Raw genomic sequence first — 115343 nt, forward strand, 5'->3', positions numbered from 1 at the left:
TGGCACCAGGCGCCGGCGCGGGCCGCGGACCGCACCGAGTTCGCGCTCCACCTCGAGCTTTTCACCATTCGCCGCACTTCCGGCAAGCTGAAGTTTCTCGCGGGTTCCGAATCCGGCATGAATGTGTTCATCAACGATGTGCCGCCGGAGGCCGCGGCCGAGCGACTGCGAGAGGTAGCGAGCGAGTGAGCAAGAAGTACCTGGTCACAGGCGGTGCGGGATATGTCGGCAGTGTCGTTGCGACACATCTTCTGGAGGCCGGCCACGAGGTGACCGTGCTGGACGACCTGTCCACCGGCCATCGCGAAGGCGTCCCCGACGGCGTCCGCTTCATCGAGGGCCGCATCCAGGACGCCGCCCGCGTGCTCGACCCCTCGTACGACGCGGTGCTCCACTTCGCCGCGTTCTCCCAGGTCGGCGAGTCCGTCACGGACCCCGAGAAGTACTGGCGCAACAACGTCGGCGGCAGCATGGACCTGCTGACGGCCATGCGCGACGCCGGCGTGCGCACCCTGGTCTTCTCCTCCACCGCCGCGACCTACGGCGAGCCGACCGTCACCCCCATCACCGAGGCCGCCGCCACCGCGCCGACCAGCCCCTACGGCGCCGGCAAGCTCGCCGTCGACCACATGATCACCGGCGAGGCCGCCGCCCACGGCCTGGCCGCCGTCTCGCTGCGCTACTTCAACGTGGCGGGCGCCTACGGCGACTGCGGCGAGCGCCACGACCCGGAATCGCACCTCATCCCGCTCGTCCTCCAGGTCGCCCAGGGCAATCGCGAGGCGATCTCCGTCTTCGGCGAGGACTACCCCACCCCGGACGGCACCTGCGTACGCGACTACATCCACGTCGCCGACCTCGCCGACGCCCACCTCCTCGCCCTGGACGCGGCCACCGCCGGCGAGCACCTGATCTGCAACCTCGGCAACGGCAACGGCTTCTCCGTCCGCGAGGTCATCGAGACGGTGCGCAAGGTCACCGGCCACCCGATCCCCGAGATCGTCGCCCCCCGCCGCGGCGGCGACCCCGCCGTCCTGGTGGCCTCGGCCCGGACCGCCATCGACCGGCTCGGCTGGCAGCCCAGCCGCGCCGACCTCGCCGGCATCGTCGCCGACGCCTGGGAGTTCGCGCAGTATCTCGACCGGACAAGGGAGTCCTGATGACCGTTCACGAAGCCGCCGCCCCGGCCACCGCGGGCCCGCACGGCGCGCCCCGCACCGCCGCGGCGTTCCGCGAGGTGTACGGCGCCGCCCCCGAGGGCGTCTGGGCGGCGCCCGGCCGGGTCAACCTGATCGGTGAACACACCGATTACAACGACGGCTTCGTGATGCCCCTCGCCCTGCCGCACACCACCATCGCCGCCGCCTCGGCCCGCCCCGACGGCGTGCTGCGCCTGCACTCGGGCGGCGCCGACGGCGGCATCGTCGAACTGCGCGTCGACGACCTGCGGCCCGCGTCGGATGGGGGCTGGGCCGCCTACCCGGCGGGCATCGCCTGGGCGATGCGGGAGGCCGGCCTGCCGGTGGGCGGCGCGGACCTGCACTTCGACAGCACGGTGCCCACCGGCGCCGGACTGTCGTCCTCCGCCGCCCTGGAGGTCGTCACCGCGCTCGCCCTCAACGACCTGTACGCGCTCGGCCTCGAACCGCTGCGGCTGGCCCAGCTCGCCCAGCGGGCCGAGAACGCGTTCGTCGGAGTGCCCTGCGGGATCATGGACCAGACCGCCGCGGCCTGCTGCACGCCGGGCAACGCCCTCTTCCTGGACGCCCGCGACCTCTCCCGGCGCCAGGTCCCGTTCGACCTGGCGGGCGAGGGGCTGCGGCTCCTGGTCGTCGACACCCGGGTCAAGCACGAGCTGGGGGACGGCGCGTACGCGGAGCGGCGCGCCGGCTGCGAGCGTGGCGCGCGGGCGCTCGGGGTGCGCGCCCTGCGCGATGTGCCGCATGCGCTTCTGCCCGAGGCGCTGCGGAAACTCGAAGGCGAACCGGTCGTTCAAGACCTCGTACGGCACATCGTCACCGAGAACCACCGCGTCGAAGAGGTCGTCGCGCGGCTCGACGCGGGCGACACCCGCGCCATCGGCCCGTTGCTGACGGACGGTCACCGCTCGCTCCGTGACGACTTCAAGATCTCCTGCGCCGAGCTGGACCTCGCCGTCGACACGGCCACCGCGGCCGGGGCGTTGGGGGCGCGGATGACCGGCGGCGGCTTCGGCGGCTCGGCGATCGTGCTCGTCGAGGAGGCGGACGCGCAGACCGTCACCGACGCGGTCACCGCGGCCTTCGCGGCGGTCGGCCACACCGCGCCGCGGATCTTCACCGCCGTACCCGGCGCGGGGGCGTGCCGCCTGGCGTAGCGCGCGCCCGGGGTGCGGCCTCGGTGGCGCCGGGCGGCCGCACCCCGGCCTCGGGCCGAGCAGTTTCGCCAATACCCTTCCGCTGTCCCACCCCGTCCGTACCCTGAGTCCAGCGCCGGTGGGGGCCGGCTACGACAAGCGGGCGAGCTGGGCTCCTCCTCGTCGAAAGCGGGCGAGGGGGGAGGGTGCGAGCACCGGGGTGGGGTAGTCATGCGGCACGGCGTGAGCCGTGCGGCCGAGGCGATCTTCAATACCGGCGTCGTGCCCGCTAAGGTCCGTTCACCGGGACAGGGGGTCTCTGTGCAACGCATCCGGGTTCTGGTGGTCGACGACCACCGCATCTTCGCCGAATCCCTGGCGGCCGCGCTCGCGGCGGAACAGGACGTCGACGTGGCGGCGGCGGGCAGCGCTCCGGCCGCCCTGCGCGGTCTGGAACGGGCGGCCGCCGAAGGCCGTCGCTTCGATGTGCTGCTCGTGGACGCCGACCTGGCCGCCGTCGGCGCGCCGCTGACGGCCGTGCCGGCGCAGCCGTCGGTCCGCGACGGCGCGCCGCGCGGCACCCCGTCGGCCGGCATCGCGCTGGTCTCCGGCCTGCGCACCAGCCATCCGTATCTGCGCACCGTCGTCCTCGCCGAGCGCGACGACCCGCGCCGCGCGGCCGTCGCCCTCCAGGCGGGCGCTTCGGGGTGGGTCGCCAAGGACTGCTCGCTCTCCCGGCTGCTCGCCGTCATCCGCGGCGTGCTGCGCGACGAGACGCATCTGCCGCCCGCGCTGCTCACGGGCGTGCTGCGGGAGCTGACGGCCGCACGCAAGCACCGTTCGGACAGTGAGCGGCTGGTGGAGTCGCTGACGCCGCGCGAGCGTGAGGTGCTGCGCTGCATGGTGGCGGGCCTGGGCCGCAAGGCGGTCGCCGAGCGGCTGTTCCTCTCCCCGCACACCGTCCGCACCCATATGCAGAACGTCCTCGGCAAGCTCGGTGTGCACTCCACCCTCGCGGCGGTGGCGCTCGCCCGGCGGGCCGGTGTCGGGCCGGTCGAGATCGAGACGGTGACGGCCGCGGCGGCCACGGTCCCGGTGCCCTGAACGGCCCGCCGGCGGCTATCCGCCGGAAGCCGGGCCGCCGGCGGCTTCGTCCGGTTCCGGGGCGGTCAGGACGGCGACGCCCCGGGCGGGCAGGGTGATCCGGTCCGTGGGCGCGGCGCTGCCCGCGCCGGTGGCCGCGGCGAGGGCGTCGGTCAGGGGCCGGGGCAGCGCGACATCGACGGCCTCGGCCCGGTGATTGAGCAGGAAGGTGTACCGCCGGGACGGTCCGTGCGGCCCGCCGTCGGCCTCCCTGACGGTGGCCTGCACGCCGTCCGGCAGGCCCGGCAGCACGGCAGTCACCCCGGCGTGCGCCCGTACGTCATCCAACAGGGCGCGCAGCGGGCCCGGTTCGAGCCGGGTGCCGAGGTACCAGACCGTTCCGCGGCCGTAGGCGTGGCGGGTCACCGCGGGCCGCCCGGCGAGGTCTCCTTCCGTGAAGTGCGCGAGTGCCTCGGCCCCTTCGAGGTCGATGGCCTCCGACCACAGATCCCCCCGCCCGGCGCAGTCCCCGCCGTCGACCGCCACCGACCTGCCCTCCTCCAGCGGCCAGAACTCCTCCACGCGCAGCCCCAGCAGCTCGCGCAGCGGCGCCGGATAGCCGCCGGGGTGCACCCGGTCGTGCTCGTCGACGATGCCGGAGAAGAACGACACCACCAGTCGGCCGCCGCCGCGTACGTAGGCGGCCAGCCGGGTCGCGTCGCGCGCGGTGAGCAGGTAGAGGTTGGGCACGACGACCAGGCGGTATCCGGACAGCTCCCGGTCCGGCGGCAGCACATCGCAGGCCACGCCCGCCTCGAAGAGCGGCCGGTAGTGCGCCAGCGCGATGCGGGAGTGGTCGAGCGCGGTGGACGGCTTGGAGTCCAGCTCCAGGGCCCACCAGCTGTGCCAGTCCGCGAGCAGCGCCACATCGGCGCGCGACCGCGTCCCCGCGATGTCCGGCAGGGCCGCGAACTCCGCTCCCAGTGCGCTGACCTCGCGGAAGACGCGGGTGCGGATGCCGCCGTGCGGCAGCATCGCCGAGTGGAACTTCTCCGCGCCGCCCAGGGACTGCCGCCACTGGAAGTACAGCACCGCGTCCGCGCCCTGGGCGACGGCCTGCCAGCTCCACAGCCGCATCGCGCCCGGCGGCTTGGGGCCGTTGCGGGGACGCCAGTTGACCGCGCCCGGCGCCTGTTCCAGCAGCAGCCAGGGCTGCCCGGAGCGCGCCGAACGCATCAGATCGAAGGCATAGCCGGCCCGGACGTGGTCGTCGGGCTCGTGCGGGTCCTGGTAGAAGTCCAGCGCCATCACGTCCATGTGCGCGGACCAGGCGAACGCGTCGACGGGCTTGTGCTGCGGCATCAGGTTGGTGGTCACCGGCACCCCCGGGGTGCGGCGGTCCAGCACCGTCTTCTCGGCGAGGTAGCAGGCGCGCAGCGCGTCGTCGCCGAACCGCAGGTAGTCCAGTTGCTGCGCGGGGTTGGGGAAGGTGGGCGCCGCACGCGGCGGCAGCACCTCCGCGAAGTCGCCGTACGCCTGCGACCAGAAGGCGGTCGACCAGGCGTCGTTGAGGGCGTCTACGGTCTCGTAGCGTGCGCGCAGCCAGCGCCGGAAGTCGGCCGCGGAGACGTCGCAGAAGCACTGCCGGGTGTGGCAGCCGTACTCGTTGCCCACATGCCACAGGGCGAGCGCCGGGTGGCCCGCGTAGCGGTCGGCGAGGTGCTCGACGAGGCGGACGGCGTGCTCGCGGTAGACGAGGCTGGAGGGGCAGTAGTGCTGCCGGCCGCCGGGCCAGAAGCGCTGCCCGTCGGGGCCCTCGGGCAGGATCTCGGGGTGCGCGCGCGAGAGCCAGGGCGGCGGTGAGGCGGTCATCGTCGCCAGGCAGACCTCGATACCGGCGCCGGCCAGGCCGTCCATGACGCGGTCGAACCAGCCGAAGTCGTAGGTGCCGGCCCGGGGTTCGACCTTGGCCCAGGAGAAGATCCCCGCGGTGACCATGGTGACGTGGGCCGCCTTCATCAGCTTCAGGTCCTCGGCCCACACCTCCTGCGGCCACTGCTCGGGGTTGTAGTCGCCGCCGAATCGGATGCCCATCGGACCCCCTGGGTCGAAGTTCACAACGCGGTTCGCGCCCCGTACGGGCAGTGGTTCACGAGGAGTTCTTGTACACGCTCCAGCCGCCGTCCACGACGAGGCTCGCGCCGGTGACGAACGACGCCTCGGAGGAGAGCAGGAAGGCGATGGCGGCGGCGACCTCCTCGGGCCGCCCCAGCCGCCGGGCCGCGGTCTCCTCGGCGGTGGCCTGGCGCTCCGCGTCACCGATGCCGTCCCACGCGGCGGTCAGCACCGGGCCCGGCAGCACGCTGTTGACCCGTATCTCGGGCCCGTACTCGACGGCCAACTGCCGCCCGAGGCCGGTCAGTCCGGCCTTTGACGCGGCGTAGGCGGGGCGGCCCGGCAGCCCCATGAGCGCATGCACGGACGAGGTCAGCACCACGCCGCCGCGCTGGGCGCGCAGGTCGTCCAGGGCGGCGCGGACGCCGAGGAACGAGCCGGTGAGGTTCACCGCGAGCTGCCGCTCCCAGTCCGCGAGCGGGGTGCGGTCGGCGGCCGCGACATAGGGCAGGAAGGCGTTGCTGACCAGCCCGCCGACGGGGCCGTAGCGCTGCCGTGCCGCTGCCACGGCCTGCCGCCAGTCGTCCTCGCTCACCACGTCGCAGTGCTGGTAGGAGGCCAGACCGCCGGCCGCCCGTATGCGCCGCGCGGTGTGCTCCCCGCGCCCGTCGTCGATGTCCAGCAGCAGCACCCCGGCTCCCTCCGCCGCCAGCCGGTCGGCGGTGGCCGCCCCGATGCCGCCCGCCGCACCGGTGACCAGGACCGTACGGCCCTGGAACCGCTTGCCGTAGGGGCCACCGGGCGCCGGGTGCGGTGCGTGCTGGCTCATGGCGCGAATCCAAGCCCACCTGCGGGCGGCGGGCAAGAGGACCTCGGCCGGGCGGGTGGCGGGCGTCCGGCGGTCGTCAGCCCGGGATGTTGTCGAACGGGCCGGTCAACCGGCGTAGCAGACCGGCCAGTTCGCTGCGCTGCTGACGGGAGAGTTCGGCCAGAATGGCCCGCTCCTGGGCCAGCAGTCCGGCCAATGAACGGTCGGCCCTGTCGCGGCCCTCGGCAGTGAGCCTGACCAGCACTCCGCGCCGGTCGCTGGGGTCGGGCAGCCGCTCGACGAGATCCTTCTTCGCGAGCCTGTCGATGCGGTTGGTCATCGTGCCGGAGGTGACCAGAGTCTGGGTCAGCAGCGCGCCGGGGGAGAGCTGGTAGGGCGCGCCCGCGCGGCGCAGCGCGGTGAGTACGTCGAACTCCCAGGGCTCCAGGCCGACCTCGGAGAAGGCGATGCGGCGAGCTCTGTCGAGGTGTCTGGCCAGGCGGGAAACGCGGCTGAGGACCTCAAGTGGTTCCACGTCGAGGTCCGGGCGCTCGCGGCGCCATGCTGCGACCAGTCGGTCGACCTCGTCCTCCATGACGATCAGTGTAAAGGGTCTGTCGATGTGGAGTCTCTTGATGTCGAGATATATTTTCCTGGACTATTGGGCATCGTCGGCGCGAGCCCGGGTTCTGCCCGAGGCGGCCTGAAACAGCCTGTGCCAGCCTGCATTCCCGCAAAGGGGTTTTGACCATGCACGTCGCACCAACCTGGGACCCGCAGCAGTACCTTCGCCACTCCGGGCTCCGCACCCGTCCCTTCCACGACCTGCTCGCCCGGATACCCGACCTGCCCCGGCACGAACGCCCCGCCCGCATCGCCGACCTCGGCTGCGGACCCGGAAACGTCACCGCCCTGCTCGCCGCACGCTGGCCCGACGCGCACATCACCGGCTACGACAACTCCCCCGAGATGCTCAAGGAGGCCGAGACCCACGCCGGCCCCACCGCGGACGGCGGCCATCTCGACTTCGCCCCCGCCGACGCGGGCGACTGGGTGCCCGACGAGCCGTACGACCTGATCGTCTCCAACGCCGCACTCCAGTGGGTCCCCAACCACCCCGAGTCCTTCGCGCACTGGATAGCGGGCCTCACCCCCGGCGGCACCCTCGCCTTCCAGGTCCCCGGCAACTTCACCTCCCCCAGCCACGCCCTCCTCGGCGAGCTGTGCGACGCCCCCCGGTGGCGCGACCGCCTCGACACCCACGGCCGCCGCTTCGTCCACATCCTCCAGCCCGCCGACTACCTCCAGCGCCTCACCGACCTCGGCTGCGAGACCGACGCCTGGGAGACCACCTACGTCCAGCTGCTCCAGGGTGACGACCCCGTCCTGGACTGGGTAAAGGGCACCGCGCTGCGCCCCGTCCTCACCGCCCTGGAGGACGACCCGGACGCCCGCGACGCCTTCCTCGCCGAATTCCGCGACCTGCTGCGCAAGGCCTACCCCACCGGCAGGCACGGCACGGTCTTCCCCTTCCGCCGCATCTTCGCCGTGGCCCGTAAACCCGAAGCGGCCTGACCCGCCCCTCCCTCGGAGCTGACACCATGATCACCGGCCTCGACCACATCCTGCTGGCCGCACACCCCGGCACCGAAGCCGCGCTGCGGGCCTACTACGCCGACCTCCTCGGCATGACGGAGATCCCCAAGCCCCCGGCGCTCGCCGCCCGCGGCGGCTGCTGGTTCGAGGCCGGCACAGCCCAACTCCACCTCGGCGCCGACCCCGACCACCGCGCCGCCCGAAAGGCGCACCCGGCCCTCACCGTCACCGACATCGACACCCTCGCCGCCCGCCTGGCCGCCGCGGGCGCCCCCGTCACCTGGGACCACAGCCTCCCGGGGCACCGCCGCTTCTACTCCACCGACCCGGCGGGAAACCGCCTGGAATTCCTGGAGGACACCGGAGGAGGCTTCCGGCCCTGAGCCGGCGCGCCGCGCATCCGGTCGGCCCCGGGCGCACGGCAGCGGAACCGGGCAGTCCACGGCGCGGCGGGTGCCCCGCCGCGCCATCGCCGGCGCGCCGCGCGGGGACCTGTGAGGGAGATCACGAAGGGCTTCTCCAGGCGAAGCGCAACCTGCCGATGGGCCGGAGGGTCACGTAAGCGCCCAAGTTCAGCCCATGAAAGAGATCCATGACGCTTCATCGTGCTCTGTCGGCCGCCGCTGCCCTCGCCGCCATCTGTTCCGTGTCACTGCTCGCTTCTCCTGCCGCGCACGCCAGGGGAGAAACGCCCGTGGACGGTGGTGCACCCTCCGCCTCGGCCACCACCGTGCCCTCGGCTGAACCGTCCACCGGTGGTGCTGCCGATGAGGAGGACTCCTCGGCCGGTCGGCCGGGCGACGCGGCGACGCCTCCGGAGCGGAGCGAGCCGAAGCCGTCAGTGGGGGCGACGTCGGCCCCCTCGCCCTCCCCGACGTACACCCGCCCGGCCTTCTGCACCGGCATTCCCGAGGAGGAACGAGGGAAGACGGCGCTCCGCGACCTCCCGAGCAAGATCGTCGCCGGGTCCGGATGGCACGAGTTCGCCTATCGCGTCAGCAACGTCTCCACGGTCACGCTGCAGGAGACCGACGTCACCCTCTATCTCGGCACCGCCGACCCGGAGATCGATGACGTCTCCGAACTCGCCGTCACCGTCGAGTGGTTCAACCCGCACAGCCGCGCGTGGAAGCCCGTGGAGGGCGAGGGCGCGGAGTGGAACGACAACCAGGACTTCGCCACGGTGGGCAGCCTCCGGCCGGGCGAGTACGCGGACGCCAGGATGCGCATCAAGATCGCCAAGAATGCCGAGGCGGGCGCGGGCTACTTCTTCACCACCGGGCACTCGTACGGCGAGGACGGCCAGTGCGGCTACGACGAGATCAGCCAGTTCGACTTCACCGTCCTGCCGGCGGGCACTGAGCCCGGCAAGGTCGAGGACGCCAAGGGCAAGCCGGGCAGCACGGACGAAAAGGACCGGCCGGCCAAGGCCAAGGCCGCGACCAGCAGGGGGCACCATGCCCCGCAGGGCGGTCTCGCCGAGCTGCCCGTCAGCGGCAACCTCGCCGAGACCGGCGCGTCGAGCGCCCTGCCGACCGCGGCAGCCATCGGCGGCGCCGCCGTCGTCGCGGGAGCGGGCGCCATCTTCGCCGTACGCCGCCGCAGGACAGCCGTGAGCGACTAGGGCCGGCGTGCAGGCCGAGGGCCACCGGCGGCAGGGCGCATCCCATCCCGGGATGCGTCGCACCGCATGACCGGTCGGGCGGGCTCGACACCCCCGCTCAAGCCCGCCGGTGCCCGATCAGCCGGGGCCTGGCCTCCAGCCCGTCGAGGCCGTGCCAGGCGAGGTTCACCAGGTGGGCGGCGACCTCGGCCTTCTTCGGCTTGCGGACGTCGAGCCACCACTGGCCGGTCAGGGCGACCATGCCGACCAGCGCCTGGGCGTAGAGCGGGGCCAGCTTCGGGTCGAAGCCGCGGGCCTTGAACTCAAGGCCCAGGATGTCCTCGACCTGCGTGGCGATATCGCTGATCAGCGAGGCGAACGTGCCCGTCGACTGGGCGACGGGGGAGTCCCGGACCAGGATGCGGAAACCGTCGGTGAACGTCTCGATGTAATCGAGGAGGGCGAACGCGGCCTGTTCGAGGAGTTCACGGGGATGGCCGGCGGTCAGCGCGCTGGTCACCATGTCCAGCAGCTGCCGCATCTCACGGTCCACGACGACCGCGTACAGGCCCTCCTTGCCGCCGAAGTGCTCGTAGACCACCGGTTTGGACACACCGGCCTTCGCCGCGATCTCCTCCACGGAAGTGCCTTCGAAGCCCCGCTCGGCGAAGAGTGTGCGACCGATGTCCAGCAGCTGCTCACGGCGTTCCGCGCCGGTCATCCGGACCCTGCGGGTCCGCCGGGACCCCGCGCCGGAGGAATTCGTGCCCTTGCTGTTGCTCACGCTGCTGCCGTCGATCGCCACCCGTCAATCATGCAGCCTGAGTCGCCTTGTCCTTGCGCCGGGACTCGACGCGCGACGCACTGGGCCACCGGACGTCGTACGCCCAGCCCGCCTTCTCGAACCAGCGGATGAGCCGTGCGCTGGAGTCCAGCTGCCCCTTCAGCACGCCGTGCCGGGCACACGTCGGGTCGGCGTGGTGCAGGTTGTGCCAGGACTCCCCGCACGACAGCACCGCAAGCCACCACACGTTCCCTGAGCGGTCCCGCGACTTGAACGGGCGCTTACCGACCGCGTGGCAGATGGAGTTGATCGACCACGTCACGTGATGCAGCAGCGCCACCCGCACCAGGGAACCCCAGAAGAACGCCGTCAGCGCGCCCGTCCAGGACCAGGTCACCAGACCGCCCACCAGCGGCGGAAGCGCGAGCGAGACCGCCGTCCACACAACGAACTGACGCGAGACGGCCCGGATCGCGGGATCCTTGATCAGATCCGGTGCGTACTTCGCCTGCGACGTCTGCTCCTCGTCGAACATCCAGCCGATGTGCGCCCACCACAGGCCCTTCATCAGGGCCGGCACCGTCTCGCCGAAACGCCACGGCGAATGCGGGTCGCCCTCGGCGTCGGAGAACTTGTGGTGCTTACGGTGATCCGCCACCCAGCGCACCAGCGGCCCCTCCACCGCCAGCGAACCCATCACGGCCAGCGCGATACGCAGCGGCCGCTTCGCCTTGAAGGCGCCGTGGGTGAAGTAACGGTGGAAGCCGATCGTGATGCCGTGGCACCCGATGTAGTACATCGCCACCATCAGCCCAAGGTCCAGCCAGCTCACCCCCCACCCCCAGGCGAGCGGCACCGCCGCGAGCAGCGCCAGGAACGGCAACGTGATGAACAACAGCAGCGTGATCTGCTCGACCGACCGCTTGCTGTCACCGCCCAGCGTGGCGGACGGAAGCGGTGTACCGGCGGAGATCGGGGACTCTTCGGCGGTTTCTGGTCCTGCGGTCATGTGGTGTCCCTCGTCGGGGGGCTCGGGGGCACGGCTACGGCTACGGGACCGTAACCTACGGTTTCGTAAGTATGGCAGCGACACCGCCACGAGCAAGGCCGTGACACCGCCCCGCACGCGGCGTGACACCACCACGGACGTGGTGTGACAGGCCCCACACCAGCGCCGATAGCAATGATGCCCAGCAATCGGACGGTGTGATCCGCCGAGAGTGGGGAGACCTATCCTGGGGACGTCGGACAGCGCGGTCCGCAACCCGCCCGCTAATCAGACGTGCTCAACACTGCAAGGAGCCGCACCTGTGAGCAGTGCCGACAACACCTCCGCCGACCTCGCGTCCACGCAGTCCGGCCCGTACGACCGGCCCGGCGTCGACAGCGACAGCAGCGGTATCAGCGACCACAAGGACAACGTCGCCCTGCGCGCCGACATCCGACGCCTGGGCGACCTCCTCGGCGAAACCCTCCTCCGGCAGGAGGGCCAGGAACTCCTGGACCTCGTCGAGCGGGTCCGCGCACTGACCCGCTCCGACGGCGAAGCCGCCGCCCGGCTCCTCGGTGACACCGACCTCGCCACCGCCGCCAAGCTCGTGCGCGCCTTCTCCACCTACTTCCACCTCGCGAACGTCACCGAGCAGGTCCACCGCGGCCGCGAGCTGCGCACCCGCCGCGCCGCGGAGGGCAGCATCCTCGCCCGCACCGCCGACATGCTCAAGGACGCCGACCCCGAGCACCTGCGCGAAACCGCGCGCCACCTCGGCGTCCGCCCCGTCTTCACGGCGCACCCCACCGAGGCCGCCCGCCGCTCCGTCCTCACCAAGCTCCGCAAGGTCGCCGAGCTGCTGGACACCACGGACGCAACCGAGCGACGCCGCGCCGACCTCCGCCTCGCCGAGAACATCGACCTCATCTGGCAGACCGATGAGCTGCGCGTCGCCCGCCCCGAGCCCACCGACGAGGCCCGCAACGCCATCTACTACCTCGACGAACTCGGCCGCGGCGCCGTCGGCGACGTCCTCGAGGACCTGGCCGCCGAACTGGAGCGCGCCGGCACCGAGCTGCCCGCCGGCACCCGCCCCCTGACCTTCGGCACCTGGATCGGCGGCGACCGCGACGGCAACCCCAACGTCACCCCCCAGGTCACCTGGGACGTCCTGCTCCTCCAGCACGAGCACGGCATCACCGACGCCCTGGAGCACGTCGACGAACTGCGCGGCGCACTCTCCAACTCCATTCGCAACTGCGGAGCCACCGACGAGCTCCTGGAGTCCCTCCGCCGCGACCTGGAACTCATCCCGGAGATCAGCCCCCGCTACAAGCGCCTGAACTCCGAAGAGCCCTACCGCCTCAAGGCCACCTGCATCCAGCAAAAGCTCGTCAACACCCGCGAGCGCCTCGCCGGAGACACCCCCCACGTCCCCGGCCGCGACTACCTCGGCACCGTCGAACTCCTCGACGACCTCGCGCTCATCCAGACCTCGCTGCGCGAGCACCGCGGCGGCCTGGTCGCCGACGGCCGACTGGAGCGCACCCTGCGCACCATCGCCGCCTTCGGCCTGCAGCTCGCCACCATGGACATCCGCGAGCACGCCGACGCCCACCACCACGCCCTCGGCCAGCTCTTCGACCGCCTCGGCGAGGAGTCCTGGCGCTACGTCGACATGCCGCGCGACTACCGCCGCAAGCTCCTCGCCAAGGAACTGCGCTCCCGCCGGCCCCTGGCGCCCACCCCCGCACCCCTCGACGAAGCCGGCGCGAAGACCCTCGGCGTCTTCCGCACCATCGTCAAGGCCAAGGAGACCTTCGGCCCCGAGGTCATCGAGTCCTACATCATCTCCATGTGCCAGGGCTCCGACGACGTCTTCGCGGCCACCGTGCTCGCCCGCGAGGCCGGCCTCATCGACCTGCACGCCGGCTGGGCCAAGATCGGCATCGTGCCGCTCCTGGAGACCACCGACGAGCTGAAGATCGCCGACCAGCTCCTCGACGAGATGCTGTCCGACCCCTCCTACCGACGCCTCGTCGCCCTGCGCGACGACGTCCAGGAGGTCATGCTCGGCTACTCCGACTCCTCCAAGTTCGGCGGCATCACCACCTCCCAGTGGGAGATCCACCGCGCCCAGCGCCTGCTGCGAGACGTCGCCCACCGCCACGGCGTACGCCTGCGCCTCTTCCACGGCCGCGGCGGCACCGTCGGCCGCGGCGGCGGCCCCTCCCACGACGCGATCCTCGCCCAGCCCTACGGCACCCTCGAAGGCGAGATCAAGGTCACCGAACAGGGCGAGGTCATCTCCGACAAGTACCTCGTGCCGTCCCTCGCCCGGGAAAACCTCGAACTGACCGTCGCGGCCACCCTGCAGGCATCCGCCCTGCACACCGAGCCCCGCCAGTCCGACGAGGCCCTCGCCCGCTGGGACGCCGCCATGGAAACCGTCTCCGAGGCCGCCCACGGCTCCTACCGCAGGCTCGTCGAGGACCCCGACCTGCCCGCCTACTTCTTCGCCTCCACCCCCGTCGACCAGCTCGCCGAACTCCACCTCGGCTCCCGCCCCTCGCGCCGCCCCGACAGCGGCGCAGGACTCGACGGCCTGCGCGCCATCCCGTGGGTCTTCGGCTGGACCCAGTCCCGCCAGATCGTCCCCGGCTGGTTCGGCGTCGGCACCGGCCTCAAGGCCGCCCGCGAAGCGGGACTCGACAGCGTCCTGGACGAGATGCACGAGCACTGGCACTTCTTCCGCAACTTCCTGTCCAACGTCGCGATGACGCTGGCCAAGACCGACCTGCGGATCGCCCAGCACTACGTCGACACCCTCGTCCCCGACAACCTCAAGCACGTCTTCGAAGGCATCAAGGCCGAACACGAGCTCACGGTCCAGGAAGTCCTGCGCATCACCGGAGAGAGCGAACTCCTCGACTCCAACTCCGTACTCCAGCAGACCTTCCACATCCGCGACGCCTACCTCGACCCGATCTCCTACCTCCAGGTGTCCCTGCTCGCCCGCCAGCGCGAGGCAGCCGCCCGCGGCGAAGAGGCCGACCCCGTCCTCGCCCGCGCCCTGCTGCTCACCGTCAACGGCGTCGCCGCCGGCCTGCGCAACACCGGCTGACCCCGGCCCGACACCGAAGCCACACCACACGGCAGCGGCCCGCCCCTTCACACGAAGGGACGGGCCGCTGCCGTCTGCCGAACCGGGAACCCCGGTGTCTGCCTTAAATCCCCTGCAACGCCGCGAACGCCGCCCCCAGCAGCACCGCACCACACAAGCCCATCACCCACGCCGTACGCCGCAACCGCATCCCACCGGCCACCACCAACGCCGCCAGCAACAACGCCCCCGCGAACGGCACCCACGCATGCAGAATCCCGGCCGGCCCGGTCCGCACCGCATGCCCCGTCCCCGGCTCCACCGTCACCTCGACCCGCGCACCCTCGTCCGGCGCGGCGGCCTCCACGATCGACACCTTCGACCGGGCCTTGCCGTCCCCCTCGGTCGGCACATACGGACCCGTGCAACGGTCGTCCTCACACCGCGCCACCGTCATCGTGCCGCGCTCCTGCGCCTTGACGAGCATCGCGTACTGCGCGGTGTTCCACGACGTCCACACCCCCGCCGCCAACAGCAGCAGCGCCAACAACCCCATCAGCACCGTCCGCACGACAAGCAATGCCCCATAGGCACTCTCACCCGCCCGCCGGGTGCGGCTGCGACGGACAGAACTGGTGCGCGTACTGCTACTGGGCATGCCGGCGATCCTTGGCCATCCGACAGCAGTCGGTCAACCTCTCACCTGCGGTTCGTCAGGGCCTGACCCACGTTGTCCGCATCATGTGTTGTACGTGCTCTGCGCCCGCTCCAGCCCCTCGATCACCAGAGCCTCCACCGCATCCGCCGCACGGTCCACGAAATAACCCAGTTCCTTGCGCTCCGGCGACGAGAAGTCCTTCAACACAAAATCCGCCACCTGCATCCGCCCCGGCGGACGCCCGATCCCGAACCGCACCCGGTGATACTCCGCACCCAACGACTTCGTGATCGACTTCAACCCGTTGTGCCCATTGTCGCCACCGCCCAACTTCAGCCGCAGCGCACCGTAATCAATGTCCAACTCATCATGAATCGCCACGATGTTGGACACCGGCACCTTGTAGAAATCCCGCAACGCCGTCACCGGCCCACCCGACACATTCATGAACGACATCGGCTTGGCCACCACCACCCGACGACCCCCGGGCCCCGGCGCACCGACACGCCCCTCCACCACCTGCGCACGCGACTTGTGCGCCTTGAAGCGGCCCCGCATCCGCTCCGCCAGCAAATCCGCCACCATGAACCCGACATTGTGGCGATTCGCCGCATACTCCGGACCCGGATTACCCAGCCCCACCACAAGCCACGGATCTGCGTCCGTCATCTCTCCCACTCCCACAACCGCCACCACACCGAACCCCGACAACTACCCGCCACCGCACACCGCGCGGCCGGCCACGGACAACAGCCCATGAAACAGCCCAACCGCCACCCCGCACCCAAAGGCGCGCGGCAGCGGCTGGACAGAGCGCTGTACTACGGCAATCAGGCCTGCTCGGCCTCGTCGCCCGCCTCGGCGGACTCCTCGGCCGGAGCCTCCGCCTGCGCCGCGACAACCTGCAGCACGACGACGTCGTCCTCGACGGCCAGCGTCGAACCGGCCGGCAGCGTGATGTCCTTCGCCTGCACCGAGTCACCGGCGTCCAGGCCCGCCACGGAGATCGTGACCGACTCCGGGATGTGGGTCGCCTCGGCCTCGACCGGCAGGGTGTTCAGCAGGTGCTCGAGCAGGTTCGCACCCGGCGCCAGGTCGCCCTCGGTCAGGATCGGGATCTCGACGGTGACCTTCTCGCCCTGGCGGACGGCCAGGAAGTCGACGTGCACGAGGAAGCCACGGATGGCCTCACGCTGCACGGCCTTCGGGATGACCAGCGTGTCCTTGCCGTCCACGTCCAGACGGATCAGCACGTTCGGGGTCTTCAGGGCCATCATCAGCGCGTGGCTGTCGACCTTGACGTGCTGCGGCTTGTCACCGTGGCCGTACACCACGCCCGGAACCTTGCTCTCGCGACGCGTACGACGGGCCGCGCCCTTACCGAAATCGCTACGGACCTCAGCGGCGATCTTGACCTCAGCCATGACTGCACTCCTCGTATCTCAGGAAACTGCTGACCGTCACCCGGCCCACGACAGACCTGCTACGAAGAGCGCGTCGATAACGGACCAGCCGCACAAAAAAGTGCGGCCTCCCTCGCCGAGCAACTCCGTGAGTCTACCCGGCGGGAAGGCCGCCCCCAAGTCGATCAATGCCGACCTACATCACAGCTGAACTCACTGCTCCTCGAAGAGGCTCGTCACCGAACCGTCCTCGAACACCTCACGGATCGCACGCGCAACCGTCGGCGCCATCGACAGCACCGTGATCTTGTCCAGCTCCAGCTCACTCGGCGTCGGCAGCGTGTTCGTGAACACGAACTCACTCACCTTCGAGTTCTTCAGCCGGTCCGCCGCCGGACCCGACAGCACACCGTGCGTCGCCGTCACGATCACATCCGACGCACCATTCGCGAACAGCGCATCCGCCGCCGCACAGATCGTGCCACCCGTGTCGATCATGTCGTCGACCAGGACACACACCCGGTCCTTCACATCACCCACGACCTCGTGGACGGTGACCTGGTTCGCCACATCCTTGTCACGCCGCTTGTGCACGATCGCCAGCGGCGCACCCAGACGGTCACACCAACGGTCCGCCACCCGCACCCGGCCCGCGTCCGGCGAAACCACGGTCAGCTTGTCCCGGTCCACCTTCGCGCCGACGTAGTCCGCCAGCACCGGCAGCGCGAACAGATGATCCACCGGACCGTCGAAGAAGCCCATGATCTGATCCGTGTGCAGATCGACCGTGACGATACGGTCCGCACCCGCCGTCTTCATCAGATCCGCGATCAGCCGCGCCGAGATCGGCTCACGACCACGGTGCTTCTTGTCCTGACGGGCATAGCCGTAGAAGGGAACGACCACGGTGATGCTCCGGGCCGAGGCCCGCTTCAGCGCATCAATCATGATCAACTGTTCCATGATCCACTTATTGATCGGAGCCGTGTGGCTCTGAATCAAAAAGCAGTCCGCACCACGCGCCGACTCCTGATAACGGACATAGATCTCACCGTTGGCGAAGTCGAACGCCTTCGTCGGGACCAGGCCCACACCCAGCTGGTGCGCGACCTCCTCGGCCAGCTCGGGGTGGGCGCGGCCGGAGAAGAGCATCAGCTTCTTCTCGCCGGTCGTCTTGATCCCGGTCACAGCAAATCTCCTCGAATCCCTGTTTGCGTGCGCTAATCACGGTACGCCCCGCACGGCGCACCCGTTGCACCATCACCGCTCGCCTGCGGACTCCTGGCGAGCGGACGAAGCGGCCTGCGCAGCCGCGCTTCCCGGCCGCTTACGCGCGACCCAACCCTCGATATTCCGCTGCTGGCCTCGCGCGACCGCCAGCGAACCCGGGGGCACATCCTTGGTGATGACCGAGCCGGCAGCGGTGTACGCGCCGTCCCCGATCGTGACAGGAGCCACAAACATGTTGTCCGACCCCGTCTTGCAGTGCGACCCGACGGTGGTGTGGTGCTTGGCCTCACCGTCGTAGTTCACGAACACGCTCGCCGCACCGATATTGGTGTGCTCACCAATCGTCGCATCCCCCACATACGACAGATGCGGCACCTTCGTGCCCTCACCGATCGACGCGTTCTTCATCTCCACATACGTACCGGCCTTCGACCGCGCACCGAGCACCGTCCCCGGACGCAAGTACGCATACGGACCCACACTCGCGCCCGCCCCGATCCGCGCACCCTCCGCCACCGTGAACGACGCCACCGCGCCCTCACCGACGACCGTGTCCGTCAACCGCGAATTCGGGCCCACCTCGGCGCCCGCACCCAGCACCGTCGCACCCAGCAACTGCGTCCCCGGGTGCACCACCGAATCCGGCTCGAAGCTCACCGCCACGTCCAACCAGGTCGTCGCGGGATCCACCACCGTCACACCCGCCAGCATCGCCCGCTCCAGCAGCCGCTCGTTCAGCAGCCGCCGCGCCTCCGCCAGCTGCACACGGTTGTTGATCCCCAGGATCTCCCGGTGATCGGCGGCCACCGCGGCACCGACCCGATGCCCGGCCTCCCGCAGAATGCTCAGCACATCCGTGAGGTACTCCTCACCCTGGCTGTTGTCCGTCCGCACCCGGCCCAGGGCATCCGTCAGCAACTTCGCATCGAAGGCGAAGACCCCGGAGTTGATCTCGCGGATGGCGCGCTGCGCGTCGGTGGCGTCCTTGTGCTCGACGATCGCGGTCACCGCGCCGGACGCGTCGTCCCGCACGATCCGCCCGTAACCGGTGGAGTCGGGGACCTCGGCCGACAGCACCGTGACGGCGTTGCCGTCCGCGGTGTGCGTCTCGCTCAGGGCCCGCAGCGTCTCGCCGGTCAGGAGCGGGGTGTCACCGCACACCACGACGACGGTGCCGTCGAGGGTGATGCCGTTGTCGCTCAGCTCCTCCAGGCCCATACGGACGGCGTGTCCGGTGCCGTTCTGCTCGTGCTGCACGGCGCTGCGGACGTCCGGGTCGACGTCGAGGAGATGTGCCTGTACCTGGTCGCGGGCGTGGCCGACGACCACGACGAGGTGCTCTGGGTCCAGCTCACGGGAGGCGGCGACGACGTGGCCGACGAGGGAGCGGCCGGAGATCGCGTGCAGGACCTTTGGGGTCGCCGACTTCATGCGGGTTCCCTCACCCGCTGCGAGAACGACGACGGCTGCCGGGCGGTTGGCGCTCACGGGGATGCCCTTCGGCTTCTTGGCTACTTCGGGTGGTGGTCACCCGAAGGATACCGGGGCGTTTTGAAGCCGAAACGCGGACGGGTCCTGACGTGGTGATCAGGACCCGAACTTTGCTTGCTCCCCTGCGAGGACTCGAACCTCGAATGACGGTACCAAAAACCGCAGTGTTGCCCATTACACCACAGGGGATGGTAAAGCAGATCAAACCGGACATTTGTCAGGCTGGCCGCTTGGCTCCCAACACTATGCCGTACCACCAGCCCTCGATGCGACGGTATAGCTCCGCACTTTGTAGCACTCGGATCGTCAGGCAGCCCCGATAGCCCTCTCCGACGTTCTTGCGAACGGTCTTGGGCTGGTGCTTCTTGAGGGTGGTCTTGCTCAACTCGGATACGTCGATGCCGACCAGATCGGCCCAGAAGCGCTCCGCGCCTGCAGCATCGCCGGACTCGTGGATGTGTACGTGGAACCGCATTCGCTCTGTGCTCACGCCCAGTAGGCGCAGCCATGCGAGATAGGTGCGGATCATGTCTGGGTCGCTATTGATGAAGGTGACGCGTTCGGTGGGGTTGTGCTGCTTGCTCTTGCTGCCCTCGGACCAATAGAGGCCGACGCCGATCAGGAACAGCTCCCGGTCGCTCAGCTCGCCGATCTCCGCGGCGGCGATTCGCTTGGTTTCCTGGCGCGCCGCTTCCCGTTGCTTCAGTGTCGCCTCCCAGCCGCGCTTGGCAATGGCGGAGGCTTCCTCGCGGGTTCGGGTCGGCGGCTTCGGCAGATCCCGGACCCACAATGAGATCGAACTCTTCGAACACCCCAGCGCGACCTGGATCTGGTCATAGGTCATCCCCTGCTTGCGGAGCTCGCGGGCCTTGTCGCGCAGGTTGTCCTTCGTGTCGAGGTGGCGGGGGTGTTCCGGGAGGGGTGTGCCGTCGAGGAGGCGGTTGAGGATGTCGTTGTTGTGGACATGGAGGCGGTCGCGGATCTGGCGGCGGCTGAGGCCGGCGCGGCGTAGGGCGATGGCTTGGGGGCGTAAGGACTCGTAGTCGGGGTGTTCCCGATGGGTGTTCGGCATGGGAACAGGCTGGCGTGCGGGGGGTGGGCGAGGGGCGGAAATGTGGGCGATTCAATAGTTCGAGGGATATTCGGTGGTAACGGCTCGTAATGGGTCTGGCACCTGGTGGGGAACTCCTCGGGGGATTGGGTGCGACCGCCCGTAGGCTGGTCGGTATGACCGCAACGGGGGCAAGTGCAGGAGCGGGTGTGAGAGGCGCGCCGACGGCTGGGCCGTGGTGGTGGGCTCGGCGGCGGAGCGCCGTGCTGGATGTGTTCCTGGCGTTCGCTTCGGCGGTGGAGTGTGTGCTGGAAGGCGCGCGCTTCGCGCAGGAGGCGCAGGTGCCGGAGGCGGCCGGGATGCTGCTCGGTGTGGTGGCGGGGCCGGTGTTGCTGGTGCGGCGGCGGTGGCCGATCGCGGTGGTGTTGGTGTCGATCGCGGTGATGCCGGCGGAGATGGGTGCGCTGCTGGGTGTGGTGGGTCTGTACACGTTGGCGGCGTCGGATGTGCCGCGTCGGATCACTGCGCTGTTGGCGGGGATGACGGTCGTGGGGACGTTGATCACGACGTTTCTCAGCATGCGGCAGGACGTGGCGTCGCAGGAGGACTTCAATCCGCCGGTGTGGTTCGTGCCGGCGATGGCGGTGGCCGTGGGGTTGGTGGTGACGGCGCCGCCGGTGTTGTGGGGTCTGTATGTGGGGGCCCGGCGTCGGTTGGTGGAGAGCTTGCGGGAGCGGGCGGACGGTCTGGAGCGGGAGCTGTCGCTGTTGGCGGACCGTGCCGAGGAGCGTGCGGAGTGGGCGCGTAACGAGGAGCGGACGCGGATCGCGCGGGAGATGCACGACGTGGTGGCGCATCGGGTGAGTTTGATGGTGGTGCATGCGGCGGCGTTGCAGGCGGTGGCGTTGAAGGATCCGGAGAAGGCGTCGAAGAACGCGGCGTTGGTGGGGGATATGGGTCGGCAGGCGCTGACGGAGTTGCGGGAGATGTTGGGGGTGTTGCGGACGGCTGACGGGTCGGCCGTGCGGGCTCCGGCGTCGGATGCGCCGGAGCGGTTGGTGGCGGTGGCGTCGCAGGTGAAGGTGAGGTCGTCGGCGGGTGCGTCGGTGGCGTCGTCCGGGGTGTCGGGTGCGGCTGGGGCTGCGGTGCGGGGTGGTGGGGCGTCGGGGTCGGGGCCGGTGGTTGGTGAGCCCGAGGGGGAGGGGCCGTGGCTGGCGGAGCTGGGGGAGCTGGTGGGTCAGTCGCGGGCGGCCGGGATGGTCGTGGAGTTTGCGGTGCAGGGGCCGGACGGTGCGGTGGGTGATGGGGCCGGGGTGGCTGCGGAGGCCGGGGAGGCCGGGGAGGCCGGGGAGGCTGCCGGGGGTTATCCGCCGGGGGTGGAGCAGGCCGTGTACCGGGTGGTGCAGGAGGCGCTGACGAATGTGCACAAGCATGCGCCCGGTGCGCGGGCGCGGGTGCGGGTGGCGCATCGGGTCGGCGAGGTGGCGGTGCAGGTGGAGAACGGTCCGTCGGAGCGTGGGGCGACGGATGCGGGGTTGCCCAGTGGGGGCAACGGTCTGGTGGGGATGCGGGAGCGGGTGACGGCGCTGGGGGGCGTGTTCGTGTCGGGGCCGACGGAGGCGGGGGGCTTTCGGGTGTCGGCGGTGGTGCCCGCGTGCCGTGGTGTGGCGTGATGTTGCCGGGGTGATGGGCCGGAGTGATGGCGCTCGGGGCGGTTTGCTCAGGGTGGCTCGCTTGCGGGGCCGGACGGTGCAGCGGTGTTTCCGGGCGCGGCGGTGACGGGGAGGCCGGCGTACGGCGGCGGGGCGCGTTGTCCGGCGTGTCCGCAGAGCCCGGGGTTCAGCCGGAGAGGGTGTGTCCGCGGGGTCCGCGGTTCAGCCGGCGAGGGTGAGCCGGCTGGGGCGGGTGCCGAGGACGAGGGTGCCCAGGGCGACGTCGATGTTCGCGCCGAGGTACCAGTCGCCGGTGTGGTCGAGGCTGTAGACGCGGCCTTCGGCGTCGATGGCGAGGATCGCCTGGCCGGTGGGGGCGCCGTCGGGTGTGGGGATTTCTTCCTGGCCGAGGGGTGCGACGTGGGTGTCGAGGGCGCGGCCGAGGTCGCCGAGGGTGCGGGCGAGGTGGAGGCCGTGCAGGGGGTCGACGGTGAACGGGGTGGGGGCGATGTGGCGGCCGGGCCCCGGTCCGGCGATGTGCAGTCCGCCGAATTCCGCCCAGGCCTCGACGGCGGCGGGGAAGATCGTGTGGCGGTGTCCGGCGGGGGAGGAGTGGGCGCGGAGGGTGTCGGCCCAGTGTTCTGCCTGCTTTATGTCCCAGCGTCCGGTTTGCCAGCCGGCTTCCTGGAGGGCGATGTCGACGGCCGGGGGGAAGCGGGTGGAGCCGGCGCGGTCGTGGGTGGGCGCGGGGACGGCGGAGGCGCGTGGGGTGGCGGGCGGCATGGTGGCGGTCAGCTCCCGTTGGGTGTCGTGCCGCCGACGGGCATGACGCCGAAGTGGGCGAGGAGCGCGTCGCAGGAGCGACAGGGCGGGGCGTAGTTGCCGTGGCGGGGGTCGCCGTCCTCGCGGATGTGACGTGCGGTGATCTTGGAGTGTTTCAGGGAGCGGCGGGCTTCGCCGTTGGTGAGGGGTTTGCGGGAGGCGCGTTTGCTGCGGCCGGCCTCGACGGAGGTGAGGTGGCGGGAGAGCAGGACGGCTTCGGGGCAGCGTCCGGTGAAGCGTTCGCGTTGTGCGGTGCCCAGGGTGTCGAGGAAGTCCTGGACGAGGGGGTGCAGGGCGGGGGGTTGTTCGGCCTTGCCTGCGGTGCAGGTGAGGGTTTGTCCGCGTACGGACAGGGCGGCGCCGACGGTGGGGAGGATGCCGTCGCGGCGGTGGCGCAGCGTGGGGGCGCGATCGGCGTCGGCGGTGCCGCTCCAGCCGATGCGGGGGTCGCCGTTGGCGGCGGTGTGGTGCGCGGTGGTGCTCATGGTCGTGCTTTCCCTCCCTGCAATCCCCCGGTTGCGGGGTCAGCCTGCCAAATGTGCTGGGCGTTGCGGTAGTCGGAGGTGCTGTCGGTGATGTCACTGGGGTGTGACAGTCCGTCTGCTGCGGGGGAAACAGGGCTGGTGGGCGGGGTGGTGCGCGGGCGGGTAGGGGGCGCGGGGTCGGGGGGTGACGGCGGCGTGTCGGTGGGCTGACGGGTGGGGGCGGGCGCGGGGGGAGGGTGTTGCGGCACGGCATAGGCTGTGCGTCAAAGCCAGCTTCAGCCAGGGGGCAGACGCGATGACGACAGGTCGGCTCGGGCTGGGGGCACTTCCCGGCCCTCAGGCCGGGGGGCAGCCCGCGCCACCGAACACCGCCTATGCCGGGCAGGTCGTGCATTTTCCGGATCCGGTCCGTGCCGCGAGGTATCCCGCGGGGGTGCGGATGGATGGACGGGGGTTCCCGGAGTTCTCGCCGTATGCGCGTGCGGCGGCGGAGATCGCCGAGCCGCCGGAGGGGTTCGGGGTCGATGAGCTGCGGCTGACGGATTACGTGTCGGCGAATGCCGCGCTGCATGCCCAGGGGCACGAGCTGTGGGTGGATGTGCCGTCGGTGGCGACGCCGCACGGCTGGACGTGGCATCACGTCGCGGGTTCGCGGCGGATGGAGCTGGTTCCGGTCGAGGTGAAGGCGCTGTTGCGGCATCACGGTGGGCTGGCGACGACGGCTGTGGATCACGGCAAGCGGGGTACGCGGCCGTTGCAGGAGACCCGGCCGGTGCATTTCAAGTTGCCGCACCGTGATCTGTCGGTGGGCGAGGAGCAGGTGTCGCAGGCCGAGGAGGTGCTGGGGTTCCGGCTGCCGGGTGCGTATCGGGCGTTTTTGAAGGCGGCGGGCGGGTGTGCGCCGGTGGGTGCGGCGCTCGACGCGGAGTTGGGGCTGCTGGTCGATCAGCCGTTCTTCACGGTGCGTGATGACGCCGCGGTGAATGATCTGGTCTATGTGAACAAGTGTCTGCGGGATCACTTCACCAAGGACTATCTGGGTGTGGCGTTCGTGCAGGGCGGTGTGGTCGCGGTGAAGGTGCGCGGCGATGCGTTGGGGTCGGTGTGGTTCTGTCCGTACGACGATGCGCGTGATCAGGACGGCTGGTCGGTGCAGGAGCGGGTGGAGCGGCTGCTGTTGCCGTGCGGTGCGGATTTCGACGAGTTCCTGCAGCGTTTGGCGGGTAATCCGCCGGAGTTGGAGACCGTGGCGAACCTGATGGTGGACGGCGGCTTCGCGCGCGCCGTTCCGGTGGAGGGGTGAGCGCGATGGTGACGTTCGCGCAGGCGCAGGAGCGCGCGGAGCGCTGGGTCAACGGCGAGGTGCCGGCGCCGCAGCACCGTGAGGTGCGGGTGCGGGAGTTCGATCTGGGTTTTGTGGCCTGGGCCGAGGACCGGGAGGGCGGTCCGCGTGGTGACGGCGGCCGCAGCCGGCTGGTGATCGCGCGGGACAGCGGGGAGACGACGTTGTGGCCAGGGCTGCCGGTGGGTGAGGTGATCCGGCGGTACGAGGAGGAGTACGGCGCCGCGGTGGACGGCGGGTACGGCGCGGCCGAGGCGCCGCCGCAGCGGATCGATCTGGAGGCCACGTCGTTCCTGCTGACTCCGCCGGAGTGGTTGCAGGAGGCGGCGGACGCGATCGGCATTCCGGGCCGGCGGGGGGACGGGGGCGCGGCGCTGGAGGCCGTGTCGGCTTCGTCGGGTGCCCCGGATGCCTGGGCAGATGTGAATGTGAATGGTGCCGGGGCGGAGGACGGCCTGGTCGAGGGTGGTTCCGGTGCGTTCGCGCGGGCGGATGAGGCCGCTGTGGCGCCGGGTCCGGCTGCCGGTGGACGTGGTGCGGTGGAGGCGTCCGGTGAGACGCCGTGGGCCGCGGCGGACACGACCGGCGGCGAGGGGGCCGACGATCGTTCGGTGGGGTTGCCCGCGACGGTGTTCGCGCCGCCGCTCGCCAACCCTGAGGGGAGCGAGGACGCGCGGCCGCCGCGTACGCGGCCGGATGCGAAGACCGAACTGCTGCACGGCGGCAGTCAGTTGCCGCGTACGCAGGTCGCGCCCGCGGTGGAGGTGCCGGGGGCCGGCGGGCCGGAGGGCCGGGACGGCGCTGCCGGTCAGGGCCGCCCGGGTGGGCTGTCCGCGCCGCCGCCGATGCCGCCTGCCCCGCCCGGGGCGCCGGCGCTGCCGGATCTGCCGCCGCCGTCCGGTCCGCCGGCCGCCGATGTGCCGCCGCCCGAGGGGGCCGGTGTGCCAGGCCCCGGGGTGCCGCCCCCTGCCCCGCCCGTGGGCGGCGGGGGCGTGCACGCCGCGGCGACGATGCTGGCGGACGGCTCTTCGCTGCCCGGCAACGCCGGGGGACCGCCGCCGCCTCCCGGTGCGCCCGGTATCCCCGGCGCGGGCCGGGGCCAGGATCCCGCGGCGGTCGCGGGCGCCGCGACGAGCAAGGCGGAGGTACGCCCGCCCGGCGGCCCCGCGCCGTCCGGCTCCGGCGCGTCCGGTGCGCCGGCCGGTGGCTACGTACCGACGCAGATGGTGTCGCAGCTCGACGCGGCGGATCTGGATCTCAGTGCGGTGGACGGTCCCGGGGGCGGCGACGCGGCCGGCTCCGGCGGTGCCGCCTCGGACGGCCCGGCCGGCGGCGGGGTGCATGCCGCGGCGACGATGTTCGCCGACGGCGCGGCCCTGCAGAGCCAGCTCGCGGGGCCGGGCGGCTCCGGCGGTCCGGGTGGAGCGGGTGGCCCCGGGGTGCCGCCGCCGCCCGCGCCGCCCGGGGTGCCCGGTGCGCCCAAGCCTCCGGGGCCGCCCGGCAGGCCCGGAGCGTCCGCGGGCAGTCGTGGTTCCGGCCAGGGCGGTCCGCCCCCGCCGCCGTCCGCGCCGCCCGCTCCGCCTGCCGCAGGCGGTGGTGGTGGGGTGCACGCCGCGGCGACGATGCTCGCCGACGGCGCGGCACTGGCCGAAGGCCCCGGTGGCCCCGGCGGTCCGGGCGCTCCCGGTATGCCGCCGCCGGCCGGGCCCGTCGGCCCGCCTCCTGGCGCACCGGTGCCCCCGCCGGCTCCGGGCCCGCACGGCGCGCAGGCCCCGCCCGGTGTGCCGGGTCCCGGTGGCCCGGGTGCCTACGGCTATCCGCAGGCGCCCAGCGGCGTGCCGACCGTCGGCCCCGGCTACATGGCGGTGCTGAGCTACCGCGCGCCGGACGGCTCCGAGCAGAAGATCGTGCGCCGCTCGGCGCCCGGTCTGCCGCACCCGGAGTGGCAGCTGCTGCACGAGCTGCGGGGGATGAACATCCCGCCGCAGCAGGTGCTGGAGCTGCACACCGAGCTGGAGTGCTGCGATCTGCCGGGTGGCTACTGCGCCCGGATGATCCGCGACAACTGGCCGCAGGTGCGGATCAGTCACACCGCGGCGTACGGCAGGGATCATGCGTCGCGGCAGCAGGGCGTGCGTCATCTCGTCGAGCATCAGGGCGAGTTGCACCAGGTCGCGGACGGGCCGGCGCGGCCGGCTCCGGTGCGGGCGCCGTTGCCGCATCCCTCGCAGGTGCAGCAGGCGCCGCCGGTGCCGCCGCAGGCCATCGGCCAGGAGCTGGAGCAGTCCTTCGGCCCGCAGGGGGTCTTCCGCTTCGATCAGCGGGCGGTCTCCCGGCACGGCGTACCGGACGTGGTCGCGCAGACGCTGGTGTGGGCCGGGCTGCCGGTCGACTTCGGGCCGTTCTTCTGGGCGCAGGCGCAGCCGGGCCGCCCGGTGCCGACGCTGGCGGAGCTGGCGGCGGAGCGGATGGTGCAGCCGGCGTCGGACGCGGGCTCGTATCTGGTGATGGGCAATGACTTCGGCCGTCAGCTGTGTGTGCAGTACGGCACGGCGAACATCGTGGCGATCCCGATGGAGGGTGGCCCGGGCGGGCAGCCGGCGGCGCCGCAGTTCGTCAACACCGGGCTGCCGGAGTTCGTGCGCTGCCTGGCGATGCTGGGGCGGATGTGGCGGCTGCGGTTCGGGTTGACGCCCGAGCAGGCCGGCCGCTGGACCGTCGACTTCCAGGCGCAGCTGGTGGCGCTTGACCCGCCGGCGCTCGGTTCGCCGGAGACCTGGTGGTCGGTGCTCCTGGAGCAGATGTGGGACGGGCTGCTGTAGCGGTCGCCCTCCGACGGTTGCGACGGTGGTGACGGGCGGTCGGAAACGGCCGCCCGTCGCGCGTTCTCCTGCGGTACGGGAAGCCCGCGTACGGCGAGGCCGGGCGGCATGAGCGTCGGCCGGTTCGGCGGGGCCGGCCGGTCCGGCAGCGGTGGGCCATCCGCCGAGGGTTCGCCGGATCTCCCTGTGCGCCGTCCTCCTGACGGGTGGTCCGCTCTCACTCGTACGGCTGCCTGACGCGCTTCCACCTGCGGTGGGGAGCGGCCGCCGGGATCATGCGTACATGGGTCAGCCGCCACCTCCGTCGCCGCAGTCGTCGACGACGCTGTACCGCGCCGGGCGGCGGCGGTGGTCTCGCAAGGGGCGCCGGCACCCTTCGACTCCCGGCGGGCACCGCACGTGGTCCTGGCCCCGGCGGATCCTGGTGACGCTGCTGGTGCTGGTCGTGCTGCTGCTGGCCGGCGTTGCGACGCTGTACGTGTGGGCAGGCAGGCAGGTGCGCCATGTGGACGCGCTGGGCGGCTACGCCGGCCGCCCGACCGCGGGCAAGGGCACGAACTGGCTGCTGATCGGCTCCGACAGCCGCGCCCGGCTGACGCCCGAGCAGCGACGAGAGCTGCATGTCGGCAACAGCGGGAGCCGCAACACCGACACCGTGATGCTGCTGCACTCCGGCGACCGCGGCCCTTCGCTGGTCAGCCTGCCCCGCGACAGCTACCTCCCGGTGCCGGGGCACGGCAGGGGGAAGCTCAACGAGGCGTACGCGGACGGCGGGCCGAAGCTGCTGACCCGGACCGTCGAGCAGGCCACCGGGCTGCGCATCGACCACTACGCCGAGGTGAACTTCCTCGGCTTCGTCGAGGTCGTCGACGCGCTCGGCGGGGTGACGCTGTGTCCGGACAAGCCGCTGCGGGACGAGAAGTCGGGGGCGGACTTCCGGGCGGGCTGCCAGGAGATGAACGGTACGCAGGCGCTGGCGTACGTACGCGCCCGCTACAGCGACCCGGCGGGCGATCTCGGACGGGTGAAGCGGCAGCGGCAGCTGATCAGCGCGGTGGCGAGCGAGATGCTCGGCCCCGGAGTGCTTCTCAACCCCTTCCGGCTGGTGCCGGTGCTGGATGTGTCGCTCGGCGCGATGACGGTGGACGAGGGCTCGGGTGCCTGGGAGTTGGCCGGTCTGGGCTGGTCGATGAGACGAATCGCCGGGGGCGAGGGAACCGCGACGACGGTCCCGCTCTCCGGCCCCGGCGTGTCCGTCGCCGGCTCCGGAGACGTACTGCTGTGGGACGACATCGCGGCGGGGAGACTCTTCCGCGCCTTGCGCAACGATGAGCCAATTCCGACTTCCGGCAACAATTGACGCATCCTGGTGGGATGAGATGGGCGGAGTGTCGCGATAGGGCCGCTTCGGGCAGATCCACAAAGATGTGCGCGGGACTGTGCGGAACCGTGCGGGACCGCGCGACTGCTGTGCGCGGCGGAGAGGGGCTTGAGGGATGAGTGCATCGGTTTCGCCTCACGGGTTCGAGACCGTACGAGGACGTGGCTACCGACCGGACGATGTCGACCGACGTGTGGAGGGACTCTCCGCCGACCGCGACTCGTGCTGGGAGCGCGCCGCGCGGCTGACCGTCCTGTCGAACGAGATGACGGCCGAGCTGTCGGAACTGTGCGCGTACTTGGCGCAGATGCCGCCACAACGGTACGAATCCCTCGGCGAACAGGCCCAGCTGATCCTGACCACCGCGGAATCCGAGGCGGCCCGGCTGCGGGCCGAGGCGGAGGAGGCGGGCGAACGGGCCCATGAGGAAGCCGCGGTCCACGCCGACGAGGTCCGGGACGATGCCGACAGGGTGGCGCACACGCTGCACACCGAGGCGGACGAGTACGCCCGGCACACCGAGGAGGCGGCGTGGGCCGAGGCGACCGCCCTTCTGGACGCGGCCACCAGGGACGCCGAGCAGTGGTGCGACGAAGCGGACCGGGAACTCACGGACGTGCGCCGGCGCACCGCACAGCTGACGGAGGAACAGGAGGAGCGGCAGGCCGAGGAGTGGGACGCGGCCGGTCGTGAACTCCAGGACCGGGAGGTGGAGCTGGACCGGCGTCTCGCGCAACTCGACGCGGAGGGCGAGGCCCGGTTCGCCGCGTGCGAGCGCGAGCACGCCGAGATCGAGGAGGTCCTCCGGCACGAACAGGAGAACGCCGAGGACCGGGGTGCGGAGCTGCTGGCCCAGGCCAGGGCCGAGGTGGAGCGCATCGAGCGCACGACCGCACGCGTCCTGCGCGAGCACGAGGAGGAGCGCGAAGAGGTACGGGCCCACATGACACATGTGCGCAACAGCCTCGCGTCGCTCACCGGCACGGGCCCCGAGGAGGACGAGGCCGGGCAGGCGGTGACGGAGTGGCCTGGGGGAGGGGCTCCCGAGGGGACGGCCTCCGCCGCGGGTGACGGAGCCGCTGCCGGGCCGGGGCCATCGGCGACCGTGCCTCCGCCGGCCCCACAGCCGAAGCGCGGGCCGCTGGTCGCGCCCGCCCCGGCCGACCAGGACGCCGACGCCGGCGGTGCGGACGACAGCGGCTCGGACGTCGCGGACAGCGTGGACGGAGTCGACGACGCCGACGCGGCGGAGGAGCACCCAGGGGAGCAGGAGTACCCAGGGGAGCAGGAGTACGAAGGGGAGCAGGAGTACGACGGGGGCAAGGACGCGGGCGGTGCGCCGGCTGAGGACGGCATGGGCATGGACGCCTACGACCACGGCGACGGCTTCTACGACTACAGCGAGGACTTCGCCGCCGACTACGGCGACAGCGCAGGCACGCCTACCGGGTCGGGCCGGGAGTCGGAAACCGAGCAGGACAGGGACGCGGCCGACCGGCCCGAGGGGGCGGCAGGCGCCGGGCCGGACGACGGAGAAGGCGGCGGGCCGGAGGAGGACACCAGGTCTCCCGTCGACCCCGACGATGAGGACACCCTGGAAACGGAGCTGCCCCGTCTTCAGGGCTGAGGCGCCGCGCGGACGGGCCCGGGCCGTGGAGCAGCCCGGGACGCCCGCGCCGAAGCTGGTCCGGGCCGGGCGGTTCGGCCCGGTCGGCGCGGAGCAGAATCGCCGTGCTCGCACCGCGTACGCCTCCTAGGCTCCGGCCGGCTCGGCCCGCCCCGGTGTCGCCCGGTCCATCGCCCCGTCCCCGGCCCCGGTCGCGGCCCCTGCTCCGGCGCCCTTGCCGGCCTCGGGGGCAGCGCCCGGGGCTGCTGAGCCAGGGACACCCGGGTCGCTGGGGGTACCTGAGGTGCCCTTGCCGTCGGTGTCATCCGTGCCGTCGGCGTCGTCCGTGCCGCCCGTGCCTTCAGCGCCGATCGCGTCGTTCGTGTCCTCCGTCGTCTCCCGCGCGGTGCGGGCATCGGCGTGCACCGGGAAGTGGCGGGGGGCCAGCAGGACCAGGGCGGTCAGGGCGAGGGCGGCGGCCGCGACGGCGCCGAGGTAGACGTGATCGACGGTGCTGTCGACGGCGCGCCGCAGGTAGTCGGTGGCCTGGGCGGTGAGGGAGCCGGCGTGCTCCAGGGCGTGTGAGACGGCGTCGAGGTCACCGGGCAGCCCGGGGCGGATCTCCCGTGGGGCGTGGGCGAGGCGGTCGTTGAGCGTGGCATTGGCGATGGCGCCGAAGAGGGCCGCGCCGATGGACTGGCCGACCTGGCGGCAGAAGAGTATCGAGGCGGTGGCGGTGCCGCGCTCGGCGTAGCCGACCGAGGACTGCACACCGATGATCAGCGGGAGCTGGAAGAGCCCCAGGGCGGCGCCCAGCGCCAGCATGATCAGGGCGGGCTGCCAGGCGGCGCCCGGGTAGGGCAGCAGGGGGAAGGCGAGGAGTATCAGCCCGGCCGCGCCGATGCCGATGACCGCGCAGTTGCGGATGCCGATGCGGTTGTAGACGTGGCTGCTCAGCGCTGCCGAGACCGGCCAGCTCAGGGTCATCACCGAGAGCACGAAGCCGGCGGCTATCGGGCCGAGGCCGAGGACGGACTGGGCGTAGGTGGGCAGGAAGACGGTGGGGGCGACCATCAGCAGGCCCAGGGCGCCGAGGGCGAGGTTGACGGCCGCGATGGTGCGGCGGCGCCAGACCCAGCCGGGGATGATCGGCTCGGCGGCGCGGCGTTCGATGAGGACGGTGGCCGTCGCGCACACCGCGCTGCCGGCGAACAGCAGCAGCGAGGGGGTGGAGAGCCAGGGCCAGGCGACGCCGCCCTGCACGAGGGCGGTCAGCAGCAGACCGCCGCAGGCGAAGATGGCGAGCGCGCCGGGCCAGTCGACACGGGCACGGCGGGCGGGCGCCCCCGCCTCGCTCCCCGGGCCCGCGCCGCGGCTCGCGGCCGTACCGTTCCTCGCCCCCGCCCCGCTCCGCGCGTCCTCGACGAAGTGGCGGAGGATCAGCCAGAGGGCGACCGCGCCGACGGGCAGGTTGACCAGGAAGATCCAGCGCCAGTCGGCGTAGGCGGCGAGCAGCCCGCCGAGGGCGGGGCCCGCGACCGCCGAGGTGGCCCAGACCGAGGAGAGCTTCGCCTGGATCTTGGGGCGTTCCTTCATCGGGTAGAGGTCGGCCGCGATGGTCTGGACGGTGCCCTGGAGGGCGCCGCCGCCCAGGCCCTGCAGGACGCGGAAGGCGATCAGGGAGGCCATGTTCCAGGCGCCGGCGCAGGCCAGGGAGCCGACGAGGAAGAGCACGATGCCGGTGACCAGGATCGGCTTGCGGCCGAAGGTGTCGGAGAGCTTGCCGTAGACGGGCAGGGTGACGGTGACGGCGAGCAGGTAGCCGGAGAAGAGCCAGGAGAAGACGGCGAAGCCGCCGAGGTCGCCGACGATCTGCGGGATCGCGGTGGCGATGATCGTGGAGTCGAGGGCGGCGAGCGCCATGCCGAGCATGAGGGCGGCGACGACCGGGCCGCGCCGGCGGGTGCCGGTCCCTCCCGCCGTGGTGCCCGCGGGGTCCGGACAGTCCGCCTCCCGGTCCGTAGCGCTGGCGCTGTCCCTTGTGGTGCGGCTCACCGGGCCCCCTCCGCAGTTGTGTGTAGCCGACACCATTCCATGCGGGGTCACTGGGCGGAACGGGGCTTCTCGGTGGGTGGACGCCGGGCCGTGGAGCGGTGGCGGGGCGGCGGTGTCCCCTCGCATCGTGGCGCCTGCCTCGGTACGGGCGCCGGGGCCTCCCGGCCCCGTATCCGCTCGGGCCGCGGGGTGTCGGTGGGCGGGCGTAAGGTGGGCAACCCCGGCCCGTTCGACGTGTCGGGCTGCTCGCGTTGTTCGCCTCGCTGGGACGGAAGCCTTTTTCATGAGCCTGACTGGTCTGCTCGACGCCGTCGTACAGGACCCGGCGCTTGCCGAAGCGGTGCAGGCCGCGGCCGACGGGAACCGGCCGCACGTGGACCTGGTGGGCCCGCCCGCGGCCCGTCCCTTCGCGGTGGCCGCCCTCGCCCGCGACGCCGGCCGGCCGGTCCTCGCGGTGACCGCCACCGGCCGTGAGGCGGACGACCTGGCCGCCGCGCTGCGCACCCTGGTGCCGGCCGGTGAGGAACACTCCGTCGTGGAGTTCCCGTCCTGGGAGACGTTGCCGCACGAGCGGCTCTCGCCTCGCTCGGACACCGTCGGACGCCGCCTCGCGGTGCTGCGCAGGCTCGCCCACCCGCGGGCGGACGACGTGATGGCCGGCCCCGTCTCGATCGTCGTCGCGCCCATCCGCTCCGTGCTCCAGCCGCAGGTCAAGGGGCTGGGTGACCTGGTCCCCGTCAGCCTGCGGACGGGCGAGAGCGCCGACCTCGGCGACATCGTCGACGGGCTGGCCGCCGCCGCGTACACCCGCGTCGAACTGGTCGAGAAGCGCGGCGAGTTCGCCGTCCGCGGCGGCATCCTGGATGTCTTCCCCCCGACCGAGGAGCACCCGCTGCGGGTGGAGTTCTGGGGCGACGACGTCGAGGAGATCCGGTATTTCAAGGTCGCCGACCAGCGTTCGCTGGAGGTTGCCGAGCACGGCCTGTGGGCGCCGCCGTGCCGTGAGCTGCTGCTGACCGAAGAGGTCCGGACGCGGGCCGCGGCGCTCGCCGAGCAGCACCCGGAGCTGGGCGAACTGCTCGGCAAGATCGCCGAGGGCATCGCCGTCGAGGGCATGGAATCCCTCGCGCCCGCCCTGGTCGACGAGATGGAACTGCTGCTGGACGTGCTGCCCGAGGCCAGCATGGCCGTGGTGTGCGACCCGGAGCGGGTCCGGACGCGTGCCGCGGACCTGGTGGCCACCAGCCAGGAGTTCCTCCAGGCGTCGTGGGCGGCGAGCGCCGGCGGCGGCGAGGCCCCCATCGATGTGGGCGCGGCCTCGCTGTGGGGGATCGCGGACGTCCGGGAGCGGGCACGCGAGCTGGGCATGATGTGGTGGTCGGTCAGCCAGTTCTCCTCCGGGGACATCGGGCCCGACGCCCCCGCAGGGGAGCTGACGGCGGCCGATGTCGCGGCGGCCGGGGACACCCTCAAGCTCGGCATGCACGCCCCCGACACCTATCGGGGGGACACCGCGCGGGCGCTCGCCGACACCAAGCAGTGGCTCGCCGACGGCTGGCGCACGGTGTATCTCACCGAGGCGCACGGCCCGGCGGCCCGCACCGTCGAGGTGCTCGGCGGCGAGGGCATCCCGGCGCGCATGGAAGCCGAGCTGTCGCAGATCGCGGCGAACGTGGTCCACGTGACCTGCGGTTCCCTCGACAACGGCTTCGTCGACCAGGGCCTGAGGCTCGCGGTTCTGACCGAGACGGATCTGTCCGGGCAGAAGGCGGCGTCCAAGGAGCTGGGCCGGATGCCGGCCCGCCGCCGCAAGACCATCGACCCGCTGACGCTGCAGGCCGGCGACTTCATCGTGCACGAGCAGCACGGCGTGGGCCGCTACATCGAGATGGTGCAGCGCACCGTGCAGGGCGCGACCCGCGAGTACCTCCTCGTCGAGTACGCGCCCGCCAAGCGCGGCCAGCCAGGCGACCGCCTCTACATCCCCACCGACCAGCTGGAGCAGGTCACCAAGTACGTGGGCGGGGAGGCCCCGACGCTGCACCGGCTGGGCGGCGCCGACTGGACGAAGACCAAGGCGCGCGCCAAGAAGGCGGTCAAGGAGATCGCCGCCGACCTGATCAAGCTGTACTCCGCGCGGATGGCGGCCCCGGGCCATGTCTTCGCCCCGGACACGCCCTGGCAGCGGGAGTTGGAGGACGCCTTCCCGTACGCCGAGACGCCTGACCAGCTCACCACCATCGCCGAGGTCAAGGAGGACATGGAGAAGTCGGTCCCGATGGACCGGCTGATCTGCGGCGATGTCGGCTACGGCAAGACCGAGATCGCGGTCCGCGCGGCCTTCAAGGCGGTCCAGGACGGCAAGCAGGTCGCGGTCCTCGTGCCGACCACGCTCCTCGTCCAGCAGCACTTCGGCACGTTCACCGAGCGGTACAGCCAGTTCCCGGTCAAGGTCAGGGCGCTGTCCCGGTTCCAGACCGACACCGAGGCCAAGGCCGTCCTGGAAGGGCTGCGGGAGGGCTCAGTCGACCTCGTCATCGGCACCCACCGGCTGTTCTCCTCGGAGACCAAGTTCAAGGACCTGGGCCTGGTCATCGTCGACGAGGAACAGCGCTTCGGTGTGGAGCACAAGGAGCAGCTGAAGAAGCTGCGCGCCAACGTCGATGTGCTGACCATGTCCGCGACGCCGATCCCCCGGACCCTGGAGATGGCGGTCACCGGCATCCGCGAGATGTCGACGATCACCACCCCGCCCGAGGAGCGGCATCCGGTCCTGACGTTCGTCGGGCCGTACGAGCAGAAGCAGATCGGCGCCGCCATCCGGCGTGAACTGCTGCGCGAGGGCCAGGTCTTCTACATCCACAACCGGGTGGAGTCCATCGACCGGGCCGCCGCGCGGCTGCGCGAGATCGTGCCCGAGGCGCGGATCAGGACCGCGCACGGCCAGATGGGCGAGACGGCGCTCGAGCAGGTCGTCGTCGACTTCTGGGAGAAGAAGTTCGATGTGCTGGTCTCCACGACCATCGTCGAATCGGGCATCGACATCTCCAACGCCAACACCTTGATCGTCGAGCGCGGCGACAACTTCGGCCTCTCCCAACTCCACCAGCTGCGCGGGCGGGTGGGCCGCGGCCGGGACCGCGGCTACGCCTACTTCCTCTACCCGCCGGAGAAGCCGCTCACCGAGACCGCGCACGAGCGGCTCGCGACCATCGCCCAGCACACCGAGATGGGCGCCGGTATGTACGTCGCGATGAAGGACCTGGAGATCCGCGGTGCGGGCAACCTCCTCGGCGGTGAGCAGTCCGGGCACATCGCGGGCGTCGGCTTCGACCTGTACGTCCGGATGGTCGGCGAGGCCGTCGCGGACTACCGGGCGTCGCTGGAAGGCGGTGTGGAGGAGGAGCCGCCGCTGGAGGTCAAGATCGAGCTGCCGGTCGACGCGCACGTCCCGCACGACTACGCGCCGGGCGAGCGGCTGCGGCTGCAGGCGTACCGCGCCATCGCCTCCGCCACGACGGAGGAGGACATCACCGCGGTCCGCGAGGAGCTGACCGACCGCTACGGCAAGATGCCCGAGCCGGTCGAGAATCTGCTGCTGGTCGCCGGGCTGCGGATGCTGGCGCGCTCCTGCGGCGTCGCGGACATCACGCTGCAGGGCTCCAACGTCCGCTTCGGGCCGGTGGAGTTGCGGGAGTCGCAGGAGCTGCGGCTCAAGCGGCTGCATCCGCGGACGGTGCTCAAGCCGGCAACCCGGCAGATCCTGGTGCCCCGCCCGACCACCGGCAAGATCGGCGGCAAGCCGCTGGTCGGTCGGGAACTGCTGTCGTGGGTGGGGGAGTTCCTGACGACGATCGTGGGGTCGTAGCCCTCGAAAGCGGACCGGCGCGGCCCGTTGCGTGCCACGCCGGTCCGGTCGGTGCACCCGTTTCAGTGCACCTGTTCAGCGATCCGGCGCGCGCAGGCGTCCGGTGTGGCGTCGGCGGTGTCGACCTCCAGGTCGTAGCGGACGCCCTGGTGGACGAGGTCGGCCTGGGCGGCGGCCATGCCCACCACCCGGTCGCCGCGGGCCCGTTCGCGTGCCGCGGCGACCTCGGGGGCGCAGCGGACGCCGACCCACAGGACCTCCAGGCCGTCCAGCGCGGATCGCCACCGCTGCTGGCCCTCGTGGCCGCCGAGGAACACCTCGTCGAGGATGACGCCGGTGCCGCCGCGGGCCATCGCGGCGATGCCGTTGCGCCAGGCGGACTCCAGGGCCCGGTAGGCGGGGCCGACAGTGACCTGCCCGTCGGGCGCGACGAGCAGACCGTCCGCCGAGTCCTGCAGGGTCGGTGGGAGGGCATCGCCGAAGGTGTCGACACCGAAGGTCAGCCAGGGGCGGGGCAGGGCGTGCTGAAGGGCGCGGGCCAGGGACGAGGTGCCGGAACTGGAACCGCCGTTGAGGACGATCACGTCGGTGGTCATCGCGCCACCCTAGGCAGTCAGCGGGCGGCCGTCCTGCGAAATACGACGAGGTCCGCGACGCCGCCGAGGGGCGCGTACTTCGCCTCCGGGTGGCGGCGCGCGGCGTCGGCGAGGGCCTGCTGCGGGGAGCGGTTGTCGTGCAGTTGCACCGCGATGTAGTCGGGGGAGATGCCGTCGGTGTCGCCGGTCCACAGCACACGGGTGCGGCCGGTCAGACGGCTCAGCGGCCGGATGTCGGCCTCCACGGTCGCGCCGTCCGGTATCCGCTCCAGCAGCCGCTCGGCGGCGGTGACGGCCGGCGGCTTGCGGTAGGTGACCGGCTCGGTGAGGCGGGCCAGCGGGAGCGTGGTGGTCAGCGCGAGCGCGGCGGCGAGCGCGGCGGACGGCAGGTGCAGGGCGTACGCGCGCAGCCAGGGCCGGGCGGAGAAGCGGGCGCGGGCGAGGGCGTCGACGAGGGCGAGGAAGACCACCGGCATCAGGACGGCGTTGTAGTGCCAGTCGATGCCCCAGTAGTGCGGATCGTGGGAGAGGAACCGCCAGCCGACGGTGGGCAGCGCGACCAGCAGAAGCGGAGAGCGCAGCGCGAGCAGGCCGGTGGTGGGCAGCAGGATCCACAGGGTGGTGCGGACGGCGGTGTCGACCGCGATGGTGGGAGCGTCGCCCTCGCCGCCGAGTTTGGACCAGTAGTCGTAGGAGCCGGAGCCGTTGAAGGCGGGGATGACCAGACCCAGGGTGACGGCGGTGGCGGTGATGCCGAACGCGACCAGGGCGATGGCCGCCGGGGTGGCCCTGCGGGTGCGGATCAGCACGAGCGCGCCGACGGCGGCGGCGGTCACCCCCAGATCCTCCTTGACCAGCACCAGGGGCGCGGCCCAGCAGACCGCCGCGGTCCACCGCCCGCGCAGCACCGCTTCGAGGGCGAAGGCGAGCAGCGGCAGCGCGAAGGCGATCTCGTGGAAGTCGAAGTCGACCGCCTTCTGCACGCCCCAGGACAGGCCGTAGGCGAGGCCGACGGCCAGCCCCCGGGCGCGGCCGAGGTAGCGGGCGGCGGCCCGGGTGACCGGCAGGGCGGACAGCGCGAACAGCGCGGCCTGCGCGGTGAGCAGGGTCACGGGGGAGGGGAGCAGCCGGTAGAAGGGGGCGAGCAGGATCAGTACGGGGCTGAAGTGGTCGCCGAGGATGTTGGTGCCCGGCCCCTTGAGGTCGACGACCGGCGCCGAGAGGTGCGCGTAGCCGCGTACGGCCTGCTCGAAGATGCCCAGGTCCCATGACGCGGTGCCCATCGAGCGGAAGCGGCACAGGGACAGCGTCGCGTAGGCGAGGAAGAGGAACGCGGCCGTCCAGTACGGGTCGAGGCGGGGCGCTCGCAGGCGCTGCGCGATGCGCCGCAGCGGGCCGGCCGGCACGCCATCGGTGGCCGCGGTCGCGGGGCCGGCGCCGGTGGCTGCCCGGGGCGGATGCCCGGTGCTGCCGTCCGCCGCCGTTGCTGCGGCCGTGTCCATGCGGGTCCTCACTCTCAACTTCCGAAAAGATACTCGAAGCGGCGAACCGGTCGGCCCCGGTGGCCGACGCTGTACCTGCTGCCCGCACCCCTCCGAGGCCCCGGATTGGACGCCGCTTTGATACGGACCGCGCTCCCCGCCTTTCCCCGCGACCGCCGCGAAACGGGAGAGGCCCGCGCCGCCGCACCTGCCCTGACCGCCGCCGCCGTCACCGCGCTCGCCGCCCTGCTCGCCCTCACCGGCTGCTCGCCGTACGAAGGCCATGGCGGCAGTGACTCAGACGCGGGCGCGAGCCCGTCCGTTCCCGCGCCGGAGGGGCGCGGGGGCAGCGCGCTGCGCGCGGTGGCCTCCCTCGACGTCAAGGGCCGTGCCCCGAAGACCGGTTACGACCGGGACCGGTTCGGCTCGCCCTGGGCGGACACCGACAGCAACGGCTGCGGGACCCGGGACGACATCCTCAAGCGCGATCTGCGGGCCACCGCCTTCCGCGACGGCGACTGCGTCGTGGTGTCGGGCACCTTGGCCGAGGACCCGTACACCGGGCGGTCGCTGCGCTACGAGCGCGGCCGCAGCAAGGTCGACATCGATCATGTGGTGGCGCTGTCGGACGCCTGGCAGAAGGGCGCGCAGCAGTGGCCGGGGCGCAAGCGGGTGGCCTTGGCCAATGACCCGCTGAATCTGATCGCGGTGGACGCCTCGGCCAACCGGCAGAAGGGCGACGGCGACGCGGCGACCTGGCTGCCCGCGTTCAAGGGCGCCCGCTGCGACTACGTCGCGCACCAGGTGGCGGTGAAGAAGAAGTACGGGCTGTGGGTGACGCGGGGCGAGCGGGACGCGATGGCGCGGGTGCTGAACTCCTGCCCGCAGGAACGCCTCCCGGCGGGCGGCGGCCCCACCGAGGCACCGGCGCGGTTCTCGGCGAGGTAGTGCGGACGTCCCCGACACCCGAACGCCACCGGGTCGAACCGTTAACGGGCGGAACCCTCACCGGGAGAGATCGTTGGCCGAAGCAGTGGCCTGGGCCACGCCGACTCCATAGCATCGATCACTCAAGGTCGAGACTCCGTCGCACGATCTGCCGGGAGGCCAAGTGTTCCGCCGTAGGACAGCGCTCTCCGTATCCGCCCTCGCCGCTCTGGCCGCAGCCCCGCTGTTGGCCGCCTGCGGCACCGACGCGCACCCCGGTGCCGCGGCAGTGGTGGACGGGAAGCGGATCACCGTCTCGCAGCTGCAGGCGAAGGTGCGGGATGTGCGCGAAGCCCAGGGCAAGTCGCCGCAGGGCGGGCAGATGATCAGCAGCACCGGCCGGCTGAGCCTTGCCACCCTCAACGGAATGATCTTCGACGAGGTGCTGGAGCGCGCCGCGCAGGACGCCGGCGTCGAGGTCACCCGCCGCGACATCCAGAAGTGGCGGGCGGCGGCCGAGAAGCGGGCGGGCGGCGCGGAACGGCTGCAGGCGCTGTGGCTCCAGCAGGCCATCGCCCCCGACGAGATCGACGCCATGGTCCGCAACCAGCTGCTGCTCGACGGCGTCGCCGAGCACCTGGGAGCCGACCGCGGGCAGCCGCAGGGCCAGCAGAAGCTCGCCCAGACGCTGTCGAAGACCTCCCGGTCCATGGGCATCGACGTCAACCCGCGGTTCGGCACCTGGGACGACCAGGAGGTCATCCTCGGTGAGACCAAGGACCCCTGGATCACCACCGAGCGCCCCGCGGAGCAGCAGCAGACCTGAGCGGGAGGCCCGGCTGCGGGGGCGGAGCGTGGGGGAAGCCGACCGGCGCCGGGGCTGTCGGCGGGGTGCGTTACGTTCGATGCGTGAACGCTGACGCCTCCCACGCCGACTCCGGCGCCGACGCCCCTTCCCAGGGCGGCGGCACCGGTCGCCTGGTCCTCCTCACCACCAGCCACCGTGTCGCTCCGGGACTGCTGTCCTGGCCCGCGTGGCAGACGCTGCGCACGGCCGGGCGGGTCCTGTGCGCCGACCCCGGCCATCCGCAGCTGCCCTATCTGCGGGAGGCCGGTATCGAGGTGGAGGAGGCATCCCTCTCCGCGCGCGACCTCGTCGACCACTGCGTGGCCGGGGACCGTACCGCCGTCGTGCTGACCTCCGCGGCCGGCGAGAGCGCGCTGACCGACGGCCTTGCGCGGCTGGCCGGCTCCGGCCGGGAGACCATGCCCGACCTGGAGCTGCTGCCCGGCTCCTACGACCTGCCCGGCGCCCGGCTGCTGGACCTCGTCCAGGTCATGGACCGCATCCGCGCCGAATGTCCGTGGAGCAGTATCCGTACGCACCACGACCTCGCCAAGTACGGCCTTGAGGAGGCCTACGAGCTGGTCGAGGCCATCGAGGAGGACGACCGCGAGGCGCTGCGCGAGGAGCTGGGTGATGTGCTGCTCCAGGTCGTCTTCCACGCCCGGATCGCGCAGGACGACCCCGACGAGCCGTTCTCCCTCGACGATGTCGCGGGCGGCATCGTCGAGAAGCTGATCCGCCGCCATCCGCATGTCTTCGGGGACGCGGCCGCCACCACCCCCGACGAGGTCAAGGCGCACTGGCTGCGCACCAAGGCGGTGGAGAAGCAGCGGGAGTCGGTGACCGACGGCGTACCGCCGGCCCAGCCCGCGCTGGCGCTGGCCGGCAAGCTCGCCTCCCGGGCCCGTACGGCCGGTATCGAGGCCGAGCCGGCGGGCGAGGGCGTCGGCTACGACCTGCTGGCGCTGGCCGTCCGGGCGGAGGCCGAGGGCACCGACCCGGAGACCGCGCTGCGCGCCGCTGCCCGCACCTACCGCGACGCGATCCGCGCCGCGGAGGGACTGCCGCCTGCGGGCCGGTCCTCCGCGGAGGACGAGAGCGCAGCCGACGACGAGCTGTTCGACTGAGCCGGCTGAGCCGACGGGGCCCCGGCGCCGTCCTCCGCCGCCGGGCGGCCCGCACCGTCGTCGTGCCGCCCGGACTTCCGGCGCAGGCGGTCGGCGAGCCACACCGCCGCGACGGCCGCTGCCAGCGCCGCGCCCAGAACGCACACCCCGCCCCAGCCGGCCGCGCCCCAGACCACCGAGGTGAGCGCGGAGCCGACCGCGCCACCGGCGAAGTAGCTCGCCATGTAGGCGGAGTTGAGGCGGTTGCGGGCCTCGGGACGGACCGCGTAGACCACGTTCTGGTTGCTGACGTGCACCGCCTGCACGGCGAGATCCAGCACGATCACCCCGGCCAGCAGGGCCGCGAGCGCCCACGCCCCGCCGGCCCCACCGGCCGCCAGCAGACCCCAGGACCCCAGCAGCAGGAACGCCCCCGCGCCGGTCACCCGGTGCACCAGGCCCCGGTCCGCCAGCCGCCCGGCCGCTGACGCGGACAGCGAACCGGCCGCCCCCACCAGCCCCAGCAGCCCGATGGCCGACTCCTGCCAGCCGTAGGCCGGGCCGGACATCAAGAACGCGACGGCCGTCCACAGCACGCTGAAGCCGGCGAAGGCCAGCGCTCCTATCGCGGCCCGCCACCGCAGCACCGGCTCCTGCGCGAACAGCGCGAGCGTCGAGCGCAGCAGCGCCGGATAGCGCAGGCCCGCGGTGGTGCGGAGCGTGGGCAGCCGGAGGCGCAGCAGCAACGCCACCAGCAGCATCAGCGCCGCGTTGACCCAGTACACGGTGCGCCAGCCGCCGAGTTCGGCGAGCAGTCCGGAGGCCGTACGGGCCAGCAGGATGCCCAGCAGCAGCCCGGTCATGACCGTGCCGACGGTCCGGCCGCGTTCGGACGGTGCCGAAAGCGTCGCCGCGTACGGCACCAGCACCTGGGCGGCCACCGACGCCAGACCGGTCAGCGCGGTGCCGGTCAGCAGCAGCGCCGCGTTGGGCGCGCTCGCCGTCACGGTCAGGAAGCCCGCGGTGGCCACGCAGAGGGTGACCGCCAGCCGGCGCCGCTCCAGCAGATCGCCGAGCGGCACGAGCAGCAGCAGCCCGAGCCCGTAGCCGACCTGGGCGACGGTCACCACCAGCGCGGCGGTGGACGAGGACAGCCGCAGATCGTGGCCGATGACGTCCAGCAGCGGCTGGGCGAAGTAGTTGCCTGCGACGGACAGGCCGGTGGCGACCGACATCAGCAGCAGCGTGCCGCGCCCCAGCCGGCCGGTGTCCGCGTCCGGCTCCGCCGTGCTCCGCTGTTCCGGCCCCGGCGTCTGCTCGGGCTCCATGAGGGGTGTCCTTTCCCGCCGCCCGAAGCCACCGTGGCTCCGGGCCCGCCCAGCCTGCGCCCCCGACGATCGATGAGTCCAACGCATAGTTGTCATCACACTCATCGTGGAACGCGATCGATGGCTACGATCGGGAGATGGAGCTCCAGCAGATGCGGTACGTGGTCGCGGTCGCCGAGACGGGCGGCTTCACCCGGGCCGCCGAGCGCTGCCATGTGGTGCAGTCCGCCCTCAGCCACCAGATCGCCCGGCTGGAGAAGGAGCTCGGCGCGCGGCTCTTCCACCGCACCAGCCGCAGCGTTCGGCTGACCGCCGCGGGCGAGGTCTTCGTGCCGGTCGCCCGGCAGGCCCTGCAGGCGGCGGACCGGGCCCGCGCCGAGGTGGAGGCGACGACCGGAGAGGTGCGCGGACGCCTGGCGGTCGGCGCGATCTCGACGGTCGCGGCGGTCGACCTCGCCCGGGAGCTGGGTGCGTTCCGCGCCCGCTGTCCACAGGTGCGCGTCAGCCTGCGGATGGACATGAGCGATGACCTGATCGAGCAGGTCCGACAAGGGGGCCTGGATGTCGCCTTCGTCGGTCTGGTTCCCGGCGCGCACACCGTGGGCGTGCGGGAGAAGGAGCTGGCGCGCGGCGAACTGGTCGCGGTCGTACCGCCCGGCCATCCACTGGCCCGGCAGGAGTGGACGCGTCTGACGCGGCTCGCCGAGGAGACCTTCGTCGACTTCACCGCGGGCTCGGCCGCCCGCCGCCAGCGCGACGAGGCGTTCCGCGCGGCGGGCCTGACGTCCGAGGTGGCGTTCGAGGTGACGACCGTGGAGTTCCTGGCGAAGCTGGTACGCGCCGGGCTGGGCGTCGGCATGGTGCCCGAGGCCATTGCCTCCGAGCTGCCCGGACTGCACATCCTGCGGGTGCGGCCGGCGCCCGAGCGCAGCGAGCGCGTGGTGTGGAGCGGCCTGGGCCCGTCGCCGTCGGCCGCCGCGTTCCTCGCGGGCCTGGGTGTGGAGCCGGGACAGGGGTAGCGCGCGGGGCGCGGTGCCGGGACCCACCCGCGGTCGCCGGGGCCCGCGAAGTCTCCGCGCCGACCTACCCGCCGCTCGCGCGCCCGCGCGGGCCGAGACTCCGCGGGCGCGCCGGTGTACGCCCACCGGTTACGGTCGGTGGGTGCACGACAAGCCCGACGCCACCCCCGCCGACGCCCCCGCGAGCTGCCCGGCAGGCTCCGCGGCCGCGCCCGCCCCCGAGCTGTTCACCTGGGAGTTCGCCTCCGACCCGTACCCCGCGTACGCCTGGCTGCGCACACACTCGCCGGTCCACAGGACCGCACTGCCCAGCGGCGTCGACGCCTGGCTGGTGACCCGCTACACCGACGCGCGGCAGGCGCTCGCCGACCCCCGGCTCTCCAAGAACCCCCAGCACCACAGCGAGGCCGCACACGGCAAGGGCAAGGTCGGCATCCCGGGGGAGCGCAGCGCCAACCTGATGACGCATCTGCTCAACATCGACCCCCCGGACCACACCCGGCTCCGCCGCCTGGTGGCGAAGGCCTTCACCCCGCGCCGGGTCGCGGCCTTCGCCCCCCGGGTGCAGGAGCTGACCGACTCCCTCATCGACGCCATGATCGCCAAGGGGCCGGACGCGGAGACGGGAGCGGCGGACCTCATCCACGAGTTCGCCTTCCCGCTCCCCATCTACGCGATCTGCGATCTGCTCGGCGTCCCGCGCGAGGACCAGGACGACTTCCGGGACTGGGCCGGGATGATGATCCGGCACGGCGGCGGACCGCGCGGCGGGGTCGCGCGGTCGGTGAAGAAGATGCGCGGGTATCTCGCCGAACTGATCCACCGCAAGCGTGAGTCCCTCGGCGACGAGGCGGACGAGGACCTGATCTCCGGCCTGATCCGCGCCTCCGACCACGGTGAGCACCTCAGCGAGAACGAGGTCGCGGCGATGGCCTTCATCCTGCTCTTCGCCGGCTTCGAGACCACCGTCAATCTCATCGGCAACGGCACCTACGCGCTGCTGCGCAACCCCGCGCAGCGTGAACTGCTGCAGAAGTCGATGGAGGCGGGCGACACCGAGCTGCTCGCCACCGGCATCGAGGAGCTGCTGCGCTACGACGGCCCGGTGGAGCTGGCGACGTGGCGGTTCGCGACGGAGGAGCTGACGCTGGGCGGGCAGCGCATCGCCGCGGGCGACCCGGTCCTGGTGGTGCTGGCCGCGGCGGATCGCGACCCGGAGCGGTTCACCGAGCCGGACACCCTCGACCTCACCCGGCGCGACAACCAGCACCTGGGATACGGGCACGGCATCCACTACTGCCTGGGCGCACCGCTGGCCCGGCTCGAAGGACAGACCGCCCTCGCGACGCTGCTGACCCGGCTGCCGGATATCCGGCTTGCCGCGGAACCGGATGATTTGCGCTGGCGGGGCGGCCTCATCATGCGCGGACTGCGTTCACTTCCGGTGGAGTTCACGCCTCCGCGGCCCTGACCGGGGAAGGGTCCGAAATTGACGCTCCGTCACCCGTGTGACCTTTACGTGATCTCCACTACACCGACTTGTGACTACCCGTGACCCCGGCTACCTTTCGACCGAACCGAAGAGCTTCACCCGATCGGCGGAAGTCAAACCTGGTGCACCGGATGTATTGGTGTGCCGGGCGCGGCCGGCGATCGGACAACTCCACCGCCGCGCGAAAGGCAACCGCATGCGTTCCGGGAACGGCCGACACCGGCGCCCCCGTCAAGCACCGGCGATCTTTGTCACGGCGGGAGTCACCGGCGCCGGCATCGCCCTGCCGCTGCTCGGCGCGAGTGGCGCACACGCCGCCGACACCGCGACCTGGGACCGCGTCGCGCAGTGCGAGAGCGGCGGGATGTGGAGCGCCGCCTCGGGCAACGGCTTCTACGGCGGCCTGCAGCTGACCCAGAGCATGTGGGACGAGTACGGCGGCGCGGAGTACGCCTCGCGCCCCGACCTCGCCAGCCGCTCCCAGCAGATAGCCGTGGCCGAGACGATCCTGGACGACCGCGGGCCCGACGCCTGGCCCAGCTGCGCCGTGAACGCCGGGCTGACCGCGGACGGCCGGTCGCCGGAGGTCGACCCTGGCGGCGTGAGCCTCCTCGACCCGGACCTCCTGGACCCGGACTCCTCCGACTCCTCCGACCCGTCCGACTCCTCCGACCCGTCCGACCCGTCGAGCGGCGACCAGCCGTCCGAGGCGACGCCTTCCCCTGACGAGTCGGATTCCGCCGAGCCGTCCGACCCCTCGGATTCGGGGCGGTCCGACTCCCCGAAGGCGGGCGACCGGGACGACGACTCCTCCCGCGACGACTCCTCCCCCGGCGATGACCCCTCCCGCGCCGACGGCTCGGACGAGGGCGGCAGCCGCACCGACGGGACGGGCGCGCCGGGTGACGCCTCCGCAGGCGGCGGCTCCGCGACGGATGAGGCGCCCGGCAGGGGCAAGCACCGCGGCGGCGCCGAGGAGAGCGGTGAGGGTGCGGGCGAGACGGGCGACGGCGGCAGGTCGTCGGGCCGGCACGCCTCGCGTGACGGTGACGCGCACCGGTCCGGCCCGGCCGACGGCGACTACACCGTGCGTCCCGGTGACAGCCTGTCAGCCATCGCGGAGGCCCGCGAGGTGCCCGGTGGGTGGACCGCCCTCTACGAGCGCAACGAAGGCGTCGTCGGCGCCGACGAGGACCTGATCCAGCCGGGGCAGGTCCTCGATCTCGGGCACGTCGCAGGGTAATTAGCGCACCTTCGCCCCCATTTGGGAAAGTGAGACAAGGCTCTCGTTGCGGGGTGCGGCGCCCGGCTCGCGGGCCGTTCCCATACCTGGGTCCACCTGCAGAAATGGGTGCACCCTATGATCAAAAACGGTCAACTTGGTTCAGATGGTGGGGTTTGAACACCAAGGGGGTTACTGCTTACGGTCAGGATCGCTCGCCAAAGCGGGCCCTTCGATCACACGCCGAATCCTGCCGGTGGTCGTAGGCGGTCGACGCGCAAGCGCCGAAGGCAGGAGCGGGGGACCCAAGGTAAGCGCCGGCCCCACCCGTGAAAGCGGGTCAACCGGCTTGGGGTGAAGCCACATGTCATGTGCATGCGGCCGGGCAACTCACATGGCCCGAACCCGACAGCTCACCTCGCAGGCGTCGGTGAGGAAACGAACGAACCATGCTGAACAACAAGGGCAAGCACCGTCGTGCGTCCAAGGCCGTCCGCGTCGCCACCCTCGCCGGTGTCGCCGGTGCCGCCGTGGCCGTCCCGCTCATGGGCGCCTCCTCCGCCTCCGCCGCGTCCGTCGAGACCTGGGACGCCGTCGCCCAGTGCGAGTCCGGTGGCAACTGGTCGATCAACACCGGCAACGGCTACTACGGCGGCCTGCAGTTCTCGAACTCCAGCTGGGCCGCCGCCGGTGGCACCCAGTACGCGGAGCGCGCCGACCTGGCCACCAAGAGCCAGCAGATAGCCGCCGCCGAGAAGCTGCTCGCCATCCAGGGCCCGGGTGCCTGGTCCTGCGCCGGCGCCGGCAACCTGACCGCCGGTGGCCCCTCGCCCGACCTCGACACCTCCGGCAAGGCCCCGCAGGGCAACACCGGCGAGAAGGCCGAGAAGCCCGCCCCGGCCCCCGCGCCGGAGAAGTCGCAGCCGGCCCCGAAGTCCAACGGCTCCGGCAACTACACCGTCAAGTCGGGCGACACCCTCGCCAAGATCGCCAAGGCGCACGGCACCACCTGGAAGGCGCTCTACGCGGACAACAAGTCCGTCATCGGCGGCAACCCGAACCTGATCATCCCCGGCCAGAAGCTCGACGTCTGAGCCCACCCCGGCACAGGGGCGCCGAGGACCTCACCGTCTCCGGCCGGCCGAGCGGTCCGTGCGTACCGCGGTACGCACGATCCGCCCGTCCCGGCCGCCGCGGGGTCCGAGGCCGGGCAGTCGGGCTGAACCGGGGACGGACCGCTCCTCCCCACCTCGCCGTCCCTCGCGTTCATCGCGTCCGCCCGTCCCCCTCGCTCCACACGCTCGCGTGTGAGACCGCCCCGCCCGGTGCGCCATCCCCCAGCGCGCCGCGGCGGGGCTTCTCCGTGTCACGAGCCCGGTTCCGTGTCCCGAGCCAGGGCGCGTGCCCGACGAGGAAACGGCTGCTCTGACCAGCATCGTCGGGCAACTTTTCCCGCTCGGCGAACAATGCGGCGAAACCTCCCATGAGCTGGGCTTTTGGGCCTCTTTTCGTCCCACTGAGCGGGCCGAGGGCGAACGGATGCGCCCAAGGCCGTTAGGCTCGTGCTGCAGAACTCCAGACACCCACGAAGGAGACAACGTGCCGTCCATCGACGTCGTCGTAGCCCGCGAAATTCTCGACTCGCGAGGTAATCCCACGGTCGAGGTCGAGGTCGGCCTCGACGACGGCAGCACGGGCCGTGCCGCGGTTCCGTCCGGCGCCTCGACCGGTGCCTTCGAGGCCATCGAGCTCCGTGACGGCGACCCGAGCCGCTACATGGGCAAGGGCGTGGAGAAGGCCGTCCTGGCCGTCATCGAGCAGATCGGCCCGGAGCTCGTCGGCTACGACGCGACCGAGCAGCGTCTGATCGACCAGGCGATGTTCGACCTGGACGCCACGGACAACAAGGGCTCCCTCGGCGCCAACGCCATCCTCGGCGTCTCCCTCGCCGTCGCGCACGCCGCCTCCGAGGCCAGTGACCTCCCGCTGTTCCGCTACCTCGGTGGCCCGAACGCGCACGTCCTGCCCGTCCCGATGATGAACATCCTCAACGGTGGGTCGCACGCCGACTCCAACGTCGACATCCAGGAGTTCATGATCGCCCCGATCGGCGCGGAGTCCTTCTCCGAGGCGCTGCGCTGGGGCGCCGAGGTCTACCACACCCTCAAGAAGGTCCTGAAGGAGCGCAGCCTCTCCACCGGTCTCGGCGACGAGGGCGGCTTCGCCCCGAACCTGGGCTCCAACCGCGAGGCCCTCGACCTGATCCTCGAGGCCATCCGGCAGGCCGGCTACACCCCCGGCCAGGACATCGCGCTCGCGCTGGACGTCGCCGCCTCCGAGTTCTACAAGGACGGCGTCTACCAGTTCGAGGGCAAGGAGCGCTCGGCCGCCGAGATGACGGAGTACTACGAGGGGCTCGTGGCGGACTACCCGCTCGTCTCCATCGAGGACCCGCTGTTCGAGGACGACTGGGCCGGCTGGAACGTCATCACCGAGAAGCTCGGCTCCAAGGTGCAGCTCGTCGGCGACGACCTGTTCGTCACCAACCCCGAGCGCCTGGCCCGTGGCATCGAGGAGAACTCCGCCAACGCGCTGCTGGTGAAGGTCAACCAGATCGGCTCGCTGACCGAGACCCTGGACGCCGTCGAGCTGGCCCAGCGCAACGGCTTCAAGTGCATGATGTCGCACCGCTCCGGTGAGACCGAGGACGTCACCATCGCCGACCTGGCCGTCGCCACCAACTGCGGCCAGATCAAGACCGGTGCCCCGGCCCGCTCCGAGCGCGTCGCCAAGTACAACCAGCTGCTGCGCATCGAGGAGATCCTCGACGACGCCGCGGTCTACGCCGGCCGCTCCGCCTTCCCGCGGTTCCGCACCGCCAACTGAGGCGAGCACGGCGCAGCACTTCGAAGCGTCCCCGGCAACGGTCCCGTACCGTTGCCGGGGACGGCTTTGCTTGCGACGGCCCCGGCGGGCGGCGGAGCCGGCGCGTCAGTGTGCACCGTCCGGTGATCAAGGGGAGGCGATGTGTCCGCGGACCGGTTCTCGACCGCGACCCGACTCAAGGCGCTCGGCGAGCAGGCCGCAGCCCGGGTCTACCGCGCCCGGCCGCCCCGCCGCAATCGCCTCACCGGCCGCGCCGCCCTGCTCGCCCTGGTGATGTGCTCCTTGGTGGTCGCCCTCGCCTACCCCATAAGGCAGTACGTCTCCCAGCGTTCGGACATCGCCGACCAGCGCCGCAAGGCGCAGGAGGCCGGCCGGGAGCTGAACCGGCTGCGCGACGAGAAGGCCCGCTGGCAGGATCCGGAGTACGTCCGGCAGCAGGCCCGCCGGCATCTGCACTACGTCGAGCCGGGCGAGACCGGATATATCGTCCAGGACGGCCCCCGTACCGTGTCGGTGCCGAAGCAGCCGGCGGCGGCGCAGCGCCCCTGGTACGAGAATCTGTGGGACGGCGTCGACTCCGCCGACCGGCGGTAGCGCTGCCGCACCGTCGCCCCTGTCCGCCTCCTTCCCCCCCGGCCCGTTCCGTCCCCGCACCACCCGACCTCACCGAAAGCGCACATGGACACCGCCCCGCCCCAGACCGAGCCCACCGAGCCCACCGCCGAGGACATCGCCGCCTTCAAGGAGCAGTTGGGCCGCCCGCCGCGCGGGCTGCGTGCCATCGCGCACCGCTGCCCCTGCGGGCTGCCCGATGTCGTCGAGACGGCGCCGCGCCTGGAGGACGGCACCCCCTTCCCCACGCTCTACTACCTCACCTGCCCGCGTGCGGCCTCCGCGATCGGCACGCTGGAGGCCAACGGCGTGATGAAGGAGATGACCGAACGGCTGGCGAGCGACCCGGAGCTGGCCGCCGCCTACCGGGCGGCCCACGAGGACTACATCCGGCGCCGGGACACCATCGAGGTGCTGCAGGGCTTCCCGAGCGCGGGCGGTATGCCCGACCGGGTCAAGTGCCTGCACGTCCTCGTCGGCCATTCGCTCGCGGCCGGCCCGGGCGTCAACCCGCTCGGTGACGAGGCCATCGCGATGCTGCCGGAGTGGTGGAAGAAGGGGCCGTGCGTGTCGCCGTGTCAGGACACCCCCGACACCCCCGAAGGAGACGCCGAATGAAGCGGGTCGCCGCCATCGACTGCGGTACGAACTCCATCCGGCTGCTGGTCGCGGACGTGGATCCGGCGACGGGCGAGCTGAAGGACCTGGACCGCCGGATGCAGATCGTCCGGCTGGGGCAGGGCGTGGACCGCACCGGGCGGCTGGCGCCCGAGGCGCTGGAGCGGACCTTCGCGGCGTGCCGGGAGTACGCCGCGGTGATCAAGGGCCTGGGCGCCGAGCGGCTCCGGTTCGTGGCGACCTCCGCCTCGCGGGACGCCGAGAACCGTGCGGACTTCGTCCGCGGCGTGGTGGACATCCTGGGCGTGGAGCCCGAGGTGATCACCGGCGACCAGGAGGCGGAGTTCTCCTTCAACGGCGCCATCAAGGAACTCGCCGGCCGCGACGACGTCGAACCGCCCTATCTGGTGGTGGACATCGGCGGCGGCTCGACCGAGTTCGTGCTCGGCGCCGAGTCCGTACGGGCGGCCCGGTCGGTGGACGTCGGCTGCGTCCGGATGACCGAGCGGCACCTCCTGCGGGACGGCGAGATCAGCGACCCGCCGTCCCCGGGGCAGATCGCCGCCATGAAGACCGACATCGCCGAGGCACTGGACCGGGCCGAGGAGACGGTGCCGCTGCGCGAGGCCGCGACGCTCGTCGGCCTGGCCGGCTCGGTGACCACGGTCGCCGCCATCGCCCTGGGGCTCGGCCACTACGACTCCGAGGCGATCCACCACGCCCGGATCCCGCTGGCGAAGGTCCGGGAGATCACCGAGAACCTCCTGACGTCCACGCACGCCGAGCGGGCGGCGAGCCCGGTCATGCACCCCGGCCGGGTCGACGTGATCGCCGCGGGCACTCTCGTGCTGCTGTCGATCATGGAGCGGGTGGGCGCGGAAGAGGTCGTCGTCAGCGAGCACGACATCCTGGACGGAATCGCCTGGAGCGTCGCCTGAGCGCTTTTCGACGCGTACGGCCCCGGCAGGCTCACGGCTGCCGGGGCCGTCGCGTGAGGCGGCCGCGCACGCCGTTCCCGGGCGCCGGGACGCGCGACGGCTCGGCAGCCGTTGGTCCGCGAGGGGCGTGGAAAGCAAGGCGCCGGCCCCGAAATCCCGTCGTTTGAGCGGGTGGTGTCGCGTCTGAGCGTCTCGAAGGGGGCTTCGAGGGGCCCGGCAGGCGGGTCGGCGGAGAAAGTTCGTGAAATCCTTCACATGAAAAAGGCGCCCGACGGGCGAATAAGGTGGCCGTAACGGCCGCATTTGCAGGCTCCGGGCCTCGTCGACCCGAGGAATGCGCGGTTTCATGGGTGTGGCAAGTATGTTGCCGCGCTGGGTGGTTCAGTCGCCCCGCGGCCCACAATCCCTGATCAACAGGGGTGTCCAACGCCTCGCCGTACACCGTGGTTCCCCAACGGCGCTATGGCGTCGGTCACGAAGCCGGCGGAGTGTAGCAGACACCTCTGGACAGCTTGTGAAGGGGCTCACGAGCGACCCCCCATGTGGGGGTGGATACTCGATTGCATGAGCACCACGGAGCGTCCCAGGATCCTCGTTGTAGGCGGTGGGTACGTAGGCCTGTACGCGGCACGTCGCATCCTCAAGAAGATGCGGTACGGCGAGGCGACCGTCACGGTCGTCGACCCGCGCTCGTACATGACGTACCAGCCCTTCCTCCCTGAAGCTGCGGCCGGCAGCATCTCTCCCCGCCACGTCGTGGTTCCGCTACGACGCGTGCTGCCCAAGGCGGAGGTTCTCACCGGCCGGGTGACCACCATCGATCAGGACCGCAAGGTCGCCTCGATCGCCCCGCTGGTCGGCGAGGCGTACGAGCTGCCCTTCGACTACCTGGTCATCGCGATGGGAGCGGTCTCCCGCACCTTCCCGATCCCCGGCCTGGCCGAGAACGGCATCGGCATGAAGGGTGTGGAAGAGGCCATCGGCCTGCGCAACCACGTCCTGGAGCAGCTGGACAAGGCCGACTCCACGACCGACGAGGATGTCCGCCGCAAGGCGCTGACCTTCGTCTTCGTGGGCGGTGGCTTCGCGGGCGCGGAGACCATCGGCGAGGTCGAGGACATGGCCCGCGACGCCGCGAAGTACTACAGCAACGTCAAGCGCGAGGACATGCGCTTCCTGCTGGTCGACGTCGCCGACAAGATCCTCCCCGAGGTCGGCCCGAAGCTCGGTGCCTACGGCAAGGAGCACCTCGAGGGCCGCGGCGTCGAGGTCTACCTCAAGACCGGTATGGACTCCTGCGTCGACGGCCACGTCGTCCTGAACAACGGCCTCGAGGTCGACTCCAACACCATCGTGTGGACCGCGGGCGTCAAGCCCAACCCGGCGCTGTCCCGCTTCGGTCTGCCGCTCGGCCCCCGTGGCCACGTGGACACCCAGGCGACCCTGCAGGTGCAGGGCACCGACTACATCTGGGCCGCGGGCGACAACGCCCAGGTGCCGGACCTGGTCGGCCGCAAGGCCGGCAACGAGAACGCCTGGTGCCCGCCGAACGCCCAGCACGCGCTGCGGCAGTCCAAGGTCCTCGGCGACAACGTGGTCTCCGGCATGCGGGGCTTCCCGCAGAAGGAGTACAGCCACGCCAACAAGGGTGCGGTCGCCGGTCTCGGCCTGCACAAGGGCGTCGCGATGATCGTCATGGGCAAGATGAAGATCAAGCTCAAGGGCCGTCTCGCCTGGTACATGCACCGCGCGTACCACGGCATGGCGATGCCGACGTTCAACCGCAAGATCCGCGTCTTCGCCGACTGGACCCTTGCCATGTTCCTCAAGCGCGAGGTCGTCTCGCTCGGCGCCATGGAGAACCCCCGCGAGGAGTTCTACGAGGCGGCCAAGCCGGCCCCCGCACCGGCGGCCCCGGCCACCTCCGGCGACAAGCCGAAGGCCAAGGCTTCCTGAACCTCCGGTCGGTACTCCGACCAGCCCGAAGGGCGTCCGCCATCCGTGGGGCGGACGCCCTTCGGCGTGTCCGCTCTGGCGGGACACGGGCGTTTTGCTGTTCCCTTACGTAGGAACGGGACTACACCGGCGCCCCATTGGCGTTTACGTGGTGGGTGAAACTTCTTCGCCCGACTCGTCAACACGGAGGTGTGCGACATGGCCGAAGCCGCTGGACGGCTCACCAAGCTCGCCGAGGAGGTTCTGGGAGTTCCCCTCCCGGTCCGCATCCGCGCCTGGGACCGCAGCGAGTCCGGCCCTCCGGGGGCACCCACACTCGTCATCCGCAACCGCCGCGCACTGCGCCGCCTCCTGTTCAAGCCGGGCGAACTCGGCCTGGCCCGCGCCTGGGTGGCCGGTGACATCGACATCGAGGGCGACCTCTACGGGGCGCTCGACCTGCTCGCCGAACTGATCTGGGAGCGCGGCACCGCCGCCCCCAAGCCGCGCCGCGCCGCCGCCCTGCGCATCCTTGCCCGCCCGGAGGTCCGCGCCGCAGCCCGGGAGTTGGTGTCGCTGGTCGGCCTCCCGATTCCGCCCGCGCCGCCGGCCGAAGAGGCCAGGAACCGCCGCGGGCCGCTGCACACCCTGCTGCGCGACAAGGAAGCCATCAGCCACCACTACGACGTCGGCAACGACTTCTATGCCCTGGTGCTCGGCCCGTCCATGGTCTACTCCTGCGCCTACTGGGCGGCCACCGAGGACGGTGGCGCCACCCTGGAGGAGGCCCAGCGCGACAAGCTCGACCTGGTCTGCCGCAAGCTCGGACTCAAGGAAGGGCAGCGGCTGCTCGACGTGGGCTGCGGCTGGGGCTCGATGGTGCTGCACGCCGCACGCGAGTACGGCGTACGGGCGGTCGGCATCACCCTCTCCGAGGAGCAGGCGGTCTTCGCCCGCAAGCGGATCGCCGAGGCCGGGCTCGCCGACCGGATCGAGATCCGGGTGCAGGACTACCGCGAGATCCACGACGAGCCGTTCGACGCGATCTCCTCGATCGGCATGGCCGAGCACGTCGGCCGGACCCTGTACGCCGAGTACGCCCGCGCCCTGTACGCGCTCCTCAAGCCCGGCGGTCGGCTGCTCAACCACCAGATCGCCCGCCGACCGATCACGGACGAAGAGGCCTACCACGTCGATGAGTTCATCGACCGCTATGTCTTCCCCGACGGTGAGCTGGCGCCCGTCGGACGGACCGCGGGGGCGCTGGAGGACGCCGGCTTCGAGGTGCGCGACGTCGAGGTACTCCGGGAGCACTACGCGCTGACGCTGCGCGCTTGGGTGGCCAACCTGGAGGAACGCTGGGCGGAGGCGGTCACGCTCACCACACCGGGCCGGGCCCGGGTCTGGCGGCTCTACATGGCCGCGTCCGCGCTGTCCTTCGAGCGCAACCGGATAGGAGTCAACCAGGTGCTGGCGGTGCGTACGCCGGAGTCCGGTGCGTCCGGGATGCCGTTGCGCACCCGCGCCTGGCAGGGGTGAGCCGGCGCCGTACAGCGGCTGAGGGGACGGACAGGGCGCCGGGGGAGGACTTCCCGGCGCCCTGCCGCCGCTCTCATTCCGGCACGGTGCAGTCGAAGGCGTGCAGATACGCGTTGACCGGCAGGATGTCGCGGATGATCAGGCCGGCCTCGGTCATGCGGCTGACGAGACTCTCCTTGGTGTGCTTGGCGCCGCCGACGTTGAGCAGCAGCAGCAGATCCATGGCGGTGGTGAACTTCATCGACGGGCTGTCGTCGATGAGGTTCTCGATGATCACGACCCGAGCGCCGGGCGGGGCGACCTCGACGACGTTGCGCAGTGTCGTGCGGGTGCTCTCGTCGTCCCACTCCAGGATGTTCTTGATGATGTAGAGGTCCGCCCGGACCGGGATGTCCTGGCGGCAGTCGCCGGGCACGATCCGCACCCGGGCGGCGAGCGGCCCGCCGTCCCGGAGCCGAGGGTCGGCGTTCGCCACGACGTCCGGCAGGTCCAGCAGCGTTCCTTCGAGCGTGGGGTGCTTCTCCAGCAGACCGGCCAGCACATGGCCCTGGCCGCCGCCGATGTCGGCCACCGAGGCAGTCCCGGTGAGGTCCAGCAGCTCCGCGACGTCCTCCGCCGACTGTCTGCTGGAGGTGGTCATGGCGCGGTTGAAGACCTGCGCGGAGTCCTTGGCGTCCTGGTGGAGGTAGTCGAAGAAGCCCTTGCCGTACAGGTCGTCGAAGACGCTGCGGCCGGAGCGGACGGCCTCGTCCAGCCGGGGCCATGCCTCCCAGGTCCAGGGTTCCGTGCACCACAGGGAGATGTACCGCAGGCTGTTGGGGGTGTCGTCCCGCAGCAGCCTGGACATCTCGGTGTGGACGAACGTCCCGTCCTCGGTCTCCTCGAAGATCCCGTAGCAGGCCAGGGCACGGAGCAGCCGGTGCAGCGGCCGGGCCTCGGTGTGCACCGCGGTGGCCAGTTCCTCCGCGGTGGCGGGCGCGTCCCCGAGGGCGTCCGCGACGCCGAGCCGGGCCGCGGCGCGTACGGCTGCCGCGCACGCGGCTCCGAAGACCAACTCCCGCAGTCGCATGGCCGGCGGGGGTGTGGGGCTAACGGTGGTCATGCCGCCTCGATTCTCCCGGTGAAGGGATGACGCCCGTCAGCACAGGTTCGCCGGTTCCGATGACCGGCACATGTTGCGGACGAAGCGGTTCCCGGTGCCCGTGTCGCGGTTGGCCAGGTCGGCCGGCTTGTTGCGGATCAGCAGGTTGTCGCTGATGACGTTGCGTTCGTTCTGGGTGCCCACGAAGCTGCGGAAGAGGACGATCCCGCCCGACATCGGCGAGGTGCCGGCGTTGTTGCGGATGTAGTTCCCCTGCACCAGCGTCTCCTCGGCGCCCGTCAGGACGATGCCGGAGCCCTGGATGAACGGCAGGCGGCTGTTGCCGGGGCAGTGCTTGTTGTTCTCGAACACCTCGTTGCCGCGGACCTTCATCGCGCCCGCCTTCGGGCGCGACTCGTCACCCACGATGAACACGCCCGCGCAGTTGCCGGTGAGTTCGTTGTCGTCGACCGTCAGGTTCCTGACGCGCCGGACGGTGATGCCGATGCGGTTCCCGGTGAGCAGGTTGTCCTCGATCGCCGCACCGCGGGTGTCGAGGGCCCCGCCCTCCTCGTTGACGGTGTTCGCGAGGAAGATGCCCGCGTCGCCGTTGTCGATGGCCTTGTTGTACTGGAAAGTGCCGCGGACGGACTTCTCCTGCGCGATGCCCCACGTGCCGTTCTTGCGCGAGGTCACCCCGCGGACGGTCAGTCGGTCGGTCTCCGTGGCCCAGACACCGTTCTTCTTGAAGCCCGCGACGCTCAGGGAGCGGATGGTGACGTTCCGGACGGGGTCCCCGGCCTTGCCGACGACGCAGATGCCGTTGCCGCTCTGCGCGCAGGCGTTGTCCGCCCTGGTCCCGTCCGGCACGATCTCGGTCCGGGGCCCCGCCCCGCGGAGCGTCACCCCGGAGGTGTCGATCCGGACGCTCTCCCGGTAGGTGCCGGGCGAGACGATGACGGTGTCACCGGAACGTGCGGAGTCCACCGCCTCCTGGATCGAATCGCCCGCGCGGACGACATGCCGGACCTTCATATCGGTAGGCGGCGCGGCGCCGAGACAGGTGGCGGTCACTGTTGCGGCGCTGAGCGCGTACATCATGTGGCGTTTCCTCATGAGGCCGAAGCTATGGGTGATTGTCATGGTTCGCACCATGTGGTAACCCAATGCATGCTTTGCATGCATCCATCAGCCTTCCCGGAGGGCGGGGCAAAAGCCGAGGGCCCCGGTCCCCGCGGGGCGCCCCCCACTCGGTGGGGGCGGCGACGCAGGGGCTCCGGGGCCCTCGGGCGGTGCGGGCGGCGGCTACTCCGCCTTGATCGCCTCCAGCATGTTGAGCCGTGCCGCGCGGCGGGCCGGCCAGAGTGCGGCCAGCACCCCGACGACCGCGGCCAGGGCGAGGAAGATGCCCATCCGGCCCCACGGCAGCACCAGTTCGTACGTCGCGAGGGAGCTGCCGACCAGCTCACCGGCCGCCCAGCCGAAGAACACGCCCAGGCCGATGCCCAGCACCCCGCCGAACAGCGAGATCACCAGCGACTCCAGGCGCACCATTCGCTTGATGCCGCGCCGGTCCAGGCCGATCGCGCGCAGCATGCCGATCTCCTGCGAGCGCTCGAAGACCGACATCGCCAGGGTGTTGATGACCCCGAGCACCGCGACGATCACGGCCATGGCCAGCAGGCCGTAGAGCATGTTCAGCATCAGATTGAAGATCTGGGCGATGCTGTCGGACACGTCCTTCTTGTCCTGGACGGTGATGGCCGGGTTCTTGCCGAGGGCCTCGACCAGCGAGTCCTTCGTCGCCTCGGTGGCGCCGTCCTTCGTCTTGACCATCACCCGCATATCGGTGATGTGCTTCTGGTGCGGCGCCAGGACGGCGTTGTCGAGGATGATGCCCTTGATCATCTCGTTGCCCTGGTAGACACCCGAGACGGTCAGCGTGTCCTTCTTGCCGTCCTCGAAGGTCACCGGGACGCGGGAGCCGACCCGCCACCCCTTCTCCTTGGCGGTGCTGCCGTCCACCACGGCGGCGTGGCCGCTCAGCCGCCCGAGGGAGCCGTCGGTGAAGTCGAGCTGGGTGAGCTTGCCGAAGTCCTTGCCGTTGACGCCGGTCAGGTACTCCGTTCCGGTGCCGACGCGGGAGGGGGAGTTGCGCAGCGGGCTGACGGCGGTGACCTCGTCCAGGTCCCCGAGCTTCTTCGCGACCGCGGGGGAGAGCGGCGTCATCCCGGCCATGGAGACGACGTAGTCGGCCTTCAGCGAGGACGTGGCCATCTTGTCGATGCCCTTTTGCACGCTGCCCGCGATCACCGTCAGTCCGGTGATGAGGGTGAGGCCGACCATCAGCGCCGAAGCCGTGGCCGCGGTCCTGCGGGGGTTGCGGACCGCGTTCTGCCGGGCGAGGGCACCGGAGATTCCGAACGCGCGCAGCACGGGCGCCGCCAGGGCGATCAGCGGGCGGGACAGCAGCGGCGTCAGGACGAACACGCCGATCAGCAGCAGCACCGCGCCGCCGCCCATCACGGCCTTGCCGTCGTCCATGCCGGTGGCGGTTAGCACGCCCGCCGCACCGGCGCCCGCGAAGAGCGCCCCGATGGTGTTGCGGACCACGAGCGACTTGGTGGTGGCGGTGGCGTGCACGCTGTTCATCGCGGCCACCGGCGGGATCTTCGCGGCGCGGCGGCCCGGCAGCCAGGCGGCCAGGACGGTCACGACGACGCCGACGAGCAGCGAGGCCAGGATCGTGGACGGGGAGACGACCAGCGGGCCGTCAGGCACCGTGGCGCCCGTGCCGTTCATCAAGGTGCGCAGCCCCGCGCCGATACCGATACCGGCCGCGAGGCCCGCGACGGCCGCGATCGCGCCGACGACGAACGCCTCGATCAGCACCGACCGGGTGACCTGGCGTCGGCTGGCGCCGACCGCCCGCATCAGGGCCAGCTCCTTGGTGCGCTGGGCGACGAGCATGGTGAAGGTGTTGGCGATGATGAAGATGCCGACGAACAGGGCGATCCCGGCGAAGGCCAGCAGGCCGGTCTTCATGCCGTCCATGCTCTTGGCGATCTGCTCGGCCTGGTCGTCGGCGAGCTTCTTGCCGGTGGTGGCCTCGACGCCGTCCCGGGGCAGCACCTTGTCCAGGGCGGCCTTCAGGGCGCTCTGGGACGTGCCCGGCGCCGCCCGCACATCGATCTCGCTGTACGCGCCGGGCGCGGCGAACAGCTTCTGCGCACTGGCGGTGTCGAACAGCGCCAGGCTGCCGCCGGCCGCGACGGTGCCGTCGTCGGTGGTGAAGATGCCGGTCAGTTTCGCCTCGCGGACCGGGCCGTCGACGGAGATCCGGACGGTGTCGCCGACCCGGTAGCCGGCCCGGTCCGCGGTGTGCGCGTCCAGCGCGATCTGCGCGCCGTCGCGGGGGGCGGCGCCGTCGCGCAGCGGGTAGCGCGCGTCCTTGCCGTCCTTTTCGGGGTAGTAGTTCCCACCGCGGGTCGAGAAGCCGTCGCCGATCAGCTTGCCGTGCTTGTCGGCGACGGCGGTGAAGCCGGACACGGTGCCGGTGGCGGAGGCCGCGCCGGGCACGGCGGAGACCTTGTCGAGCAGCTTCTGGTCGAGGTCGGGGGCGCCGCCGGGGGCGCCGGACCGGCTCTCGGAGCCGTGCGGCTGGAGGGCGACGTCGACGTGGTCGAAGCCCTTTTGGGAGCTGCGCTGGAACGCGTCGGAGATGGTCGAGGTGAAGACCAGGGTGCCGGAGACGAAGGCCACGCCGAGCATGACGGCGAGGACGGTCATCAGCAGCCGGGCCTTGTGCGCGAGCACATTGCGCAAGGCGGTACGGAACATGTCAGTCAGTCCTGGAGGAGAGGTCCGGAGTGCGGTGGCTGCCGCTGGTCAGCTCGTACGCCTCTTGGCGTCGAAGCCCTTCATGCGCTCCAGCACCATGTCCGCGGTCGGGTCCGGCATGTCGTCGACGATGCGGCCGTCGGCGAGGAAGACCACGCGGTCCGCGTAGGCCGCCGCGACCGGGTCGTGCGTCACCATCACCACGGTCTGGCCCAGCTCGCGCACGGAGTTGCGCAGAAAGCCCAGGACCTCGGCGCCGGAGCGGGAGTCGAGGTTGCCGGTGGGCTCGTCGGCGAAGATGATCTCGGGCCGGGAGGCGAGCGCCCGGGCGACCGCGACGCGCTGCTGCTGGCCGCCGGAGAGCTGGCTGGGGCGGTGCTTGAGGCGGCCCGACAGACCTACGGTCTCCACGACCCGGTCGAGCCAGGCGCGGTCCGGCTTACGGCCGGCGATGTCCATGGGCAGCGTGATGTTCTCCAGCGCGTTCAGTGTGGGCAGGAGGTTGAACGCCTGGAAGATGAAGCCGATCTTGTCGCGGCGCAGCTGGGTGAGCTTCTTGTCCTTCAGTCCGGTCAGCTCGATGTCGCCGATCCTGGCCGAGCCGCCGGATATCCCGTCCAGTCCCGCCATGCAGTGCATCAGCGTCGACTTGCCGGAGCCGGAAGGGCCCATGATCGCGGTGAACTGGGCCTGCCGGAAGTCGACGGAGACGGCGTCCAGGGCGACCACCTGGGTCTCACCCTGTCCGTAGACCTTGGTGAGATCCGTGGCGCGGGCGGCCACCGCGGTGGCGCGGGAGGCGGTGGGGACGCCGGAGTGAGTGGTGGTCACGGAAACGAGCTCCTGTCGGGACGACGTCGGGTGCGCGGCGGCGGGGTCCGCGGTGCCGCGCGAGGTTCCCTTCCATCGTGAGTGAGGAAAGGGGGCGCGAACGTCAACCCTGGTGCCCGTCCTGCGCCAGCCCTGGGGCGTACCCCGTACGCGCCCGGTCATCCCTGGGGAGGAGACGGACCCTGATGCCGGACCGTCAGATGTTCGACGGCGCGGGGGTGACTCCGGAGCCCGGCAGACGGCGACTTTCCGTCAATTCGGGCACGAATTTCGCCGCACCGCGCAACCCCGAAGCGAGGCTTCAGGCATGTGCCGAAGGCTTGTACCGGTCACTGATGCACCCTCAGTTGCCAATAAAATAAGACAACCTCGGGATGAGCGGCCGATCTCTGCGGTGCGCTGCGGGCTACGCTCGTGCTGCCCTCTTTGAGGTGGCATGGGGGATCCCACGCCCGGATGGTGGAATGCAGACACGGCGAGCTTAAACCTCGCTGGCCTTCGGGCCGTGCCGGTTCAAGTCCGGCTCCGGGCACTGCCGGCGACCAGCTCATGGAGCGGCTGATATATCTGAATTTTCAACGAAAGAGGGGCCGCCGGTCAAGACCGGCGGCCCCTCTCGCTTTGTCCCGCTGGTGTGTCAGTGCTCCAGGAGTGCGAACAGCGCTTCCCAGCGGGTCACGATCTCCTCGGTGGAGAACCGCTGGATGTTCTCGCGGGCCGCTTCGCCCATGCGGTCCCGTAGCGCCTTGTCGGACATCAAGGTGTCGAGATGGCGGGCGAATTCGGTGATATTGCCCGGCGGGGCGAGGAGGCCGTCCTCGCCGTCCGAAATGATCTCGTGGACGCCGGGCGCCACGTCGAAGGCCACGCAGGGAACGGCGGTGGCCATCGCCTCCATGGGGGCCAGCGGGAATCCCTCGCCGCGCGAGCTGAGCGCGAACACCGCGCTCTCCCGCAGCACCCCTGGGACGTCGGCGGTGCGCCCCATCCACTCGACGGAGGCGGCGACGCCCAGCTCCGCGGCCTGCTTGCGCAGCGCCTCCTCCTCCTCGCCGGAGCCGTACAGGCGCAGCGTCCAGTCCGGATGCTTCGACGCGACCTTCGCCCAGGCCTCCAGGAGGAGGTCCACGCCCTTCTCCTCGTGCAGCCGGCCGATGCTCACCACGCACCGCTGGGAGCGGTCGGAGGGAGCCTCGGGGAAGAACGGCAGCGGATTGGGCATGAAGCCGACGTTGTCGAGCCGCTGCCGGATCCAGTGGTCGGCGTCCTCGCGGGTGAGGGCCAGCAGCCGGTCGGTGTCCGCGTAGAACCGCTTCACCCGCTGGAAGCGGGAGGACTTGCGGCACGTCGCGAACGACTCGTGGGTCATACCGATCACCTGGAGCCCGGCGGTGTCGGCGAGCGCCACCCACTCCATCGCCCACACCTGGGTGACGATCACCACGCCGCCCCGCCGGGCCGTCCGGAACAGCGCGGTGAGCTTGGCGGCCTGTTCGCGCATCCCGGCCTCCCGGGCGGCGCGGCGGCGCTGCTCGACGAGGTTGAGCTTGCCCTTGATGCCGCGCGCGGGCCGCACGCTCGGCGGGTGCTCGTCGTAGAGCGTGGTGGTCCGGTAGGGGAGGTCGTCGGCCAGCTCGTGGACCCGGCCCTCCGGCGGCGGCACCACGCCGACGACGTGTACGCGGTGGCCGCGCTCGCTGAACAGGCGCGCCATCTGGTGCGACCAACTGGTGATGCCGCCCAGTTCGTTGACGCTGTTGGAGACGAAGATGATGTCCCGCGGCGGTGCTGCGATCGGCTTGGTCATCAACGGCTCCACTGCGCGAAGAACTGGTCGACGATGCTCTGTGCGGCGTTGCCCCGGTCGTACTCTCCGAACTTGGCGACGAATTCCCTGCGGGCCGCCGCGTATTCCAGGGACTGCGTCTCGAAGGACTTCATGGTCTCGTAGAAGTCCTCCTCGGTACGGACCACCGGGCCCGGCGCGTGTTCCAGCAGATCGAAGTAGGTGCCCCGGCCCTCGTGCACGTACTCGTCGTAGTCGTACGTGAAGAACACCAACGGCCGGTCGAGCAGCGCGTAGTCGAACATCACCGAGGAATAGTCGGTGATCAGGCCGTCGGCCACTTCCAGTACCGGCGTGATGTCGTGGCGCGCCGATACGTCGATGACGCGGCCCTGCACCGTCGGCGGCAGCACCACGTGATTGAGGTAGTGCGACCGTACGAGGAGGACATAGCGGTCGCCGAATTGATCGGCGAAACGCTCCACGTCGAAAGGCAGCTCGAAACGGCCGTGCCGGCCGCCCGCGCGGCGGAAGGTCGGCGCGTACAGCAGCACCGTCTTGTCCTCGGGAATCCCCAACTCCGCGGCCAGATCGCCGCGTTCACGGCGGCCCAGTTCGGCTTCCCGCTCGCGGGCCCTGACGAGGGCGTCGTTGCGGGGGTAGCCGACCCGCAGCAGGGTCTTCTCCTGGAGCCGGAAGGCTCTGGCCAGGGTGTGCACATCGTGCTCTGAGCGGATCAGGAACCGGTCGAAACGGTCCAGGGAACGCTGCTGTTCCGCCTGCTGCTGGCGGGTCGTGGCCTTCAGGGCCGGCTGGTCGAAGCCCATGTTCTTGAGGGCCGAGCCGTGCCACGTCTGGATGTAGGTGGTTTCCGGGCGCTTGGTGAGCTTGAGCGGATAGCTCTGGTTGTCCACCCAGAACTCGGCCTGTGCGAGCGCCTTCAAATACGGCAGCGACCACCGCCGCACCAAGGTGGCGTCCTTGGGGAAGTCCTGCGGTGAGCCGGTGTACGACCAGATCGCCTCGAATTCCAGGCCCTGCCGACGCATTTCCTCGTAGAGGGCGCGCGGGCTGTCGCTGTACTGCTTGCCCAGGTGGCTCTCGAAGACGACCGTGCGCTTCTTGATGGGCAGTCGGCTGAACACCTCGTGATAGGCGCGGAGTTTGTTGTCCCCCGAGACGAGGTTCTTGCGCAGTGCCCGCGCCTTGCGGAAGCCCGTCTTCGCCAGCGTCCCCGGCTTGCCGCGCACCCCGCGGGCGATCAGCTCCTGGACACGCTCGCCGTTGCGGTTCTCGCTCAGCAGCCGGAACGCGAGGTGCCCCTTGGCGGAGACCTGAGGCTCGATGTGGTCGGCGACCAGGCGCGTCAGCCGCGGCCGGACGGGCAGCGGGCCCCCGGACAGCGCGGTGTCGGCGACGGTCAGCCGGGTCGTGGTGGGCACCCCGTCGACCTCCAGGCGCAGCCGCACGTCCCAGATGGTGTCGACGATGCCCAGCGGACGCAGCCGCGCGGTGAGGTCCGCGGCGGCCTCCCAGTGGACGGCGTCGCCCTCGTGGTGCAGCACGTGCAGGGGGAAGTGGAAGGACTGCAGGCTGCGGCGGCGGGCGCTGAACTCCAGCTCGCCGGTCAGTCGCGCGCCGGCCGGGATGACGCCGAGCGGATTGGTGATCGAGCCCGCCAGCGACACCGCGCCGCCGTCCTCGGCGAACCGGGTCAGCTGGTTGCGCAGGAACAGCTTGTTGACCGGCTTCTCGTGGTAGCCGAGGTCGGTGACGTCCAGCACACCTCGGCCGAACGAGTCGTCGAAATGACCGCCGCACCAGTAGATGCGGCCGTCCCGCTCGGTGAGTGGCGAGGAGACCTTGTCGCGGTTGATGAGGGTGTCGACCGCGGGAATGAGATTGTCCCAGTCACCCTGTTGCAGCAAGTACGCACAGATGGCCTGGATCGGCTGGACGCGCTCGAATGCCTCCGGCGCGATACTCGCCAGGTATTCCCGGGAGAGTTCGGCGAACTCGCGGCGGTAGGACGCGTCCCGGAACGGCAGATCACGCAAGTGCAGCACGAGGTCGTGCTTGAGGAATTTGACGTCCTTGGCGAGCTTCAGCTCGCCCAGCCCGCGCTCCGCCAGCAAGGCGTCGATGCGCCGGTGGACCTCCAGCCGGTGGGCGTAGTTGGTCATCTCGTGCCGGCGGTTGGTCACCGACTTCACGGCTGCCCGCTCGTACACGTGCCAGAAGTAGACCTGGTTGGGGATCAGGGTGATCCGGTTCGCCGCGAGGTACGCGTCGGCGATGAACATCAGGTCTTCGTAGAACATCCCCTTGGGGAACCGGAGATTGTTCTCGATGAGGAAATCCCGGCGATAGCACTTGTTCGTGGACAGAGTGTCCCAAACGAAGAGGTCCGGTAGTTCCTCCACGGACTCCAGCGTGCGCGTGGTGGCGTACAGCCAGGAATACCATTCGTCGCGCTTCTGATTCCGGGTGTCCTTGTGCAGCCGGACGCACAGACCGGAGACAATATCCGATCCGCTTTCTTCGGCGGCCTCCAGCATATTGCGGCACGCATTGATTTCCAGGACGTCGTCACTGTCCAGGAACATGACGTACTTACCCGTGGTGTGCTGAATTCCCACATTGCGGGGCTCGCCCCCGGCACCGCTGTTCTCCGGCAGCTGAAAGGCTCTTACCCGTCCCTTGTGAACGGCGGCGAGATGCTGCGCCACTTCGAAGGAGCGATCGGTGCTGCAATCGTCGACGATCACCACCTCGACGTCCCGGAGCGTTTGATCCAGTACGGACTGGACAGCGGTCGGCAACCGGTCGGCGTCGTTGTAGACGATCACGACTACTGAGACGTCAGGCACAGGCACCTCAACCCTCTTATCGCTACTGTTTCCCGCCAGAATAGACCCATCTGCACCCTTGACCTGCGGACCGCTCGCACCTGCACGACTACCGAAGGTCACCGGTGGGGTGAGCCGGGCCGGGAGCCGCCACCGGCCTGACGGCGGACTTTCCGGTATCGCCGCAGATCCGCCCGCCGGACAGGTTCCGGCTACCAGGGAAGACGGGTGCCGCCGCGAAACGGTTGCCTGCGAAACGACGGCGAACCGGTCGGCACGCGGAAGGGGCACGCACGCTCCCGATCCGTATAGGGGTTCTGATGCGGATGTCGATGCGGGCTCCGATACGACTCTGATGCGGGTCTGATCTCCGTTCCGCTGCGGGTGCGTCCGCGGTTTTCTCCATTCGCTCCGAGGGGGGCGAGCGCCTCTTGCCGGCAGGTATTCATGGATCCGCCATAGGGAAATTGGCGGTGTTTCCCCAAACGAACCGCCGGGCGGCCGTTCCTGCTGGTCGGGACGGGCGGCGTGGGTCCCCGGCCCCCGGGTAGGAGCCGTCCCGGAGGCGCCTCGCCCACGACCTTCCGGGTGCCGGTGGCGTGGGCGGTCCCTGGAGTACGGACGGCGCCCGCCCCGCGTGCGGGCCTTCGGGCACCTTCGGGGGCTCTCGCGCGTACTCCATGTAGTGGACGCGTCGCCCGAAGTTCCGGAGAAGATCCTGCTCAAGAACTAGGGACGCGTCTTTGCCAAGCCATTACGCTTGCGTCAAGGCCGCGCAGGGCGGCCATGGAGGAGTGAGATGAGGAGCAGCAACCCGGTCTTCTCGCGTCGGGGATTCAGCCGCGACACCGGCTACGCGGGCTTCAACGCGCCGCCGCAGGCCGGGGGCCCCGCAGCGAATCCGTACGCCGGAGCGAACCCGTACGCGCAGGGCGGCAATCCCTACGCGCAAACCGCGACCGACCCCAGTGGCCCCCAGCAGGACGTCACCCAGGCACCGCCGCAGTACACGCCGCAGACGCGCCCCATGACGATGGACGACGTCGTCACGCGCACCGGCATGACGCTCGGCACGGTGATCGCGGGTGCGACCGTCGGCTGGCTCTTCCTGACCGAAAACCTCGGCTTCGCGCTCGGCGCCGGTCTCGTCGCGATGGTGCTGGCGCTCGTCCAGTCCTTCAAGCGCAAGCCGTCGCCCGCGCTGATCCTGACGTACGCGGCGCTGGAGGGCCTCTTCCTCGGCGCGCTCAGCGGCTACATCAACGCCATTCCGAAGCTCAGCGGCGCCCCGATGCAGGCGGTGCTGGGCACGATGGCGGTGTTCGTCGCCATGCTGATCGCGTACAAGACGCGGATCATCAGGGTCAACGCCCGCTTCACCCGCTTCGTGATGATCGCGACCATCGGCTTCGTGCTGCTGTCGATGGTCAACCTGATGTTCATGGTGTTCGGCGGGGGGACCGGCCTCGGCTTCCGCAGCGGCGGCCTGGGCATCCTCTTCGGCGTCGTGGGCGTGGTGCTCGGCGCCCTGTTCCTGGCGCTGGACTTCAAGCAGGTCGAGGACGGCGTCGCCTACGGCGCTCCGCGTGAGGAGTCCTGGCTGGCGGCGTTCGGTCTGACGCTGACGCTGGTGTGGATCTACATGGAGATGCTGCGCCTGATCTCCATCCTGCGCGGCGACTGACGACGGGCGCGCCGGCCCGCCCGGCGCGCTCGGCAGCAGGCGCAGGACAGACATACGCACAGACAGAAGGGCCCGCGGGCAACTGCCCGCGGGCCCTTCTGTGTCGGGGTGGCCGCCCCGCTCAGGGCGTATCAACGCTTGCGGGCGGCACGCCTGAGGTCGTATTCGTGGACGATCGCCTTGGCATGACCGTAGGCGAGGTTGTGCTCGCCACGGAGCCAGCTGACCTTTTCGTCGAAGCGGAAGAGAGATGGGCCTTCGTCAACGGTGCGAAGCCAGTCGGAGATTTCCCGGCCGGTGCAGGATGGGATGCGGGAGAGCATGTTCCGGTGGGTCTCTTCGGAGAAGAGCTGGGACATCGGCGCCTCCGGACGCGGTCGATGCTGGTTCTTCAGCCCACCGTGCCTGAGCGTTCGGGCGTTGGCAACCACCCAGGAGGGGCACATAGGCTCACTGCGTGCTTGACGTGATGCCTTTGCAGACTGCCGTGGATGCCCTCGCCGACCGGCTCAGGTCGCTGCCACAGAGCGCCCTTGCCCGCGGTGCGGCCGCCGAAGGGCTGGCCCTCGCCAGGGAGTTGGCCCGGCGCGCCCAGCGGATCGAGTGCCCGGGGCGGGAGCCCCACGAGCTGCCGGACGCCGGGATGTTCGCGGCCGGCGACCAACTCGCGGTTGCCGGCCACGATCTGGCCGAGGCGCTGCGGGCGGCGGCGGCCGGGCCCGCGGACGAGGCGGCGGCCCAGGGCGTGGAAAAGGCCCCCGCCGAGGAGCTGGCGGAGGCCGTGCGACTGGTCGGTGAGACAGCGGGACGCTGTTAGGGACACTGCTGGGGGAGCTGCCGGGGGGACGCGGGTGTGGGTGCGGCGGACCGTGGCGGCCCGCCGTCGGCTCGTCCGGTCAGAGCGAGGCGATGACGCGGTCGGCCAGGATGTAGACGCTCTCCTGGTCGTCCTCGCCCCACGCGAAGGTCAGGGCGTACGCGCCCGAGATGCCGGAGCCGCCAAGCAGCACCGGGGCCTGGCCCTCGCGCAGCGCACCGGCGATGCTCTCCGCGGTCTCGCGGTGGCCGGGGGTCAGGCAGAGCGTGGTGCCGTCGGTGAAGACGTAGACGTCCAGGGTGCCCAGCGGCCCGGGGCGCACGTCCGCGAGCGGCGTGGCCTGGTCGGCCAGCTCCTCCAGGCGCGCGACGGTGCGCTCGTGGTCACCGATGACGGGCGCCGGGGAGAAGTCCGGGTGCGAGGGGTGGCGCCGGCGTGCGGCGGCCAGCTCGGCGGACTCGGTCTCCTCGACGGGCTCGAACTCCACGTCCAGTGCTTCCAGCGCCTCCACGGACTCCAGGGCGCTCATCGGCTCCAGGGCGTCCGGGCCCAGCAGCGGCTCCAGGCCGGCCAGGTCCGCCTGACGCGGCAGGAACGGCTGGTTGTCGAGCCGGTCCAGCTCAAGTCGTTCGGGCAGCTCGCGGTGGTCCGCGCGGGCATCCGTGCCCTCCTCGCCGAGACCGGCCTGCCCGCCCAGCATGGACGGGGCGTCCGCGGCGTCCCTGGCCTCCTGAGCGGCCCAGAACGCACGGGCCTCGGCCAGCTCGCGCTCCCGCTCCTCGGCCAGCGCGTCCGCGACCGCGGCACGTATGTCGGCCAGCGGGGTCTCGGCGGCGGGGGTGGCACGTGCGGCCGGGATGGACGCGGTGGCCAGGGCCTCCGCGTCGCTGCCTGCCGCGGCGTCTGTGCGGGCGGCGATGAGCTCGGCGTGCAGTTCGGCGATCTGGCGGCGCAGGCCGCGCGCCGTGTGCAGGGCTGCGGCGCCCAGGACGACGGCGACGGCGGCTGCCGTCGGCATGACGAGGGTGGTGACGCTCATGCGTCCTCTCCACTTCGCTCGGCGGCCCCGTATGCGCGGGGCGCGCACCTGTTCATGGACTTCCCCTGGCCGCCATTGGCCAGAGGGACCCCCGTGATGCGCTCGCTCATTGGCGTACTCCCGATAGCAGAATGTCCCCCGACTTCCTACATCAGCCTGCCGGTGGTCGGCGACCGTTCCCAGTGCACTATGTCCCGAAATGGACGGGGCTAAGGCCCTCGTACGTTCGGGTGGCCCCATGCTGACCTGCAGGAACGAATTTCCGTCGGGGCGTTGGTCACAATCCTGAGGGCGATTGGGTCGCGATCTTGTTACCGGGTGACGCAGGTCACTCGACGTCGCTGTACGTGTCCGCTCCATGCCGAAGGGTGCGCGCCGAGGGCGAGTTGGGGAGTTCCTCCCCCTACGCCCTCCGCACGCACCCTTTCGCAGCCCCGGCGAACCCGCCGCCAAACCGCCCCGCCCCACCACCCGAACCGGATAAATGGCTCACTTCAGTCGCTCACGGCGACCGGATCGGGACGGAGGTCGATGATCGCGCTGAGCACCGGTCGATGGTCGCGCTGAGCTTCGCCTCCGCTGCGGGCAGGTGCCGGGCACTCGTTCCTCGCGCCCGACCCCTACCCTCCGCTACAGCTCAGCTCAGCCGCTCGATGACCATCGCCATGCCCTGGCCGCCGCCCACGCACATCGTCTCCAGGCCGAACTGCTTGTCGTGCCACTGGAGGGAGTTGATGAGGGTCGTGGTGATGCGGGCGCCCGTCATGCCGAAGGGGTGGCCGACCGCGATGGCGCCGCCGTTGACGTTCACGCGGTCCAGGTCGATGCCCAGGTCGCGGTAGGAGGGGATCACCTGGGCGGCGAACGCCTCGTTGATCTCGACCAGGTCGATGTCGGACACCGACAGGCCGGCGCGGGACAGCGCCTGCTTGGACGCCTCCACCGGGCCGTAGCCCATGATCTCGGGGGAGAGGCCGGAGACGCCGGTCGAGACGATCCGGGCCAGCGGGGTCAGGCCCAGCTCGCGCGCCTTGGTGTCGGACATGATGACCAGTGCCGCGGCACCGTCGTTGAGCGGGCAGCAGTTGGCGGCGGTCACCAGACCGTCGGGGCGGAAGACCGGCTTGAGGCCGGAGACGCCCTCCAGCGTGACGCCGCCGCGCGGGCCGTCGTCCTGCGAGACGACCGTGCCGTCGGGCAGCGTGACCGGGGTGATCTCCCGCTCCCAGAAGCCGTCCTTGATCGCCTTCTCGGCGAGGTTCTGCGACCGCACGCCGAACTCGTCCATGTCCTGACGCGTGACGCCCTTGAGGCGGGCCAGGTTCTCGGCGGTCTGCCCCATCGAGATGTACGCGTCGGGGATCAGGCCGTCCTCGCGCGGGTCGTGCCAGTCCGCGCCCTCCTGCCCGGCGCGGGCCGCGGTGCGGGCCTCGGCGTCGGCGAAGAGGGGGTTGTGGGTGTCCGGCAGGCTGTCGGAGTTGCCCTTGACGGACCGTGAGACGGTCTCGACGCCCGCGGAGATGAAGACGTCGCCCTCGCCGGCCTTGATGGCGTGCAGCGCCATCCGGGTTGTCTGCAGCGAGGAGGAACAGTAACGGGTGACGGTGCAGCCGGGGAGGTGGTCCATCCCCATCTGGACGGCCACGATGCGGCCGAGGTTGTGGCCCTGCTCGCCGCCCGGGAGGCCACAGCCCAGCATCAGGTCGTCGATGGTGGTCGGGTCCAGCTCGGGGACCTTGGCGAGGGCCGCCTCGATGATCTTCGCGGTCAGATCGTCGGGGCGAAGATCCTTCAGCGAGCCCTTGAAGGCGCGGCCGATCGGGGAGCGGGCGGCTGAGACGATCACGGCTTCGGGCATCACGGCTCCAGTGGGAAGTTGTGGCGCTGCGAGGATCCCCGCGTCTGCCGGGGGTGCCTCGTGGGGGCGGAACAGTCGGGACGACGGATGACGACGGGCAGGACTGTGAGGGAAGTTACCTGTACGTAGTGCTCAGGTCACGGGTCGCGCGCTGTGATGCGGGCCTCTTTTCTAAGCGGGCGCTTATGCGAGGAGGGGAGGGCCGGCGACCTGCCCGCACCCTCCCCTCACCCCGCACCGGCTCGCTCAGTGCGTCACCGGCGGACGGTCGGGCGACTCCGGGTCCGGCAGCTGACGACGCCTGCGGTGCTTGAGCAGCGCCCACGGGGCGCGGGAGGCCGTGACCTCCGTACCGCCCTCGGAAGCGGCCTGGGCGGCGGCCTGCTCGACCGGCAGGATGCCCTCGCGGCGGGCGGGCTCCGGCCGCTCCTCCTCGGGCCAGAGGCCGAGCGCGGCGCACATCGTCGGCAGCACCGCCATCGCGGCGGTGGCGTAGCCCTCCGCCGACGGGTGGTAGTTGTCGGGGCCGAACAGCTCGCGGGGACGCGCCTCGAACTCCGGGCCGAGCAGATCCCCGAGCGAGACCGTACGGCCGCCGCTCTCGACCACGCCGATGGTCTGCGCGGCCGCGAGCTGGCGGGAGAGGCGGCGGGCCACCCAGCGCAGCGGCTGGTAGACCGGCTCGATCGTGCCCATGTCCGGGCAGGTGCCGACGACGACCTCGCAGCCCGCTTCGTTCAGCCGGCGCACCGCGGCCGACAGCAGGCGCACCGACTCCGCGAACGGCATCCGGTGGGTGACATCGTTGGCGCCGATCATGATGACGCAGACGTCGGGCCTGGCGCTCTCATCGGCCAGGATCAGATCGACCTGGCGCTCCAGGTCGTCGGACCGGGCGCCGGGCAGGGCGACATTGCGGAAGTCGACGGGAAGTTCGGCGACCGCGGCGAGGCCCGAGGCCAGCAGCGCGCCCGGGGTCTGGCGGGGCCGGCTGACGCCCTGGCCCGCGGCGGTGGAGTCGCCGAGGAAGCCGAGCCGCAGCGGCGGCCGGTCGGAGCGGTGGCCGAAGGCGGCGCCGTAGCGGCCGTCGGCGCAGGGAGGAATGTCGCTGGAGCCGCCGACCGTGCGCCGCGCGAGGCGGACCTCGGTCAGCAGCACCCCGACGGTCGCGACGCCGAGCAGACCCACCCCGCCGCCGCCGACCGCGGCGGCGGTAGCGATCCGCCGGGCCACCCTCGCCCTGGACATCGTCATCGGCATAGGCCGGGCACCTCCCCGTGCAGTGCGTGCGCGCCTCGACCGTCGAAAGCCGGGCGCGCCACGAAAACGGCAAGAACTCGTACAACAGGTTGTTGCCCCGTTGCGCACAGATCGCAACGCACCGGGCCTCCGATGCGGACGGGCAATAGGCTGGCCGAACGGGCGCAGGACAGCGTGCCCCCGACCGCGGAGACCACCGTGCAGTTTTACGAATCGATGATTGAGCTAGTCGGCAACACCCCGCTCGTGCGGCTCAACAACGTGACTCGAGGAATCCAGGCCACCGTCCTGGTGAAGGTCGAGTACTTCAACCCGGGCGGTTCGGTCAAGGACCGCATCGCGGTGCGGATGATCGAGGCCGCCGAGCAGTCGGGTGAGTTGCAGCCCGGCGGCACCATTGTCGAGCCGACGTCCGGGAACACCGGCGTAGGACTCGCGATCGTCGCCCAGCAAAAGGGTTACAAGTGCATCTTCGTCTGCCCTGACAAGGTGTCCACGGACAAGATCAATGTGTTGCGGGCCTACGGTGCGGAGGTGGTCGTCTGCCCGACGGCCGTCGACCCCGAGCACCCGGACTCCTACTACAACGTCTCGGACCGGCTGGTGCGCGAGACACCCGGTGCCTGGAAGCCCGACCAGTACAGCAATCCCAACAATCCGCGCTCGCACTACGAGACGACCGGGCCGGAGCTGTGGGAGCAGACGGAGGGGCGGATCACCCACTTCGTGACCGGTGTCGGCACGGGCGGCACGATCAGCGGGACCGGCCGGTACCTCAAGGACGCGAGTGAGGGCCGGGTGCAGGTCATCGGCGCCGACCCGGAGGGCTCCGTCTACAGCGGCGGCTCCGGGCGCCCGTACCTCATCGAGGGTGTCGGAGAGGATTTCTGGCCGTCCGCCTACGACCGTACGGTCGCGGACGAGATCGTCGCGGTCTCGGACAAGGACGCCTTCCAGATGACGCGGCGGCTCGCCAAGGAGGAGGGCCTGCTGGTCGGCGGCTCCTGCGGGATGGCCGTGGTGGCGGGCCTGGAGGTCGCCGCGCGGCTCGGGCCGGACGATGTCGTGGTCGTGCTGCTGCCGGACAGCGGTCGCGGCTATCTCTCGAAGATCTTCAACGACGAGTGGATGGCGGACTACGGCTTCCTGGAGGAGAGCGGCACCGCGGCGCGCGTCGGCGAGGTGCTCAAGCACAAGGAGGGCGCCCTGCCCTCGCTGGTGCACATGCACCCGGAGGAGACCGTCGGGGAGGCGATCGACGTACTGCGCGAGTACGGCGTCTCGCAGATGCCGATCGTCAAGCCGGGCGCCGGGCACCCCGATGTGATGGCCGCCGAGGTCGTCGGCTCGGTCGTTGAACGTGAGCTGCTCGACGCGCTCTTCACCAAGCGCGCGTCGCTCAGCGACCCGCTGGAGAAGCACATGTGCCCGCCGCTGCCGCAGGTCGGTTCGGGCGAGCCGGTCGCCGACCTGATGGCGGTTCTGGAGGGGGCCGACGCGGCGATCGTGCTGGTCGACGGCAAGCCGACCGGCGTGGTCAGCCGACAGGACCTGCTGGCCTACCTGGCACGCGGGGTGGCCCACTAGCGGGCGGAGTGCGCCGTCGCCCCTTGCGGCGGCGCCGCCCGTAGTCCGTCACGGCTTCAAGTGGCCGGGAGGGAACGGGCGGTCGCCGCAAGGTGTACGTATGCGTCACGCGCTCGCAGCACGGACTTAACACTGGTCCGGCACATTGGTGACCACGGCGACAAGGGCTTCCGGAGCGGCTCCCGGACTTCCACGCTCGCCAGGATGCGACGACCGGCCCTGACCCGGGTCGCGTCCCTTGCGGGGACCGCCGTCGTCCCGCCCCCGGCTCAGGCCGGGGTGCGGCGGTCCCCGCAACACCTCTCCTCCCGCGCGCCCTCGACTTCCGTTCCCCGGCCCGTGGTTGAGCACCCGTCATGCCCCCGGGGGCCTCTCCTCGCGGATCTGCCCCGGGGCCGATCCGTTGCTAGCCGGCCGGGGTCTGCTGCTCCTCGCGGGTGGGGGAGGCCGGGATGCGGGCGGTGTCGCGGTGGGCGACGACCCAGTACAGGGCGGCGGGTACGGCGAGTCCGACCAGCCAGGAGATGTCGGCGCCGCCGAGGGGGGCGACCAGCGGTCCGGTGTAGAAGTGCGTGGTGAGGAAGGGGAGCTGGGTGAGCACACCGACGGCGTAGACGGTCAGTGCCCGCACGTTCCAGGCGCCGTAGCGGCCGGTGGGGTCGCTGAGCGCGGGGATGTCGTACCGCTCCTTGGAGATCAGGTAGTAGTCGACCAGGTTGACCGCCGACCACGGGGTGAAGAAGGTCAGCAGGAACAGCAGGAAGTCCTTGAACGAGGTGAGGAAGGAGTCCTTGCCGAGAAGGGCGACGGCGGTGCCGGCCACCATGATTCCCGCGATGTACGCGGACCGCCCGCGGGCGGAGAGCGTGCGCTGACCGCGGAAGCCGCTGACGCTGGTGACCAGCGACATGAAGCCGCCGTAGGTGTTGAGGATGTTGATGGTGAGCTTGCCGAGAGCGATCACGAAGTAGAGGAGCGAAGCGATCAGCCCGACGCCGCCCAGGCCGACGATGTAGCTGACCTCGTGCCCCACGAACGCGGCGGGCGCCGCGGCGGCTGCCAGCGCACCGAACGTCATCGACCACTGCGAGCCGAGCACCGAGCCCGACAGCGTCCACCAGAAGGTGGCGCGTGCCGAGGTGTGGCGGGGCAGGTAGCGCGAGTAGTCGGCGACGTACGGGCCGAAGGCCAGCTGCCAGGACGCCGACAGCGAGACGGCGAGCAGGAAGACCGGCAGCCCGAATTCGCGGTCGTGCAGGAGATCGGCGAGGTCGGCGCGCTGCGTCAGGCGGATGCCGAGGTAGACGAAGGTGACCGCGCAGACCAGACCGGCGATCTTGCCGAGGGTGTGGATGAGGCGGTAGCCGACGGCCGCCGCGAAGGCGGTGACTGCCGCGAAGAGGATGATGCCGGGCGTCTCACCGAGGTGAGTCAGCTCCCCGACCGCCTGGCCGGCCAGGACGCTGCCACTGGCGAAGAACCCGATGTACATCACGATGACCAGGGCGAGCGGTACCACCGCGCCGCGCACCCCGAACTGCGCCCGCGAGGTGATCATCTGCGGCAGCCCCAGGCGGGGGCCCTGCGCGGAGTGCAGGGCCATCACCGCACCGCCCAGGAGGTTGCCCAGGAGCAGCCCGATCACCGACCAGAAGGCGTTCGCCCCGAAGACGACGGCCAGGGCGCCGGTGATGACGGCGGTGATCTGGAGGTTGGCGCCGAGCCAGAGGGTGAACTGGCTGAAGGCGCTGCCGTGCCGTTCGTCGTCCGGAACGACGTCGATCGAGCGCTGTTCCACCACGCCTGCCATAGGTGCCGCCTCTTCCGCCGCCGGTGCATGAGGTTCGTGACAGGCATGCGCACGGGCTGCCTGTATGAGTCCATGCAGAATCGCTTTGGATGAATGGAAGGTCAATAGGTGGGGGTTAAATACTGGTAACCGGTGCTCCCGGGGGGAGGAGTCGGGGGTCAGGCCGCGGGGGTGTCCATCGGCCGCAGCTCGTCCGCGTACGAGACCGAGACCCGGCGCATCAGCCCGTCCTCGGTGATGTCGTACTGCCCCAGGCGCCACAGCGGCGGCGAGTAGGCGTGCACCGAGACCGCGTCGTCGGTGGCACCGGTGAGGCGGTGGATGTGGTCCGGGCCGAAGCAGAACGAGGAGCCCGCGCCGACGGCGGTGGCCAGGTGCTCGCCGCCGATCCGCGGGTTGGACTCGGTCAGCACGCCCTGGACGACCCGGACCGCCCCGGAGGAGAGGTCGTGGTCGTGCCAGCCGGTGTCGTTCTGCCGGGTCCAGCACAGCAGCCAGACGTCGACGTACTCGTCGCGGTGCAGGGACGCGAAGTGGCGCTCGGTGTCGGAGAACGCGACCTGCTCGCGCCACAGGTCCGGGCGGGCGGCGAGTGCGTCGACCAGGGTCCGCAGCTCGCGCTTGTCGAGGTCGCGCTCGGGCAGCGCGCGGAACGGCTCCTCGGCGTCGGGCGTTGCGGGGTTCTCGGCGACGACGTCGACCTCGCGGGCGGTGCCGGCCTGGGAGGTGCGGTACGTCATGGACGGACTCCTTTCGTCGGGCCCAGCAGTCGGGCCGGGTTGGCGGTGCGCAGGGCGTGGACGGCGGCGTCCGCGCCGAGGTCGGGCAGGACGGGCCGGGCGTAGGGCCGGTCGCTTCCGGTGACGACGACATCGATGCCGACGGCCCGGACGAGCGCGTCGACCGCGCGGGTCCCGTAGGAAGAGGTCTCGTAGAACGCGCCCTGGTCGACCCGGCCGCGGTCCCGCCCGCCGCCGCGTGCGACCAGCCGCTCGCCGTGCAGCGGCGCCAGGCCCGCGAGCGCGGCGAAGCAGACCCGCAGGCCCGGGTGGCGCGGCCGACCGAAGGCGCGGAAGGCGAACCAGGAGGCGTGCAGCTGCTGGACGTAGGGCACCAGCGCGGGCCACCAGGCGGGGGCGGTGTCCTCGGCGGGCGGGGCCGCGCCGGGGTGGACGAACAGGGGCTTGTCCAGGGCGGCGGCGACATCGAGCAGCGGCGCGCAGCGCGCCCACCCGGCCGCGTCGAGCAGGGCGGTGGCCGGCAACTGCAGCCCCACGCAGCCGCGTTCCAGCTCGCGCCGAAGGCTCCAGGTGTCCGGCTCGGCGGCGGACAGGCACGGGGTGGCCCAGACGCCGAACGGGGCGGGCAGGTCCAGCGCGCCGTCGTGGAAGGCGGCGAGGAGCGGGGCGGCCTCCCGCGGCGGCAGATATTCGATGCCGAGCGGGCTGGAGAGCGACACCAGGGCGAGGTCGAGGCCGTCGGCGTGGGCCAGGCGGGCGCGGGCCGCGATGTCGTGGTCGGCGGGGTCCACGGCGTACGGCGGTTCACCGGGCAGGTGCAGGGTCCAGCCGTCGAGCAGGGGCGGCGTGCTGCGGGCGCGCAGCAGCGCGAGGAACTCGGGCGGCCAGAGGTGCTGGTGAACGTCGGTGGGCACGGGGCCTTCCTCGGGGGAGGGGTGGGCGGTGGTCGGTGATCGTGCGGGGGTCGGTGGTCGGTGGTTGGCGATCGCGCGGGGCGCGGGGCGCGGTGTGCGTCGGCTCGTGAGGGCGGGGCGTGTCCGTCGTGCCGGGCGGGCGCCGCAGGTCGCGGGTGCGAGGGGCGGCGGCTCGGCTGTACCGCGGGTCGCGCGTCGGCTTGTTAACCGCTTCACTGATGCGTTTAAGTGAAGCGGTTAACATGAAGGGCTGTCAAGGCCGCGGCGGATCGCGGCGCGGCCGGGCCCGCCGCCTTGGGTAGGCTTCCGGTCATGGCCAGGCCCAATAAGCGCACCACCCTCCGCGAGGTGGCCGAGGCCACCGGACTCTCCACCGCGGCCGTCTCCTACGCACTGCGCGGCAAGCACGTCTCCAAGGAGACCGAGGAGCGGGTGCGCAAGGCCGCCGCCGAACTCGGCTACGAAGCCGACCCGATCGCCCGCGCCCTCGCCAGCGGCCGGACGAGCATGGTCGGCGTCCTCTCGGGCGATCTGCAGGATCTCTGGCAGCAGCAGCTGATGGCCGCGATAGGGCGCGAACTGCTGGCCGGCGACCGCTATGCGCTGATCCTGGACGCGGGCGGTGACCCGGCGCGCGAACTGGCCCTCGCCAAGCAGCTGCGCGACCAGCGTGTGGACGGCCTGCTGGTGTCACCGGTCGATCCCTCGGCGGAGGGCTGGGCGCAGATCGCCGACGCCGTGCCCGTGGTGTCCATCGGTGACGCGCTGAGCCGGGCCAGGACGGCGGGCGAGGTGCTCTTCGACAACCGCGCCGGGATCGACGCCGTCCTGGACTACCTCCGCGGCCTGGGCCACCGCCGTGTCACGGTCCTGACCCCGACCGGTCCCTCCACCCCCGACCGCCCCGCCGACGTCTATGTGCGCGAGGCCGCCGACCGTCTCGGCATCGGTGTCGAAGTGCTGCCCTGCGCACAGGAGTTGGGAGAGGCCACGGCGGTCGCCCGACGGGTCCTGACCGGCGCGGGACACGCCGGGGGCGCCGCCCCCACGGCCGTCTTCTGCTTCTCCGACTCCATCGCCTACGGCGTCTACGCGGCGGCTGCCGAGGCGTCCCTGGCCGTCGGCCGGGACATCTCCGTCGTCGGCTTCGACGACCACCCGGTCTCCCGTGTCCTCACCCCGCCGCTGACCACCCTCGACTGGGGGCTGGCCGACATCGCCAAGGAGGCAGCCCGGCTGGCCGTCGCCGCCATCGAGGGCCGCCGCGTCCGCCGCAAGCGCATCCTGTGCGCACCCCGCCTCTCCGAGCGGGGGTCGGCGGTCCGGGTGCCGGGGGTGGGACGGCAGGGCTGAGCCGGCTCCCCGTACCCCGCCGCTGACGGCGCGCGGTGCGGTTCGCGCGGGCGGCGTACGGAATCGGTGGGTCGCTGTGGCGGGTCGGTCATGCGCACGCCCCGCGGCGGCGGTGCCCTTGCGGCTCTCCCTGCGAACCTCCCGCGGAAGGAGGAGACTGGTGCCGGGCGCTCCGGTAGCGTCGAGCCACGCGTGCCGGGCGGTCGGCCGACGGGTGAGGGGCGGTCCTCGATGAAGCGGTCAGCAACGGGCGAAGTCACGGTCGAGGCGGACGTGCGGTCCGAGCCGTCGGCAGCAGATCTGGCGGACCGGCTCGAAACGCACCGTACGGAGCTGACCGGCTACTGCTACCGCATGCTCGGCTCCGCCTTCGAGGCCGAGGACGCCGTGCAGGAGACCGTGGTGCGGGCCTGGCGCAGCTACGACAGATTCGAGGGGCGGTCCTCGCTGCGGTCCTGGCTGTACCGGATCGCCACGAACGTGTGCCTGGACCTGCTCAAGGGCAGCAACCGGCGGGCCCGGCCGATGGACCTGGCCTCCCCGTCGAGCGTGGACACGCCCGTCGGGACGGGACTCCCCGAGACCACCTGGATCGGCCCGGTGCCGGACGGCCGGGTGCTGTCGGGCGCCGAGGACCCGGCAGAGGCGGCCGTCGCCCGGGAGTCGATCCGGCTCGCGTTCGTCTCGGCGCTGCAGCGGCTGGCGCCCCGCCAGCGGGCGGTACTGATCCTGCGCGAGGTGCTCAGCTGGTCGGCGAGCGAGGTCGCCGAGCTGCTCGGCAGTTCCGTCGCCTCGGTCAACAGCGCCCTCCAGCGGGCCCGTGCCACCCTCGCCGCCTCCGCGGACACGGCCGACGAGCCGGCGGAGCCGTTGGGCGAGGCGGAGCAGGAGCTGCTCAAGCGGTATGTCGACGCCTTCGAGCGCTTCGACATGGAGGCTCTCACCGCCGTGCTGCACGAGGACTCGACGCTGTCGATGCCGCCGTACGAGCTGTGGCTGCACGGCCGTGAGGACGTCGTGAAGTGGATGCTCGGGCCGGGCCACGGCTGCCGGGGGTCCCATCTGGTGCCCCTCGCGGCGAACGGCCGGCCGGCGTTCGGGCAGTACCGCGCGGACGGCACGCCCTGGGCGATCCAGGTCATCGAGATGTCCGGCGGGCGGATCACCGGGCTGCACTCCTTCCTCGACACCGAGCGGCTGTTCCCCCTGTTCGGCCTGCCGCTGCGGTACGCGGGCTGACCCCGGGCCCACTCAGCGGTCGGTCGGGTCGGCCGGGGCAGCCGGGTCGGCGGGCAGCACCTCGGCGAGGCCGGTCAGGGCCAGCAGGAGGCGGAGTGCCTCGGGGACGTGCCGCAGCCGCATGTGGCGCCCGTGCCGGCGGGCGGTCAGCTGCAGCCGGAGCAGTGCCTCGATGGTCGGGGCGTCGGGGGCGATCAGGGCCCGGACGTCACACAGCACCGTGGTGGGCGGGTGCTCGCGCAGGAGCGCGCGCAGCCGGCGGCAGAGGGCGGGGATCTCCGCCGCCGCGATCGACGGGCCCGCGGGCCGAAGGACCGGGTGCGGGCCGGCCGGCGGCCGTACGTCTCCCGTGCCGGGCTCCGGTGGCTCGTACGGGGTGGGCACGGTCGGCCTCCAGTCGTGGCGTGCGTGCCGCGGGGAGGGCGGCGCCTGTAAGGGAAGACCGTCCGGGGCGGGCAAAGTCATCGGGAGGAGACCGGCGAGGACGCCGGGAGGATGAGGCGCGGACCGGCCGGGCGCGCAGAAGGATGCGGTGGACAGCATGCCGCCCGGCCGGAGACGTACGGCGCGGTCAGCTCAGGTGGTGCTTCTTCAGCCAGGCTTCGGCCACCCGGTCCGGGTCCTGCTTCTCCTTGTCCACCTGGCGGTTGAGTTCGGTGAGGTGGCGCGTGGTGAGGGCGTTGCCGAGGCGGGCCAGCGCCTTGCGGACCGTGGAGTCGGCCTTGCGGGAGGCGATCAGCGGGACGATGTGCTGGGCGGGGATGAGGTGCTGGGGATCGGTGAGCAGTACCCAGCCGTTCTCCGCTATGTCGACATCGGTGGTGAAGACGTTGGCGATGTCGATGTCACCCTTCTTCAGGGCGCCCTTGGCCAGCGGTCCGGAGGAGTCCAGCGACTTGAACTCCTTGAACTCCACGCCGTAGCGGTCCTTGAGACCGACCACCCCGACGACCCGCTTCTTCATCTCCGCGGCGGCGCCGAACACCAGCTTGCCGTTGACCTTCTTCAGGTCCGCGAGCGACTTCAGTTCGTAGCGGTCGGCGGTCGCGCGGGTGACGGCGAAACTGTCGCGGTCCTCCGCGGCGGCGTACGGGAGGATCTCCAGACCGTCCGGCACCACGGTGGCCAGCGCGTTCTGCATCGCGCCCGCCTCGGTCTCGGTGGCCTTGTCGTCGAGGTAGAGCAGCAGGCTGCCCTGGTACTCGGGGAGCAGGTCGATGTCGCCGGAGCGCAGGGCGGGCACGACGATCTCGCGGGAGCCGAGGTTGGGCTTGACGGTGGTCTTGACCCCGGCGGCGTTCAGCACGCCCGCGTAGAGGTAGCCGAGGATCTGGTTCTCGGTGAAGTTGGCGGTGCCGATGGTCAGGCCGCCGTCGCTGCTGCCGCTGTCCCCTCCGGCGCCCGCCCCCTTGAGGGAGGTGATGCCGGAGGAACAGGCGCCCAGTAGCGGGACGGAGGCGCCGGCGAGCAGGGCGGTCAGTGCGGTACGGCGGGTCATGGGGGACCGGGGCGTGGGGTTCACCGGGGTGCGGCGGTTCATCGGGACTCCTGGGGTCCGTACGGAAGAGGCGGCGAGGGGCGCGGGCGGTGCGGTCAGCGGGCGGCGGCCGGGCGGCCACGGAACAGCAGCCGCTGCAGCCCGCCCAGGGCCAGGTCGGCGATGACGGCGAGCACGGCCACGAGGGCCGCGCCGCCCAGCACCTGCACCAGGTCGCGTTGCGCGAGCCCGTCGAAGACGTAGCGGCCGAGCCCGCCGAAGCTGACGTAGGCGGCGATGGTGGCGGTGGCCACGACCTGCACGGTCGCGAGCCGGATACCGGTCATGATCAGCGGCAGCGCCAGCGGGAGTTCGACCTGCCACAGCACCTGGTGGCCGCGCAGTCCCACACCCTTGGCGGCGTCCTTGACCTCGGGGTCGACGGCGGCCATGCCCGCGTAGGTGTTGGTGATGATCACCGGGACGGCGAGGGCGACCAGCGACACGTACACCGGCCAGACGCTCAGGCCGCCCGCGAGGAAGACCAGGGTGACCAGGCCGACGGTGGGCAGCGCCCGGCCGAAGGAGGAGAGGTTGACGGCGAGGAACGCGCCCCGGCCGGTGTGCCCGATGAGCAGACCGACCGGCAGCGCCAGCAGGGCCGCGGCGAGGGTGGCCAGCACCGAGTACTCCAGGTGCTCCAGGAGGCGGGCGGCGATGCCCTCCGGCCCTGACCACTGGGCGGAACTGGTCAGCCAGGAGGCGAGGTTCTTCAGGAGTTCGAGCATCGTCGGGTCACGCTCGCTTCCGCGGCTTGGAGGTGCGCTCGGCGGAGGGGCCGCGCCGCCAGGGGGTGCACAGCCACTGGACGGTCACCAGCAGCGCGTCGGCGACCAGGGCGAGCAGCAGGGTCAGGGCCACACCGGCGACGACCGGGGTGGGGAAGTTGCGCTGGAATCCGTCGGTGAAGAGCTGGCCGAGGCCGCCGTAGCCGATGTAACTGGCCACGCTCACCAGGGAGATGGACATCACCGTGGCGACCCGCACACCGGCCATGATCACCGGGAGGGCGAGTGGCAGCTCGACGGTGAGCAGGGTGCGCAGCGGCTTGGTTCCCATGGCCGTCGACGCCTCGCGGGCCTTGGCCGGGACCGCGTCCAGGCCCTCGACGGTGTTCCGCACGAGCACGACCAGCGTGTACGCGGTCAGCCCGGCGATCGCGGTGGTGCGGGTGAGCCCGGTGACCGGCAGGAGCAGCACGAAGAAGGCGAGGGAGGGGATGGTGTAGAGGATGTTGGAGGCGCCGAGGACGAAGCCGCGCAGCGGGCGTACCCGGTGGGCGAGGACGGCCAGTGGCAGGGCGATCAGCAGGCCGATCAGCACGGCCGGGACCGCGGTGGCGAGGTGGTCCACGGTGAGGATGGCCAGCTCGCTCGCGTGGTCGGGGAACCAGCCCCATTCGATGGTCATGCGGGACGCTCCGAGCCCTGCGCGTCCTTGCGGAGCGCTGCCGTGCCACCGGCGGTGTCTGTGGTGTCTGGGGCGTCTGTGTTTTCCGCGGTGCGCTCGGTTTCCTTGGTGACCTCCGCGTCCTTTGCGGCCTCGGTGCTGTCGGAGGTGTCCGCTTCGGCCGTGGGGGCGGTCGCCGCGGCCCTGCCCGCCTCGGCATGGCTGCGGCCGGCGCGGTCGTGGATGGCCTCGCGTGAGGTGACCCCGGCGAGCACGCCGTCCGAGGTCACCCGGGCGACGGCCGCGGCGGGTGAGGAGACGGCTTCGTTGAGCGCCGAGAGCAGGGAGTCCTCGTCGCGCAGCGGGCGTACGGGCTCCAGCGCGGCCTCGCCCGCCGTCCCGGTACGGGGCAGCGCGTCGATGTCCAGCCAGCCCAGCGGTTCCCCGCCCGGGGCGGTCACCAGGCGCCAGCGGCCGTCGGCGCGGGAGATCCGGGCGACCGGCTCGTCCGCGCGTACCGCGGCGCCGGGCGTGTACGGGACGTCGGCGAGGGTGGTCAGCGACAGCAGCTTCAGGCCGCGCTCGGCGCCCAGGAAGTCGGCGACGAAATCGTCGGCGGGGCGGGCCAACAGCTCGGCCGGCTCGGCGCACTGGACGAGGTGGCCGCCGGTGCGGAAGACCGCGATGCGGTCACCGAGGCGGACGGCCTCGTCGATGTCGTGGGTGACGAAGACGACGGTCTTGCGCAACTCCTCCTGGAGCCGCAGCAGTTCGTTCTGCAGTTGGGTGCGGACGACCGGGTCGACGGCGCCGAACGGCTCGTCCATCAGCAGCACCGGCGGGTCGGCGGCGAGCGCGCGGGCGACGCCGACGCGCTGCTGCTGGCCGCCGGAGAGCTGGTGCGGGTAGCGCTTGCCGGAGTCGGCGGGCAGTCCCACCAGCTCCAGCAGTTCGGCGGCGCGGGCGCGTGCCTTGCGCCGTCCCCAGCCGAGCAGCAGCGGCACCGTGGCGATGTTGTCGAGGATGGTGCGGTGCGGGAAGAGCCCGGACTGCTGGATGACGTAGCCGATGCCGCGGCGCAGTTCTGCGGCGTCCGCTTCCAGGATGTCGCGGCCGCCGACGCTGATCGTGCCGGAGGTCGGGTCGACCATCCGGTTGATCATTCGCAGGGTGGTCGTCTTGCCGCATCCCGAGGATCCGACGAGGACGGTGACGCCGCCCTCGGGGAAATCCAGCGATAGATCGTCAACGGCTGTGGTGCCGTTCGGGTATCGCTTGCTGACTGCGTCGAACTTGATCATCCGCTGCCCCTTGCCCGGCCTGTATAACGTCATGCAGAGTCTTAGGCGCGTGAATAGAAGTCAATAGGTTGGTGTTAATCGCCTGTTACTTCGGTTCACGGTACGGACCTTGGTGTCGGATTTTCATCCACAAAGCGCGCTATAAGAGGGAGTTGAGCCCCTTGGTTTCCCACATGCTGGACACCGGTCGGCGAGCCGCACGGCTCGTCGTCCTCGACGGCAGCGGGCTGGGCACCGCCGACGTCGCCGCCCTCGCGGAGCGCACCGCGCGCCCCGCCGCGCCCGACCCGAAGGCCCTCGCCCATGCCGAGGAATCCTGGAACACCGCCCGCCGCCTCGCCGCCACCGGGCGCGTCTACGGCCGCAGCACCGGCGTCGGCGCCAACCGCACCGAGGACGTCGCGACCGCCGACGCCGAACACGGCCTGCGCCTGCTGCGCAGCCACGCCGGCGCCATCGGCGACCCGCTGCCGGCCCGCGAGGTCCGCGCCATGCTCGTGGTCCGCGCCAACCAGCTGCTGGCGGGCGGCGCCGGCCTCCACCCCGCCGTCATCACCGCCTTGCTGAGTGCCCTGGACGCGGGTGCGCACCCCGTCGTCAACGAATTCGGCGCGGTCGGCACCGGCGACCTCGCCGCCCTCGCGCAGACCGGTCTCGCGCTCGCCGGCGAACACCCCTGGACCTGCGAGCCGGACGGCCGCGCACCCGCCGCCATCCCCCTCGACAGCAACGACGCCCTCGCGCTGATCAGCAGCAATGCGCTCACCCTCGGCCAGTCCGCGCTCGCCCTCGACGAACTGCGCCGTCTGCTGGCCGCGTCCCTCCCCGTCGCCGCGCTCTCCCTCCTCGCCGTCGGCGGCTCGTACGAGCCGTTCGCGGAACCCGTCATGCGGGCCCGGCCGCACCCGGGTTCCGCGGCCGCCGCCGCACGTCTGCGCACCCTCTCCGGCGTCCCCGACCGCCCCTCGCCGCCCCTGGGGCGCATCCAGGACCCGTACGGCTTCCGCTGCATCCCGCAGATCCACGGCCCCGCGCTGGACGCCGCCGACACCCTCGAACAGGTCCTCGCCGTGGACCTCAACGCCGCCGCCGAGAACCCGCTGATCAGCGTCGAGGACCAGGCCGCCTACCACCACGGCAACTTCTACGCCGCGCACGCCGTGCTCGCCCTGGACACCTTCCGGCTGGCCGTCCTGCAGACCGCCCGGCTGTCCACCGCCCGCCTCGCCGCCCTCTCCGAGCCGGACTTCACCCGGCTGCGGCCGTTCCTTGGGGACGCCGCGCCCGCCAGCTCCGGCGTGATGATCCTCGAATACGCGGCCGGGGCGGCGCTCGGCGAGATGCGGGCGGTCTCCCATCCGGCGTCGCTCGGCCACGCCGTGCTCTCCCGCGGGGTGGAGGAACAGGCCAGCTTCGCCTCCCTGGGCGCCCGCCAGACGCTGCGCGCCTGCACCCACTACCGTCACGTCCTGGCCTGCGAACTCGTCGCCGCCGTACGGGCGTTGCGCATGCGGTCGCTGGAGCCCGAGCCCGGCCTGCCGATGGCCGCCGCCTACGCACTCGCCACCGAGGTGCTGGACCCGCGGATGGAGGACCGGCCCCTGACCGACGACGTGGCGGTGGCGGCGGGGCTGCTGGACCGGCTGGCGGACCTGTGAGCGCCGGCGGGCCGGTGCGGGACGGGTCCGGGCCGGCCACGGCGGGCCGGGTGCACCGCCCCGGAGCCGACGCGCGGCCGGACCCCGACGCGTCCGCCGGACCTGAGCGGCCCAGGAATTCCGTACAGTCGGTCGACACACGACAAGGCCCCCGACCGGGCCGGGAAGAAGAGGCGATGAGCGGGGACGGGGACAACGGCGGCCCGGCCGACGGCACGCGGGCGCACACCGGTAGGGCCGACGGCACGCCCGCGGACGCCGCCGAGGGGAGCGCGGCGGAGTCCGGCGTGACGGCCCCGGACACCGCAGGGGACACACCGGCCCCGGTGGCGCCGGCCGAGGACGCCGTCACCGGACCGGCCGCCCGCCTCCAGAAGCTGTTCGAGGGCCACCGGTTGACGCCCACCCAGCGCCGTATCGCGCACTGCATGGTGCGCCGGGCCGCGGACGCGCCGTTCCTCTCCAGCGTCGAACTGGCCGACCTGGCCGGCGTGAGCCAGCCCTCCGTCACCCGCTTCGCCGTCGCCCTCGGCTTCGACGGCTACCCGGCACTGCGCCGCCATCTGCGAGAGGTCGCGCCCGCCGAGAAGCCCGGTGGCACCGGCGCCTACAACGAGTACCAGCAGGCGGTCCAGGCCGAGATCGAGAACCTCCGCCACCTCTCCGCGGTCCTCGCCGACCCGTCCCCCGTCCTGCGGGCCGGCCGTCTCTTCGCCGCGTCCAGGCCGCTGCCGGTCCTCGGTCTGCGCGCCGCCTCCGCCCAGGCCGGCGGCTTCGTCTACTTCGCCCGCAAGGTCCACCCCGACGTCCGCCTCCTCGACGAGGGCGGCACCATGCTCACCGACCGCATCGACGACGCCGTACGCGCCGGCGCGAGTGTCCTGCTGTGCTTCGCGCTGCCCCGTCACCCCCGCGAGGTCGTCGACGCCCTGGAGTACGCCCGCGCGGCCGGACTGACCGTCGTCACCGTCGCGGACAGCGCCTTCGCCCCGGTCGCCCACCACACCGACCTGCTGCTGCCGGCCCCGGTCGGCACCGGCCTGGCGTTCGACACGGCGTGCGCGCCCATGCTGTTGGGCCGGGTCCTGCTGGAAGCGATGTGCGACGGCCTGCCGGACGCCCAGGCACGCCTGGAGGAGTTCGACGCGAAGGCGGCGGAGCGCGGCCTGTTCGTGGAGTGAGCGGAGGACGGCTTCTCGTGGAGCGACCGGAGCGCGGTCCCTTCATGGTGTGAGCGGGGCACGCGAGCGCGGGGCCCAGTCTCAGAAAATCCTCATCCGGCCCGGCTACGATCCGCCGCCGATACAGATGTGGCCCACTGACGCCGCGTTCGGCTGCGACGCGGCCGTCCCGGCTTGAGGAGGTCCGACGTGGGGCGCGGAGCGATAGCGCCGGCACGGGTGGCGATCATCGTGTGGGCACCGGCCGGCTGGCTGTGGTGGTCCGGGCCGGCGGCAGCGGGCATCGGAGTGCTGGTGCCGGGGCTGACCGGCCGGAGGATCGGGGTACTGGCGGGGTTGGCGCTGTGCCTCATCGCCGCGTGCGGGGTGTTCGCCGCCCGGCGGGCCCGTTACGCGGGTCTGGCGGCCGGGGCGTCCCGCGCGCCGGCAGCGCCGTCATCCTTCAGGACCGGTCGGTCACCCTGCGGGTCTGAGGCCGGGCGCACCGCCGGTGGCTGTTCCTCGCGTTCGTCACGGCGGTCGGCTCGTCGTTCGCCCTGCCCGCGGCCGGCGGGCTGCTCATGGTGGGCGCCGCGCTCGGGCTGTGGGGCAAGGCTTGGTGGCTGGGCCACTGGGAGCGGGCACACGAGTCGCTGCTGTGGGTCCGCACGGAGTCCGCGGGTACGGGCGGCGCCGCGGGCAAGGACGTCGGGGGATATCTCACGACCGGGGTGGCGGCCGGGGATGCCGCGCCGGGAGGCGCGCGCGGCAAGGGGGCACCGGCCGCGGGCGGTTCGGCGTCGGCCGGCCGGTGCCGTGCGGCGGTAGCGGCTCCGGGGGCGGTAGCGGCTCGGGGGTATGGGCTGCGGCCCTATCCGAGGTCGTGCAGGGCGTTTGCGTGGGCGCCGCCGCTCTCCGCGGTGAGCTCCTCCAGGGTCTGCGGGGTGCGGACGGTCGCGAAGCGAACGCCGCCGGGGTCGGCCGCGTAGCCGTAGATCCCCGGCCGGGGCAGCGAGTTGTAGGCGAAGTGGGTGGAGAAGTAGTAGGCGCCGGTGTCCAGGAGGGCGGCATGGTCGCCGGACTCCAGGAGGGGCAGCGGGCGGTTCTCGGCGACCAGATCGCCGGCGAAGCAGCACGGTCCCGCGATGTCCTGCGGGACCGGCGCACCCGGCTTGGGCAGCCCCGTGCCGTCGTAGGCCGCGACCCGGATCGGCCAGGCGTCGGGCACGAAGACCGTGCGGGTGGCGACCTGGGCACCGGCGTGGGTGATCGCGATGGGGCGGCCGCCGGCCGTCTTCGCGTACTCGACGCGGGCGAGCACCGTGCCGTGCTTGGCCAACAGCGAGCGGCCGAACTCGGTGACGAGTCCGTAGCGTCCGGAGAACAGCCCGGGGACGGTGGAGCGCAGCAGCTGCGCGTACTCGCGGTAGCTCGGGCGCGCCTCGTCCGAGGTGAAGTTGACCGGCAGGCCGCCGCCGATGTCGAGGGTGTCGATCTGCCGGCGGCCGGCCTTGTCGTTGATCTCCTCGGCGAGGTCGAACAGCGATCGGACTCCCTCTGCCATCAGCTCCAGGGGCATGCCCTGGGAGCCCACATGGGCGTGCAGCCGCGTCAGCCAGGGGCGGTCGAGGCAGGACCTGACGACCCAGTCGTGGGCGCCCTCGTCGCGCAGCGCGATCCCGAACTTGGAGGTGTCGGTCGCGGTGCTCATCGCGCCGATGGTGCCGCCGCCGACCTGCGGATTGACCCGCAGCCCGATGGGCGCGGTGCTCGGCGCCGAGGCCATCAGGGCGTCGATGCGCTCCAGTTCCGCGCGGTTGTCGGCGTTGACGGCGATCCCCAGGGCCAGCGCCTCGCGCAGCTCGGCGGGGGTCTTGGCGGGGGAGTCCAGGACCGTACGCGCGGCCGGCACCCCGGCTGCCCGGGCCAGCGCCAGCTCGCCGGGGCTGGCCACCTCGCAGCCCAGCCCCTCCTGCGAGAGCAGCCTGAGGACCGGCACCAGGGAGGCGGCCTTCACCGCGAAGGCGTGCAGGACCGGGGTGCCGGGGGCGGCGAACTCCTCGAAGGCGGCGCGGAGTTCCTTCGCCGAGCGGCGGATCCCGGCGATGTCCAGGAGCCCGGCCACGGGCTCGTCGGGGCCGAGCAGGCCCTGGGCGATGGCTGCCTGTACGGCGCGGTCTCGGTCCGTGAACGTCATGGGGCCAGTCATGGGGCAACTCCATCATTGGGTGGGGGCGTCGCGCCATCGGGTGCCGTGCGGTCGGCGGGTCCTGACGGGCCGGCCAGGGTGTGGGGCCTGGCCGGCGGGGGAGCGGTGGGCGCTACGCCGCCCGCGTGCCGCTCAGGACCGCCTTGCGGTGGCGTTCGGTCAGCCGGGAGCCGGACTCCCGGCGCGCGGCGCGGCGCAGCAGCGGCACGGCGAGCAGGAAGCCGAGGACGGCCCAGGCCGTCAGCACCAGCGCCACCGTCGGCAGCTCCCAGGAACCGGCCGGCTCCGCGGCGCGGGCGGCGTCCGGCAGCAGCGCCGAGCGCAGTCCTTGCGCCATCCACTTGAGCGGGAAGACCGAGGCCACCCTCTGGACCGCCTCCGGCAGGGAGGTGAGCGGGAAGACCGCGCCCGAGGTGACGAGCAGCGCCATCACGGGCAGCATGATCAGGGCCAGTGCCTCGCGTGGATTGGGCAGCACCGCGCCGATGGCCGCGCCCAGCGGCACGACCGCGAGCAGGCCGAGCGCGCTGACCCACAGCAGGGTCAGCCAGCCGACGGGCTCATGCGGCAACGGCCCGTCCACCAGCAGCGCGGCGGAGGCCAGCAGCACGGCGAGGGTGCCCAGTGCCATCACCACCACCAGCAGCGACTTGGCGACGAGATAGGCCGGTATCCCGCCGGGCGTGGCGCGCAGCCGCAGCAGGGCGCCCTCCTCCCGTTCGGTCACCAGGATCTGCGGGAGGTTGACCAGGCCGATCTGGAACAGCAGATACGCGGCGAAGCCGGCCACGGTCAGATGCGCCATCGGGATGTGCGTGCCGGGCACGTCGCGGCTGAGGGTGCCGGCGAGTACCAGCGCGACGATGACGTTGAGCAGATGGCCGCTCAGCTCCTTGGGGTTGCGCAGGAGATGCAGCAGCTCGATGCGACCCCGCTGAACCCCGGCCCGCCAGTAGCGGCGGCGGCCGGAACGCAGGGGGGCGCTCTTGGCCCCCGCGTGTGCCGTGACCCCCACGTCGCCTGTGACCCCCGCGCCGCCTGTGGTCCCCACGTCGCCTGTGACCCCCGCGCCGCCTGTGACCCCCGCGCCGCCTGTGGTCCCCGCGTCGGCCGGGTCCCCCACCCCGGCCCGGGCTGTCGCGTCCGGCCCCTCGGGCATGTGCGTCCCCCTCATGCTGCTTCCTCCCCGCTCATGCTGCTTCTTCCCCGTCGCCGGGCGCGCTCGCGTTCCCGCGCTCGGCCGCCCCTCTTGTACGCGAGCTTGTACGCGAGCCGTCTTCGTCCCCTGCGGCCGGCGGCGGGTCGTCCCCGTCACCGGGCTCACCCGCGCCGCTGCTGCCGTCCGTACCGCTGCCGCCGTCCGCACCGCCGCTTCCGTCCGCGCCGGCGTCCTCCTGGCGCACCATGTGCAGATAGGTGTCCTCCAGCGTCGGGCGGCGGACCTCCAGCCCGGCGATTGGCCCGCCGGTCTCCTGATGGAGGTCCCACACGAGCCGGGAGGGGTCCGCGGTGCGCGCGCGGCGCGCCGTTCCGTCGGCCGCGGTCCAGCGCACCTCGGCCCTGGCGGCTGCCCGCGCGGCCAGTTCGGCGGGCGTTCCGCCGGCCCGGATGCGGCCCTTGACCAGCACCGCGATCCGGTCGGCCAGACGCTCGGCCTCCACCAGGTCGTGGGTGGTGAGCAGGACCGTGACGCCTTCGTCGCGGGCGAGCCGTTCGATCAGGACGTGGAAGTCGCGCCGCGCCTCGGGGTCGAAGCCGGTGGTCGGCTCGTCCAGGAAGAGCAGTTCGGGCCGGCCGACGAGGGCGAGGGCCACGTCCAGGCGCCTGCGCTGCCCGCCGGACAGCTGGTCGACCCGCTTGCCGCCCTGGTCGTCCAGGCCGACCAGGGCCAGCAGCGCGCCGGGCTCGCGGGGGTCGGGGTAGTAGCCGGCGAAGTGCGTCAGCAGCTCGGCGACCCGCCAGCGGCGGTGGTCGCGCCAGGACTGAAGGACCAGGCCGATCCGCGAGCGCCAGGCATCGTCACCGTGCGCCGGGTCGGTGCCGAGGACCAGGACCTCCCCGGCGGAGCGCTTCCGGAAGCCCTCCAGGATCTCGACGGTGGTGGTCTTCCCGGCGCCGTTGGGGCCGAGCAGCGCGAAGATCTCGCCGCGGTGGATGTCCAGGTCGATGCCGTGCAGGACGTCGACGCCGCCGTATGCCATCCGTACGTCGCGCACCTGGATTACGGGGCGGCCGGGGTGGCCGCCGGCGGGGTGCGCGGGGGCGGTCTGCCGGGTCGAGGTCATCGGCCCGCCTCCGCGTGGTGCCGTGACTCGACGGCCTGGACGGCCTGGACGGTCTCGGCGGACGGGGTGGCCTTACGGTCCGGGCCCGCGCCTTCGACGATCGCCCGGAGCGCTGCCACGTGACCTTCGAATGCGGTCCGGCCGTGGTCGGTCAGCCGCACCCTGGTCCGCCGTTTGCGGCCGCCGCCCTCTTTGTGGATCTCCAGGTAGCCGGCCTCTTCCAAGGTGTGCAGCTGCTTGGAGAGCGCGGAGTCGCTGAGCGAGAGGCTCTCGCGGATGAACGGGAAGTCGGCCCATTCGGTCGCCGCGAGGAGTGCCACCACGGACAGTCTGGTGGCGGGGTGGATCAGTTCGTCGAAGCCGCTGGGGGTGCTCATCGGTCCGCCTTCGCGCGCTCCGCGGCGACACCGCGCAGCGAGTTGGCCGACCAGCGGTTCGCCGGCCCGGTGAACAGCACGAAGACGGCGGCGGAGACGGTGGCCTGGATCAGGCTGCCGAACGGCAGTCCCATCGACTCGACCAGATGGCCGGAGAGCAGGATCGTGCCGCCCGTCGTCACGGCTCCTGCGAGGAACGGTGCCAGCGACCGCCAGGTGTGGCGCGAGCGGTGCAGCCGCATACGGGACCTGCGGTTGAAGACGACCGCGAGCCAGAGGAGGACCGTGACGTAACCGGCGAGTACCAGCCAGAAGCCCCACTTGGGCAGGTCCAGGCCGATGCTCGCGAGGAAGACCCACATGATCGCCGCCGTGGCGTACGTGGCGCCGGGTCCGCCGGACGCACAGCGCTCCATCTCGTCGTACACCCGCTCCTGCGGCACCCGGATGCGCTGCAGGTCCTTCCATGCCTGTTCGGCATCCACCGGTGTGGTCATGGCCATCGCCTCCCCAAGACGGTTCCCCGTTTTAACTTGCCTACTGGGAAAGTAGCGCCAACTTTCCCAGTAGGCAAGTCAACTTCCGGGGGATCGGTGGGGTGATGCGCGGCGTGGTGGCGCCTGGCCGGTTCGTGCATCCCGGGTGGAACAGGTCACCGCGCCCTGTTGACTAGAGGTATTCAGTAACTCCAAGATGTGAATAGCTCAATCCATTCGATGGCAGGGAGGCAGGGCCCATGTCGGGACCGCGACCCGTGCGGGCACCGCGCGGTACGGAGCTGAGTGCTCGGGGATGGCAGCAGGAAGCCGCGCTGCGGATGCTGCAGAACAACCTCGACCCGGAGGTGGCGGAGCACCCCGACCAGCTCGTCGTCTACGGCGGAACGGGCAAGGCCGCCCGTGACTGGCGCTCCTTCGACGCGATGGTGCGCACGCTCACCACGCTCAAGCAGGACGAGACCATGCTCGTCCAGTCCGGCCGGCCGGTCGGCGTCATGCAGACGCACGAGTGGGCGCCGCGGGTGCTCATCGCCAACTCCAACCTGGTCGGCGACTGGGCCAACTGGGAGGAGTTCCGGCGTCTGGAGGCCCTCGGCCTGACCATGTACGGGCAGATGACCGCGGGCTCGTGGATCTACATCGGCACCCAGGGCATCCTCCAGGGCACCTATGAGACCTTCGCGGCCGTCGCGGCCAAGAAGTTCAACGGCACCCTCGCCGGGACGGTCACCCTCACCGCAGGACTCGGCGGCATGGGCGGCGCCCAGCCGCTCGCCGTCACCATGAACGACGGTGTCGCGATCTGCATCGACGTCGACCCGCGCGCCATCGAGCGCCGGATCGAGCACCGCTACCTGGACGTGCGGGCGGACAGCCTCCAGCACGCCCTCCAGCTCGCCGTCGAGGCCCGTGACCAGCGCAAGCCGCTCTCCATCGGGCTGCTCGGCAACGCCGCGGAGCTGCTGCCGCAGATGCTGGCCGAGGGCGCGCCGATCGACATCGTCACCGACCAGACCAGCGCCCACGACCCGCTGGCCTACCTGCCGGTCGGGATCGACTTCGACGACATGGCCGCCTACGCCGCGGAGAAGCCCGCCGACTTCACCCAGCGGGCCCGCGAGTCCATGGCCCGGCACGTCGAGGCCATGGTCGGCTTCATGGACGCCGGCGCCGAGGTCTTCGACTACGGCAACTCCATCCGTGGTGAGGCCCAACTCGCCGGATACGAGCGCGCCTTCGCCTTCCCCGGCTTCGTGCCCGCCTACATCCGGCCGCTGTTCGCCGAGGGCAAGGGGCCGTTCCGCTGGGCCGCGCTGTCCGGCGACGCCCGCGACATCGCCGCCACCGACAAGGCCATCCTCGACCTCTTCCCGGAGAACGAGTCGCTGGCCCGCTGGATCAAGCTGGCCGGCGAGCGGGTGCACTTCCAGGGCCTGCCCGCCCGGATCTGCTGGCTCGGCTACGGCGAGCGCGACAAGGCGGGCGAGCGGTTCAACGAGATGGTCGCCGACGGCACCCTGCGCGCGCCGCTGGCCATCGGCCGCGACCACCTCGACTGCGGCTCGGTGGCCTCGCCGTACCGCGAGACCGAGGCCATGAAGGACGGCTCCGACGCCATCGCCGACTGGCCGCTGCTCAACGCCATGGTCAACGTCGCCTCCGGCGCCTCCTGGGTCTCGCTGCACCACGGCGGCGGCGTCGGCATGGGCCGTTCGATCCACGCCGGTCAGGTGACCGTCGCCGACGGCACCCCGCTGGCCGGCGAGAAGATCCGCCGGGTGCTCACCAACGACCCCGGCATGGGCGTCATCCGGCACGTCGACGCCGGCTACGAGCGCGCTGACGAGGTGGCCGCCGAGCGCGGGGTCCGCATCCCGATGCGCGAGGGCGAAGGCGGGGGCGCGTGACCGCCTCGTTCCACGAGATGTGGCAGGAGCTGCGGCCCATCGGCCGCAGCTCCGCCTCCGGGGGCTACCGCCGCTACGCCTGGACCGGCGCGGACACCGACTGCCGCGCGTGGTTCAGGGCGCAGGCCGAGGCCCGCGGGCTGGCCTACGAACTGGACCGCAACGGCAACCAGTGGGCGTGGCTCGGTGCGACGACGTACCGGGACGTCGCCCCGGGCGACGCCGTCGTCACCGGCTCCCACCTGGACTCCGTACCGGACGGCGGCGCCTTCGACGGGCCGCTGGGCGTCGTCTCCTCCTTCGCGGCACTGGACGAACTCCGCAGGAGGGGAGCGGACTTCGCCAAGCCACTGGCGATCGTCAACTTCGGCGACGAGGAAGGCGCCCGCTTCGGGCTGGCCTGCGTCGGCTCCCGGCTGGCGGCCGGGGCGCTGACCGCCGAGGCGGCGCATCAGCTGCGCGACGGCGACGGCGTCACCCTGCCGCAGGCCATGGAGCGGGCCGGATACGACCCGGAGGCCATCGGCCCGGACCCCGAACGGCTCGCCCGTATCGGCGCCTTCGTCGAACTCCACGTCGAGCAGGGCCGGGCCCTGGACCTCTCCGGTGACCCGGTCGGCATCGCCTCCGCCATCTGGCCGCACGGCCGCTGGCGGTTCGACTTCCACGGCGAGGCCAACCACGCCGGCACCACCCGCCTCGACGACCGGCGCGACCCGATGCTCAGCTATGCCGCGACCGTGCTCGCCGCCCGCGAGCAGGCCCGGCTGGCCGGCGCCCTGGCCACCTTCGGGAAGATCAGCGTGGAGCCGAACGGGGTCAACGCCATCCCCTCGCTCGTCCGCGGCTGGCTGGACTCCCGCGCCGCCGACCAGGACACCCTGGACACCGTCATCACCGGGATCGAACGGGCGGCGAGCGAGCGTGCCGCCCGCGACGGTGTGGAGCTCCGCGTCGTGCGCGAATCGTTCACCCCCGTGGTGGAGTTCCAGCACGCCCTGCGGGACGAGCTGGCCGCGATCCTGGGCAAGGCGGGGGATCGCCCGGTGCCCGTGCTCGGCACCGGCGCGGGCCACGACGCCGGTATTTTGTCCGGAACCGTCCCCACCGCCATGCTGTTCGTCCGCAACCCCACCGGCGTCTCGCACTCACCCGCGGAAGCGGCGGAGGAGAACGACTGCGTCACCGGGGTCACCGCACTCGCCGACGTACTGGAGGGGCTGGCGTGCCGCTGACGCCGCAGGCAACACCGACGACGTACTGGCTCGAACACGCCTGGCTCGGCACGCATGTCGAGCCGGGCGTCACCGTGGACGTGCGGGACGGGCGCATCGCGGCCGTACGCACCGGAGCCGGCGACCCGCCGCCCGGCGCCGTCACGCTGCGCGGCCTGACCCTGCCCGGCCTCGCCAACGCCCACAGCCACGCCTTCCACCGCGCCCTGCGCGGCACCGTGCAGGTGGGCTCCGGCACCTTCTGGACCTGGCGCGAGGTCATGTACAAGGTCGCCGCGCGCCTCACCCCGGAGACCTACTACGCCCTCGCGCGCGCCGTCTACGCCGAGATGGCGCTGGCCGGCATCACCTGCGTCGGCGAATTCCACTACCTCCACCACGCGCCCGGCGGCACCCGCTACGACGACCCCAACGCGATGGGGGAGGCGCTGATCGCGGCCGCCGCCGACGCCGGCATCCGCATCACCCTCCTCGACACCGCCTATCTGTCCGCAGGATTCGGCGCCCCGCCCGAGCAGCACCAGCTGCGCTTCTCCGACGGCAGCGCCGACGCCTGGGCCCAGCGCGCCGACGCGCTCAAGGACGGCCGCGACCACGCCCGCATCGGCGCCGCCATCCACTCCGTACGCGCCGTCCCCGCCGACCAGCTGAGCACCGTCGCCCACTGGGCGCAGGAGCGGCGGGCGCCCCTGCACGTCCATCTCTCGGAGCAGACCGCGGAGAACGACGCCTGCCACGACGCGCACGGCCGCACGCCCACCCAACTGCTCGCCGACCACGGCGCCCTGGGCCCACGCACCACGGCGGTGCACGCCACCCATCTCACCGACCAGGACATCGCCCTGCTCGGCGGGGCCGGCACCGGCGTGTGCATGTGCCCGACCACCGAACGCGACCTCGCCGACGGCATCGGCCCGGCCACCGGGCTCCAGGGCCACGGCAGCCCGCTCTCCCTCGGCAGCGACAGCCACGCCGTCATCGACCTGCTCGAAGAGGCCCGCGCGATGGAGCTCGACGAGCGGCTGCGCAGCCGCACCCGCGGGCACTGGACGGCCGCCGCGCTGCTGCGGGCCGCGACCGCCGACGGTCACGCGGCCCTGGGCTGGGACGACGCGGGCGCCATCGAGACCGGCGCGCTCGCCGACCTCACCACGATCGCGCTGGACTCCGTACGCACCGCCGGACCGCCGCCCCGACTCGGCGCCGAGACGGCAGTATTCGCCGCCTCCGCGGCGGACGTACGTCACACGATCGTCGGCGGAAGGCAGATCGTCCGGGACGGTGCGCACACGCTGCTGCCCGACGTGCCCGCCGCCCTCGCCGCATCCATCGCCGCAGTGAGCGGCTGACGGGCCCCACCCCGCTCAAGGAGAACACCCCCGCGATGACGACGAACTCCACGCCGACCACCGCCATCACCCACATCGCCCAGCTCGTCACCAACGACCCCTCCCTCGGTGAAGGCCCCCTCGGTCTGATCCAGGACGCGGCCGTCGTCATCGACGGTGACCGCATCGCCTGGGTCGGTACGTCCAGCAAAGCACCCGCCACCGACAACGCCGTCGACGCGGCCGGCCGCGCGGGCATCCCCGGCTTCGTCGACTCCCACTCCCACCTCGTCTTCGGCGGCGACCGCACCGCGGAGTTCAACGCCCGGATGTCCGGGCGCGCCTACTCCGCCGGCGGCATCCGCACCACGGTCGCGGCCACCCGCGCCGCCACCGAAGAGGCCCTGCACGCCAACGTCGCCCGCTACCTCGCCGAAGGGCTCCGCCAGGGCACCACCACCCAGGAGACCAAGTCCGGCTACGGGCTCACCGTCGAGGACGAGGCCAGGGCGCTGCGCATCGCCGCGGCGCACACCGATGAGGTCACCTTCCTCGGCGCCCACATCGTGCCGCCCGAGCACGCCGACGACCCGGCGGCCTACGTCGACCTCGTCACCGGCCCGATGCTGGACGCCTGCGCCCCGCACGCCCGCTGGGTCGACGTCTTCTGCGAGAAGGGCGCCTTCGACGGCGACCAGGCGCGGGCCATCCTCACCGCGGGCAAGGCCAGGGGCCTGCTGCCGCGCGTGCACGCCAACCAGCTCGGTCACGGCCCCGGCGTGCAGCTCGCCGTCGAACTGGGCGCGGCCTCCGCCGACCACTGCACCCATCTCTCCGCCGCGGACATCGACGCCCTCGCGCAGTCCGAAACGGTCGCCACGCTCCTGCCGGGCGCCGAGTTCTCCACCCGCGCGAAGTGGCCCGACGCGCGTCCGCTGCTCGACGCGGGCGCCACCGTCGCGCTGTCCACGGACTGCAACCCCGGCTCGTCCTTCACCAGCTCCATGGCGTTCTGCATCGCGCTGGCCGTCCGCGACATGAGGATGACGCCGGACGAGGCCCTGTGGTCGGCGACCGAGGGCGGCGCCCGCGCACTGCGTCGTACGGACGTGGGCCGGATCACCCCAGGCGCTCGCGCCGACCTCGCCCTGCTCGACGCGCCCTCCCACGTCCACCTCGCCTACCGGCCCGGGGTACCGCTCGTCTCGGACGTCTGGCACAAGGGAGTCCGCCTCTAGGAGCGGGCAGGGCGGGACTCTGCGGGTGGTCCCGGACCGCGAGGACGCCGCCGCACGCTCAGAGCGCCCTCTGAGCGGCTCTCACGGCCGGGTAGGGCCGTGCGGGCTTTCTCCACGGCCCACGCCGCTCCAGGACGCGAGAGCGCCCGCCAGCGGCCCCGGAGGCTGTCCGGCAGCCCCGGCCCCTCCCCCCGAGCAGCAGAGGAGGGCCCGTCCCGAGTACCGCTCGGGGCAGGCCCTCCTCTGCGCGGGCGGCTGTCGGTCGGCGGACCGGCAGTGACCGCGGACCGTCACTCGTCGACCATCAGCCCCTTGCGGAGCCGCCCCAGCGTGCGGGACAGCAGCCGGGAGACGTGCATCTGCGAGATGTTCAGCTCCTCGCCGATCTCCGACTGCGTCATGTTCGCGACGAACCGCAGCGAGAGGATCTTGCGGTCGCGCGCCGGCAGCTCGGCGATCAGCGGCTTGAGCGACTCGACGTACTCGATGCCCTCGAGGCCGTGGTCGTCGTAGCCGATGCGGTCCGCCAGGGCGCCTTCGTTGTCGTCCTCCTCGGGCTGGGCGTCCAGCGAGCTCGCGGTGTACGCGTTGCTCGCGGCCATCCCCTCGACGACCTCGTCCCGGGTGATGTCCAGGCGGTCGGCGAGTTCCTGGACCGTGGGGGCGCGGTCGAGCTTCTGTGCCAGCTCGTCGCCCGCCTTGGCGAGGTCCAGACGGAGTTCCTGCAAACGCCTCGGTACGCGCACCGACCAGCTGGTGTCGCGGAAGAAGCGCTTGATCTCGCCGACGATGGTCGGCATCGCGAACGTCGGGAACTCGACGCCACGGCTGAGTTCGAAGCGGTCTATCGCCTTGATGAGGCCGATCGTGCCGACCTGGACGATGTCCTCCATGGGCTCGCTGCGGGAGCGGAACCGGGAGGCCGCGAACTTCACCAGGGCGAGGTTGAGCTCGACCAGGGTGTTACGGACGTACGCGAATTCGTGCGTGCCTTCCTCCAGCGACTCCAGCCGCTCGAAGAGGGTCTTGGACAGTGCCCTCGCGTCCACCGGACCCACCTCGTCGTACGGCGGGATCACGGGCAGACCGTCGATCTCAGCGATTTCCACCAGTTCTGATTCAGCTGGCATCGGCTGGGAAGGGATCTGACCGGTCGGGTCGGACGGGGGTGTCGACGACGCGTGCTGCCGGGTGTCTTCGGTGCGCAATTCGTCGATCCGGGGTGACATGGTGTCCTCCATGGTTCTCGGCATATGGCTGCCGATGGCTCTACGCGGAGCGTGGGTGTGCGGCGCCTCCAAAGCCGGCCGTTTCGAACGTGACTGTTCTTGCCTACCTGGGTTTACCTGAAGATGGCAAGTGCGTGTTGCCCGTATTTCGCGCTATATGAGGATTGTTCGGCTACCCGTGCGTCCGGTGAGGGCGTAGGGTTCGACCAGTTCAGTCGTAAGCAAACCCATCGCCGAGACAGCAAGAGAGGTGCGCTCGCATGGACCGCGGGACGGTCGACAGTGCAAGCCGGGGCCGGCTGCACGTCGTGATCCGACATGACGGCGCCAGCGCGGTCGTGACCGTCGCGGGTGAGCTCGATCACCACACCGCAGATCTGTTGCGTGAGTCACTGGAAGGCTGCGTGGACGACGGCTACGCACGCCTGGTGATCGATTGCTCACCCCTTGAGTTCATGGACTCCACCGGACTCAACGTACTGCTGGGCGCCCGCCTGAAGGCGGAGGCCGCCGGCGGTGGTGTGCACCTGGTGGGGATGCAGCCGGTGGTCGCCCGGGTCTTCGAGATCACGGGCGCGGACGCGGTCTTCACCGTGCACGAATCGCTCGACGCGGCACTGTCCGACTGACCGTGGCGGGGGTGTCCGGAAGGTTGCGTTCCGGGCACGTAGTCCGTGTCACAACTTCCGTACCCAAGAAGTGGGTGTTCTCACGGTCCGGTCGGGCAGGAGACATCTGAATCCGTTGAATCAGTCAGTTTCTGTTTTCCGTGAACAGGCGAATCGGTGAGGTGAAGCGCTGATGAGCACCACCCGGCCGTACCCGCCGGGCGATCTCGGCCCGGAAGCGGGTGGCGCCGGCGCCTCTGCCGCCGCCCCGGCCGCCGCCCCGGTGGGTCAGGTCCGTCGGCTGCGTCTTGCGGGCACCCGAGGGGCCGTGGCGCGTGGCCGCGACTTCGCCCGCCAGGCGCTGCACGACTGGGGCTGGCTCCCGGCCGCCAACGCCGATCAGCGGGCCGCCGCCGAGGACGTGCTGCTGGTCGTCTCCGAGCTGGTCACCAACGCCTGCCTGCATGCCGAAGGGCCCGAGGAGCTGCGACTGCGCTGCACCTCGAAGATGCTGCGGCTGGAGGTCAGCGACCTCGGCGCGGGCTCGCCGGAGCCCCGCAGCCCGCACCGTCCGGGGCGACCGGGGGGCCACGGCATGTTCATCGTGCAGCGGCTGTGCCTGGACTGGGGCGTCGTACGCAACCCCACGGGCTCGGGCAAGACGGTCTGGGCGGAGCTCGCCGGACCCGCTGCCTGACGGGGCGCGAACCCGAGAGTGAAGAGCGGGCCTGCGGGCCCGCGCTTTGGCGTGTTCGGACCCTAATCTCCCCGCCGTCGCCCGCCCGGTGCGATCGGGGCTGCACTGTGCCTTCCCTCGACAAGGTCCCCGGCGTACCTTGAGCGCCCAATCTGATGTGCCGTCAGTAAATCCGGCGGCGCGCTCTCCGGGAGAAGGGGAACTCACAGTGGCCCGCTTCCACGCACAGCACCGCGGCCGCCCGCGCCGGACGGCCGGCCTGGCCGCGGCCGTGGCCATGACGGCGGGGTCCGCGGTGATGCTCACCGCGCCGGCCGCGCACGCCGAGGTCGTCGACGTCAACTACCAGTGCAAAACGCCGATCGGCAACAAGGGCGCGGTCTCGCCCATCGATATCAAGGGCACACCGAGCGGCAGCGCGTACAAGCTCGTCATGTCCTTCCAGAAGGGGGTCTCCTCCAGCCCCGTCGAGCTGGGCAAGGGCGCGATGAAGCCGAGCGCGCTGATCAAGCTGGGCGGTGCGGAGAGCGGCACGGTCCCGGTCTCCGGGCCCGCCAACGACAAGGCGATACCGGCCAACACCCCCATAAAGATCAGCGACTTGAGCGGCACCTATACGCCGAAGGGCAGCGGCAAGGTCACCTTCACCGCCTCCACGCTCACCATCAAGGCCCTCGGCACCACCACCACCTGCACGCCGAGCAACAGCCCCAAGCCCTCGCTCAGCCTGGACGTCAAGGGCTCCGGCGGCGCGGGCGGCAGCAGCAGTGGCGGCTCCGCGGGCTCCTCCGGTGGGGAGCTGCCGCAGACCGGCCCCGCGGACTCCGCCGTCGCCCTGGGCACCCTTGGCGGCACCGTGCTGCTGGCGGGCGCGGCCGGGGTGCTCTGGCTGACCCGCCGTCAACAGCGGACCTGACGCGGGAAGGCTGAAGGGCTGCGGATCCCGAGCCCGGTAGGCCCGAGCCGACCGCCGCGGCGCAGCCCGCCCGCCCGCACACCCGCACCCCGCTCTCCGTACGCCAGGAGCCGCCGATGCCGTTCCGTACCCGCGCAGTGGTCACGGGCGCGGTCCTCGCGACCGCCGCCGTGCTGCTGTGCCCTGCCGCGGCCGTCGCCCGGACGCCCGCCGCACCGGCCGCGGCGCCCAGGGCCGCTCCGTCCGCGCCGGGCTGGTCCGCCGCGCCCGCGCCCGGCAGCGGGGCACGGCCCGGCGCGCAGGACCGCCCCTTCTTCTACCTGGAGGGCGCGCCGGGGACCGTCATGACCGACCGGCTCTCCCTCAGCAACCCCACCGGCCGGCCCGTCACCGTCCAGCTCCGAGGCAGGGCACTCGGCCCCGCCGGCAGCGGGGCCCTCGCGGTGCGCGGCGCCGGACACGGCTCGGGTGCGGGGTCCTGGATCGCGCCGGCCGCCGAACGGGTCGACATCCCGGCGCGTACCCGGGCGAGCGTCCCCTTCACGGTGACCGTGCCCCGCGACGCGCTCCCCGGCGACCACCCCGCGGCGCTCGTCGCGACGAGCGGCGGGCGGCACAGGACGGTGCGGATCCATCTGCGGGTGACCGGTCCCGCGCTGTCCGCGCTGAGCGTGGAGGACGTGTCGGTGACCCGGCGGGGGAGCGCCGCGGTCATCGGATACACGCTGGTCAACCGCGGCAACACGGTGCTCACGCCACGGCTCGCGGTGCGCGCGGACGGTCTCCTCGGAACGGAACTGCGCCGCGCGGCACGCGCACTGCCCGTCGAGCTGCCGCCCGGCCGGCGCCTCGCGCGCACCGAGATCTGGCGTGATCCGCCGGCGTTGGACGCGGTGGACGTGCGCCTCGGCGTGACGGCGGGCGGCGGGGCGCGGGCCACCGGCGCGGCGACCTACACGGCCGTCCCGTGGACCCCGGCGGCCGGAGCGGCGCTGGCCCTGACGGCGGGCTGCGGCTGGGTGCTGCGGCGGCGGAGACGGGCGCGGCCGGGCCGCGGGGCCGAGGGGAGCGAGGGCGGCAGCGGCGCCGCCGCCCCTGAAGTGGGCGGCCGGACGAGGGAATTGGCGAGTACGGGAGCCGGTGCGGCATCGGGACCGGGATCAGGAGTGCGCTCGTGAACCGCGAAACGGATCGTTCGGTGGACCGCGGGCGGGGAACGCCCGCGCTGCTCCAGGCGGAGCACGCGGAACTGCCCCGGGCACGCGCCCGCCCTCTGCGCGGTCGCGTCCTGCGCCGGGCCGTGGGGGCACTCGCGCTGTGCGCGGCCTCGGCCCTTCCGACGCTGCCCGCGACGGCCAATGCCACCGGACTCCCCTCGGCCGTGGGCGCCCCCACCGTGGCCCGCGCCCCCGCGGCCGACGACCGGCCCTCCGTCCGGCTCTTCGACAAAGAGGCGGGCAAGGGCGGCACCCTCACCGTGACCGGCCGCGGATGGCGGCCCAAAGCGCTGCTCACCCTGCTGATCTGCGGCCAGAACATGATCGGCGGCACCAACGCGTGCGCCAACGGCGACGGACGGGCCGTCACCACCGACAGCCACGGGGCGTTCCGCAGGAGCCTGCCGGTCGCCGAACCGCCCAAGCCCTGCCCGTGCGTGGTGCATGTGGCCACGGTGACCGGTGCCGCGGACGCCGCGGACGCCGCCTTCACGGTGGCCGGGCACCCCGTGGCGCCGCTGCCCGAGGAGCGGCCCGGCGGGCGGTTGACGGCGCTCGCCCCGCCGCGCCTGACGGGCAGCAGCGGCCTGCTGAACTGGTTCGGCGCACCGCCCCAGCGCCGGCTGACCGTCACCGTCGGCAATCTCGGCCCGACGGCGGCCCGCAACCCGGTCTTCCAGGTCGGCACCTCGCACGGCGTCTTCGCGCCCGAGTGGGAGGAGCAGCAGTGGCGCGGGACCGTACCCGCCGGGCGGAAGGCGGAGATCACGCTGCCCGTGGAGCTGGCCGCCGGAGCGCACGGCGACTACCTGGTCTCGCTCAAGTACGGGGGCAAGATCCTGGCCGAGCAGCCCTGGGGGGTCGGCAGGCCCTGGGGCGTGACGCTCTTCTGGGTGCTGCTGTGCCTGGTGGTCCCGACCGCCGTGTTCCGTATCGGGATGGCGGTCGTGGAACGCGTACGCCCCGCCCGCGCGGCCCCCGACCGCCACCGGCCCGCGGCGTACGGCGACGGGAGGACCCTGATCCGTCGCGGCAAGAGGTACGGCAAGAACCGCAGGAACAGCAGGAGCCCGGCAGCACCCGGCGCGCCGGACGGGCCGCACGGCCCGGACGGTTCCGCCGCGCTGCCGTGGTTCACCCCGGACACCGCACCGTCCACCACCACATCAACCGAACGACCGACGTCGAAAGGTTCTGCGTGATGAGGAAACGGAGCAGAGCGGGTGTGGCCTCGGCGGCCGCGCTGATGCTCGCGGGTGCGGGGGTGCTGGTCGCGGCCGGTCCCGCCCAGGCAGCGGAAGTGGCGTACCTGACGGAGTGTCTGCCGCCGCCGATATCCGGGCTGCCGCCGATCGAGGGCACCACCAAGGTGGCGGTCAGCGCGCCCGCGACGGCCAAGGTCGGCGACGAGATCGAAGTGGTCTGGAAGACGATCGAGGGGGCGTCGAAGAACCCCGACATCCTGGACCTGGCGGCGGACACCGTCCAGCCGACCGGCACCATCAAGGTGGCCGGGGCACAGGCCGGTGAGCTGGCGATGCAAGGGCCGCGGCAGAACCCGCCGATCCCCAAGAACAGCCCGATGAAGCTGTCCGACATGAAGGGCAAGCTCAAGCTGGAGAAGCCGGGCGAGGTCACGCTGACGCCGGGCTTCTACAACATCAACGTCAACAAGCCGATCTCCACCGACACCAAGTGCACGCCCAAGGAGGAGGTGAAGCCCGCGGTCACCATCACGGTGACCGACGGCGGCGGGACGACGGGCGGCAGCAGCGCGGGCGGTGCGGACGGCGGCACGACGGCCGGCACCTCGGGGACCTCCACCGGGACGACCTCCGGCACGTCCGGCGGCGACGCGGGCGGCGACACGGGCGGCGACGACGGAGGCTCAAGCGCCGGGGCGTCCGGCGGTTCGGGCGGTTCCGGCGGCGACCCCGACGGCACGGCGTACCAGGGCAAGGAAGTGCAGGTGCCCTACGCCTGCAAGACCCCCATCGGCGACAAGAAGGCCACCTCACCGGTCCAGGTCAACGCCGTGAAGAAGGGCGGCGCGTACGACCTGACGGTGAAGTTCCGCAAGTCCGTCATGGACAGCCCGGCGGACATCCCCAAGGACTCGGTCAAGCCGTCGATGGAGGTCACGGTCGGCGGCGCGGACAAGGGCTCGGTCAAGGTCGAGGGCCCGACGAACGCCGAGCCCATCAAGTCGGGCCAGCCGATCGAGATCCCCGACCTCAAGGGCACGTACAAGCCGGGCGCGGCCGGGAAGTCGACGCTGACCCCGGGCGTACTGACCGTCAACGCCCTCGGGACGACCACGACCTGCACCCCGGAGAAGGACCCGGGTGTCTCGCTGGCCCTGGACACCACCGCCCAGCCGGGCGGCACCACGGGCGGCTCCTCCGGCGGCGCGGCAGCGTCCGGCGGCACGGCGGGGCCGGCGAGCGCCTCGGGCGGCAGCGGCAGCGCGGGCAGCGGCGGCCTCGCCGAGACGGGCGCGAGCGACCAGGGGAGCCTGCGCGCCCTGGGCCTCGTCGCCGGCACCGTCATGCTGCTCGGTGGGGCGGTCTTCACCTTCACCCCGTGGCGGCGGCTGCAGCAGCGGTAACCGCTCCGGACGCGCCCGCACGGCGGCAGGCCCTGCGGGCAGGGCCTGCCGTACGCGCCGGAACGCGAAGGGCCCGGCACGCAGCAGCGTGCCGGGCCCCTTCACGGGTGCGGGTCGCGTCAGCGGACGTCGCCCATGAGCGCCACGATCTTCTTGCGGTACGTGTACACCGCGAAGCCGGCAAGCACCGCCAGTGCCGCCTCCACCGCCAGCACGGTCGTACCGCTCAGGTCCACGCCACCGATGGACAGCAGGCCCGTCACGCAGTCACCCGCGGTGACGGCGAGGAACCAGACGCCCAGCATCTGGCTGGCGTACTTCTGCGGCGCCAGCTTGGTGGTCACCGACAGGCCGACCGGGGACAGGCACAGCTCACCGATGGTCTGGATCATGTAGATGGAGATCAGCCACATCGGGCTGACCTTCGTGCCGTCCGTGGACATCATCATCGGGACGATGAAGACGAAGAACGAGGCGCCGATGAGGACCATCGCCATCGCGAACTTCACCGTGGTGCTCGGCTCGCGGTTCCCGCGCGCCAGCCACAGCCACAGCCACGCGAGGACCGGCGCCAGCGCCATGACCCACAGCGGGTTCACCGACTGGAACCAGGACGACGGGAAGCTCATCCCGAAGACCTCGCCGGCGGTGTTCTTCTCGGCGAAGGCGGACATCGTCGAGCCGCCCTGATCGAAGATCATCCAGAACACGGCGGCGGCCACGAAGAACCAGATGTAGCCGCTGACCTTGGTCTGCTCGCTCTCGCTGAGCTCCTTGTCGCGCTTGATGCGCGCCAGCACCGAGACCGGGATGATCAGGCCGGCCAGCGTGATCGGGATCAGCGCCCAGTTCAGGGTGAAGTGGCCGGAGATGACGACCGCGCCGTAGAAGACCGCCGTGACGGCGATCCAGATCAGGCCCTTGCGCAGCCACATGGCGCGCTCCTCGGCCTGGAGCGGGGTCGGGACGACGCTGCTCTGCGGGCTGAGGTGGCGGGTGCCGATCAGGAACTGCACCAGGCCCAGGGCCATGCCGAGCGCCGCGAGCGCGAAGCCCAGGTGCCAGTTGACGCTCTGACCGACGGTGCCGATGACCAGCGGAGCGGCGAACGCACCGAGGTTGATGCCCATGTAGAAGATGGTGAAGCCGCCGTCACGACGCGGGTCCTGCGGACCGTCGTAGAGGTGGCCGACCATCGTCGAGATGTTCGCCTTCAGCAGGCCCGAGCCTGCTGCGACAAGCGCGAGGCCGACGAAGAACATCGCCTGGCCCGGGACGGCCAGCGCCAGGTGGCCGGCCATGATGACGCCCGCCGAGATGGCCACGGTCTTCCGCGGCCCCCAGACCCGGTCGCCGAACCAGCCGCCGGGCAGGGCGAGGAGGTAGACCATTGCGAGATAGACCGCGTAGATGGCCGAAGCGGTGACCACGTTCATGGCCAGACCGCCACCCTGGGCCCCCTTCTCGGCATCCGCGCCGCCGGAGATCAGGTAGACCACGAGCAGGGCTCGCATGCCGTAGAAGCTGAAGCGCTCCCACATCTCGGTCATGAAGAGAGTGGCCAGACCGCGGGGGTGGCCGAAGAAGGTTTTGCCGCCGTCGGCAGGGTTCCCCTGCTGGGCCGCGTCCTTCGTCAGGCTGGACGCCATTGGTGTTCCTTGGTCTCTCGGGACGCGTTCGACACCGATACGCGCCCGGGTGGGGGGTGACCGGCACCGGCGCAGACATGTCCGCCCCCACGTCCGGGGGTTCGGCGCCTCCTGAGGAGACATCGGCAGGACGGTCGTACACCGGGGTCCACGCCCCCCGTGCTGCTGGCGCGGCGGACCCGGTCGAGAGGTCTCTCACTGTGAGCGGGGCTGGTGGTTCCAGCCCTGCACACAACAGGGACCGACGACACCAGTAGGAGTCGTGGGTCCCGAGGTTGTGCGACGGACGTCCGGCCACCATACGTCTGGTTCGACCACCAATGGGGTCCGTGAGACAACGCTCACACTGACGCAGGGAACCGGACGGGGCGGCCCCGCCCATGGGTCCGCAGGTCACCGTCGCCGTCGGCGCGGCAAGGGTCCCGCGTGGCCGCTCCCCGCTGGTCCGCCCCTGGGGCGCAATACATCGGACTACCATCGGGCCATGACCCGTGTACTGCTCGCCGAGGATGACGCGTCCATCTCGGAGCCGCTCGCCCGCGCACTGCGCCGCGAGGGTTACGAAGTCGAGGTGCGCGAGGACGGCCCCACGGCGCTCGACGCCGGTCTCCAGGGCAATATCGACCTGCTCGTGCTCGACCTGGGCCTGCCCGGTATGGACGGCCTGGAGGTCGCCCGCCGGCTGCGCAACGAAGGCCACTCCTGCCCCATCCTGGTGCTGACCGCCCGCGCCGACGAGGTGGACACCGTCGTGGGACTGGACGCCGGCGCCGACGACTACGTCACCAAGCCCTTCCGGCTCGCCGAACTCCTCGCCCGCGTACGCGCGCTGTTGCGCCGCGGCTCCACCGCCGAGCCGCAGCAACCGCCGGCCACCCACGGCGTACGGATCGATGTCGAGTCGCACCGCGCGTGGATGGGCGACGAGGAACTCCAGCTCACGGCGAAGGAGTTCGACCTGCTGCGGGTCCTGGTGCGGGACGCCGGACGGGTCGTCACCCGCGATCAGCTGATGCGCGAGGTCTGGGACACCACCTGGTGGTCCTCGACGAAGACGCTGGACATGCACATCTCCTGGCTCCGCAAGAAGCTCGGTGACGACGCCGCCAATCCGCGCTACATCGCCACCGTGCGCGGTGTCGGCTTCCGCTTCGAAAAGAGCTGAGGCGCCCGCGCCCCTGCCGTCGGGTGGGAAGCCCAGAGAGAACCGCCGATTTCCTGCCCGGAGGGCACCGTGCGCCGCCGCCTGATCAACTCCACGCTCGCCGTGGTGCTCGTCGTGATCGCCGTCTTCGGCGTCTCGCTCGTCATCGTCGAGACCCGCACCATCCAGGCGGGCGCGCAGGAGAGCGTGGCGTCCGAGGCGGTCCGGCTCGTGGGGATAGTGGAGAGCCGGCTGGGCAGCGGGGAGAAGATCACTCCGGAGATCCTCTCCGAGCAGATCACCGACAAGCGCTACGCCCGGATCCAGGTACCCGGCAGGCCCGTGATCGAGATCGGGCGACGCCCCTCGGGCGACGTCATCGAGTCGGAGGTCAAGGGGGACCGCGGCGAGTCCGTCACGGTCCAGGAGTCCCGCTCCACCGTCAGCGCGGAGATCGGCCGGACGCTGCTGGTCATCCTGGCCGTCGCGCTGCTGGCCATCGCCGCCGCCGTCATCCTCGCCGTCCGCCAGGCCCGACGGCTGACCGCGCCGCTCACCGACCTCGCCGAGACAGCCGAGCGGCTCGGCTCCGGAGACCCGCGCCCGCGCCACCGCCGCTACGGGGTGCAGGAGCTGGACCGGGTCGCGGATGTGCTGGACGCCAGCGCCGAGCGGATCGCCCGGATGCTGACCGCCGAGCGCCGACTGGCCGCCGACGCCTCCCACCAGCTGCGCACGCCGCTGACCGCGCTGTCGATGCGGCTGGAGGAGATCACCGTCACCGACGATCCGGACACCGTGAAGGAAGAGGCCACCATCGCGCTGGCCCAGGTGGAGCGGCTCACCGACGTCGTCCAGCGGCTGCTGACCAATTCCCGCGATCCGCGCAGCGGCTCGGCCGTCGCCTTCGACCTGGACGAGGTCGTCAAGCAGCAGATCGAGGAGTGGCGCCCGGCCTACCGCAGCGCGGGGCGGGCCATCGTCCGCTCCGGCAAGAAGGGGCTGCGGGCCGTCGGCACGCCGGGCGCGGTCGCGCAGGTGCTGGCCACCCTCGTCGAGAATTCGCTGATGCACGGCGACGGTACGGTCGCGCTGCGCATCCGGGTCACGGGCAACCAGGCGGTCGTCGAGGTCACGGACGCCGGGCCCGGGGTGCCCCCTGACCTGGGCTCGCGGGTCTTCGAGCGGACCGTATCGGGCCGCAACTCCACCGGCCTCGGGCTGGCCGTCGCACGGGATCTGGCGGAGGCCGACGGTGGGCGACTGGAGCTGCTCCAGCAGTATCCGCCGATCTTCGCGCTGTTCCTGGCCCGGGAGGCCGAGGGCGGGGAGGGCTGAGCCCCTCGCGGCCCCGCTACTTGCGGGTGGTGCTCCGCGGCCGCGGCGAGCCGTCGGCGAGGAAGGACTCCGCGGTCTCCACGGCCGTGCGTGCGGGCAGCGCGCGGAAGACCCAGCTGCGGTAGGACCAGAAGCGGAAGAGCGTGGCGACGCCGATGCCGAGGAACTTGAAGATGTTGCTCTGGAGCGGGGTGTCCCAGTCGAAGCCGTACGTCGCGGCGTAGAGGATGCCGTTCTCGATCACCAGGCCCACGACGCTGAACAGCAGGAAGAGCGAGAGTTCCCTGGTGCGGCCCTGCTTGTCGCGGTCGCGGTAGGTGAAGTAGCGGTAGCCGAGGTAGTTGGTGCCGGTCGCCACCACCGTCGCCACGATGCTGGCCCGCACGACGGGTACCTCGGTCAGATGCCGTACGAGGTTGAACACCGCGAAGTTCACGATGACGCCTGCGCCGCCCACGGCCCCGAACTTCACGACTTCCCGGGTGAGCGCCTCCAGCCTCGACCGCAGTGCGCTCCGTTCAGTCATGGTGATCGTTTCAGCTCCCCGTCGTGGGCGGATGTCCGCGGCCGTCAATGCTGGTCCGCACCTCATGCTAACCAGCGCTGCCGGGCGGTGCCCGCCGCCCGCCGGGTGCCCCCGGATGCCGGGGCCGCCCGGCCGTGGGCGTGCGGCGGCGCGTCAGCGGACGGTGACGCGGAAGTTCAGGGTGCGGGCGCCGGCCTCGTCGGCCGCTCCGGGGCCGCAGACATGGCAGCGCAGCAGCCGCAGGTCCGTACGCCCGGCACGGACCGCGGTGAAGTCGAGGTAGCGCGAGCCGCCGGTGCCGGACGGCGGCGGATCGTCGGCGTCGAAGTGTCCCCCGGCGGCCTTCAGAACGGCCGGTTCCGGACGGGGCTCGGCGATGATCCAGCGGAAGCCGTCGGCGGGGTCGTCGGCGACCCGTACGGCGAAGCGTTCGCCGGGGGCGACCGCTATCTCGGTGCTGCGATCGTCGTAGACCTTCGGCCCGGACAGCTGGCTGAGTACCGAATGGACCGCCACCAGCAGCGCGGTGAGCGCGACGATGACCACCAGTACGCCGGGGTTCTTCGCTATGCCACTCTTCCCCATCGGGCCTCCCCTTCGCCCCACCCGAGCCCCTGACCGCTGAGCCTAACCGCCCTTGTTGATCTTCAGGTGGGGATCGTCGAACTGGCGCACTTGGATGATCCTCCAAGGCCGGGTCGGGCAGCGCCCTCGGGCGGATACCCTGGGGAGCGTGACGTTCCCGGTAGTCGGCATGGTCGGTGGCGGTCAGCTCGCCCGTATGACCCACGAGGCGGGTATCCCCCTCGGCCTGAAATTCAAGCTCCTCAGTGACACCCCGCAGGATTCGGCGGCCCAGGTGGTCAGCGATGTCGTCATCGGCGACTACCTCGACCTGGAGACGCTGCGCGCCTTCGCTCAGGGGTGCGATGTGATCACCTTCGATCACGAGCACGTTCCCACCGAGCACTTGCGGGCGCTGGAGGCGGACGGCATCCCCGTCCGCCCCGGCCCCGACGCGCTGGTGCACGCCCAGGACAAGGGGGTGATGCGGGCGAAGCTCGACGCGATCGGCGCTCCCTGCCCGCGGCACCGCATCGTCTCCGACCCCGCGGATGTCGAGCGCTTCGCGGCGGAGGGGGCGGGCTTCCCGGTGGTCCTCAAGACCGTCCGCGGGGGCTATGACGGCAAGGGCGTGTGGATCGTACGATCCTCCAAGGAGGCGGCGGATCCGTTCCGTGCCGGGGTGCCCGTCCTGGCCGAGGAGAAGGTCCCCTTCGTCCGGGAACTGGCCGCCAACGTCGTCCGCTCGCCGCACGGTCAGGCCGTGGCGTATCCGGTCGTGGAGTCCATCCAGGTCAACGGCGTCTGCGACACGGTCATCGCCCCGGCGCCCGACCTGTCCGACGAGCTGTCCGCGCGGGCGCAGCAGCTCGCCCTGCGCATCGCGGACGAGCTGGGTGTCATCGGCCACCTCGCGGTCGAGCTGTTCGAGGTCAGGGACGCCGACGGCGAGCCCGCCGTCCTGGTCAACGAACTCGCGATGCGCCCGCACAACTCCGGCCACTGGACCCAGGACGGCGCGATCACCTCGCAGTTCGCCAACCACGTCCGCGCCGTGCTCGACCTGCCGCTCGGCGATCCGCGTCCGCGCGCCACCTGGACGGTGATGGCCAACGTCCTCGGCGGCGACTACCCGGACATGTACACCGCGTATCTCCATTGCATGGCACGCGATCCGCAGTTGAAGATCCACATGTACGGCAAGGACGTGAAGCCCGGCCGCAAGGTCGGACACGTCAACACCTACGGCGACGACCTGGCCGACGTGCGTGAGCGCGCCGCGCACGCCGCCGGCTACCTGCGAGGAACGATCACCGAATGACCGACGCCGCGACGCCCGACCACCGCCCCGCACCGCGCACCGACGACACCGAGGCGCCGGCCGGCCCCGTCGTCGGCATCGTCATGGGCTCCGACTCCGACTGGCCCGTCATGGAGGCCGCCGCCAAGGCCCTCGACGAGTTCGAGATCCCCTACGAGGTCGACGTGGTCTCGGCGCACCGCATGCCGCACGAGATGATCGCGTACGGCGAGCACGCCGCCGGGCGCGGTCTGAAGGCGATCATCGCGGGCGCCGGGGGAGCGGCCCACCTCCCCGGGATGCTCGCCTCGGTCACCCCGCTGCCGGTCATCGGCGTCCCCGTCCCGCTGAAGTACCTCGACGGCATGGACTCGCTGCTGTCCATCGTGCAGATGCCGGCGGGTGTGCCGGTCGCCACCGTCTCGGTCGGCGGAGCACGCAACGCCGGACTGCTGGCCGCCCGCATCCTCGCCGCCCATGACCGTGAACTCCTCGGCCGGATGCGGGAGTTCCAGCAGGAGCTGAACGACCAGGCGACGGAGAAGGGCAAGAGGCTGCGCAACAAGGTCGCCTCGCCGGCCGGTTTCGGCTTCGGGGGCAAGTGATGGCCGCGCCCGACCCGCGGGTCGCCGAACTCCTCGCGGAGTTCCCCATCGTCGACGGCCACAACGACCTCCCCTGGGCACTGCGCGAGCAGGTGCGCTACGACCTCGACCAGCGCGATATCGCCGGTGACCAGTCGGCGTATCTGCACACCGACCTCCCCCGGCTGCGGGCCGGCGGCGTCGGCGCGCAGTTCTGGTCGGTCTACGTCCGCTCCGACTACCAGGGCGACAAGGCGGTCAGCGCCACCCTCGAACAGGTCGACGTGGTGCGGCAGCTGGTCGCCCGCTACCCCGACGACCTGCGGCTCGCACTGACCGCGGACGACATGGAGGCCGCCCGCACGGACGGCGTCATCGCCTCCCTGATGGGCGCCGAGGGCGGCCACTCCATCAACAGCTCGCTCGCCACCCTGCGCGCGCTGCACCAGCTGGGCGTGCGCTATATGACGCTCACCCACAACGATTCGCTGGCCTGGGCGGACTCGGCGACCGACGAGCCGCGGGCGGGCGGCCTGAGCGCCTTCGGCGAGGAGGTCGTCCGGGAGATGAACCGCCTGGGCATGCTCGTCGACCTCTCGCACGTCGCCGCCGAGACGATGCGCGACGCGCTCCGCGTCACCAGCGCGCCGGTGATCTTCTCGCACTCCTCCGCCCGCGCCGTCTGCGGGCACCCGCGCAACATCCCCGACGACGTCCTGGAGCGGCTGCCCGCCAACGGCGGCATCGCGATGGCCACCTTCGTGCCGAAGTTCGTGGTCCCCGCGGTCGGCGAGTGGGTGCTGCGGGCGGACGAGAACATGCGGGCGCACGGCTTCCACCACCTGGACACCACCCCCGAGGGGATGCGGGTGCACAAGGCCTTCCAGGCCGAACACCCGATGCCGGAGGCCACCGCCGCGGACGTCGCCGACCACCTCGACCACATGCGCGAGGTCGCCGGGATCGACCACCTCGGTCTCGGCGGCGACTACGACGGCACCGCCTTCACCCCGAGCGACCTGGCCGATGTGGCGGGCTATCCGCAGCTGATCGGCGAGCTGCTCGCCCGCCGGTGGTCGGCGGCCGACCTGGCCAAGCTCACGTGGCGGAACGCGGTGCGCACCCTGCGCGCCGCCGAGGACGTCGCCCGCGCCGAGCAGGCCACCCGAGGCCCCTCCCACGCGACGATCGAGCAGCTGGACGGCCCGGCGGCCGCCGGCTGACGGCCCATCGGCGGGCCGCCGCGCGTGCGGCCCGCCGGTAACCCGTACGGATCGCTCACCGCGAACCGTTCCGGCGCCCGTGCGACGGTGGCCGTACCACCGTCCTTGAGGGAGCGCCGACATGGCCGATCTCGCGACCCAGTACCAGCAAGAGGGCAGCACGGCTGTCGTCGGTGACGTCGCGGTGGGTGCCGTGCCACGCTCCGCCGGCCTCATCGCCCCGGAGGTGCTCGGCATACCCGGAGCCGCCGAGGACCCCGAGGAACCGGAGCATCCGGAAGCCCCTGCCGACGCCGGCGCCGACGCACCGACCGGCCGTCTCACCCCCTGCCGGCCCCCGCTGCCGCCCCATCTGCGCGGTCCGCTCGGCAGGGCCCGCGCACTGCTCGCCGCGCACCCCGTCGTCGACGGCTGCAACGGTCTGCCCTGGGCGCTGCGGCAGCACACCGGCCGCAACCGGAAGCCGGGCCACCGCCTCGCCCTCGACCGCGGCGAGACCCGGGTGCGTACCGATATCCCGAGGCTGCGGGCCGGCGGTGTCGGCGGCCAGTTCTGGTCACTCCAGGTGCCGTCCGAGCTGACCGGTGCGCCGGCGGCCGAGGCGACCCTGGCGCAGATCCGCCTCGTGCGGGCGCTGGTGCGCTCCTACCCCGACGCGCTGCGGCTCGCGCTCTGCGCCGACGACGTCACCGAGGCCCACCACCACGGCCGGATCGCCTCGCTGCTCGGCCCCGCGAGCGGCCACGCCCTGGACAGTTCGCTGGACGTCCTGCGCACCTTCCACCGGCGCGGCGTACGGGCGCTGGAGCTGACCGGGGACCACAACACCCCGTGGGCGGACTCCGCCACCGACGAGCCGAAGGCCGGCGGACTGACGCCGTTCGGTGAGGAGGTGGTGCGTGAGATGAACCGCCTCGGCATGCTCGTCGACCTCTCCGCAGGCTCCGCCGACACCATGCGGCACGCGCTCGCGGTCAGCAGGGCCCCGGTGTTCTGGTGCCAGGCGGCGGCCCGTTCGGTGACCGACCACCCCCGCAACATCCCCGACGAGGTGCTCGCACAGCTGGCGCGCAACGGCGGCGTCTGCATGGTGACCTTCCGTCCGGAGCGCATCGTGTGCGGCACCGCCCCGGCCTCCGTGCAGCACATCGCGGACCATCTCGACCATGTGCGGGCGGTCGCGGGGCCCGATCACGTAGGTCTCGGCGCGGGCTTCGACACCGATCCGGCCACCGTGCACCGCAGCCCGCTGCCGGACGTCGCGGGCTATCCGCAGCTGATCGCCGAACTCATCGACCGGGGCTGGTCGTTCCGCGATCTGGCCGGCCTCACCCGGGGCAACGCGCTGCGTGCCCTGCGCGGGGCGGAAGCCGCCGCGCGCTCCCTCCGCGGCCGCAGGGTGCCGTCGAAGGCGACCATCGAGCGGCTGGACGGCGCCCGGGTGTGACCGGCGGCCCGGCTCACTTCATGCAGAGGCAGAAGGGGTGCCCGACCGGGTCGAGATAGACCCGGAAGTCGCGCTTTCCCTCGTCGTGCCACACGAGCTTCGCACCCAGCCCGAGGACCTTCCGCTCGGCCTCCTCGATGTCCGCGGTGCGCACGTCGAAATCCAGGTGCAGCTGCTGCGGCACGTCCTGGCCGGGCCAACGGGGCGGCCGGTAGTTCTCCACCTGCTGGAAGGCGAGCTTCCGGCCGTCCGGCCCCACGACCTCGTACCAGTCGTCCTCGCCACCGGCCTGCCAGCCGAGCACATCGGCGTAGAAGTCGGCGAGGGACGCGGGATCGGGACAGTCCAGTGCGACGACGCCGAGTTCGATGAGGGCCATGCGTTACCTCCTGGTCGATTCAACCGGTAACTCCGTTACTGCATAATGGCCCACTGCCGGTAACGTGGCAAGGGTGACCGACCGCTCAGCGCCGGATGCCCTGCTCCTGGTGCAGGACCTGGTGAACACCCTGGACATCGAAACCGGCGCGGACGCGCTCACCGCCGAGGGCGGCCTCCACGCGTTCCTCCGCGGGCACGGCGCCCCCGACCTCGTACCGGGCACCAGCGCCGCGGAGGCGCTACGGGAGCTGCAAGAGCTGCGGGAGGCGT

General features: G+C 71.8%; 96 protein-coding genes, 2 tRNA genes, 1 pseudogene and 1 riboswitch (2 of these 100 only partly in view). Of the genes and pseudogenes, 53 read left to right on the forward strand and 46 right to left on the reverse strand.

The annotated features are described in order from the left end of the window. From galT to ACH4FH_RS02560, 4 genes are all read left to right on the forward strand, one after another. Nucleotides 1-189 carry the 3' portion of a galactose-1-phosphate uridylyltransferase gene (gene galT / locus ACH4FH_RS02545; RefSeq protein WP_398553865.1) on the forward strand. 906 nt of this gene lie to the left of the window's left edge, so only the last 189 of its 1095 coding nucleotides appear in the window; the start codon falls outside the window, past its left edge; the stop codon is at nt 187-189. Further along, complete coding sequence (gene galE, locus ACH4FH_RS02550) at nt 186-1160, forward strand: UDP-glucose 4-epimerase GalE (RefSeq protein ID WP_398553866.1); 975 nt, start codon at nt 186-188, stop codon at nt 1158-1160. The genes galT and galE overlap by 4 nt, the downstream gene beginning before the upstream one ends. Further along, nucleotides 1160-2356 carry a galactokinase gene (gene galK, locus ACH4FH_RS02555; RefSeq protein ID WP_398553867.1) on the forward strand — a complete coding sequence of 399 codons (1197 nt, stop codon included), beginning with the start codon at nt 1160-1162 and terminating at the stop codon, nt 2354-2356. The genes galE and galK overlap by 1 nt, the downstream gene beginning before the upstream one ends. A gap of 300 nt (nt 2357-2656) precedes the next feature. After that, a complete protein-coding gene (locus ACH4FH_RS02560; RefSeq protein ID WP_398553868.1) occupies nt 2657-3439 on the forward strand; it encodes a LuxR C-terminal-related transcriptional regulator in 783 nt (260 codons plus the stop codon). Between the two features lie 15 nt (nt 3440-3454). Here the strand turns inward: ACH4FH_RS02560 and ACH4FH_RS02565 are convergent, their stop codons facing one another. The 3 genes from ACH4FH_RS02565 to ACH4FH_RS02575 all read right to left on the reverse strand — a co-directional run bounded on the left by ACH4FH_RS02565 (nt 3455) and on the right by ACH4FH_RS02575 (nt 6936). Continuing rightward, a complete protein-coding gene (locus ACH4FH_RS02565; protein WP_398553869.1) occupies nt 3455-5512 on the reverse strand; it encodes a beta-galactosidase in 2058 nt (685 codons plus the stop codon). A gap of 55 nt (nt 5513-5567) precedes the next feature. Next, on the reverse strand, nt 5568-6362 hold the full coding sequence (locus tag ACH4FH_RS02570) for an SDR family NAD(P)-dependent oxidoreductase (protein ID WP_398553870.1): 795 nt from the start codon (nt 6360-6362) through the stop codon (nt 5568-5570). Nucleotides 6363-6438: 76 nt separating this feature from the next. Further along, nucleotides 6439-6936: a MarR family winged helix-turn-helix transcriptional regulator gene (locus tag ACH4FH_RS02575; protein ID WP_393892463.1), complete on the reverse strand. Its 498-nt coding sequence runs from the start codon at nt 6934-6936 to the stop codon at nt 6439-6441. 155 nt (nt 6937-7091) lie between these two features. Here ACH4FH_RS02575 and ACH4FH_RS02580 point away from each other — a divergent pair, with 155 nt between their 5' ends. From ACH4FH_RS02580 to ACH4FH_RS02590, 3 genes are all read left to right on the forward strand, one after another. Beyond that, nucleotides 7092-7916, forward strand: coding sequence for a trans-aconitate 2-methyltransferase (locus ACH4FH_RS02580; protein ID WP_398553871.1), 825 nt, complete (start codon nt 7092-7094; stop codon nt 7914-7916). Nucleotides 7917-7942: 26 nt separating this feature from the next. Continuing rightward, nucleotides 7943-8320, forward strand: a complete 378-nt coding sequence (locus ACH4FH_RS02585; RefSeq protein WP_398553872.1) for a VOC family protein — start codon at nt 7943-7945, stop codon at nt 8318-8320. A gap of 311 nt (nt 8321-8631) precedes the next feature. Then, on the forward strand, nt 8632-9561 hold the full coding sequence (locus ACH4FH_RS02590) for an LAETG motif-containing sortase-dependent surface protein (RefSeq protein WP_398553873.1): 930 nt from the start codon (nt 8632-8634) through the stop codon (nt 9559-9561). Between the two features lie 97 nt (nt 9562-9658). Here ACH4FH_RS02590 and ACH4FH_RS02595 read toward each other — a convergent pair whose 3' ends face one another. Further along, the gene (locus ACH4FH_RS02595; RefSeq protein ID WP_398553874.1) at nt 9659-10345 is read right to left on the reverse strand and encodes a TetR family transcriptional regulator; all 687 of its coding nucleotides are present in this window, start codon (nt 10343-10345) and stop codon (nt 9659-9661) included. Nucleotides 10346-10352: 7 nt separating this feature from the next. Beyond that, nucleotides 10353-11333 carry an acyl-CoA desaturase gene (locus ACH4FH_RS02600; RefSeq protein WP_398553875.1) on the reverse strand — a complete coding sequence of 327 codons (981 nt, stop codon included), beginning with the start codon at nt 11331-11333 and terminating at the stop codon, nt 10353-10355. 391 nt (nt 11334-11724) lie between these two features. On the opposite strand from ACH4FH_RS02600, the gene ppc reads away from it, so the two are divergent. Beyond that, a complete protein-coding gene (ppc, locus tag ACH4FH_RS02605; RefSeq protein ID WP_398553980.1) occupies nt 11725-14439 on the forward strand; it encodes a phosphoenolpyruvate carboxylase in 2715 nt (904 codons plus the stop codon). 103 nt (nt 14440-14542) lie between these two features. On the opposite strand, the gene ACH4FH_RS02610 is transcribed toward ppc, so the two are convergent. The 7 genes from ACH4FH_RS02610 to ACH4FH_RS02640 form a co-directional block, all read right to left on the reverse strand. Beyond that, entirely contained in the window at nt 14543-15076 is a 534-nt protein-coding gene (locus ACH4FH_RS02610) for a hypothetical protein (protein ID WP_398553876.1), read from the reverse strand. Nucleotides 15077-15157: 81 nt separating this feature from the next. After that, on the reverse strand, nt 15158-15745 hold the full coding sequence (gene pth / locus ACH4FH_RS02615) for an aminoacyl-tRNA hydrolase (protein ID WP_398553877.1): 588 nt from the start codon (nt 15743-15745) through the stop codon (nt 15158-15160). 161 nt (nt 15746-15906) lie between these two features. Beyond that, nucleotides 15907-16500 (reverse strand): 50S ribosomal protein L25/general stress protein Ctc, encoded by a 594-nt coding sequence (locus tag ACH4FH_RS02620; RefSeq protein ID WP_398553878.1) that lies wholly within the window; start codon nt 16498-16500, stop codon nt 15907-15909. 192 nt (nt 16501-16692) lie between these two features. Continuing rightward, entirely contained in the window at nt 16693-17667 is a 975-nt protein-coding gene (locus tag ACH4FH_RS02625) for a ribose-phosphate diphosphokinase (protein WP_393683161.1), read from the reverse strand. Nucleotides 17668-17739: 72 nt separating this feature from the next. Continuing rightward, the gene (gene glmU / locus ACH4FH_RS02630; protein WP_398553879.1) at nt 17740-19197 is read right to left on the reverse strand and encodes a bifunctional UDP-N-acetylglucosamine diphosphorylase/glucosamine-1-phosphate N-acetyltransferase GlmU; all 1458 of its coding nucleotides are present in this window, start codon (nt 19195-19197) and stop codon (nt 17740-17742) included. 120 nt (nt 19198-19317) lie between these two features. Further along, nucleotides 19318-19389: transfer RNA gene (locus ACH4FH_RS02635), tRNA-Gln, on the reverse strand. Between the two features lie 28 nt (nt 19390-19417). Further along, entirely contained in the window at nt 19418-20272 is an 855-nt protein-coding gene (locus tag ACH4FH_RS02640; protein WP_398553880.1) for a hypothetical protein, read from the reverse strand. 155 nt (nt 20273-20427) lie between these two features. Here ACH4FH_RS02640 and ACH4FH_RS02645 point away from each other — a divergent pair, with 155 nt between their 5' ends. Further along, on the forward strand, nt 20428-21924 hold the full coding sequence (locus ACH4FH_RS02645) for a sensor histidine kinase (protein ID WP_398553881.1): 1497 nt from the start codon (nt 20428-20430) through the stop codon (nt 21922-21924). A 201-nt stretch (nt 21925-22125) separates the two neighbouring features. Here the strand turns inward: ACH4FH_RS02645 and ACH4FH_RS02650 are convergent, their stop codons facing one another. Together ACH4FH_RS02650 and ACH4FH_RS02655 are read right to left on the reverse strand one after the other, a co-directional pair. Continuing rightward, nucleotides 22126-22686 carry an SUKH-3 domain-containing protein gene (locus tag ACH4FH_RS02650; RefSeq protein WP_398553882.1) on the reverse strand — a complete coding sequence of 187 codons (561 nt, stop codon included), beginning with the start codon at nt 22684-22686 and terminating at the stop codon, nt 22126-22128. Nucleotides 22687-22694: 8 nt separating this feature from the next. Then, nucleotides 22695-23210, reverse strand: a complete 516-nt coding sequence (locus ACH4FH_RS02655) for a YwqJ-related putative deaminase (protein WP_398553883.1) — start codon at nt 23208-23210, stop codon at nt 22695-22697. Between the two features lie 295 nt (nt 23211-23505). Here ACH4FH_RS02655 and ACH4FH_RS02660 point away from each other — a divergent pair, with 295 nt between their 5' ends. The 4 genes from ACH4FH_RS02660 (at nt 23506) to ACH4FH_RS02675 (ending at nt 30382) form a co-directional block, all read left to right on the forward strand. After that, nucleotides 23506-24513, forward strand: a complete 1008-nt coding sequence (locus tag ACH4FH_RS02660) for an SMI1/KNR4 family protein (RefSeq protein WP_398553884.1) — start codon at nt 23506-23508, stop codon at nt 24511-24513. Between the two features lie 5 nt (nt 24514-24518). Further along, nucleotides 24519-27374: an SUKH-4 family immunity protein gene (locus ACH4FH_RS02665; RefSeq protein ID WP_398553981.1), complete on the forward strand. Its 2856-nt coding sequence runs from the start codon at nt 24519-24521 to the stop codon at nt 27372-27374. A 283-nt stretch (nt 27375-27657) separates the two neighbouring features. Next, a complete protein-coding gene (locus ACH4FH_RS02670; protein WP_398553885.1) occupies nt 27658-28734 on the forward strand; it encodes an LCP family protein in 1077 nt (358 codons plus the stop codon). 136 nt (nt 28735-28870) lie between these two features. After that, nucleotides 28871-30382 (forward strand): hypothetical protein, encoded by a 1512-nt coding sequence (locus tag ACH4FH_RS02675; RefSeq protein WP_398553886.1) that lies wholly within the window; start codon nt 28871-28873, stop codon nt 30380-30382. 126 nt (nt 30383-30508) lie between these two features. Here ACH4FH_RS02675 and ACH4FH_RS02680 read toward each other — a convergent pair whose 3' ends face one another. Then, nucleotides 30509-32416 (reverse strand): MFS transporter, encoded by a 1908-nt coding sequence (locus tag ACH4FH_RS02680; RefSeq protein WP_398553887.1) that lies wholly within the window; start codon nt 32414-32416, stop codon nt 30509-30511. Nucleotides 32417-32699: 283 nt separating this feature from the next. Between ACH4FH_RS02680 and mfd the strand changes: the two genes are divergently transcribed. Beyond that, nucleotides 32700-36284, forward strand: coding sequence for a transcription-repair coupling factor (mfd, locus tag ACH4FH_RS02685; RefSeq protein ID WP_398553888.1), 3585 nt, complete (start codon nt 32700-32702; stop codon nt 36282-36284). Nucleotides 36285-36346: 62 nt separating this feature from the next. Here the strand turns inward: mfd and cpt are convergent, their stop codons facing one another. Together cpt and ACH4FH_RS02695 are read right to left on the reverse strand one after the other, a co-directional pair. Next, on the reverse strand, nt 36347-36880 hold the full coding sequence (gene cpt / locus ACH4FH_RS02690) for a chloramphenicol phosphotransferase CPT (RefSeq protein WP_398553889.1): 534 nt from the start codon (nt 36878-36880) through the stop codon (nt 36347-36349). A gap of 17 nt (nt 36881-36897) precedes the next feature. Beyond that, the gene (locus ACH4FH_RS02695) at nt 36898-38382 is read right to left on the reverse strand and encodes a DUF2079 domain-containing protein (RefSeq protein WP_398553890.1); all 1485 of its coding nucleotides are present in this window, start codon (nt 38380-38382) and stop codon (nt 36898-36900) included. 192 nt (nt 38383-38574) lie between these two features. On the opposite strand from ACH4FH_RS02695, the gene ACH4FH_RS02700 reads away from it, so the two are divergent. The 3 genes from ACH4FH_RS02700 (at nt 38575) to ACH4FH_RS02710 (ending at nt 41262) form a co-directional block, all read left to right on the forward strand. After that, on the forward strand, nt 38575-39309 hold the full coding sequence (locus ACH4FH_RS02700) for an HNH endonuclease family protein (protein ID WP_398553982.1): 735 nt from the start codon (nt 38575-38577) through the stop codon (nt 39307-39309). A 163-nt stretch (nt 39310-39472) separates the two neighbouring features. Next, on the forward strand, nt 39473-40114 hold the full coding sequence (locus ACH4FH_RS02705) for a SurA N-terminal domain-containing protein (protein WP_398553891.1): 642 nt from the start codon (nt 39473-39475) through the stop codon (nt 40112-40114). 83 nt (nt 40115-40197) lie between these two features. Next, nucleotides 40198-41262, forward strand: coding sequence for a nucleoside triphosphate pyrophosphohydrolase (locus tag ACH4FH_RS02710; RefSeq protein WP_398553892.1), 1065 nt, complete (start codon nt 40198-40200; stop codon nt 41260-41262). Here ACH4FH_RS02710 and ACH4FH_RS02715 read toward each other — a convergent pair. Further along, a complete protein-coding gene (locus ACH4FH_RS02715; protein ID WP_398553893.1) occupies nt 41166-42569 on the reverse strand; it encodes an MFS transporter in 1404 nt (467 codons plus the stop codon). The two genes, ACH4FH_RS02710 and ACH4FH_RS02715, sit on opposite strands and share 97 nt — an antisense overlap. Nucleotides 42570-42706: 137 nt before the next feature. Here ACH4FH_RS02715 and ACH4FH_RS02720 point away from each other — a divergent pair, with 137 nt between their 5' ends. The 10 genes from ACH4FH_RS02720 (at nt 42707) to ACH4FH_RS02765 (ending at nt 54830) form a co-directional block, all read left to right on the forward strand. Next, the gene (locus tag ACH4FH_RS02720; RefSeq protein WP_398553894.1) at nt 42707-43588 is read left to right on the forward strand and encodes a LysR family transcriptional regulator; all 882 of its coding nucleotides are present in this window, start codon (nt 42707-42709) and stop codon (nt 43586-43588) included. Between the two features lie 142 nt (nt 43589-43730). Next, a complete protein-coding gene (locus ACH4FH_RS02725; protein ID WP_398553895.1) occupies nt 43731-45059 on the forward strand; it encodes a cytochrome P450 in 1329 nt (442 codons plus the stop codon). A gap of 217 nt (nt 45060-45276) precedes the next feature. Next, on the forward strand, nt 45277-46323 hold the full coding sequence (locus ACH4FH_RS02730) for a transglycosylase family protein (RefSeq protein ID WP_398553896.1): 1047 nt from the start codon (nt 45277-45279) through the stop codon (nt 46321-46323). A gap of 210 nt (nt 46324-46533) precedes the next feature. Further along, nucleotides 46534-46744: riboswitch (cyclic di-AMP (ydaO/yuaA leader) on the forward strand. A gap of 7 nt (nt 46745-46751) precedes the next feature. After that, nucleotides 46752-47396 (forward strand): transglycosylase family protein, encoded by a 645-nt coding sequence (locus ACH4FH_RS02735; RefSeq protein ID WP_398553897.1) that lies wholly within the window; start codon nt 46752-46754, stop codon nt 47394-47396. Nucleotides 47397-47901: 505 nt separating this feature from the next. After that, entirely contained in the window at nt 47902-49188 is a 1287-nt protein-coding gene (gene eno, locus ACH4FH_RS02740) for a phosphopyruvate hydratase (RefSeq protein ID WP_393892438.1), read from the forward strand. Between the two features lie 141 nt (nt 49189-49329). Beyond that, the gene (locus ACH4FH_RS02745) at nt 49330-49782 is read left to right on the forward strand and encodes a septum formation initiator family protein (RefSeq protein WP_398553898.1); all 453 of its coding nucleotides are present in this window, start codon (nt 49330-49332) and stop codon (nt 49780-49782) included. 84 nt (nt 49783-49866) lie between these two features. After that, complete coding sequence (locus tag ACH4FH_RS02750; RefSeq protein WP_398553899.1) at nt 49867-50418, forward strand: DUF501 domain-containing protein; 552 nt, start codon at nt 49867-49869, stop codon at nt 50416-50418. Continuing rightward, the gene (locus ACH4FH_RS02755) at nt 50415-51356 is read left to right on the forward strand and encodes an exopolyphosphatase (protein ID WP_398553900.1); all 942 of its coding nucleotides are present in this window, start codon (nt 50415-50417) and stop codon (nt 51354-51356) included. Before ACH4FH_RS02750 ends, ACH4FH_RS02755 begins: the two co-directional genes overlap by 4 nt. A gap of 564 nt (nt 51357-51920) precedes the next feature. Continuing rightward, nucleotides 51921-53312 carry an NAD(P)/FAD-dependent oxidoreductase gene (locus ACH4FH_RS02760; protein ID WP_393892434.1) on the forward strand — a complete coding sequence of 464 codons (1392 nt, stop codon included), beginning with the start codon at nt 51921-51923 and terminating at the stop codon, nt 53310-53312. A 198-nt stretch (nt 53313-53510) separates the two neighbouring features. Continuing rightward, nucleotides 53511-54830, forward strand: a complete 1320-nt coding sequence (locus tag ACH4FH_RS02765; protein ID WP_398553901.1) for a class I SAM-dependent methyltransferase — start codon at nt 53511-53513, stop codon at nt 54828-54830. A 73-nt stretch (nt 54831-54903) separates the two neighbouring features. Here ACH4FH_RS02765 and ACH4FH_RS02770 read toward each other — a convergent pair whose 3' ends face one another. The 4 genes from ACH4FH_RS02770 to ACH4FH_RS02785 all read right to left on the reverse strand — a co-directional run bounded on the left by ACH4FH_RS02770 (nt 54904) and on the right by ACH4FH_RS02785 (nt 60582). Next, complete coding sequence (locus tag ACH4FH_RS02770) at nt 54904-55932, reverse strand: methyltransferase (RefSeq protein ID WP_398553902.1); 1029 nt, start codon at nt 55930-55932, stop codon at nt 54904-54906. 36 nt (nt 55933-55968) lie between these two features. After that, nucleotides 55969-57027 carry a nitrous oxide reductase family maturation protein NosD gene (locus tag ACH4FH_RS02775; RefSeq protein WP_398553903.1) on the reverse strand — a complete coding sequence of 353 codons (1059 nt, stop codon included), beginning with the start codon at nt 57025-57027 and terminating at the stop codon, nt 55969-55971. A gap of 189 nt (nt 57028-57216) precedes the next feature. Next, nucleotides 57217-59751: an ABC transporter permease gene (locus tag ACH4FH_RS02780; protein ID WP_398553904.1), complete on the reverse strand. Its 2535-nt coding sequence runs from the start codon at nt 59749-59751 to the stop codon at nt 57217-57219. Nucleotides 59752-59799: 48 nt separating this feature from the next. Next, complete coding sequence (locus ACH4FH_RS02785) at nt 59800-60582, reverse strand: ABC transporter ATP-binding protein (protein WP_398553905.1); 783 nt, start codon at nt 60580-60582, stop codon at nt 59800-59802. Between the two features lie 450 nt (nt 60583-61032). Between ACH4FH_RS02785 and ACH4FH_RS02790 the strand changes: the two genes are divergently transcribed. After that, nucleotides 61033-61114: transfer RNA gene (locus ACH4FH_RS02790), tRNA-Leu, on the forward strand. A 105-nt stretch (nt 61115-61219) separates the two neighbouring features. Here ACH4FH_RS02790 and ACH4FH_RS02795 read toward each other — a convergent pair. Both ACH4FH_RS02795 and ACH4FH_RS02800 read right to left on the reverse strand, forming a co-directional pair. Further along, nucleotides 61220-62389: a glycosyltransferase gene (locus ACH4FH_RS02795; RefSeq protein ID WP_398553906.1), complete on the reverse strand. Its 1170-nt coding sequence runs from the start codon at nt 62387-62389 to the stop codon at nt 61220-61222. After that, the gene (locus tag ACH4FH_RS02800) at nt 62389-65238 is read right to left on the reverse strand and encodes a CDP-glycerol glycerophosphotransferase family protein (RefSeq protein WP_398553907.1); all 2850 of its coding nucleotides are present in this window, start codon (nt 65236-65238) and stop codon (nt 62389-62391) included. The genes ACH4FH_RS02795 and ACH4FH_RS02800 overlap by 1 nt, the downstream gene beginning before the upstream one ends. A 778-nt stretch (nt 65239-66016) precedes the next feature. Between ACH4FH_RS02800 and ACH4FH_RS02805 the strand changes: the two genes are divergently transcribed. Continuing rightward, entirely contained in the window at nt 66017-66901 is an 885-nt protein-coding gene (locus ACH4FH_RS02805) for a Bax inhibitor-1/YccA family protein (RefSeq protein ID WP_398553908.1), read from the forward strand. Nucleotides 66902-67032: 131 nt separating this feature from the next. Here ACH4FH_RS02805 and ACH4FH_RS02810 read toward each other — a convergent pair whose 3' ends face one another. Then, on the reverse strand, nt 67033-67260 hold the full coding sequence (locus ACH4FH_RS02810; RefSeq protein ID WP_398553909.1) for a DUF4287 domain-containing protein: 228 nt from the start codon (nt 67258-67260) through the stop codon (nt 67033-67035). A 98-nt stretch (nt 67261-67358) separates the two neighbouring features. Here ACH4FH_RS02810 and ACH4FH_RS02815 point away from each other — a divergent pair, with 98 nt between their 5' ends. Next, the gene (locus ACH4FH_RS02815) at nt 67359-67718 is read left to right on the forward strand and encodes a hypothetical protein (protein WP_398553910.1); all 360 of its coding nucleotides are present in this window, start codon (nt 67359-67361) and stop codon (nt 67716-67718) included. 79 nt (nt 67719-67797) lie between these two features. Here ACH4FH_RS02815 and ACH4FH_RS02820 read toward each other — a convergent pair whose 3' ends face one another. The 3 genes from ACH4FH_RS02820 to ACH4FH_RS02830 all read right to left on the reverse strand — a co-directional run bounded on the left by ACH4FH_RS02820 (nt 67798) and on the right by ACH4FH_RS02830 (nt 71875). Further along, nucleotides 67798-68757 carry a hypothetical protein gene (locus tag ACH4FH_RS02820; RefSeq protein ID WP_398553911.1) on the reverse strand — a complete coding sequence of 320 codons (960 nt, stop codon included), beginning with the start codon at nt 68755-68757 and terminating at the stop codon, nt 67798-67800. Nucleotides 68758-69394: 637 nt separating this feature from the next. After that, nucleotides 69395-70615: an acetyl-CoA C-acetyltransferase gene (locus ACH4FH_RS02825; protein ID WP_398553912.1), complete on the reverse strand. Its 1221-nt coding sequence runs from the start codon at nt 70613-70615 to the stop codon at nt 69395-69397. Between the two features lie 246 nt (nt 70616-70861). Next, complete coding sequence (locus tag ACH4FH_RS02830) at nt 70862-71875, reverse strand: SGNH/GDSL hydrolase family protein (RefSeq protein ID WP_398553913.1); 1014 nt, start codon at nt 71873-71875, stop codon at nt 70862-70864. 198 nt (nt 71876-72073) lie between these two features. Here ACH4FH_RS02830 and ACH4FH_RS02835 point away from each other — a divergent pair, with 198 nt between their 5' ends. Continuing rightward, entirely contained in the window at nt 72074-73462 is a 1389-nt protein-coding gene (locus ACH4FH_RS02835) for a cystathionine beta-synthase (protein ID WP_398553914.1), read from the forward strand. A gap of 406 nt (nt 73463-73868) precedes the next feature. On the opposite strand, the gene ACH4FH_RS02840 is transcribed toward ACH4FH_RS02835, so the two are convergent. From ACH4FH_RS02840 to ACH4FH_RS02850, 3 genes are all read right to left on the reverse strand, one after another. Beyond that, a complete protein-coding gene (locus ACH4FH_RS02840) occupies nt 73869-75272 on the reverse strand; it encodes a purine-cytosine permease family protein (RefSeq protein ID WP_398553915.1) in 1404 nt (467 codons plus the stop codon). Nucleotides 75273-75430: 158 nt separating this feature from the next. Then, entirely contained in the window at nt 75431-76012 is a 582-nt protein-coding gene (locus ACH4FH_RS02845) for a cysteine dioxygenase (protein ID WP_398553916.1), read from the reverse strand. Continuing rightward, entirely contained in the window at nt 76009-76926 is a 918-nt protein-coding gene (locus ACH4FH_RS02850; RefSeq protein WP_398553917.1) for an amidohydrolase, read from the reverse strand. The genes ACH4FH_RS02845 and ACH4FH_RS02850 overlap by 4 nt, the downstream gene beginning before the upstream one ends. 312 nt (nt 76927-77238) lie before the next feature. Between ACH4FH_RS02850 and ACH4FH_RS02855 the strand changes: the two genes are divergently transcribed. Together ACH4FH_RS02855 and ACH4FH_RS02860 are read left to right on the forward strand one after the other, a co-directional pair. After that, on the forward strand, nt 77239-78279 hold the full coding sequence (locus tag ACH4FH_RS02855) for a LacI family DNA-binding transcriptional regulator (protein ID WP_398553918.1): 1041 nt from the start codon (nt 77239-77241) through the stop codon (nt 78277-78279). Nucleotides 78280-78510: 231 nt separating this feature from the next. After that, on the forward strand, nt 78511-79518 hold the full coding sequence (locus tag ACH4FH_RS02860; RefSeq protein WP_398553919.1) for a sigma-70 family RNA polymerase sigma factor: 1008 nt from the start codon (nt 78511-78513) through the stop codon (nt 79516-79518). Nucleotides 79519-79530: 12 nt separating this feature from the next. On the opposite strand, the gene ACH4FH_RS02865 is transcribed toward ACH4FH_RS02860, so the two are convergent. From ACH4FH_RS02865 to ACH4FH_RS02885, 5 genes are all read right to left on the reverse strand, one after another. Continuing rightward, a complete protein-coding gene (locus ACH4FH_RS02865) occupies nt 79531-79902 on the reverse strand; it encodes an STAS domain-containing protein (RefSeq protein ID WP_398553920.1) in 372 nt (123 codons plus the stop codon). Nucleotides 79903-80089: 187 nt separating this feature from the next. Further along, on the reverse strand, nt 80090-81016 hold the full coding sequence (locus ACH4FH_RS02870; RefSeq protein WP_398553983.1) for an ABC transporter substrate-binding protein: 927 nt from the start codon (nt 81014-81016) through the stop codon (nt 80090-80092). Nucleotides 81017-81111: 95 nt separating this feature from the next. Further along, entirely contained in the window at nt 81112-81783 is a 672-nt protein-coding gene (locus tag ACH4FH_RS02875) for an ABC transporter permease (RefSeq protein WP_398553921.1), read from the reverse strand. A gap of 7 nt (nt 81784-81790) precedes the next feature. After that, nucleotides 81791-82465: an ABC transporter permease gene (locus tag ACH4FH_RS02880; protein WP_398553922.1), complete on the reverse strand. Its 675-nt coding sequence runs from the start codon at nt 82463-82465 to the stop codon at nt 81791-81793. Then, nucleotides 82462-83745, reverse strand: a complete 1284-nt coding sequence (locus ACH4FH_RS02885) for an ABC transporter ATP-binding protein (protein WP_398553923.1) — start codon at nt 83743-83745, stop codon at nt 82462-82464. The genes ACH4FH_RS02880 and ACH4FH_RS02885 overlap by 4 nt, the downstream gene beginning before the upstream one ends. Before the next feature lie 173 nt (nt 83746-83918). Between ACH4FH_RS02885 and ACH4FH_RS02890 the strand changes: the two genes are divergently transcribed. From ACH4FH_RS02890 to ACH4FH_RS02900, 3 genes and pseudogenes are all read left to right on the forward strand, one after another. Further along, entirely contained in the window at nt 83919-85403 is a 1485-nt protein-coding gene (locus ACH4FH_RS02890) for an aromatic amino acid ammonia-lyase (protein WP_398553924.1), read from the forward strand. A gap of 176 nt (nt 85404-85579) precedes the next feature. Further along, the gene (locus ACH4FH_RS02895; protein ID WP_398553925.1) at nt 85580-86584 is read left to right on the forward strand and encodes a MurR/RpiR family transcriptional regulator; all 1005 of its coding nucleotides are present in this window, start codon (nt 85580-85582) and stop codon (nt 86582-86584) included. Between the two features lie 189 nt (nt 86585-86773). Beyond that, nucleotides 86774-87342 (forward strand): annotated as a pseudogene (locus ACH4FH_RS02900) (hypothetical protein); the annotation flags it as partial. 92 nt (nt 87343-87434) lie between these two features. On the opposite strand, the gene ACH4FH_RS02905 reads toward ACH4FH_RS02900, so the two are convergent. The 5 genes from ACH4FH_RS02905 to ACH4FH_RS02925 all read right to left on the reverse strand — a co-directional run bounded on the left by ACH4FH_RS02905 (nt 87435) and on the right by ACH4FH_RS02925 (nt 91931). Then, the gene (locus ACH4FH_RS02905; RefSeq protein WP_398553984.1) at nt 87435-88760 is read right to left on the reverse strand and encodes a diaminopimelate decarboxylase; all 1326 of its coding nucleotides are present in this window, start codon (nt 88758-88760) and stop codon (nt 87435-87437) included. 124 nt (nt 88761-88884) lie between these two features. Then, entirely contained in the window at nt 88885-89946 is a 1062-nt protein-coding gene (locus ACH4FH_RS02910) for an ABC transporter permease (protein WP_398553926.1), read from the reverse strand. Between the two features lie 16 nt (nt 89947-89962). Next, nucleotides 89963-91057 (reverse strand): ABC transporter ATP-binding protein, encoded by a 1095-nt coding sequence (locus ACH4FH_RS02915; RefSeq protein WP_398553927.1) that lies wholly within the window; start codon nt 91055-91057, stop codon nt 89963-89965. Further along, nucleotides 91054-91434, reverse strand: a complete 381-nt coding sequence (locus ACH4FH_RS02920) for a transcriptional regulator (RefSeq protein WP_398553928.1) — start codon at nt 91432-91434, stop codon at nt 91054-91056. The genes ACH4FH_RS02915 and ACH4FH_RS02920 overlap by 4 nt, the downstream gene beginning before the upstream one ends. After that, nucleotides 91431-91931, reverse strand: coding sequence for a hypothetical protein (locus ACH4FH_RS02925; RefSeq protein WP_398553929.1), 501 nt, complete (start codon nt 91929-91931; stop codon nt 91431-91433). The genes ACH4FH_RS02920 and ACH4FH_RS02925 overlap by 4 nt, the downstream gene beginning before the upstream one ends. A 239-nt stretch (nt 91932-92170) precedes the next feature. Between ACH4FH_RS02925 and hutU the strand changes: the two genes are divergently transcribed. Genes hutU through hutI form a run of 4 tightly spaced genes read left to right on the forward strand, consistent with a single transcriptional unit; the run spans nt 92171 to nt 97642 of the window. Next, the gene (gene hutU, locus ACH4FH_RS02930) at nt 92171-93841 is read left to right on the forward strand and encodes a urocanate hydratase (RefSeq protein WP_398553930.1); all 1671 of its coding nucleotides are present in this window, start codon (nt 92171-92173) and stop codon (nt 93839-93841) included. Continuing rightward, the gene (locus ACH4FH_RS02935; protein WP_398553931.1) at nt 93838-95076 is read left to right on the forward strand and encodes an allantoate amidohydrolase; all 1239 of its coding nucleotides are present in this window, start codon (nt 93838-93840) and stop codon (nt 95074-95076) included. Before hutU ends, ACH4FH_RS02935 begins: the two co-directional genes overlap by 4 nt. Beyond that, the gene (locus ACH4FH_RS02940; protein ID WP_398553932.1) at nt 95067-96425 is read left to right on the forward strand and encodes a formimidoylglutamate deiminase; all 1359 of its coding nucleotides are present in this window, start codon (nt 95067-95069) and stop codon (nt 96423-96425) included. The genes ACH4FH_RS02935 and ACH4FH_RS02940 overlap by 10 nt, the downstream gene beginning before the upstream one ends. Before the next feature lie 35 nt (nt 96426-96460). Continuing rightward, nucleotides 96461-97642 carry an imidazolonepropionase gene (hutI, locus tag ACH4FH_RS02945; RefSeq protein WP_398553933.1) on the forward strand — a complete coding sequence of 394 codons (1182 nt, stop codon included), beginning with the start codon at nt 96461-96463 and terminating at the stop codon, nt 97640-97642. 290 nt (nt 97643-97932) lie between these two features. Here the strand turns inward: hutI and ACH4FH_RS02950 are convergent, their stop codons facing one another. Beyond that, entirely contained in the window at nt 97933-98772 is an 840-nt protein-coding gene (locus ACH4FH_RS02950) for an RNA polymerase sigma factor SigF (RefSeq protein WP_398553985.1), read from the reverse strand. 359 nt (nt 98773-99131) lie between these two features. On the opposite strand from ACH4FH_RS02950, the gene ACH4FH_RS02955 reads away from it, so the two are divergent. The 6 genes from ACH4FH_RS02955 (at nt 99132) to ACH4FH_RS02980 (ending at nt 104917) form a co-directional block, all read left to right on the forward strand. Further along, nucleotides 99132-99500, forward strand: a complete 369-nt coding sequence (locus tag ACH4FH_RS02955; protein WP_398553934.1) for an STAS domain-containing protein — start codon at nt 99132-99134, stop codon at nt 99498-99500. 172 nt (nt 99501-99672) lie between these two features. Next, the gene (locus tag ACH4FH_RS02960) at nt 99673-100176 is read left to right on the forward strand and encodes an ATP-binding protein (protein ID WP_398553935.1); all 504 of its coding nucleotides are present in this window, start codon (nt 99673-99675) and stop codon (nt 100174-100176) included. A 208-nt stretch (nt 100177-100384) separates the two neighbouring features. Further along, nucleotides 100385-101092: an LPXTG cell wall anchor domain-containing protein gene (locus ACH4FH_RS02965; RefSeq protein WP_398553936.1), complete on the forward strand. Its 708-nt coding sequence runs from the start codon at nt 100385-100387 to the stop codon at nt 101090-101092. 116 nt (nt 101093-101208) lie between these two features. After that, nucleotides 101209-102270, forward strand: a complete 1062-nt coding sequence (locus ACH4FH_RS02970) for a hypothetical protein (protein ID WP_398553937.1) — start codon at nt 101209-101211, stop codon at nt 102268-102270. A gap of 122 nt (nt 102271-102392) precedes the next feature. After that, nucleotides 102393-103511 (forward strand): hypothetical protein, encoded by a 1119-nt coding sequence (locus ACH4FH_RS02975; protein WP_398553986.1) that lies wholly within the window; start codon nt 102393-102395, stop codon nt 103509-103511. Then, the gene (locus ACH4FH_RS02980) at nt 103511-104917 is read left to right on the forward strand and encodes a hypothetical protein (protein ID WP_398553938.1); all 1407 of its coding nucleotides are present in this window, start codon (nt 103511-103513) and stop codon (nt 104915-104917) included. The genes ACH4FH_RS02975 and ACH4FH_RS02980 overlap by 1 nt, the downstream gene beginning before the upstream one ends. 119 nt (nt 104918-105036) lie before the next feature. On the opposite strand, the gene ACH4FH_RS02985 is transcribed toward ACH4FH_RS02980, so the two are convergent. Then, nucleotides 105037-106566 (reverse strand): peptide MFS transporter, encoded by a 1530-nt coding sequence (locus ACH4FH_RS02985; RefSeq protein WP_398553939.1) that lies wholly within the window; start codon nt 106564-106566, stop codon nt 105037-105039. Between the two features lie 484 nt (nt 106567-107050). On the opposite strand from ACH4FH_RS02985, the gene ACH4FH_RS02990 reads away from it, so the two are divergent. After that, complete coding sequence (locus tag ACH4FH_RS02990; RefSeq protein ID WP_398553940.1) at nt 107051-107731, forward strand: response regulator transcription factor; 681 nt, start codon at nt 107051-107053, stop codon at nt 107729-107731. Between the two features lie 69 nt (nt 107732-107800). Next, the gene (locus ACH4FH_RS02995; protein ID WP_398553941.1) at nt 107801-109048 is read left to right on the forward strand and encodes an ATP-binding protein; all 1248 of its coding nucleotides are present in this window, start codon (nt 107801-107803) and stop codon (nt 109046-109048) included. 16 nt (nt 109049-109064) lie between these two features. Here ACH4FH_RS02995 and ACH4FH_RS03000 read toward each other — a convergent pair whose 3' ends face one another. Continuing rightward, a complete protein-coding gene (locus tag ACH4FH_RS03000; protein WP_398553942.1) occupies nt 109065-109574 on the reverse strand; it encodes a GtrA family protein in 510 nt (169 codons plus the stop codon). Nucleotides 109575-109727: 153 nt separating this feature from the next. Beyond that, nucleotides 109728-110159, reverse strand: a complete 432-nt coding sequence (locus ACH4FH_RS03005) for a protease inhibitor I42 family protein (protein ID WP_398553943.1) — start codon at nt 110157-110159, stop codon at nt 109728-109730. Nucleotides 110160-110328: 169 nt separating this feature from the next. On the opposite strand from ACH4FH_RS03005, the gene ACH4FH_RS03010 reads away from it, so the two are divergent. The 4 genes from ACH4FH_RS03010 (at nt 110329) to ACH4FH_RS03025 (ending at nt 114692) form a co-directional block, all read left to right on the forward strand. Further along, nucleotides 110329-111459, forward strand: a complete 1131-nt coding sequence (locus ACH4FH_RS03010) for a 5-(carboxyamino)imidazole ribonucleotide synthase (RefSeq protein WP_398553987.1) — start codon at nt 110329-110331, stop codon at nt 111457-111459. An 83-nt stretch (nt 111460-111542) separates the two neighbouring features. Continuing rightward, nucleotides 111543-112043, forward strand: coding sequence for a 5-(carboxyamino)imidazole ribonucleotide mutase (purE, locus tag ACH4FH_RS03015; protein ID WP_398553988.1), 501 nt, complete (start codon nt 111543-111545; stop codon nt 112041-112043). Then, on the forward strand, nt 112043-113245 hold the full coding sequence (locus ACH4FH_RS03020; protein ID WP_398553944.1) for a dipeptidase: 1203 nt from the start codon (nt 112043-112045) through the stop codon (nt 113243-113245). Before purE ends, ACH4FH_RS03020 begins: the two co-directional genes overlap by 1 nt. A gap of 121 nt (nt 113246-113366) precedes the next feature. Further along, nucleotides 113367-114692 carry a dipeptidase gene (locus ACH4FH_RS03025; RefSeq protein WP_398553945.1) on the forward strand — a complete coding sequence of 442 codons (1326 nt, stop codon included), beginning with the start codon at nt 113367-113369 and terminating at the stop codon, nt 114690-114692. Between the two features lie 13 nt (nt 114693-114705). On the opposite strand, the gene ACH4FH_RS03030 is transcribed toward ACH4FH_RS03025, so the two are convergent. After that, entirely contained in the window at nt 114706-115071 is a 366-nt protein-coding gene (locus ACH4FH_RS03030; protein ID WP_398553946.1) for a VOC family protein, read from the reverse strand. Between the two features lie 73 nt (nt 115072-115144). Here ACH4FH_RS03030 and ACH4FH_RS03035 point away from each other — a divergent pair, with 73 nt between their 5' ends. Then, nucleotides 115145-115343, forward strand: the 5' end (the start) of a protein-coding gene (locus ACH4FH_RS03035) for a CGNR zinc finger domain-containing protein (protein ID WP_398553947.1). Its footprint extends 362 nt past the window's final position; the window shows 199 of its 561 coding nt (coding positions 1-199); its start codon is at nt 115145-115147; its stop codon lies off the right edge, out of view.

Origin of the sequence: Streptomyces sp. NPDC017993 (assembly GCF_044328065.1) — a bacterium.
In the GTDB taxonomy this organism is placed as follows: Bacteria; Actinomycetota; Actinomycetes; order Streptomycetales; family Streptomycetaceae; genus Streptomyces.

Bases quoted from the DNA above. Each gene is read 5' to 3' on its own strand.
- galK (WP_398553867.1), top strand. From the start codon at position 1,160: ATGACCGTTCACGAAGCCGCCGCCCCGGCCACCGCGGGCCCGCACGGC.
- ACH4FH_RS02565 (WP_398553869.1), bottom strand. From the start codon at position 5,512: ATGGGCATCCGATTCGGCGGCGACTACAACCCCGAGCAGTGGCCGCAG.
- ACH4FH_RS02570 (WP_398553870.1), bottom strand. From the start codon at position 6,362: ATGAGCCAGCACGCACCGCACCCGGCGCCCGGTGGCCCCTACGGCAAG.
- ACH4FH_RS02575 (WP_393892463.1), bottom strand. From the start codon at position 6,936: ATGGAGGACGAGGTCGACCGACTGGTCGCAGCATGGCGCCGCGAGCGC.
- ACH4FH_RS02580 (WP_398553871.1), top strand. From the start codon at position 7,092: ATGCACGTCGCACCAACCTGGGACCCGCAGCAGTACCTTCGCCACTCC.
- ACH4FH_RS02585 (WP_398553872.1), top strand. From the start codon at position 7,943: ATGATCACCGGCCTCGACCACATCCTGCTGGCCGCACACCCCGGCACC.
- ACH4FH_RS02600 (WP_398553875.1), bottom strand. From the start codon at position 11,333: ATGACCGCAGGACCAGAAACCGCCGAAGAGTCCCCGATCTCCGCCGGT.
- ACH4FH_RS02610 (WP_398553876.1), bottom strand. From the start codon at position 15,076: ATGCCCAGTAGCAGTACGCGCACCAGTTCTGTCCGTCGCAGCCGCACC.
- pth (WP_398553877.1), bottom strand. From the start codon at position 15,745: ATGACGGACGCAGATCCGTGGCTTGTGGTGGGGCTGGGTAATCCGGGT.
- ACH4FH_RS02620 (WP_398553878.1), bottom strand. From the start codon at position 16,500: ATGGCTGAGGTCAAGATCGCCGCTGAGGTCCGTAGCGATTTCGGTAAG.
- ACH4FH_RS02640 (WP_398553880.1), bottom strand. From the start codon at position 20,272: ATGCCGAACACCCATCGGGAACACCCCGACTACGAGTCCTTACGCCCC.
- ACH4FH_RS02645 (WP_398553881.1), top strand. From the start codon at position 20,428: ATGACCGCAACGGGGGCAAGTGCAGGAGCGGGTGTGAGAGGCGCGCCG.
- ACH4FH_RS02650 (WP_398553882.1), bottom strand. From the start codon at position 22,686: ATGCCGCCCGCCACCCCACGCGCCTCCGCCGTCCCCGCGCCCACCCAC.
- ACH4FH_RS02655 (WP_398553883.1), bottom strand. From the start codon at position 23,210: ATGAGCACCACCGCGCACCACACCGCCGCCAACGGCGACCCCCGCATC.
- ACH4FH_RS02660 (WP_398553884.1), top strand. From the start codon at position 23,506: ATGACGACAGGTCGGCTCGGGCTGGGGGCACTTCCCGGCCCTCAGGCC.
- ACH4FH_RS02665 (WP_398553981.1), top strand. From the start codon at position 24,519: ATGGTGACGTTCGCGCAGGCGCAGGAGCGCGCGGAGCGCTGGGTCAAC.
- ACH4FH_RS02670 (WP_398553885.1), top strand. From the start codon at position 27,658: ATGGGTCAGCCGCCACCTCCGTCGCCGCAGTCGTCGACGACGCTGTAC.
- ACH4FH_RS02675 (WP_398553886.1), top strand. From the start codon at position 28,871: ATGAGTGCATCGGTTTCGCCTCACGGGTTCGAGACCGTACGAGGACGT.
- mfd (WP_398553888.1), top strand. From the start codon at position 32,700: ATGAGCCTGACTGGTCTGCTCGACGCCGTCGTACAGGACCCGGCGCTT.
- cpt (WP_398553889.1), bottom strand. From the start codon at position 36,880: ATGACCACCGACGTGATCGTCCTCAACGGCGGTTCCAGTTCCGGCACC.
- ACH4FH_RS02695 (WP_398553890.1), bottom strand. From the start codon at position 38,382: ATGGACACGGCCGCAGCAACGGCGGCGGACGGCAGCACCGGGCATCCG.
- ACH4FH_RS02715 (WP_398553893.1), bottom strand. From the start codon at position 42,569: ATGGAGCCCGAGCAGACGCCGGGGCCGGAACAGCGGAGCACGGCGGAG.
- ACH4FH_RS02720 (WP_398553894.1), top strand. From the start codon at position 42,707: ATGGAGCTCCAGCAGATGCGGTACGTGGTCGCGGTCGCCGAGACGGGC.
- ACH4FH_RS02730 (WP_398553896.1), top strand. From the start codon at position 45,277: ATGCGTTCCGGGAACGGCCGACACCGGCGCCCCCGTCAAGCACCGGCG.
- ACH4FH_RS02735 (WP_398553897.1), top strand. From the start codon at position 46,752: ATGCTGAACAACAAGGGCAAGCACCGTCGTGCGTCCAAGGCCGTCCGC.
- ACH4FH_RS02750 (WP_398553899.1), top strand. From the start codon at position 49,867: ATGGACACCGCCCCGCCCCAGACCGAGCCCACCGAGCCCACCGCCGAG.
- ACH4FH_RS02755 (WP_398553900.1), top strand. From the start codon at position 50,415: ATGAAGCGGGTCGCCGCCATCGACTGCGGTACGAACTCCATCCGGCTG.
- ACH4FH_RS02760 (WP_393892434.1), top strand. From the start codon at position 51,921: ATGAGCACCACGGAGCGTCCCAGGATCCTCGTTGTAGGCGGTGGGTAC.
- ACH4FH_RS02765 (WP_398553901.1), top strand. From the start codon at position 53,511: ATGGCCGAAGCCGCTGGACGGCTCACCAAGCTCGCCGAGGAGGTTCTG.
- ACH4FH_RS02770 (WP_398553902.1), bottom strand. From the start codon at position 55,932: ATGACCACCGTTAGCCCCACACCCCCGCCGGCCATGCGACTGCGGGAG.
- ACH4FH_RS02775 (WP_398553903.1), bottom strand. From the start codon at position 57,027: ATGAGGAAACGCCACATGATGTACGCGCTCAGCGCCGCAACAGTGACC.
- ACH4FH_RS02780 (WP_398553904.1), bottom strand. From the start codon at position 59,751: ATGTTCCGTACCGCCTTGCGCAATGTGCTCGCGCACAAGGCCCGGCTG.
- ACH4FH_RS02795 (WP_398553906.1), bottom strand. From the start codon at position 62,389: ATGACCAAGCCGATCGCAGCACCGCCGCGGGACATCATCTTCGTCTCC.
- ACH4FH_RS02805 (WP_398553908.1), top strand. From the start codon at position 66,017: ATGAGGAGCAGCAACCCGGTCTTCTCGCGTCGGGGATTCAGCCGCGAC.
- ACH4FH_RS02810 (WP_398553909.1), bottom strand. From the start codon at position 67,260: ATGTCCCAGCTCTTCTCCGAAGAGACCCACCGGAACATGCTCTCCCGC.
- ACH4FH_RS02820 (WP_398553911.1), bottom strand. From the start codon at position 68,757: ATGAGCGTCACCACCCTCGTCATGCCGACGGCAGCCGCCGTCGCCGTC.
- ACH4FH_RS02825 (WP_398553912.1), bottom strand. From the start codon at position 70,615: ATGCCCGAAGCCGTGATCGTCTCAGCCGCCCGCTCCCCGATCGGCCGC.
- ACH4FH_RS02830 (WP_398553913.1), bottom strand. From the start codon at position 71,875: ATGCCGATGACGATGTCCAGGGCGAGGGTGGCCCGGCGGATCGCTACC.
- ACH4FH_RS02840 (WP_398553915.1), bottom strand. From the start codon at position 75,272: ATGGCAGGCGTGGTGGAACAGCGCTCGATCGACGTCGTTCCGGACGAC.
- ACH4FH_RS02845 (WP_398553916.1), bottom strand. From the start codon at position 76,012: ATGACGTACCGCACCTCCCAGGCCGGCACCGCCCGCGAGGTCGACGTC.
- ACH4FH_RS02855 (WP_398553918.1), top strand. From the start codon at position 77,239: ATGGCCAGGCCCAATAAGCGCACCACCCTCCGCGAGGTGGCCGAGGCC.
- ACH4FH_RS02860 (WP_398553919.1), top strand. From the start codon at position 78,511: ATGAAGCGGTCAGCAACGGGCGAAGTCACGGTCGAGGCGGACGTGCGG.
- ACH4FH_RS02870 (WP_398553983.1), bottom strand. From the start codon at position 81,016: ATGACCCGCCGTACCGCACTGACCGCCCTGCTCGCCGGCGCCTCCGTC.
- ACH4FH_RS02875 (WP_398553921.1), bottom strand. From the start codon at position 81,783: ATGCTCGAACTCCTGAAGAACCTCGCCTCCTGGCTGACCAGTTCCGCC.
- ACH4FH_RS02880 (WP_398553922.1), bottom strand. From the start codon at position 82,465: ATGACCATCGAATGGGGCTGGTTCCCCGACCACGCGAGCGAGCTGGCC.
- ACH4FH_RS02885 (WP_398553923.1), bottom strand. From the start codon at position 83,745: ATGATCAAGTTCGACGCAGTCAGCAAGCGATACCCGAACGGCACCACA.
- ACH4FH_RS02890 (WP_398553924.1), top strand. From the start codon at position 83,919: ATGCTGGACACCGGTCGGCGAGCCGCACGGCTCGTCGTCCTCGACGGC.
- ACH4FH_RS02895 (WP_398553925.1), top strand. From the start codon at position 85,580: ATGAGCGGGGACGGGGACAACGGCGGCCCGGCCGACGGCACGCGGGCG.
- ACH4FH_RS02905 (WP_398553984.1), bottom strand. From the start codon at position 88,760: ATGACGTTCACGGACCGAGACCGCGCCGTACAGGCAGCCATCGCCCAG.
- ACH4FH_RS02910 (WP_398553926.1), bottom strand. From the start codon at position 89,946: ATGAGGGGGACGCACATGCCCGAGGGGCCGGACGCGACAGCCCGGGCC.
- ACH4FH_RS02915 (WP_398553927.1), bottom strand. From the start codon at position 91,057: ATGACCTCGACCCGGCAGACCGCCCCCGCGCACCCCGCCGGCGGCCAC.
- ACH4FH_RS02920 (WP_398553928.1), bottom strand. From the start codon at position 91,434: ATGAGCACCCCCAGCGGCTTCGACGAACTGATCCACCCCGCCACCAGA.
- ACH4FH_RS02925 (WP_398553929.1), bottom strand. From the start codon at position 91,931: ATGACCACACCGGTGGATGCCGAACAGGCATGGAAGGACCTGCAGCGC.
- hutU (WP_398553930.1), top strand. From the start codon at position 92,171: ATGTCGGGACCGCGACCCGTGCGGGCACCGCGCGGTACGGAGCTGAGT.
- hutI (WP_398553933.1), top strand. From the start codon at position 96,461: ATGACGACGAACTCCACGCCGACCACCGCCATCACCCACATCGCCCAG.
- ACH4FH_RS02950 (WP_398553985.1), bottom strand. From the start codon at position 98,772: ATGCCAGCTGAATCAGAACTGGTGGAAATCGCTGAGATCGACGGTCTG.
- ACH4FH_RS02955 (WP_398553934.1), top strand. From the start codon at position 99,132: ATGGACCGCGGGACGGTCGACAGTGCAAGCCGGGGCCGGCTGCACGTC.
- ACH4FH_RS02960 (WP_398553935.1), top strand. From the start codon at position 99,673: ATGAGCACCACCCGGCCGTACCCGCCGGGCGATCTCGGCCCGGAAGCG.
- ACH4FH_RS02970 (WP_398553937.1), top strand. From the start codon at position 101,209: ATGCCGTTCCGTACCCGCGCAGTGGTCACGGGCGCGGTCCTCGCGACC.
- ACH4FH_RS02980 (WP_398553938.1), top strand. From the start codon at position 103,511: ATGAGGAAACGGAGCAGAGCGGGTGTGGCCTCGGCGGCCGCGCTGATG.
- ACH4FH_RS02985 (WP_398553939.1), bottom strand. From the start codon at position 106,566: ATGGCGTCCAGCCTGACGAAGGACGCGGCCCAGCAGGGGAACCCTGCC.
- ACH4FH_RS02990 (WP_398553940.1), top strand. From the start codon at position 107,051: ATGACCCGTGTACTGCTCGCCGAGGATGACGCGTCCATCTCGGAGCCG.
- ACH4FH_RS03000 (WP_398553942.1), bottom strand. From the start codon at position 109,574: ATGACTGAACGGAGCGCACTGCGGTCGAGGCTGGAGGCGCTCACCCGG.
- ACH4FH_RS03005 (WP_398553943.1), bottom strand. From the start codon at position 110,159: ATGGGGAAGAGTGGCATAGCGAAGAACCCCGGCGTACTGGTGGTCATC.
- ACH4FH_RS03010 (WP_398553987.1), top strand. From the start codon at position 110,329: ATGGTCGGTGGCGGTCAGCTCGCCCGTATGACCCACGAGGCGGGTATC.
- purE (WP_398553988.1), top strand. From the start codon at position 111,543: ATGGGCTCCGACTCCGACTGGCCCGTCATGGAGGCCGCCGCCAAGGCC.
- ACH4FH_RS03020 (WP_398553944.1), top strand. From the start codon at position 112,043: ATGGCCGCGCCCGACCCGCGGGTCGCCGAACTCCTCGCGGAGTTCCCC.
- ACH4FH_RS03025 (WP_398553945.1), top strand. From the start codon at position 113,367: ATGGCCGATCTCGCGACCCAGTACCAGCAAGAGGGCAGCACGGCTGTC.
- ACH4FH_RS03030 (WP_398553946.1), bottom strand. From the start codon at position 115,071: ATGGCCCTCATCGAACTCGGCGTCGTCGCACTGGACTGTCCCGATCCC.